Source organism: Kribbella sp. NPDC059898 (assembly GCF_042730855.1).
GTDB lineage: Bacteria > Actinomycetota > Actinomycetes > Propionibacteriales > Kribbellaceae > Kribbella.
The window spans coordinates 1-86825 of record NZ_JBHWKR010000026.1; the positions used below are offsets into that span (position 1 = coordinate 1).

Sequence of the window (86825 nt, forward strand, 5' to 3'; positions counted from 1 at the left end):
CGGTGATCCTCCGGCGGCCCGACTAATCAGATGTCGAGATGCAGCGAAGATGAGCCAATGCTGCTGGATAGCTGAGCTAGCTGTGCCGTTCGGCCTTGTTGGTGCTGGTTGATGCCCGCAGCCCGTGGCGCCGGCTCAACTGCGCGGTGGAACTCCGGCTCATCTTGGCTGCATCTCGACATCAGAGGGGGGAGTGGGCTCGGTCGCGCCTCTGGTTCAGGTTGGGCTCCACCTACCCGCTCGACAGGCTCGGCTGGGATGCACCCCAGCCCACGATGTGGTCACCGGGGTGGTGACCGGTGCCCTCGAGATGATCGAGCCTCGCGCCCTCTGGCTCTGATGTCGCTTGGGTGAGCCCTTGAGGATTTGCGCGACTCTCATCGGCGGCCCGGGTGGGCCTCAGCGCGAGGCTCTGTCGGCGCTCCTACTCCAAGCGACTTCTGTTCGGGCGCTTGGGCTCAAGCGAATGATCATGCTGAACCGGGTCGGAAGTAGCTATCCGGGGCTGCCGGCCGGGCCTGGTGATGCTGCGATCTGAGTCCAGGCGTGCCGTCGCCTGCGGGGCGAATCCGGCGAGGCTGGGTCCTCGATTGGTGCTCAGCATGTGCCCGTGTGGAGCGCGCAAGGTGACCGCGGGCGGATATGAAGGTCCCCGGGCGGGCATCGCATCGTCGTGGATCTGTGGGCTGTGGTGTCGGACCTCGAGCACCTTGTGGCTGTGACATGCTGCGAGAGTGCGGGCTGACCTATTGCTGCAGATGGCTGTCCGGGACTGCGCTCCCTGCTGGATACGCTTCTGCTGCGGCGGAGGTTGGTCTTACGCGGCGCTCCCCCTCCGATGGCTGGGCGTAGCGATTGAAGTTGCGCGAGCGATGCCTGGACGCCTCCGGCAGGGTCCTGGGCGGCCTTCTGAGCTGATTTGGGGCCTTGATGCGATGTCTGGGGTAGCCCCGTGTCTCCGAAGCCGTAGAGAGGCGCTGAGTCACATCCCCCATTGTGTCTGGCCGCTGATTGGGGCCTGCCTGTGGTGAATGATGGCGGTGAATGATGGTGGTGAATGATGGTGGTGAATGATGGTGATAACCGCCGTGTGGACCCAGCGCGGCTAATCGTGTGTAGAGACTGCTGGTGTGACACATGTGCTGTCAATGCTGGTGGCGAATGCAGTGATAGATGGCTATCGCGGGCTGCACGTGTGGACTCTGTGTTGTGAGGGGTGGCGTCAACTGCGCTGGGCAATCGAAGGTGTGCAGTGATAGCGTTACCGGCATGTTGGACCACGTGTTGGCAAGCGCGTTCGCTGACGTGTGTCATGCATGCGTGTTTCCAGTTGCATGTGACACCTGGAGGCTGCACCTCCATGTGGCCCAGACACCTGTCGCCATCATGTGCAACACCCGCGTGAAGATCGAAGGCTGCGCCTGCGGATGCCAGACGCAGTGTGGGTCCTCAGGTGACACAAGTGGTCCTCACGTGCGCTTCATGAACGACGGCGATACATGGACGCCCGACACGCCCCTGGCGCACGCAAGACCCACAGTCATGTGTCGACCGCGTGTTGCGACCGACGGTGCGAAGCGACCGTACGGCACGCATGTCTCAGTTGCAGGCGGAACAGGCATTCTGAACCCGCAGGCAGCAGATGAAGCCTGGGCCCGAACGTCAGGACAGCACCTGCAGAGAGCAGTTGTGACCGGCAATCTGAACACAGTTCGGAACCGGCGGGTCCGGCACGAAGTAGAGACCAGCAGGTGCCATCGTGTAGTTACACGGCGATGCGCTGCCTGCACCTGAGGCCAGACACCCATGTTCGCCAGTCCGACACGCAATCGTCATGAGCATGAGCCAGATGCAGATGCCGCACTAACGTTTGCATGGCACGCAGGAATCCGTCCGGGAAGTACCCAGAGCTGGAGTGACATCTGAGATGACGACAACCGCCGCGGAAGTTGTGATCGACCGCAACCTGCTTAGCCGTGTTATCGCGCTGATCAACCAGAAGGGTGGCGTGGGCAAGTCAAGCTGCGCGACGAACCTTGCCGTTGAGTACGCGCGCGGGGGCTTCAAGGTACTGATTCTCGAGCTGGACCCACAGGGCAACCTCGGCAAGGAGTTCGGATACCGGCCGAGCAAGGTCGCCAAGGGGCTGGCCGCTGACCCGCGCGATGACTTCGGCACGGGCCTCGCCGCATCCCTGACCACGGGGTCGCCCCTGAACGTTCCCTTGACGGGCGTCAGGAGCTATGCCAACGGCGGCCAGATCGACGTGATCCCGGCCGGCGGGGCCCTGAAGCCTGTGCCTGTGGCCTTGGGTGTCATGGCGGTCATGATGAAGCAGCCCTACGAGACGAAGCTCGCGCAGCTGTTGATGCCGCTCGCGGGCCAGTACCACCTCATCCTGATCGACTGCCCGCCCTCCGACATGGTGTTGAGGACGCTTGCGCTGGAAGCCGCCCGATACGTCGTCGCGCCGACCAAGTCCGATCCGGGTTCATGGGAAGACGGCCTCGACTCACTTGCTGAAGAGGTGAAGCGGGCGCAGCTGACCAATGAGGCGCTGCAAGTCCTCGGCGTCCTCCTCTTCGATATCGGGGCGTCGGCAACGAAGCTGAATGAGCAGACGCGAAGCGACATCGCCGAACTGAACGCGGAGGCCTTCGCGGAAGCCCGGAACGGAATCCCGCCAGTGCTGAAATCCACGATCCGGCATGTCGAGCGGCCGGCTGTGGATGCCCGCAGGGAAGGCCGCACGATGTCGGAGCTTTCCGTTGTGGATCTCAGTGGCCCGAGTGTCCTCGAGATTCTGCGCCGGGAGAAGGACGGCGAAGACGTGTCCGGGCTGCGGACTCAGAAGCGCTCGGGATCAACGGCCAACGTTGCCGAGGACTACTCCAAGCTTGCCGCCGAGCTGCTCAGGATGATTTGGACCATTGAACGGTTGAAGCTCGAACAGGCAGCGCAGACGCAAGAGGCGGACATGACCGCCGCGGATCGATAGGGGAGACGAAATGAGTACCAAGGCACCGGGGATGGAGGACGTGGAGGCCCTGCTGAGCCAGATGGCTCCTCCTCAGGCGTCAGTCGTTGCGCCGCAGGCGCCAACTCCGGTCGCGCTGGAGGAGCCGAAGGCCCCCGTGGGCTCAGGAGGTCGCGACGAGGGCACGGCAGGCGATCACGAACCTGACCAGACGTCTGGTGGCAAGCGCAAGGGCAAGCATGAGGCCAAGGCGCAGGATCAGGTCGACGACCCCGAAAGTCCGAGAGGAGCGTCTCCGGAATCCAGCGCTCCCGAACAGACTTCTGGCGGCGAGACCGGCCAGACCAGCGGCAGCGCGACGTCGAGCAACGACGGCGGGAGCGCTCCCGCGAAGAAGCGGGCTGGTCGAACGTCGAAGAAGGCCGCCCAGACCTCAGCGAAGCAGGTGAGGACTGCCCGGTCGGTGTACATCCCGAGCGATGTCGAGCGCGTGCTGGTGATGGCGCGGGCTGCGGAGGGCCGCAGCTACACCGACATCGTCCTCGATGCTGTGAATGCGCATTACAAGGAAGCCGCCGAGCTTCCGGACCGGGCGCCGGTTGTGCAGGAGACCACGGGTGGGCTGTTCCCGCGGCAGAGTCCGCAGCCGAGAAGTAAGAAGGGCCTGAACTCGATCTATCTGACTGACGCCGAGACCGAGGTGCTTGACTCGGTGGCGACGCAGGCCGGCCTCAAGAGAAGCGACCTGGTCTCTCGCTGCGTGCGTGCCGCTTTGTCCAACCGGGTCTATACCCGGATGGAGGTGATCCTCGAGCTGCAGGACAGCGGCCGGCCGGCAGCGATGCTCAAGGAGCGCGTCAACGCGGTCCGGCGTGCCGGTGTCGTCGCGCCGAGGATTCCCGAGGACAAAGAGGGTTGGGTCGCGATGCCTGAGCGGTGGTTCGCGGGGATCGGCGATGAGCTCGACGACGCCCAGGCGCACCTGAAGGTCGGATCCTGGTCGGAGGTTGCCTGGGCTGCAATGGAGCTGAGCGTCCAGGCTTGACTCGAGGCAGGGGAGTGGGCCGGATCCGCGCGATGATGCCGTGGATTCGGCCCATTTGTCGTTCCAGTACGCCCGGCGAGCTCGGGTGTGGCTTAGAGCGCGCCGTATCCGTCAGTGAAATACTGACGGCCATGTCGACGCGGCCGAGAGTGGCGCAAACCGAGGTCTCCGCAGCCATCATTCGCATCGCACGGCGCCGGGCCGAAATCGACGACCGCAGCCGCGATCTGCTCCCGGACGCGCCCGACTCTGCCCCGGGTGAAGTTCTGGACTACCTGATGCGGCACAGCGGGAACAACGTCCCTTCGGAGGTCCGCCTGAAGGACGCCAAGGACGCCATCGTCCTCACCAACTGGATGTGGTGGGAAGACCGGCGGCGCGAGCTCCACTTCTTGAAGGCTGCCGTCGAGGCCGGGATGTTCCTCAACGAGATCGGTGGGCTCATTGGTGTCGGTAAGCAGGGCGTCAAGGACCGCATCGACCGCCTGACCGCTCTGTTGGGCGAGGAAGGTCGGCCTGATGAGAAGCTCATGCGGGCGCACCGTCGAGCAGAGCAGGAGCAAGCAGGCACGGAGGACTCGCCAGCGGCGCACGTGGTCTGGCTGCGGGCCAACTGGCCAGAACTCAAGGAGCTGGTCGTGGACCTGAACGCCCAGGCCGAACGCCACGGCCTGAAGGACAGTGACCGCGAATGGCTCGACGAGCTCATGATCGATGTCGACGAGGATCGTGTGAATCCGCAGACCATGGTGATGCTCGGCCTAGCCACGGCCGACATCCGGGTGTCGACCGCGTTCGTTCGGCTTCCGAACAGGAGACCCCATGCAATCCATCTGCTACTGCAACATGCAGACCGGATGCGCACTGAGTATGCCGGTCTGGGGACATTGAAGAGGTGACGGCCAGTGCGGGGACAGACGAACGATCGTGGCGTCGTTGGAATCGGCGCTGGCTTCTCATGCTGTAGCGATCGCCAATCACAGGCCTAGCTCTGCACTAGCCGAAACCTGGCCTCCGTATATCGCTAACCTATCTCAAAGGTCAGCAGACCTGGGGGGCGAGGAGTCAGGCAGCCAGCAGTTCGGCGTGGGCGCGGAGCCTGCGGGTGATTCTGCTGCAACGCTGGCGGAGAAGAGCGGACGAGATGTTGAGCTCACGCGCCACGGCCTCGCTAGACCGGTGGTCAGACTTGAGGTACACCTCGGCCAGCAGTCGAGCCTCGTCGGTCGTTATGACCTTGCGCTGGGTCGCTCGCGACAGGACCTCGAGAACCTCGATGCCGGCGTTCCTGTCCAGTGAGTTCCTGACTTGCACACTCTCGAGGGTGTCGACGGAGTGGAAGTTCTCCGGGTCGCTGTAGCTGATCACGACGTTGCTGTGGCTGAATTCAAAATGGTCATGGTCGGCAGCTCGGGTGACTGCCTTGAGGCTGTCGAGGGCCAGACGTCCAGCGATGGAGGGCGGGTTATTGGCGAGGGCGAACTTCATGATCTGTGCCCACATGGCAGCTACCACCGCAGCGGCAGCCTCGTCGAAGTCAACCGTCGCGCGGACCTGGGAGCGGGCGATGCGGGCGATCTTGGGCAGCATCAGCTGAATTACGCACCTGCCAGCCAAGGTTGACCCGTTCTGGGCACGCCGGATCAGTGCCGCGTGTGTGGGGTTGGGGTTGTCCGCGACGAGCGATACGAGATCTTCGAGGGTCTCGGCCGAGGAGAGCGCGGGTTCGGTCTGGCGCCACTGCGCCAGTTCGCGGTGAGCGTCGGGGGAGGTGCAGAGCAGCCTCCACTCGCTGTTGAGCGAGTGCGTGAGGCGGTACTCAGCGCCAGTCTTCGAGGCGACAGCGTCAGTGAGGGTCGACATCGGTGGCTCTCCTTCTCGGGTCGCCACCACCGTCGAAAATCACCCTTGCCACAACCCTTGCCAATCAGCACGGCGACCCTTGCCACTTTTCGCAACCGCAGTCAGAGGGAGGAAAACCGCAGGTCAGGGCGGGGCCAGCGGCGGTGGCGGGGAAAAGTTCGACGCGATCTGTCACAGACCTAGCTCGGTGTGGGCCTTCTGCAGATAGAGGGACCTACCGAGCAAGGAGCCGCAGATGTGTCACCCGAAACAGGCCATCCGACAGCGCACCAGCCATGAAGACGCGGCGTACAGCGCTGCGGCGTACGCCGCGCAGCGGGGCCTGATGCTCGACCTGCTCGCTCGGCTGATCCTCGACCCGGACGACCCCGACTCCGAGGCGGAGCTTCGGACCTTTCTCAACGCGAAGGCCGGACAGGTGCGTGCGACGCGCACGGACCTCATGGCCGACCTGTCGGAGACGACAGGGAGTTCGGGGCATCTCGAGCTGGTGGCCGACACGGCAGTTGGTGAGCTCGGATGAAGCTGACCGGACGCCCCAGGAAGCAGGACCAGCCGGTCCTCCCGTCCGCTGGCCCGCTGGACGACGAGCACATCCAGGACATCCAGGCCGGCGAAGACGGCCCGGACGCGGCCGAGCCCTCCGGGATCTGGCAGAAGCTGCGGCGGAAGAAGGACGCCGCGGAGGAGTCAGGTGAACTGGACACCGTCGTGTTCGCCGGCCAGCGGATGACGACCAAGCTCGCACACATCGGTCTTGCGGCGACCGTGTTGTGTGGCCCGGTCGGCCTGTTCGTTGCGGCCGCGGCGGCGACCCGGCCAGTCAAGGTCCGCGCCGCTGCGAAGTCCGACATTCTCACGGCGCAGGACGCGGCCAGGGTCGGGCAGTTCGCGCAGCGTGTCGTACGGTCCTGGCTCGGAGCGACCCGAGCCAAACCGGGCGACCTCGGCGCGTTGTTCGACAACTCCAGCCTGCAACTGCCCGACAAGCCGACCCGCGTCGACACCGCGACGACCGCGGACGTAACGCCGACCTCAGTGAACGGCATCTTCAAGGTGACCGTGGCCGCGACAGTCGAAGGGACACCGCGGTACTACGCCGTTCCCGTCCAGGTATCTGACCGCGATGGGTCACTGATCGCCCTGGCGCTGCCGGCGCCGGCGGCTGCGCCATCGATCGAGCGAGCTGCAGACGACCCGTACCGGTCGACGTTCACGCCGTCCGGTGCTACCTCAACAGCAGTCCTGGCCTTCCTGCGGGCGCTGCTGACCGGTCAAGGCGACGTCACCCGATACATCTCGCCGGGCGCGCCTATCGAGGAGATTGTTCCCGCCCCCTACGCGCGAGTCGACCTGAGCACAGTCGCGGGCCTGGCCGACGAGGTGCCGCCGGCCGACGGCAAGCAGGCCAGCGTCCTGGCGACCGTGGTCGGCACCGACGCCGCGAAGCGGTCGATCACCACGCAGTACGCGCTGACTCTCAAAGCCCGCGGTGGCCGGTGGGAAGTCACCGCCATCGACCTCGCACCGGCAATCAGGAGGCCGCGGACGACCGGGCAAAACATGCCGAGTACTCCGAAGGTGCCGGCAGGTCCGACCGCCTCAACCAACCCGACCACACCAACAACGACGCGCTAACGCACGCAACGAACGGAGAAGAACGACATGCACACCATGCTCTCAATGATCGCGACGGTCCCACTGGACATCGCCGACGGATCCGGGTTCACCGGGTGGGCGAACAAGCAGATCGGCGAACTCGGCACCTTGGCGAAGACCGCGGGGGTTGTGTTCCCCATCCTGTTGTTCGTCGTGGTGTCCGCGATGAAGCGAACCATCGCGGCGGTGCTCTCGGTCGCCGCCATGTGCATCCTCATGGAGGCGATGGTCGTCGGCGGCCTCGTCTGGGGTGGGAAGAAGGTCACCGAGGACCTCAACAACGGCGCGCCGGCGATCGCGCAGGTCCAGGTCGCCTCACGCGCAGGAATCTGACCCGAGGCTGCGACATGGTCAAGGAAGTCAGGGGAGTCCGCTGGTTCACCGCGGCCCGCCGTGTTCCCTCGCTGATCGGCCGGATGCACGACGGAACCATGATCAAGGGCGGCCCATACACCTTGGTCCAGGCGTTCGTCATGCCGATCACCGCGGCGCTGGCGTGGTGGACACGCGGGATGTGGGGCACGGGCAGCTGGATCTTCGACGGCGGCATCTCCCTGGGCGTCGCGGTCGGCCTCGCGTGGGTCGCAGGCCAGATGCCCGACGACCGGAACCCGATCCTGTGGGCCGGTGGACTCCTGTCGGCCTTGACCCAGCCGCGATGGGGCCGCTCGAACGGGCGCCGGGTGACCGTCCCGAAACCGCAGCGAATCCATGGCCACCTGGTCGTGCAATGCAGCCAATCGCCGCACCCGGTAGCCGACCTCCGCTTGGAAGCGAGCGCCGTCGTCGTACCGGCACAGGTAGCCCGTGCCGAGCCGGCGGCGACCGCCGCGCTCGTCTCCCGGCCAGTGCTTGAAGCAGAGCCCGAGCCTGCAGTTGTGCCCAGCGGCATGCCGCTGGCGGTACGTCATACCGGCGTCGAGGCGCTGCTGGCCGCAATCAACCAAGGGGAACATCGATGACTCGGCACCCGATCATGAACATCGTCGACCAGTTGTCGTTCTGTCACGACGGGACCGTGTGGGCGACGTGGCGTCTCAAGCCTTTGCCGTACGGATACCAGTCGCTGGATGACAAGTTCGCGGTCCGCGACCACCACACTCAGCTCTACCGGTCGCTGCGTGGCGAGTTCTTGATGCAGGGCCTGCTTGCTCCCAAGGACCCCACGCAGGTCGTGGAGATGATGCTGCACGGCGTCGACGTCAAGTCGTCACCGGCGTGGGCCGCGGAGTGCGAGGAGACCCTCGAGCTGCTCACAGACTCGCCGGTCGAACAGCGTCTGCACTATCTGTCGGTTCCGCTGCGGGCAGGCGGTGCGGTGGGAGTGATCCAGTCGGCGACCCGCGCGGCCTGGTCGGTGCTGGTGGATGCCGTCGGGTTGCCGCGAAACGGCATCGGCACGAGGACGGCGCGCCGCTACCTGAAGCGCGCCGAGGAGGTCCGCGCCCAGTTGCCGCCATCGTTCTTCGCAACGCCGGCGACCGCCGCGGAGCAGATCTGGATCCATCGCCGCGCACAGACCAGAGGCGGGTTCGATGGGTTCCCCTCACCGATCGGCGATCGCGAGATCACCGATGAGCTCCTTTCGCATGGTGCGGGAGCCCTTGGCACACCGAATCTCGATGAAGGAGCTCGCGGCGACATCGGGCGCCGGGAATTGTTCAACCCCCTGGCCCGCCGCTTCCTCAAGGTCACCGCCGACACGGAGGAGGAGGCCTACCAGTCCCTGCTGCTGCTGGCCGACACCCCGGCCCATGGGGTGGCCGAGATCGGCAGCGAATTCCTCGGCCGGATCGACGAGTCCGGCGTCGATGTCGACTGGGCGATCCGCGGGCGGGTCCGGACACAGCAAGAGGTGCTGCGCCGCAACAAGCGCATCAAGAACAACCTGCAGGACCAGGTCGGGCAACGGGCCAACGACGAAACCGCAACCGGCAAGCTCCAGAAGTCGCTGATGGCAATGCAGGAGTACGAAGAACTGATGCTCGCCAACGACCAGGAGGTCGAGGTCGACTGCGCCACGGTCCTGATCTGCTCCGGTGCTACCGCCGAGGAAGCCGACGACGCAGCGGTCACCTTGCGGACCTACTTCCGTGACAACGGTTTCAAGGTCGTACGGCCACCCGGCTCACAGACGCAGCAATGGTGGGCCACGATGCTCGGGGTCTCACTTGCTCAGCTTCCGCTGGTTCGAGAGTGCCAGCAGATCGCACCCGCGGCGACCGCGGCGACAGCGATGCCGGTCATCTCCGCCGAGATCGGCGACAGCCTCGGAGCGATGTTCGCCCTGAACATCACAACCCCCCGTCCCACGCCGGTCCTGTTCAACATCACCGGCAACGCCGAGCGCGACATGTCCGGATCGATGGCCATCTGTGGTGAGCTCGGCGCCGGCAAGTCGGTCGCCATGAAGAAGATCGTTGGCGACGTCGTCGACCGCGGCGGCCGGTTCGTGGCCACCGATGGAACCCGCGATGGGGAGTGGGGAGTCTTCGCCTCCTCCGTCGCCGGAGCCAAGGTCGTCGACGTCCAGAACCCGGCCTGGGGCCTGGACCCGCTCAGGCTGTTCGGCCCGATCGCCGGCGGCCAGATCGCCAAGACGTTCCTGACGATGCTGCTCGACATCGAACTGCTCCGAGATGAAGGGCTTCTGCTCACCGACCTCCTCAAGCCCACCTACCTGAAGACCCATGCCATCGACTCCCTCGGGCAGCTGCTCGCGCATCTGAACTCCGACTGCGACATCCCCGGCGCGAAGGACCTGGCCCGGCGGATGGCCGTGTTCGCCGACCTCGACACCCCCGAAGCCGGGGTGGCCCGGACAGTGTTCGACCCGACGCTGCCGCCGCTGGACCTGGACTCGCGGGCGATCGTGTTCTGGACCCGCGGTACCAAGCAACCGACCCGCGCCGAGCTGCTGAACGCTCACCTGGCCCGCAGCCTGGGTATCGAGAAGCTGTTCGGCCGGGCGTTGTTCTTCCTCGTCGCCAAGATCGCCGAACAGATCTGCTTCGATCCCACCGATCCTGCGGTGTTCGCCGTCGACGAGACCCACTCCATCACGGCATCCCTCGAGGGCGAGGGGGTCCTGATCGAGTTCGTGCGGCAGGGCCGGCGCCAGGCAGCAGGTCTGCTCCTCGGTAGCCACGACCCGGACGAGGACTTCGGCACCCGCACCGACAAAGCCCAGGACAACGAGAACGACCTCGGTGTCAGCACCCTGGCGGCGCTGATCCCGCTGCGGGTCCTGATGCGTCACCGCGACACATCGCTGGCTAAGAAGGGCCTGCGATGGCTTGGCCTCGACCATACCGATCCCGAGCTGGTCAAGCTGATCGCCGAGCAGACATCCCCCGTCGAGGACGACGACGAGTACAAGAAGTCCGCCGGGGGAGTCAGGCCGGAACGGCGCGGCGAAGGCATCATGCGCGACTCCCTCAACCGGTTTGCCCGAATCAAGGTTCTGCTGCCCTTGAACGAAAGGCGCCGCGAAACGATCCTGACGACCCCGAAGCTGCAACGACGATGAAACTGACCAGCCCACATCAAGTCGCCCTCAACGTCGCGGTCTCCGCGGCCGTGAGGCACCCGCGCGCTGTGCGGATCGGCGCCATGATCGCGACAACTACCGTTCTGTTGCTCGTCGCGACAACGGGGACCGCCGCCGCCGACACGGGCAAGGGCAGCGCGCCGGCCATGTCGCCGTTCGATCTGCAAGACACCCACGGCATCAAGATCAGCCAGTACGAACTGAACATCGACCAAGGAGGCCTGTCCAGTCCGTTCAAGCTGCTCTGGGCCGCCATGCTGATGTTCGGCTGGGAGCTGTACCGCTGGTGGATCGGCATGATTGCCTGGCTGCTCGACTGGGCCGTCACCTTCAGCTGGCTCGACTTGTTCACCAAGCCGCTGACGTGGATCGGCAACGCCCTCGAAGGCAACGTCATCGGCCCTTCGAACCTGCTGACGACCAGCATCCTGTTCGGAGCCGTCGGCATCGCATTCTTCGTCGCACGCGGACACTACGGCCGTGCCGGCATCGAGTTCCTGGTCACCGCGGCCATCCTGGCTCTGGCCACCACCGGTCTGGCCCACCCGGTCACCTGGCTGACCTCACCCCACGGGCCGCTCTACACCGCCCGCGGAGTCGGTATCGAGCTGGCCAACACGGTCACTACCAACGGTGCCACGTCAGGCAGTGACCCCGCCGCGCTGAAGCAGAACACCTCCGGCGTGCTGATCGACACCTTCATCCGGCAGCCGCACCAGCTGCTCAACTACGGCGCCAACATCGACAGCGACGCCACGTGTGCTCCCGTCTACGACAATGCGCTGAAGGCCGGACCGTATGGTGACGACTCGGCGGCCCGCGACCAGATCGGCAAGTGCAACAAGGCGTACAAGGACTACGCCGACAACCCCGGTGCCGGCCAGATCACCACGCAGTTCTTCCTGATGCCGACCGGGGGGTTGCTCGCTCTCGTTGTCGGGCTCCTGACCCTACTGATGATGGCCAGCGTCGGACTGGCCAGCTGGTCGGCCCTGAAGCTGATGTGGCACACCATGATCGGGCTTATCCCAGGCACCTCGCGCAGGGGCCTGGCCAAGAGCATCGCCGACGTGCTGATCCACGTGATGCTGATCCCGATCCTGCTCGTGTTCTTGTGCTCGTTCCTCTACATGCTGAAGTCAGTCATGGCCGCCAACGCCAACATGGTTCTGGTCGCACGATTCATCATCGCCGACCTGTTGCTGCTGGTGGGGCTGGTCGTGATGTGGCGGCTGTGGCGCAACCACCAGGAACTGGCCGCCCGGGTCGCCGGCATGCTCAATGTTGCCTCCGACGCCGCCCGCAACGTCGGAGTTGGCGACACCGCCAAGCTCACGGCTGCCATCACCAAGGGGTCGATCAACCCGGCGGTCAAGAGGTGGAGCCTGCCCAACACGACCCGGCCGCCGGGCACTGTGCCGACCAGGCCGCCGGGCACCGTGCCCACCAGGCCGACCGCGAACGGAACCCCTGGAACCGCAGGCGGACAGGCGGCCACCGGAGGCATGAAGCGGCTGAAGGGACTGGCCGGGAAGGCCACCGGACGGATGGAGAACACCGCGGTCGGACGGCAAACCCTCGGGATCGGCCGCGACACCGTTGCCACCGGCAAAGCCCTCGGCAAGGCGGCCCGCACGACCGCCAAGTACACGGTGGGCGCACCGGTCAGCTACCCCGCGGCCGCGTCGAAGATGGCCGGCAAGTGGTCGCAGGCCAGCTCGCAGCGCCGCGAGGGAATGAAGAAGAAGCTAGGCGCCGCCAAGGAGTACGCCGGCACCTACAAGAACAACACCAAAGCCGCGACCCGAGGTGTCGCCAAGGTCGGGGCCCGCCCCGCAAAGGTCGCTGCCAAGACCGCGGCCAAGGTCGGCACCGCCGCCTTGAAGAAGAGCCACCCCGCCGTCGCCGCGGCAGGCCTGTTCATGGCCGGCGTCAATGCCACCAAGAAGGCCGACGCGACCAAAATGCAGTCCTCCGTACGGCGGCCGCACCAGCCCGAAGACGCCAACGCCAAGACAACCCGGACACGACCTTCCCGGCCGCCGGAGTCCGAGCCAGCCGTCGTCGCCGGGCTCGGCCCGAAGCGGCCAGTCCAGCGCAAACGAGCCGAGCAGATGAAGGCCTACCTCAAGTCCATCAACAACGCCGACGGGAGCGGGTCGTGAAGAAACTGATCATCGGCGCCGGTCTCGCGGCCGCCGGCATCGCGACCCTGTGCGGTGTGCTGGTCTTCTCCCTCCTTACCGTCATTTTCGGGGGCGGCTCGACAGCCGAAGCCAAGCCACCCCCACCCATCCCGGGCGTATCACCGGTGCTGCTGAAGGCCTACCAGCAGGCCGTCGAAGGAGCCGCCAAGACCCTGCCCAACTGCCGCGGCCTGAGATGGCAGATCCTGGCCGGGATCGGGCAGATCGAGTCGAACAATGCCGCCGGCCACGCGATCAGCGAAGCCGGGGACGTCACCCCGCCGATCATCGGCCCGGCCCTCGACGGGTCCGGCGCCGGCGGTAACACCACCCCCGTCTACGACACCGACCAAGGCGTCTGGGACCACGACTCGCGCTACGACCACGCCGTCGGCGTCCTGCAGTTCATCCCCAGCTCGTTTCGCGCCTACAGTCGCGACGGCAACAACGACTCCATCAAGGATCCGCACAACGTCTTCGACAACGCCGCCAGCGCAGTCGTACACCTGTGTGGCACCACCGCGAAGGACTTCTCCACGCCCGAAGCGCTGCGCCAGGCTCTCTACGGCTACAACCGGTCCTGGTCGTACGTCTCCAAAGTCACCGAGGCGATCTCCGCGTTCGACGTGGCCGCGCCCGCCGACACGGGCAAGCCGTCCATCGGCGGCTCGACCAACGGCGCACTGATCGTTGCCGCGGCCATGAAGAAGATCGGCACCCCCTACTCGTGGGGCGGAGGCAACGCCTCCGGACCGTCAACTGGGATCTGCTGCAGCCCGGGCGGATCCGACGGCCGCAAAGTCGCCGGCTTCGACTGCTCCGGACTCACCACCTACGCCGCCGCCCAGGTCGGCATCACGCTGCCCAGAACCGCTGCCGCCCAAGGCCTGCTCAACCAGCAGATCCCCGCCTCGTCCGGGCTCAGAGCGTTGCTGCCCGGCGACCTCGTCTTCTTCGGATTCATCACCGGGTCACGCACTGGCATCCACCACGTCGGCATCTACATCGGCAACGGGCAAATGGTCAACGCCCCGCGGCCCGGCACCAAAGTCCGAGTTGAACCCGTATGGAGCGACGGCTACGCGGGCGCGGTGAGGCTCGCATGACCAGACCACCCACCACCACCACGACCACCACTACTACTACTGGAGCGTGAGTGGCTACCTCTGCGACTGGGAACCGCCGCTCGGATCATCCTAAGGCCATCGGGTTGCTCGCCCTCGGCGCCGCGGCAACCGCCGCGCTCGCAGCAACCGGTCTCTGGCTGATCGGTGGCACGCCGTCTCCGGACGCGCCCTCCGGACCCGTCCACACAGCCTCGACATCACCCTCGTCAAGACCCGTCGACCCGAGCCCAACGGCCGCGTCGACCACACCCGGGCAATCAGCATCCTCCACGCCAACGCGGCCACACGCGACAGCATCGTCGCCGTCGGCCACGACACAGGGCGACCCGATGGCCGGCGCAATCCCAGACAGCATGATCCAGAAAACCCTCGACGATGCTGGCATGACCACCGTCACCCCGGCCATCGCCAAGACCACACGCGCCATCGCCTGGACCGCTCTCAACGCCGACCTCCAAGCCGGCGGATGGGCCCATCCCAGACTCCAGGCAGCGGCCGTCGCCGCCCCCGGAACCGACCAGACCACCCCAACCGTCGTCGACGTCACAACGATCTGGGCCGCCACCGACCCCGCCGGCGAACTCGTCGACCGGCAAAGCAGCACAGTCCGGCTCACCCTCACCTCAGGAAAGTGGAGCGTTGACCGCATCACCTGAGCCCATCACCTGACGCGTGCCCTCCCGAACCCGACCTGCCTACCCCGATCCATTCCCTCCGCCCCGCTCGCAGGACCCGCGGCATCCAGCCCGGCGAGCGCTGCCAGTGCCCACCCCACGACTACGGAGACCCAGCACCCATGAGCGCGGCAACACTCGAAGGCAGCCAGCTCCCCAACCCGGCCGACGCAGCTCGGACCGGGAACGACAACCCGACCGCCACCAGCCTTGGCGACCTCGAACCCGCATTGACGGTCGGCACCGCGGCACGACAGCAAGAGGCCGGCCGGGTCATCGTCCGCTTCTACGTTGCCCAAGGCTCCGTGCTCGAGGGACCCGGCCGCCTCGCCGGTCGAACCCTGGCCGAGCGCCACACCTGGTCAGCGCGCTGGTGGCGAGACCGCCTCAGCGAAGTCCGTACCGAGATGAAGTCCGGAACCCCCGCCCGGCTGACCGTCGTGCCCGACATCGCATCCGGCGACCCAACACTCCCCGCGACCGTCGACCCTATGAAGCCGGAGCCCACAGAGGCGCCCCTTGCCATCTCGGACCCCGCAGACCCAACCCCGGCCAGCAGCGCCGCCACCAACACCAACGGCACAGGAGGCAAGGACTCAACCGAGATGGCAAGGACGGTGGCAGGCGCCGGAGAAGCAGGCATGGCAGGTGCGGCAGGCAACCCCACCCCATCCGTGCCAGCTCTGCCATCGAGCGGGACCACTGGCCTGGATGGCAGCGCCACCCCTGCCATCCACGCCACCCACCCAGCCGACGGCCACGCGTGTCGTACGGCCGACCCCGCCGCGCCTGCCACATCTGCCGATCTTGCCACCGCGCTGCACACTGCCCACGGACCGCTTGCCGGTGCAGTTCGCACTTCGCGGCCGTCACACCACCGATCCGACCTCGGCCCGTCTTGGCATGAATCCCACGCCGTCACCGAGGACAACTCCGGCTTGCAACGCATCACCACAAGCATCACGCTCGAGGCGCCCGCGGGCTCGAGTACAGGAGATACCGACCACGCGCACAGCAGCCCTGAACCCCGCGACGTCCCGGTCCTCAGCCACCGGAGCTCTGGCACCGGCTGGCCCGAACCCCCGGCGCCGACGGAGCCGCCCCTGAGGCTCGACCTGCCCTCAACGGCGCCACAGCCCACCGCAGGGGCCCAACCAGCCCCGACCATGACCGAAGGCCCCTCCACACCCGACCCGGCCGTGCAGAGCGCTCAGCCGCAGGACCTCACGACGACGGACCCATCGGCGGCTCCGCAGGCTTTCGCGATCGGCATGATCGCCGGCGTCATGGCCGTCTGGATCGCCACCACACACCAGCTCGCTCAGACCGATCGGGGCCTGTTGCCCGTGGGACTCCACCCCCGGTCCACCATGTCCCAGGAGGGAGCGGCACTCCGCGGACCCGCCGCTCGGCGAGCCCAGCAGGGCCCGCAGCAGGCGGAGAAGCAGGGCGTGGCGCCGGGCAGCACCGTTGAGACGGTGGCAAGGTCCTTGCCCGCCCAGCACCCCCACTCCGAGGCGCCCTTGCCACCGATCAAGACGCCGGCGGCTGGCCCCTTGCCACGCCCGGAGCCCGGCTCGGTTGCGAGCGCCGAATCGGCGGCAGGCTCGCGAAGTGGCCCGCCAGCCCTTGCCACTAGCGCCACTAGCGCCGCCCCTGCCAGCTCGCCAACGGACACCCTTGCCACCACCGCTGAGCCCATCGACCACATCGCTGCTGGCCAGAGCCCGCCGTTGGCCGTGGCAAACACGGCCGAAGGCATAACCGACGTGGCTGAGGTGGCAGACGTGGCAAGGCCGACTGACGCGCCGACCGCAGGTCACCGCGCCGCAATGCCAGGCGCAGTGAAGCTCCAGTACGCGTTCTACGGCGTCGCGTCTTTGTTCGCGCTCATCGGCCAAGTGTGGGCAGCACTCGACCACGTCCCGTTCGCCAGCAGCTGGCCAGTGTTGGTGCGGGCACTCCTCATGGCGCCCGCTCTCGCGGTGATCGAGCTCGGAGGTGTTGCCACATCGCACCAGGCGGACCTTCGCCGCCGGCTCGGAGAACAGGCCTACGGCTACCGGACGCTGTCCTTCATGGCCGCAGCTGTCGCTGCTGGGGTCAACCTGCTGGGGCACTGGGGGCAGTGGTTCCCCGCCGTGGGTTTCACGGGGTTGTCGATCTTTGCGTACTGCAGCTGGCTGATGCAGTCGGCTGCTCAGCGCCGCGACACGCTCCGCGCGACCGGCCAGATGGCCAGTACACCGCCCGTCTTCGGGCCGCTCCAGTGGATCCTGCAGCCGAAACTTACGTGGCGCGCCAGAACCCTTGCCATCGCCGGCAGCCTCGGCCGCACCGAATCACTGCAGCTCGCGGACGCTCAGCTCCGCGCAGAGATGCGTAAACGTGCCCTGGCCGCGAAGCTGCGCAAGGTCATCAAGAACCAGAAGAAGGACGCCAACGGTGCACGCATCGCCTTGGCCACGATCGACTACGACCGACTCGCATCTGCCCTCGAAGAGCGCATGGACTACAACGCCTGGACCGACCACCTCAGCACAGACCTCGTGCCCCCGGCGCCATCCGGTACTCCGGCCTGACGATGCTTGAATTCGGCAACAGAGCCAGTACAGAAGCAGACTCACAACGAGACCCAGCAGGATCCGCCGGCTGACGACAGTCGCAGACCAAGCCATTCGAAGGGCCCGAGACCGCGGACATCCGCGCTCGGGCCCTCGGCATGTCAGCAGACAGAAACGACGCCCACGAAGAGCTTTCGGCGTAGTCACCTCGCGGCGATCGCTGCCTGGCAAGGAGCCGGCGGCGGAACCAGTGGGAGGTGGGGGAGGGGGCGGCGCTGATACTTCAGCGCCCGCGGCTCCGCGCGCAAACGCCAGCATCAGCGTAGGCGCATACACCAGCGATAGGCAACCGCTACAACTAGGCGAGGCCTGCACAAGCGTTGGTACCGAACTAGGGCTAGGACTAGTAGTAGGACCGGACTAGTGCAGCGGCTAGAAGCCCACGATCGCGTCGGCCAGAGCTGTACCGGCCGGCCGGGACATGCCGACGCCGGCTTTGGCGGCGATGATGTCGGGCACCTTGGTGCTGAAGCCCAAGAAGCCGACACCGACAGCTTCTTCATCGCCGCTCTCGGTTGCCCGAAGTCGTGGCGATCCCGCTCGCGGCCGAACTCGACCAGGTTGTCCAGGACGCCGCCTCGGCTTACGCGGTCTCTCCCACCGCCGAACTGCACGCCTACGCCCTGGTCAACGGCAAGGACGACTGGAAGGACCTCGCGCCGCAGGTCAGAGCGCGGATCGGCATCTACGACAAGGCCATGGCCGCGATCGGCCGGCGCCCGGTCAAGCTCTTCCTGTGCGGAGTCGACATCCCCGCTCTCCGGCGGCGCTACAGCTACCCCGAACCACCACACACTGTCGTACTGCAGCACGTTCTCGAACGCGTCGACGAGCACGCACGATCGATCCGTGAGCGTGTCCTGTTCATCGCCGACGAAGTCGCAGAGGCAGACTCGCACCCGCCAGGCCCTGATCGACTATCGCAAGCACGGGACTCCCGGCTACCTGTCGAGCAAGCTCGGACAGGTGGTCGACACGATCCACTTCGTGCCTCCCGCACCAGCCTCGTGCAAGCGGCCGATCTGATCGCTTTCCTCCACCGGCGCCAGCGAACCCACACCGGGACCGACAAGCGCGCCGCCCGGGCCAATGAGCGGATCTGGACCCACGTACAGCCCCGCGTCGTCCAGGACGGCTCTGGGTGCCCTAGACGCACGGAAGCCCCGCACGCTGGCGGGGCTTCTGGCTTGCGGGATTCCCTCGCGGGCCTCCTGCACCCACATGATACCAACCAACCGGAGCAGATGGTTGTTCCCGCGCGTCCGTCGGTGAGCGCGTCCCCGTCGCGGGGGGACGTTCCCGCCCAGATACCGGCGCTGCTGATTCCGGCGCGCCGCGATCTCATCGCGTAACGCGGCCCGCTCCGGCGTCGATGATGCTTGTGACCCCGGTCTAGGGGTCCGGCGCAGGGAGGGCGATGACTGACTATCCGTATGACGCGAAGCGGCGCATCGAGGCGCTGATCAGCTCTCTCAGGACGCTGATCGCGAGGGACCCGGAACAGGAGGTTCAGGGGATCGCGTTGCCGGTGCTCGATGCGGCGATAGGGAGCATCAAGGCGGCCCTCCCCGACGATCCGGTGGTCGCCGCGGTGGCCGATCTGATCTCTGCCGACCTGATCGGCTCGGGTGAACCAGTGCGGGCTGCTGACATGCTGGTCGTCGCTGAGCAGTTGGACGCGGCGATCGGCCCGGAACCTCCCGGCGGGTTTGCCTGACCGAGTCGCTCCGCGGGGAGGGTGAGGTCGGGACAAGTCCGCCGCTGTGCCAGGCGTTCCCGGGCTGGACAAACGGGGGCCCTGGGCAAAGGACATGCCGGGCGGTGAGGCGGGAAGGGTTCGGAGGAAGAATGAACGGCCTGCACCAGTGGGACAGCCTGATCGGCGTTGCGGTCGGCGCGGTCCTGGCGGCAGTGACAGCCTGGTTGAACGATCGCCGGCTGTCGAAGCGCACCGACCGCCAGCAGTGGCATCAGCAGCGGCTCGCCGCCTACACGACCGCGTGGTCCCGGCTCAGCGACGTCGCCTTGGCAATGCAGGAGATCGTCTCGAAGTACGGCAAGCCGCGGGTGCTGGCCCCTTTGGCGCCGCTGCGTGTACTGCAGCAGGCGGTCCTGATCCAGAGCGTGCTTCGGGAGGCCGGTGAGGCTCTGACCGTGATCCGGTTCATCGGCGGCAAGGAGGTCGTCGACGCGGCGGACCGGTGTGCCGACGTGATCGTCAAGCTGGGTGCCGCGGTCGGCGACGGCGACGGGAAGCCCGACCAGCTCGAGGATCTCGTGCAGGAGATGAACACGCGACGCCACCACCTGGTCGACGTTGCCCGCATCGAGCTCGACGTCGACCCGCGACCTTTCCGACGACGTCGCAGGCCGGGTCCGCAGGGAAGCTCTGCCGAGCGCATCGCGCAACTGGACGCTCCCGCCGGCGACCCGGAACGGCCCGGACCGCGGACGCGGTGAGCTGACCGGCTCGACCGCCCGCCAGCGATCGCCGGTGCTGGCGGGCGGTCAGCGCCCAGGATCTTCGAGCTGTTCGGTGTGAGCGGCGAGGGCCGACACTGCCCAGGCCAGTGATTGCCGGGCGTCGGCCAGGGACTGGTTGTGCTGTTCGTGGTCGCCGGCGAACAGCGCGGCCATCGCGGTCTGGGCGTGCCACTGCGCGAAGTCCAGGTGCCCGGGCACCTGGTTGATCGGGGCCGTGACGTCGACCTGGTCCGGTTCGTACGTCCAGCCCCGGGCCTCGTAGTAGCAGCGGCCGGGCGGCTCGTGGCGGCGTCGGTCATCGTCGATCAGTTGCCGGGCGTGGAGCGTTCCGCACGCGAACAGCCGCGGATGCTGCCGCAGGTTGTCGCCCACTCCGAATGTCCCATCCGCTTCGAGCCCCACCTCGTCTCCGGTGGCTGGGCCACTGGCGGGATCATTCCCGGCCGGCTCGTCGCCCGCGGTCTCCTGGTTACTGGGTGGGTCCTGTGACCAGGGGCGCACCGACCAGCGCGTGATCTGGATCCGGGTCGGCCGCTCGCATCTCGGCATCGCGCAGGTGGCCTGGGCGAGGTGGTCGCCGTGCACGCACTGGTCGCAGTAACAGAACCTGGTGTGGGTACAGGCCGGATCTGTGCCCGGCCGTCCGTCCCGGCGCAGTTCGCCGTTGGCATCCCTGTTGCCACAGTCGCAGGCGGGAGCAGATGATCCCGGCGGCAGAAGTTCACCGAGTATGTCGATCCGGCCCACCGGTCCCGGCGCCCACGCGTCACGCAGCAGATCCGCCGCGGCCCGCACAGCCGCCCGCGAGGCCCAGTTCGCGGCACCGCCCGGTTCAGCGGCCTGCATCAGCGGCCCGCATCGGTGGTTACCGCCCCGCGTGCTGCGGCGCCGACGTCGAGAGAGCGATGCTCAGGGGTCGTTTGGAGCCTGCCAGTGCGCGCGAGGTGACGGATGATCGTGTTCCGCGCGGCATACGGCCAGCCCATCTCGTGGGCTAGCTCGGCCCACGTCGGGCCGGCGCCGTGCGTCCCGCGGTACGCCGCGACATAGGCGACCGCGGCATCCGCGGACTCCTCCGCCAGCCGCTTGGCCTTCTCCTTCAGCACCGCGAGCTTCGCGAGGCGTCGTTCCTGTTCGGCGTCGACGCGTTCCTCGGTGAGCTCCCCGTTGCCGGCCAGCACGGTGCGGACGGCCCGCCACCGCACAGACCCGGGCGGACCAACCGGCTTTACCAGCGTTTCGGCGACCTTGGCGACCATCGCCTCGTCCGGCTCGACATCTTCAGCCAGAACCGAGCGGATGAGCTTTCGGGCTGTCTTGGCCTGCATGCACCCAGGCTAATGGCCCGCCCGCGGCGGCGGGGCCGCCAACTGGTCCGCATGGCGATTCCGCCGGCATCACAGGCTGAGCCGTTCGGCGGATCCGCGGCCGTTTCCTGGTCACTCACAACGGTTTTTGTAAACCGCACACAGGGTTCACGGCGGCGGATGATAACGACGGAGTCACCCAAGGATCAGCCGCGGTGCCGATCGAGGTAGACGGCGGTGGCGTCGTCCGACTTCTTGTTCCGAGGCCACCGCCGGCCGTCCGGATCGGCGTTCTCGGCGGTACGCACGCGCTCGATGATCTGCTGCGGCCCGTACTGGTCCATCGTCTGAAGGAGATCCGGCCAGGTCATGAGTCCGAATGAATGGGCCCGGGCCGCCCCGTCGGTCAGAACCGCCAGCCGGATCACGCTGCCGACCTCGCCGGTGAGACCATGCGCCGCCGCTCGCGGGTCCGCGGCCGCGATCCAGTAGGTCTGATTCCGCGCGGCCAGTTCCGCGTGCTTCATTCGGATCATCGCGGCTTCCTTCTCGCCCGAACCGATCGGCCACTGATCGGCTTCCGCGCGCTCCACTCTCGCTGACTCGGAGATCCGGGTGTCAACGACAACGACAGGCCCGTCAGGCGCGTCGGGAGTATCGAGAACAACTGAGACGTCTCCAAGGACCACGTACTCCCAGTCCACAGGCCCACTCTGCCGGACGATCGCGGCCGCGGCCGACGGTGTCCCGGGATGACCAAGATCGCAGGAGCCGCGATGCAAGCCGGCGACGGCATCGATCCCGGCCGCGAGCACCTGGCCCAGCGCCGGCCGCGAGTCCTCCCGCGCCAGGCGCAGCAGCGACGACCCGAGCTCCCCCGCATACCAGGCCACTCCGTGACTGCAGCCAGTCTCAGTGCGCGCGGTGCCACCATCGACCACAACCACGGTCCCGTTTCCAGGCCCGACACCGAACCAGTCTTCATTCGGCCGTTGCGGCGCCCCCGGCTCGATCGCCGACAGCGCTCTCCAAGACGACAACCCCGAACCAACCTCTTCCTGCCAATCGGGCCGCACGCACGGGCATTGGTAGCCGTAGAGATCGTCGTAAACGCAATCGGAGTCCAAAGCCGGGTAGCAGCGCCCGTCCCGGCAGCACTTGCAGCCGGTGCAACGGCTGGTGTCGTCGATGCGTGCGTTCACGGTTGCGCAGTCGTCCCTTCGCCTGGACCAGGTCGACGACGTCGACCCGAGACCCATTCGCTTCTCGAGCTAGCTCCTCAAGTTCACCACGTCGTTCGGACTGAGGTGCAGGTTTCCCGACCAGCTGGCCGTGGACTCAGGAGCGAAGGCCGACAGTGAGGGCGTTGGTCCGCTGCGACCTGCAGAGCGTCGCCCGGTGAGAGACATGGCAGATCGGTCGAGCTGGACCGGCTGATGGCGTTCGGCGGCGGCCTCAGGGCTGGCGAGTTGCGGAGTGACGTCGGAGAGCACACCAGCCGAACCAGACTGGCTTCGAACTGACGGGCGTCCCCTCGACCAGCGCAGACCTGCGCATGCAGCAAGCGGCACCGTGAGACGCTCATTAGGTGACAGGCGCGTACAGCCCCAAGGCCGGAGATCGAATTCGTGTGACCAACACCCTCGAGGGGTATGTCAAGGCGGTCACAGATCGCGGCGTCATTGAGATCGGACTCGACCAGGACGACCCGCTGGTGGATGCCTACATCTACCCGAACGCCCACGTCAGGCCCTGGATTGCCACCATCGAGAAGATCGAGGGTGCCGACCTTGAGTGACTCCCCGCGCCAGGGACCCCAGAACGGAGCGGCTCACGACTCGGCTGGGGTCTCGGCGGTCAGCGGGCCTTGAGGTCGGTTTCATCGAGCCGGCTGATGGTCTCGTGCGCGTCGCTCATGAATGCCCGGTCGATGGCAAACGTCACGGTGTATCTGATGCTGAGCAGGCCGTCGACATCGACGATCACACCAGGTGTGCCGGCTGGTATGTAGCGGTCGGCGAACAGGCCGGTGGCCAGCTCGCGGGCCGAGATCACTTTGTCTCCGCGTCGGAATCCCATCTGCCGATCCTGCACCCCTCCAGGGGGCGCTGCTGAGTCCGGCACGTCAATCGGGACACCGAGGTCCATCGATTCCGGGTGGAGAGCCGGCCGGGATCGACGAGGTAGACCAGAACCTACTCGTCCCCGCGAGGCCAGCGCACTTCCACGACGCATCGTCGGCCGGCCAAGGATGGCTTGAACTCAGCAGCCCCGAGGCCATGGTCGGCCGACTGACCCGAGGCCGGCGGTTGGTTGATTCGCCGGGACCCGGAGACTTCTCTACGGGCAAGGGTGCGGCTCGGTTGGCGCCCGCACGGAAGATTCGACAGAAAGTCACGGCAGAGCTGTCACAAACCGGCCCGCGATAGGGCCTTCTCCTTTTGTCACCACTGGGACGGAAGGAGAGGCGCATATGGTTGCTGCGAACAACACGCGGCGTCGCCCGACCACCGCGGTCGAGCACGAGGAGCAGACCTATCAAGGCCGCGAGATCGCGACCCCCGCTCTGCACCATATCGCCGACCGACCCTGGGTCGCCCAAGTCGTCGCCCTCGCAGGCCTGACTACGTCCTGCGGTGGCATGGCGCACATCCTCGGCGCCGACCCGCTGCAGGTCGCCGGTGCCGTCACTGCCGGACTCGGTGTCACGACGGGCCGCGGCGTCCTGGGCGTACGTCGCAACCACCAGCGCCGCCGCGCCGCTGAACTGGCCGCCGCGATTTACGACGAGACCAAGCTGCCGTGCGAGGTCAAACTGCGCCGCTGGCGCGGGATCGCCTACCCCGACCCGACGAGGATCGTTGTTCGCTACCCCCTCAAGGTCAAGATCGACCCCTTCTGGACGGCCGCGATGGTGGCGCTGTGCGAAGCCACGCTCGACATGCCGCTGGCGGTCCGCCGGCACGACCTGCGCCGCCGCCGGCTCGTCCTGACTCGCTCGGTCGCGCCGGTCGTCGAGAAGCCGACGCTGCTCGAGAACGCGACCTTGCAACGTGCCACCAGCCTGCTCGCCGAGCTCGTCGGCGCCGATGCGACCGTCGACCCGGACTGGGTCGACGAGGAACAGCAGCAGCTGCGGGCCGTGACTGTTCGCCACCGCGCCTCGGCCAAGGTCGCGAGCCCCATGTACCAGGCGAAGGTCGAACGCATCCTGTCCACGATGCTGCCCGGGCGCTGGAGAACCCGCTGGAACGTCGAAGAAGACTATTTCGTCCTCGAGCAACGGCCTCTCCTCGAGCATTTCATCCCGCGCCCCGTCGTACCAATCACCGACGAGAACAAATATCGGATCCCGCTGGCGATCGGTGAAGACAGTCAAGACATCATCTGGGAACCGCGAGACCTCAGCCACCTGCTGATCGTCGGCGGTACGAACACCGGCAAGGCACTGGCCCTGGACACCCCAATCCCGACACCATCCGGCTGGTCGACGATGGGCGAGCTGCGCGATGGCGACACAGTGTTCGACGAGACCGGCGCTCCGTGCCGTGTAGTCACGGCGCACGCCGTCCGGCATGGGCGCCCTTGCTACGAGGTCGAATTCTCTGACGGGACGGTCATCGTCGCCGACGCCGAACACCTCTGGTCGACCTCTACGCGAGCACAACGTGTGAACCGTCATCCCGCCCGAGCCCGATCCACGCGCCGCTATTGGACGCCCTCGGATACGGCTCAGGTAGAGAGACACGCTCTTGACATCCTCGGCCAGCCGGATCGGCAGATCACAACCCGAGACGCCATCGACAGACTGGGCGGTCACTTTCAAGCCCGGGTGTTCGCGGCCGCCCGCGACCTCGGACCCGAGGGCACCGCTCGCCGCCGCACTGTAAGACGAACGCCTGGGAGACCTCCGCACGCTCTGACAGTCACTGCCCCGACCTACTCAGCGCACCGGTTGTACGCAAAACTCCGCAGTGCCAGCCAGCGCACGATCAACGGTCATGGGGTCAAGCTCGCAGAATCCGATGTCGTCACCACCGAACAGATCGCCGCCACCCTCCGCAGCACCAATGGACACGCCAATCACTCGATCCCAGTCGCTGGGCCGCTTCTGTACCCAACCCGCGACCTGCCGATTGATCCCTACGTTCTCGGTGCGTGGCTCGGCGATGGGCACTCCATGAGGGGCCAGATCTTCACTGCTGACCCGGAAGTCGTGACCAACGTCGAAGCGTCGGGTCACGCCGTGAAGAAGCTGCCGTCCGACCCGTATCTCTATGCTGTGCGTGGACTCAGCACCCTGTTACGCATCAATGGGTTGGTGCGCAACAAGCACATTCCCGAGGTCTACCTTCGGGCCGATATCGACCAGCGGCGCGCACTTCTTGCCGGTCTCATGGACACCGATGGCACCTGCACCAAGGCCGGGACAGCTGAGTACGCAACGACCACCGCGCAGTTGGCTCACGACGTGTATGACCTCGTCACGGGACTCGGACACAAGGCGACTCTGCGGGCGAAGCCATGCGCTGGGCGCTCCCCGGAGCGCTCGACGGTGTACACGGTCGCCTTCCCACCTGCCGGTGACCTGCCGCTGTTCCGGCTCACCCGCAAGTCCGAACGCCAGCGCCCCGCAGCCGCCCGCCCGAGGGCGAGGGAGCGGTACATCGTCGACGTCCGCCCCGTCGAGTCCGTACCGGTGCGATGCATCACCGTGGACAGCCCGACCCACCTGTACCTTGCGAGCAAGGCCTGCATCCCCACGCACAACACGGTCGCAATCCAAGGCGTCGCGGTCGAGGCGAGCCGCCGCGGATGGCGTGTCCGCGTCGTCGACCCCAAAGCCGTTGAATTCCTCGGCCTGCGCGACTGGCCGAACATCGAGGTCGTCGCCACGGCGCTCGAACACCAGATGGCCACCATCTACTCGACGTGGCAGCTGATGGAGGATCGCTACGCCCAGATCGTGGCAGGGGAGATCCACGAAGACGACTTCGAACCAGTCGTCTTGATCGTCGACGAGTTCCGCGACCTCTACGGCATGGTCACCGACTGGTGGTCCCGCCACAAGCCAACCGGCGCGACCGGCAAATGCCCGGTCTTCGAAAAGCTGTTCAGCCTGGTGCGCAAGGGCCGGACAGCGCGGATCCATCTCGTGCTCGGAACGCAGAGGCCCGACGCGGACTTCCTGACCGGTGAAGCCCGCGACAACTTCAAGGCCCGGCTGTCGCTCGGCCGGCTCTTCCCCGACGGCGCCAAGATGATGTGGGACTCCTACCACGTCGGTGTGACCGTTCCCCGCCTGATCAAAGGCCGCTGCACCGGTATCGACGACAACGAGAAGTACGTCGAGGCGCAGGTTCTATGGACCCCGGACCCCCGCAAGGCACGGCATACCCAGAACGAGGCGGACCTGGCGCTGCTCGAAGCCCTGCTGCCCGACGAGACCACCTACCCCCGAATGCAGATCGAACTCAACGAGGAGTACCTCGTCCAGTCCGACAGCAAGGGACGCCCACTGATCTGGGACGCCATCGTCCACTCGACGTACGTCCCCTACGACGGCACCGAACCGGCAACACCGGAACCCGTCATCCCTGAGCCGAGCTATGCCGAAGCCGAATCCGAGGACGACGGTTACGGCCCGCCAGAGCCGGCCACCGCCGAAGACCTTGAGGTCGGAGACCTGATCGAGAACGACGGTGAAGGCAGCGAATGGGTCACCGCGGAGCGGGTCTTCAGCGACGGAGAGATGTACGGCATCGACTGGCGTGATGACAACGGCGACGGTGGAACCATGGAGATCTCCGCTGAACAGGTGTTCCAGCGACGCTCGCCGCTACGCGACGAGACGAGCCAAGCCGAGCCTTCAGCCTTCGACACCAGTCCAGACGACATGGGAACCCCAGACTCAGACGAGTCAGACAGCGATGATGCCGCTGGCAACAGCAAGGATGCCGATCAGACGCAGGCCGCGGTACGCAACAGCCCCTCGAAGGCCACGACCGAAAACGAATCTGACGGGACCGATGCTGGGACCGAGCCAGGGGGCGATCGAGCCGACCGAGCCAGCCCGCCGAGACGCACCAATCCAAGGTCAAGGCAGAAAGACCACGGCGCCGAAGACGGCCCAGTACAGGATGAGACACCGAACGACCAGGACGGCCTGCACGACCAGGACGGCCTGCACGACCAGGACGGCCTGCACGACCAGGACAACAAAGTCGATGAAGACGCTGAGCAGGAGGAGCCATGATGCGGCTGAAACGCCGAACCACGCCAAACCCAGCCGCCCACCGCTACGACCTGGACCTACCCAGCATCACCGCAGCCGCCCGCGGCCTTCTCGGATCCGATGCCGCCGTCCGACCCCTGTGGAACTACGAGACAGGAGCCCTCGAGGTCGTCGAAGTGCGGACCCCCCGATCCATCGCCCGCATTCCGGGGATCCTGACCCAACTCACCTCGCGTGTCACGAACCACCTCGGCGAACACTGGATCTGCGAACGCGCCACGGACGACCCAGACGCGATCCGGATCGCCAAGGCCGAAACCGCAACTTTGCAGCGCGCAGGGCTGGGCACGATCACCGAAACCCTCAACGCCGGCGCCGCCTCGCTGGGAAATCCCTCAGTGCAGCCCACCTATGCCCCGGACGGAGCCCTCGAGTCCGTCGACATCCTGTTCAGCCCAGGCAGGAAGGTCGATGACCACGTGCTCAGTGACTACGCCACCACGGCCATGCCCGGCCGCTGGAGCCCGTCCTGGCCGGCGCCGGACCGCCTCCGTCTGACCCCCCGACCCTGACCCCAGCCTGTCGCCGGACCCGAACACAAGCGGACGATCTGCTGAAAGGACACCTGTGTCCCTGCCCTTCCGACCGGCCGTCGCGATCGCCGCGGCCGCCGCCGCGTTCCTCACGGCGAGCTGCGCCGCCCTCGGCCAAGGCACAACCCTGCCCGGCGTCACGCCGCCGCCCGGCACCACCACTCCTCACCGCCCAACCGCAACCACAGCCAAGACCACGCCGGGCACCACAAGCCCGAGCACGCCGCGGCATACACCTGCGACCGTGACGCCGTCGACCGCGACAACCCCAGGAACCATGACGGCCTGGGCGGTCACCGTCGCCCAGGTCAACACCGCCACCGGGCAGCTGGCCACGCTGCCCATTGCGGCCCGGGGCCCACGCGTCAAAGACGCACGCGACCTCTTCGGGACAGCCTGGAAAGACGTCGACCACACCGGTTGCGACCAACGCAACGAGGCTCTGGCCCGCGCGCTGCGCAACACGACCTTCGGCGACCGCAAACACTGCGTCGTCGTCTCCGGTGTGCTCGACGACCCCTACTCCGGGCAGTCCATCCCGTTCCATCGCGGCCGATCGCTCATCGACATCGACCATGTCGTGCCCCTCGGCCACGCGATCCGGGTCGGCGCCGCCAGCTGGAGCCAGGCCGACCGCGAAGCGTTTTCCGGCGACCTCACCCTCGAACTCCTTCCCGTGTCTGCCTCACTGAACCGCCAGAAAGGCGACGCGCCGCCCGACGGCTGGCTCCCGCCCAACAAGACCTACCGGTGCGCGTACGCCGTGCGATGGATCGCGATCAAGAAGAAGTGGAACCTTACGGTCACCGGCGTCGAGCGAACGACCTTGACCGACCTCATCGCCCAGTGCCGACCAGCCGGGACACGCTGATGATGCCGCCAGGAACCGTGAATGCACTGCGCATCCGGAACGACCACCTTGTGCACGACCACAGCGGGCACCCCGTCGCGCCGCCCCATCCGCAGGCTCTGACCTGGGCCTACGAGCTTGTCGAGCCCGCCGGCAGGGTCTACGGCATCGACGCCGACGCGATCCTTGCTGCCGTGATCGACGACTACCAAACCGCCGACCCCGAGCACGAGAAGGCCGCCGCGCGAGCCCGACACGCACACGCCACCGCGCTCATCCTGACCGCACAGCACCGCGCCGACCACCAAGGCACTGTGATCGATGCGCAAGTCACGACGCTGCGCACCCCGACCTCGCGCCCCGTCACCGCGCCACTGTGGGACTGTCCCGTACCACTGGTCCTGGTCGACGTCGTGTATGCGCCATTCACCTCGGCCACTGCGCCGATCGGCAACGTCAGATGGCTGCACAGCCGAGACGCCGACAGCTACCTGCAGTCGCTGTGCGAGGTCGGGGCAGTCACCCTGCACCGCGCAGGACCCAGCTGAGCACCAACCTACGGACCTTTTTGTCCAGCGCTGTCACAGATCGGCCACCTTGTGGGCCTTCTCCTAATGAGACCGCTATTCGGCGGTCGCCGCAGGAAGGAGCAAGTCGCCGTGGTCTGCCGGACACATCCGCTGGGAACCGTCGCGATCGGCCTGGCCAAGCGACGGTCCAGGCTCGACGATGCTCAATTGCAGTCGATCGTGCACCAGCTCAGACATCTTGGTACCGCCGTGCAGGCCGATCACGCCGACCGGCTGCGGACCAGCCTGCGCACGAAACTGCAGCTCGCGGTCGACCACGACTCCACGATCAAGACGCAACGCCGCGCCGGACTGCACCGGCGGCTGGCCGCCGCGCTGAACCAGCCGCTCGAACCCGCACTCGCCTGGGCCCTGCTCCAACTGCCGGGCACAGCGCTGCGCGCCCAGCACGCACTGACCTGGCGACTGGCGGCCCACGCAGCCCGCCGAGGCCAGACCTTGGCTGAGACCACAGCAGAGTTCCACGCACTGCGAGGCCACGCCCCCCGCGGCCGCCAGCCCCGCGCCACCTGGGACGAACGCGTAGCCACCTGGGGAACGCCCCAAGACGCCGCGACCCGCTACGCCTTCGAGCAACTCCAGCACCCCGCCTCCCTCGGCGACGCCGCGCGCCGCGGACATCGGCTTGTCCCCGACCACACCCACCTGATCGCCGGATACCCCAGCTTCCGGTTCGGGTACGACTCTGTCTCGCAACGCCTGGAGCTCCTCCACCCTGTCGGCACATTGGCCCCGTTCCGGCTCGTGCCTCCAGGACTAGCAGACCTCCTCACGACCGCCGAGGCCGCGCATGCACTGACCACTCTCTTCACGACTGGCGCGCACCAAGTCCGGTCCCAGGTCGGCGCCGAACGCGACGGATATGCACTGCCCTGCGCCACCTGCGGCACCCCAGAGCCGGCGGCCCATCCCTGCCCCGCCGCAGGCCCGGTCCTGGCCGGCGGACAACTAGTACATGTGGCCCGCAGCGGCATCACCCTGCGCACAATCGCCGCCGACGACATCCGTCATCTCCTGGCTGCCGGCCGCACGGTGGAACTGCCCGTTCACCTCACCTGCGGCTCGGGGCCCATCGTCATCGACGCGACCCATCGGCATGACATCGAGCAACGTGACCCCGGCCCGGGAGTGGTCGACGGGACCGTCGTGATCGCACCGGCACCTCACCCCACGATCATCCTCGACCGAACGGAGTGTTCCTGCATGACCTTCCACGAAACCCAGGACTGCGATCACCGGATCATCGCCCGCGACGTCATCGAAGGCCACCTGGCAGACCACCCCGAAGGTCCTGCCGACCAGACAGAGGACCGTGCGCCGCACAGCCACACCCGAGAGGAATACCTGCCCTCGGTCCCCGTCCAGCGGCAGGCCGTTCTTGAGCTGCCCGCCGGATCACCGTCCACCAACTGTGCGCCCCGCCCAGACGCGTCGACCTGGACCTACAGCGAGGACCCACGGCGATTCGCAACCGACTGCCGTGCAGCCCTGGCTCGCCGCGGCGACGAACACGGCGGCATCCCATACATCACCGACTCGCCCGCGATCTACGGTCACGGCGACGACCGGCCCTTCCAGATCGAGATCGAGTACTCCGCGCCCAACCCGTCCGTCGCGCGCACCTACCCCCAGTTCGAAGACACCGACCAGGCCTCGACCCAGTACGCCGTGCCCCACGTTGGTGCGTCCAGCGACGACGAGGCGCTGCCAGGGCTCGGCACGGGCGAGATCACCGCGAGCCGCTATATCGCCGGCCGCGGATGGGAACACAGCTACCGGCACGTCCCGGTCAACGCCGCAGGCGACCACGCCAGCCAAGCCCAGATCCTCAACGCCGGCATCGGCAAGGCACTGCACCAGCAAGGCATCCTCGACGACCCGGTCATCCGTGGCTTCCAGCCGACGGCACACGCAGGTGTGGCCCGTGAACGCTGGACGCTCGAGGCGGCCGCAACCGCCGACGGTCGAGCCGTCTCCCCGCTCCAGCTCGACACGCCCTCGAGCTGGGCCGACCTTGCCGCCGTCTGCAGACAGATCACAGAACACGGAGGCGACCCCGCGATGGCCGGTACCTACGTGGCCGTCGCGGCGCCGGACTTCGCCGCCAATCCGGAAGCGATCACCAACCTGCAACGGCTCCTGCTCGTCTGCGAAGACGACCTCTACCGAATGGCATCCAACCCGCACACACCATCGCGGATCGCCCGGTTCTGCCGACCGCTCCAGGAGCGGCCAACGCTGGGATTCGGCACCGCGACCCACACGGCCGGCGCCCGTCCACCCGTCCGCCGCCCGATGGTCGACTTCACCGGCCTCGACCGCGACGACCCAGCCTCCTCGTACCTGCTGTTCCGGCTGTTCGACGGATCGTTGCAGCCCGGGCGCATCCAAGCACAGATCAAACTCGCCCTGGCCGCGACCGACTTCGCGGCCCGCCACGAGATCTCGCCGCTCGAGCCCCGCGTCCGGCTCGGCAACGGAATCACCCGACAGCGGGTGCTGCGTACACACGCCGAATGGTTCGACCCCATCACCACCAGCGGCATCCGCCGGCTGATTGACCAGCTGTTCCAGCGCGACGAAGACAAGCAGCAGATCGCGGCACTGTGGGCCGTAAGCACCTACCAGACCAACCCGGTCGAGGAAGCTTCATGAACCCCGAGGACGAAAACGAGATCGTCAGGGTCGTCCTCATCATCGCGGGCGCCGTCGCGCTGCTCGGCACCGGCGCACTCGGGTTCCACGCAGACGTCGGCAAGTGGCTCCGCACCAGCCACCTGCTCGTCGAGCACGCAACCCTGCCCGTTCCCGGGCTCGGCGGCATCGGACTCGACATCGCCCGCCTCGTCGTCCTGGCCGGCCTGCTGACCTTCGCCGGCGCGATGACCTGGATCGCCCTGCGACACCACAAGACCAACCACTGAACGACGCTCATAGAAGAGAACGGAGGACAGCATCATGGCCGCACCCAGGAACCTGGCAAAGCACGCGCTCACAGTCGACCAGGCCGCCACACACGACCGGCTCACCCGAAGGATTGCCCACTGCACCCAGTCAGGCGAGGTCGTTCCCTGCCTGTCGGAGCCTGATCTGTACGCCGGCGATGGACCCATGCGCGATCGCATCCGAGCCGCCCAGCGCTGCAGCACCTGCCCCGCGTTCGCTGACTGTGACGCCTTCCGGCTCACCGGCGCACTCACAGGAGGCGCCGTTGTCGCGGGTCAACTTGTCTGAACTCACTGCAACCGCAACCAGCGACGACAAGTACCGCCAGGTCAGGTCTTCCCAGGTCGCCGAGCTCACTGGGCTCATTGTTGACGCCAACCGGCAGCGACCTGTCCTCGTGATCACACCGGCCGGAACGCGCAGCGGACCACGCATCGATCCGGCCAACCTCCCGGCCGAGGTGTCCAACGACGTCGACATTCGGATCCTCAGCTCAACAGCCGCGGTCCTGCGCATGTCCGAACTGCTGCCCAAGCCGCTGCGTGTGTACGGGGGAGCGGCGAGGATCTACTGGCCGCGCCTATCCCTGGCTGACGGCCCACAAGATCACCCCGTGATTCTGGCCTTCGAACACACCGATCCGCAGGAACCACTCACGAGGATCACGGCCGAGGTGACCGCGTGGCGCAGCCGGGCCGAATTGCTGCCGCACGGAGGCAGTCGACTCGCCGCCAGACAGAAGAAGGTCCGCAGCCTCCACCGCGACCTGACGACCGCGCGCCAGACAGCTAACCAGGCGATCGTGCGCGCCGAAGCCGCGGAACGCCAGGAACAGCTGCTGCGAACCCAGCTCGAGCAGGTCCAAGCCCGCAACGCCGAGCTCATGGCCGAACTCGCCGCGCCGCACCCACCACTGTTCGCCGACCCCGTCCAGCAGCTCCGCCACGACCTTCACCTGACCTGGCTCAGAGCAACACCAGAGGCAGAACGCGACACCCAGCCACTACGGACGTACGCCGCCGGTCCCGACTTGATCGACTCGATGAACCTCGAGCTGGTGACCCGAGAACGTATCCTCCTGGTCATGGTCGACGTTCTGACCGGAGCCGTGCACACCCACCCAGGCCGCGCAGCCCACCGTCAACGCACGAACGCCGCCGGGAGCTCCACGGCTCAGATCCGTGGCGACAAGGCCATCGCCTGGCGATGCTCCCTCAAGACCAACACACCGGCAGCCCCGCGGTTGTTGTGGTGGCAACTGCGTGACGGCTCGATCGAACTGGACCGCGTCGTTCGCCACGAATAGCCGCGTCCACTCAACTGTCGCCCAGCAGGACTCCGCTCATGCCGGCATCTGAATCTTGATCCGCCCGTCCCGCAGCCACGTCGAGACACCGCAGATCCGAACCCTCACAGGAACAACTGGGCTCCACTACTCTGATCACCGTGACCAATCGCGACCCGCTGACCGCTCCACAGGTTCGCGCCATGATCGACGACGCCGGAGTCGACCGGAACGATCTGGAAATCGAAACCGACCCCGAAATCTGGCACGACCACCGAACCGGCGAGGACATCCAAGGCGTCCTGATCGGCCACGGCCCATCCCGCGCCGCGGTCATACGTGTACTGCAGTACAACGGTCTGCTCATCCATCCGCACGACGAGCACTACAGCTGGGTGATCAACCCGCCTAACCGCTGATCAGTTCCGGGCTGGCAGACGCCCGACCCATCGGCGGTTCTCCGCGCGAAGGCGCTGCATGCGTGGCTTGCCGTTCGGTTGAGCCGGCCGGGGGCATTACCGTGAGACAGGGCCCACTGCGCATGGCACGAAGGTAGCCGGTCGTCGGCGCGTCCCACTCCATGGAAGCAACAACCGTGAGCCGGACCGGTACGCCGAGGCATTCCTCGAGGTCAGCGTTGGCCGCACGCAGCCGCCGCGGTGGCGGCGAACCGACCACGATGACCTCGACACCTTCAGGGGCCGGTCCCGGCTCACCGTGGAACCGCTGTGCCCACGAACCGACGATGACGGCCCGTTCGATGTCCGGGACACTGGACAGTGCCTTCGGTACTGCATCCGCAGGACCGTAGGCGCGGCCCAGGATCTGCACGAGCGGCTCGTAGTACGGGCTCTCGAGGTTTGCCGAGACCAGCCGAGTATTGCCCGCTCGCCGTTCTCGCAGTATCCCGCACTCCACCAGCCGATTGACCTCGCGCAGAGTGTTCGGCTGAGCGATGCCGGCGATTGCCGCCAGAGTCGCGATGGGCTGTTCCCGAGCAGGGACGAGCAGCAGCCAGGCGAGGATTCGGGCTTGGGCCTGAGACCGGAAGATCGGCAGGATCGCCTCAGGCCGGCTCACCACATTCCGTATTTCACTATTCGGCAATCGTATAGCCGTGCGTGTTGCGAGAGTCTGGCGGTGAGGGTGTGTGGTGGCTCGGCTCGCGTACTCGGGCTACCCCGGCGACAGCGCAGCGGCGGATCGAGTTAAGGCCGACCTCGATCTCGTCGAGATCGGGAGGCCACTCGTCGCAGAGCGCGACTCCGGGGCCGACCAGATCGAGTTCGCCGAACACCGCCTCGATGTCAGGAATCGGCAGGAACCGGCCTCCGTGCAGCTCAGAGCAGAACATGGCACCGATTGTGGCGGCGACGGTTTCAAGACCGTCGGCGACAGCGAAGAATCCCAGGGCGAGGTGCGAGCCGACCGCGAGGTGAGGGATCCAGCCCTGAACGGTCTTGGCCGGGTCGACGCGTTCAGGATCGGCGAAAACCAACGGCATGGTGCTGATGACCCCGACCGGGCGATCCCAGTCGATCACAGCCCTGCTGCCCTGGTGCTCGCGGATCATCGCCAGATCGTTCGGATCGGCATCCAGTACGCCGATTCTGTTGTTGACCGCCAGTAGTGCCCGCCCGTGCGCCAGGACTTCTGGATTCTGGTCGACATAGAGCACCCGGGCCTCGAGGTTGAACTTCTGCACGATGTCGTGGGTGTTCTCGCCGAGCCGGGGATATCCGGGGCCGCAGTCGACGAATTGGTCGATGCGCGCGGATCTCACGAGGTGGTCGGCTACGCGCTGCTTGTACCGGTGGACGGAGTTCGCGAGGTCTGCGATGTCCGGCTTGGTTGCTCTGATTCTCTCGACGAGCTCACGCTCTACCGCTCGTGAGTCCTTTCCGCCGAGGAGGGCGTTCCAGACCTTGGCGACGGATGGCACCGGGACTAGGTTCGTGGCCTGCTCGGGGCGGGGCTGCTCGGGCTCGGCCGGCACGGTCATGATGCGGGTCCGGCGCTGACCGGGGTGTGACTGGAGGCATGGCGCGACTGGTTGACTGCGGTGGGCTCGATCGTGGGCGTCAGGGACCGGTACATGCTCGTCACGATCGCGGCGTGCTTGCGCGCCTCGTCCTCAGGTCCCGTGAAGTCCGTGATCGGGTGGGTGCCGAGCCAAAGGCGGACCCGGAGTTGAGACGTGCTCGGCGTCGAGCGCTGTCCGGTAGTGGCAGTGTCTAACTGTTGCATTGCAATCGCTCCCGAGGCGGCTGACTGGTCGGCCAGTTGCCCCGGGCTCCGAAGCGATCGCGGATCCTCGGGCCAATGCCGCCGAGGTCGCTGCTGCGGTCGTAGCAATGCAAGACAGAAGTTAGCAGCGCTGGACAGCAGCGGGATGCGCCGCGCCTGATCGAGATCGATCCGCAACCGGTGCAACGCAGGCCCAAAACGCCGAGAGCGTCCGGCCGGGTGCAGGTGTCGATCAGGCGTGCCTTCAGGCGGGAGCGCCAGGTCTCTTGCGGGTTCGGTGTCACAAATCGACCTGAGATTGGGCCTTCTGTGGATAGGAGAGAAGGCGCCTCTGGTGCTGGTGACCGACGAAGCGCCCGTGCCTCGGAGCGTGTCGTTCCAGGCTTGCACAGTGGACGCGTTTATGCCAATGTGAGGTAGACGCGAATATGCCAATCAGGAGGTGGGACGATGCAGACCCAGCCGCTTCGGCTGCAGACCAGCTGCCAGATGTTGCCGACCAACGACGGATACCTGGCCACGATCAGCGACCCGGCATCCGAAGCGCACGGCTTCTTTGCCTTCGGCCCCGATCACCACGCCGCACAACGAAGCCTCGCGCAGGTCGTCTGGGACCACCTGACGGCCACCGGCCAGGTGTCTTTGCACGTCGAGGGCATCGTCCTGCAGATCCAGACTTCCGTGACCTGGTTCCCGAACAGCGTCCTGACCCGACTGCCCTCCGCGCTCCTCGGTCTGACCCCGGCCGCGAAGGAAGTACGATGACCGCCCTCATCGATCTGGTTCCGCCGCCGGCCACCGCGCAGCCGGCCGTGAACCTGCGGATCCATGTACAGCGACGCGCCGTCGACGGATGGTGCGCCGACATCGACGATGAGCTCGACCGGCAGCCCGACGACCCCTATTGGTTCATCGGCGGCTGCGTAAGCCTCGCGGACGCTGTCACCGCGGCCTGCACCAAGCTCGCCGCGATGTCCGCCGAGCCCAGCACGATCCGCTCCACCGGCCGGATCAGCGGCTGGATCGACCCGATCCTGACCGAACCCGTGCCGCTGGCTGGGGCCGCCGGAGCAATGCGATGAGCGTCATCCTGATGCATCCGACGGCCAGCGGGGGACGTCCCACCATGGACGCCGAGGTCCTGTTCGGGCACAGCCACCATCCCCACCGCAGGACCAAGGTCCGCCAGCTCACGATCGACGGGGTCGAGTACTTCACCAACGGACCGCTCGTCATCCGTGGCGACCGGCTGCACGGCCTGGATCCTTCCTGGACGTGGATGAAGCGCCCGGTCACCATCGGCCTCAAGTTCCTGGCGGACGCACTCAACGACGAAGTGACCGCAGCCATACCGGTGCAGCGCTTCCACGCAGACGTCATCTGCGCGCTGGAGCAGTGCAATGCCCGCATCGCGGTTCTCGCCGGGACACACAGCGGCAACCTGCACGCCGTACTGCATGACGGCGCCCCTGTCGGCCTCGCCGTCCCGATTCCCGACCACCTCATGGCATCCCGCATCGGGGTGATCCCCGGTCACTGGAACCCCTCAGACCCGGCATCGCCCGACATGCCCTGGTTCGACGGCGACTCGAACCCCGAGTAGGCCCCGAACACCCGATATCCCGCGGAGAAAGAACACATGATGCGACACCTTGCCCGTGCATTGACCGTGATGCTCATCGGCACCGGAACACTGGTGGCCTGCAGCAACGATGACGAAGCCTGCGCCTCCCAGCCCCTGACCAAACCCCCCGGCCCGAGCCGGACCAACAACCGTCCGAGCTCCGGCCGGACAACCTCGAAGGTTCAGGACCGCACCAACACCAACAAGTCCGGCAAGTCCGGCAAGGCGACCCAGCGGCCGACGAACTGGTCCGGCTACAACGAGCGGGTCAAGCAGCACAACTGGTCGAAGCCCTACCGCGCCGGGTTCCCCACCCCGCAGCAGCCGGTGATCATCCACCAGTACGGCCACGACTACCGGACCTACCCCGGATACGGCGGCTACTACCCAGTGGGAACCTGGCCCATCGGCTACGGCGAACGGTACGGATGCCGCTCTGAGAAAGAGTCACAGCCGGACACAACCAGCAGCCCGACCCCGGAACCCACCGTCACCGTCACCGAACCCGTGACACCTACCCGAAGCTCTACCCCCACCACACCCGCAGCCCCCATCCCTACCGCATCCCCGACTAACACTCCGAGCTCCAGCCCGAGCTCCAGCCCGGTTCCCAGTCCGAGACCGGCGGCGTGAGCCATGACTGCTGAACGCCACGGACCTGAAGGCTGGGCTTGGCCCGCCGATCAGCACGATCCCCTGACTGCCAAGCGCATCCCGGTCACGACGCGCCACGACGACGGATTCCTCGTCGCCTTCGACGTCGAGAGCGTGAGCCGGCCGACCGATCTGGAAGCCGCGATCATCGCCTCGTTCACCGAGTTCGTGCGCACGATGGACTACGACCAGCAGGACGCGGAGCACATGGCCAAGGAACCCTTCGACTACGCCCCTGGCCGTGACACCATCCTGCTCCACAAGTACGGCGCCGACTCATGGGCCCTGCGACAGTCCTCGTGGAACCCCGATCAGTTCGAACCCGGACCCCTGGACAACCCCAAAACACTGACCGCGGTCCTCAACTACGACGCCACCCCGCTGGGCGAGTGGGTGCGCTGGCAGACCGAAAGACTCGATGTCTTCGCGACGCCGACGCTGGCCGGACCGGTACCGGCCGAGGCCGTCGACCTGGCCTGCCGGCGAGCCCACGGCGACATCGAATGGGCCAACCTGGCTGCGGCCGACAAGGAGATCAAACGCGCGGCGATGCGGTACGTGCTCGAAGGCGTCGCACCCCTGCTCGGCGAGCGGCCCGAGCCCGCCAATCCGACCCGCGCGCAACTGCTCGCCACCCTCGAGAACACGCTGTACCGGCGATCGATCGATCAGCACTACGTCGTCCCCGTGCTCGCGAGAGATCTCGCCGACGACCTCCAGTTGGCCATCCTTGGCGCCGAGCGTGTCCCTGCGCGGGTGGAGGCCTGATGCGGACCTCCGAGACCACGCGACACTCGCTGTCCAGGAGCGCCGCCGGCGACCCGGTCCTGACGATCACCTTGGCTGGCCGCCGCGACATCGACACCTTGGCGCGCGGCACGGCGAGTGTCGCCAGCCTCAGGCACCTGGCTAGCGAGGTCACCTCTGCCTTCCTCGATGGCCGGAACCGGACCGGCACTTACAGGCGTGACGGCGTCGAGAAGACTCGCACCGAGGAGATATCCGGCGCCGTCGAAACGATCGTCCTGGTCGGCTGGGACACTACCCATCGGCTCGCGTTCGCGATGCTCGGCTGGCGACCTAACTTTGCTGCGATGGGCTGCGAGATCCTGCGGGCTCACCTCCATGCGATCGGTCCTGACGCCTGGAAAGACCTGTGGACACGGACCCATGGCACGGACGAGGCCCCCATGGACCTGACAGGGATCTCGACGACAGCAACGCCTCAGCCGCTCGCCGCGGCCGCACGAACGCTGCAGCAAACGCTCTACCAGGATGCAGCGCTGCCCCAGCCGTTCGAGGAGCACGACACCGTTGTCGTGTCCGCGCAGGCTCTGCACACAGTCCTGTGCTCGCTGAAGCTCGCCGCGCCGCCGACAAGAGTCGAGTTCGTCGCGCAGAACATCGTCAACCAGCTCGGAGACCTCTGGGAGATTCCGGTCGACGTGCGCCAGGCGACCAACGACCGCTGCGACACCTTCGTCGCCGGCCTGATCCGGACCACCCATCCAAGCCGCGAGATCACCGGCCACTGCGGCGATCTCGGCTGCAGGGCGTTCATGTGGGGAGAGTTCCCCGGCATCGACGACCCGGTGCTGCTGTGCACCGCGCATCGGATGCCGGCGCCGGGGTGGGCCTACGAAGAAGCGGTGCAGCGATGACCAGCCACTTCCACATTCGCCGGCGCTCACTGCGCCTGCCGCGACGATATGGCAACCCCTTGTGGCTCCCGCAGAGAGAACCGCGCGCGTGGTGCGGCGAAAGAGTTCTCGATCGTGACCAGAATGACCGGGCCCGGCCAGGAACAGGGGGCGCATGGTACCCGGCCTGTCTGATTGCCCAGGACAACCACAGGGGCTACCGAACCTGGCGGATCGAGCGTGGCCTGACCGCCCACGTGCCTGTCCTTGACGGTGCGCAGGTAGTGAGCCTGGAAGAGATGCTGGCGCTCACAGTCTTCTTGATCGCCGGCCTGGTCCTCGTTCCGTTGCCCTGGGCAATCGGCGCGTACGGCGTCGCGGTAGCGATGTTTCACCTGTGGCTGCACAGCAACGATCGCTGCTGCGGCGGCTGCGGAGTCCACGCAAGCTCGAGGCGGCAGGCGACCCGCCAGGACGAAGGGCCGCGGCCGTGACCTACCTCTACCTGGACAGTTCTGGGAAAGTCATCCGGTCTGATCGGCCGCTCCCGGCGCCCGGGTGTAGCCCAAGTTGCTCGACAAGGACTCACGGACATTGCGGCGGCCGCGGTTGCAGCCCTCATCGGTACCTCGAAGCGCCTGGTGGTCATGCAGACGATGCGTCCGGTGTCGGCGAACACAACCTGAGCGATGCAGGACCCGCAACCGAGGGACAGCTGTGAAACCCACCGACGAGCGCCAGACCACGCCCACCGGCACCGACTCATCGTCACGCCACGACGGCCCGGCCGGCCCAGCTCATGACATGCTCCAACGAGCCGTGGCCAAGGCACGTCAGCTTGCCCCCTCCGACTCCCCGGGCAGCGACCTGATCCGAGCGGACGTACCGGCTGAGCAAGTGAAGATCGAACTCGCCGACCGGCGCGCTGCCCTGATGCGAAGCCAGTCCGAGATCGCAGACGCCCGGCGTGCCCTGGTTGCCGAGATGGAAGCCCAGATGGCCGCAGCGCGTGAAGCACTGGCACCGCTCGAGCAGGAATTGAAGCAGCTGCACGAAGGGATCTGGACCGTCAACCTCTACCTCGGCCGGGACGAAGAGATCGTCTCGCTGCGCGGTGGAGAACCCGCGCCCGCCGAGACCCCGATCCACCTGCGGCAGCTGGTGTTGTCGATGGACGAAGAGACCGCGATCGGTGCCGAACAGGGAGGCATCGACCATGCCGACATCACACAGTTCGACGAATGGCTGCTCGCGGACCCGAACCACCTCGACCAGGTGCTGCCAGAGCCACGCGGCGTCGTCGTTCTGGTCCCGAGACGCCGCGGCCGCGACTACGGCGACGTCTGGGCGAACGATGCCCGCAACAAGGAAAACATCCAGTCCTACTGGCTGATTCGCAATGGGCAGCGCCTCTACCGGATGCGAACGGACTTCGTGGTCGGCAAGACGATCCTGCCGAAACGGTCCGAGTTCACCGACCTGTTCTACGAGGACCACTACAACTGGCAAGAGCGCCGCCACGAAAGGGCTCCGATAGACCCCGGATCATCGGCCTGGCTGAAAGCCGAGGAGAAGCAGGACAGCAGGCAACGGCACTACATGCGATCGGCGCTCATCCTTCAGGGTCTGATCGACCGCACCTCCGTGTTCGACCCCAAACCCGCCTATCACGTGTCATTCGTCAACTCGACGTCGTACGAAGCCGGCCATGTCGTCCTCATCAACGACGCCGAAGACGATCGTATGCTCACCACTGGCCGTGAGCCGTTCTACACATGGCTCGCCCGGCTCAACAGCCAGCTCCATCCTGGTATGCGGATCATTGGCGCCTTCGAGACCGACGCATTCCGGCACGAGACGAGTGACGGCAACAAGTACGGCAGTCCCCACCTGCGCCTCACCCCGTCAACGACGAATCCCCCGCCCTCGAACGTCATCCACTACCTGGACGGTCGCCGCGACGGCGGACTCGTGTTCAAGTACCAACGCACCGACGAGATCTGGGACAACGCCGCCGGCGGGTTCCGGCCATCAAAGACCCGGGCCTCCTGCGTCGTGTACCCCAGCGACCGGTTCGTGGTCCCGTTCGACCTGGTCAGCATCGACGAGATGCGCAGCTACCTGCAAGCGCGGCTGGACCGTCACGCCTACGAAGACATGTTCCCGCTGCTCAACGCCGCGATCGCACTCAAGGAAGCCGAAGCAGCCGCCGAGGCGCCGATGCGAGATCTGATCACCGCACAGCTCATCAACGCGGGCGCGGACCCAGACCACGCAGCCGATGTCGTACCCGGCCTGGTCGAATGGTGGAAGCTCGCCAACAAGTGGCACCGGCCCCTGGTCAGCGACGGCGGCCCGAACGAAGCCAAGGCCATCAAGACCATCGTGGCCGAATACCGGCGGCGACAGAACGCGATCACCGACCCGGACCGCGACAACGACTTGATCGAGCGCCTCCGCACCACCGAGACGAATCTCATCGCCCAGCGCCGCGACGGCCGATGGGTCGTACTCGCCGAACCCCGCAGCGCCGACCGCTACTCCAGCGCGATCACGGCGAACACCTGGTGCACCGAGCACACCTACCCGCGGACCGGACACGGACAGCCCAGGACCAGAGACTGGGTACTGCCCGGGACCCGAACGGCCCAGTGGCGCGTCGTGTGGGCCAGCGAACGATGGGCCGGCTGGAACCTCGGAGCCTCGCTGTCGGACCACTTGTCCGGCCCCGAAATAGACGCCCTCGGGGCAGAAGCCCGCAGGCACACCCTTGCCGAGCACGGCGACGGCAACACCTACCTGGGAACCACCTACCAGCTCGCCCGGCACGACGACATCGAACGCACCCAGATCAAGGTCTGGCTGATCCCCGACCATGGCGCCGACCCCAACTACCCGGTCCGATACCTGACAACCACCTGGTCACGTAACAACCGCGGCCACGTCACCGCGCACCACGCCCGCTACCTGCACTCCCAGACCTACTCAGGGACCCAGCTGTTCGGCAGGTACACACGCGACGGCCAGCAGTGCGGCCCGGCCCTGATTCACGTCGACGACTCCGCTGTCACCGAGCTCAACAACCGGGTCGCCGGCTGGAAGTCCGAACGGGATGCGAAGCACGCCGAATGGGGCGAGCTCTGGGCACTCGAACTGTCCGTGCAGACCGAATGGGAACGCCGCTGGATGGTCGAACAATACGACCGGTTCATGGAGGACTACCGCGACGAGACGCTGTGGCCGGCGCACAAGGCCCGTCTGCACCCCGCCTACCCGCACCGCATCTCCCACCGCGGTACCTACGGCAACAGCGAGCTCATGACCATGCTCAGCGCGCTGAAGGCGACCGGCCACCGCCTCGACGGGAAGACCATCGCGGAACTCGCAGCGGCCTACACCCAGCTCGGCCACGCCTTCCAGGTACCAGACGACATCGCCGACATCACGCTCACCGCGCCCGCACCTACCAGCGCCCATGGCCCACGCGCCCACAGCGAGCTCACATCCAACTCACCCCCGGAGGCCGACCGCCGATGAACCACGCACACGACCCGTCACACCAGGCCATGACCGCGCCCGTCGGCTCCGTCGCGGAAAATGAACCGCGACCATCGCTGTCCGAACTGGTCGCGGCACGCATGTCGCCCGCGTCGCTTCTGGGACTCGACGACGACGAGTTCGACGCCGTCAGCGACTACGAGCGACACGTCAGTGAGGAACGTGCCAAACTCGCCGCCGGCATCACCGACGCGCTCGATGGCGCGGACCAGGCGACCATCGCGCTCAACGAGCTCGTCAGCGCGTCGGTGTTCGACGTCGAGTACGACGGCCAACCGGGGGACGACTTGCGAGCCCACCTCGAGACAGCCGCCCGCGAACTTCGAGCAGCGTCAAGGATCGCCGACCAGGCGGCCCGCCGATGAGTGAGCCGACGTCGTTCGATAGCGCGGTACCCGACCCCGACCCCGACCCCGACCGCGCTGCACCGGCACAGGGGCCCGCCCTCAGACGAGGTGAACCGACGTGCTGACAGTCAGCGACTTCCTCGACCTCATCGCCGGACACACTATCTGCGATTGCCTCAGCGGAATCCCGACGAGCGACTGCTCCGACCGGTGCCCCAGACAGTCTGTGGTGCGCGGACATGGATCCGCACAACCCGCGAGCAACCCAGCCCAGCAACCCGAGCTGGCGCTGATCCCACAGACACTGTTCCCGCTCGACCGGATCCCCGACTACCTGTCCGGATGGGACGTAGACACACCGCGGGTCGTCATCTCCATCCTGCTGTGGCGCATCACCGCCGAGTACGTGCAGGACAGCGAGCCACTGACGATCCAACCTGCACACAGCATCGCCGAGACCGCCGAACAGTACATCCGCGATCACTGGCAGGACGCCGAGGCCGAGCAGCCCGCGCGGCCCGGACCACTCATCAGCAGGTACCTCGACGACATCGGACTGCTCGAGGACTACATCCGGGTCAAGCAAAACCGACAGCACATGGCCTTCGTCCCAGGACCCGGCCTGAACCTGGCATGGACCCTTCGACGCTTCACCACAGTGCCGGGTGCCCTGTCTTCCAGCACGCCCGCCATCACGCAACGTGCTGCCGACAGTGAGAAACGGGTCCGGCAGGTCCGCAGTCACCTCACCGCCGGCCTCGACGTCCTCGACGAAGACGGCCGGCCAGACGGAACGAGCGTGGGTGAATGGCACCTGACCTGGGTCGAGAACGACGAAGGCCACGCCAACATCGAACTTACTGCGCCGTTGCACTCCTGGCACGCACTTCACCAGACACGCTTCGTTGACCTCGTAGCCGAGCTAGCCGGCAGCGACTCGACCACGCAAGTACCGGCAGAAGCACAGGTCGTGAAAGCGCTGATCGCCGCTGGCTGGGTCAGGTCGACCGAGTCCGCCTCAACCCCAGACCTCACGGCCAGTACACGAGGCGGCCGCCGATGAGCACCAGGTCCTCGATCGAATGGACCGAAGTTCTCTGCACCACACGCCTCCCGCGCAAGCCTGTCGGCGACGGGGTTTCGATCACTGACCGTGATCTAGGTCTGGGGTTTCTCGATCGCGCCGGCCGAGAGGGTGAACTGGTTGATGTTGACGTGGTAGCGGTTCTTCCCCGCGGTGTTCGCTTCGTCTTCCTCGGCGAGTGCTGCGACTTCGGTGGCGGGTGCGAAGCGGATGACGGTGTTGTCGCTGGTGAAATGAACGAAGGCGTAGAGAGCGTGGCAGCCGAGTTCTTCGGCGAGCGTGATCAGTTGGTGTGCCTTCGCGGGCTCTGTGCGGAATGGTCCCCAGTCGATGGTGGTGCCGCGGACCTGGATCAGCCATCGCTTGGAACCGATGCGGGCCAACAGGTCGACGATGGGCCAGTTGCCGGCGACGTCGTTGAGGTCAGTGACGGTGAAGCCTTCGGCGCGGAGCGCGGCGGCGGCCGCGGCTTCGGCCTGCTTGCCGATCTCCATGTTGTTAGCCATGTGCCTGGTCGTCCTTCTGTCGAGTCAGGTAGGGCTGCTCAGGGTCGCATGGGCCGCCGACACTATCGCCCGATCCGCCGCGCGGCGGGGGCTATCGGTCAAGATGGGGGAGTGAGCAAGACGTCCCCGCCGGCCTTCAGCCCGACCCGCCTCGCCCAAATGCGGGAAGCGAGGGGGCTGAGCCATACGGCCCTGGCCGAGTTGGTGGGCGTACGCCGCCAAGAGGTGATTCGCTGGCAGAACCAGGCATCGCCGCGGGTACCGCGGCCGCAGATGCAGAAGAAGCTCGCGGACGCACTCGGGGTCGAGCTCGTCGACTTGCTCGAAGCGACGACAGAGACGCTGGCGACCCTGCGCAGGAAACACGGCCTCAGACAGGAAGACCTCGCCGAGCGCGCCGGCCTGTCACGCTCAACCCTCCAGGCGCTCGAAACCGGAAAGATCGCCACCCTGCGGCCCGAGTTTGCCGAGCGCCTTGCCGAAGTCCTCGGGCTGAAGGCCGATGAGGTCGCACGGGCACACCAGGCGGGTCTCACCGAAGGCTCCTCCCCGGACAGCCACCACGCTGGGCCCAGTCAGGCACCTCACCTACGCAGGGCGCACGAACTGGCCGAAGGCGTGAAACAACTCGCACCGGTCCTGCAGCTACCCGACGAGACAGAGCGCCACCTCACCATGATCGCGGACGAGCTCGATGCTGAAGCCAACGCGACCGTGCCCGACCGCGGATGCCTTCTCCAGTTGGTCCACGACATCAACGAAGCCGTCGCAACGACCACGCCCAGCGCAGGCAAACAGGCCGTGCTCAGGCTGATCGTGGCTGCCCGCAGCTCCCTGTCAGCCTGACCGCGTGCCGCACGGGTGCGTCGACCAGTCCTCCCTGAGCCTGTCGCGCCGGCAGTAGGATTCCCGTCGACGGTGGTAGGCCGAGATGGACCCAGTGAGGGGGATGTTGGATGACGCTGTACCGCGGCGAGACACCGATGACGCCTGAAGAAGCTCGCGACTACGAGATCGAACGCGAGCTGGACGCCATGTGCTCGGAAGGGCTCCTTCTTCGAGTCGTGGCGGACAACGAACCCGCGCGATACATCAAGACCCGCAAGGGACGGGCCGAACTCGCCAGCCCGCAGGACGACTGAGTGCGGTTTCTGCTTTCTTCAGGTGAACCGGTCGAAGCCTAGTGACCTCGAGACTTCGCACGGCACTTGACGGGCTGACCGCTCGCCGGTGATCAGCTGTCGGAGTCCAGAATGGCCGCGACGATCTCCGCGAAGCCGCCTGGGCGCTGCATCGTGGTGTCAACGAGGTCGACCAGCAGTGCGGCTGTGAAGCACCAGGTCAGGTGTTCGCTGGGATGGACCGGGCCGAGAGACGTGCGCCAGCCGTACGGGCCGATATCGAGGAAGGCGGCCGTCAAGATTCCGGCAGCAATCGATATGTGCTCGTTCAGAACTTCCGGGTACTCTCTCTGCAGCCTGGTGACGACCGCAGACACGAGTTCCATCGGTCCTGCAGCATCGGGCTGGTCCGCGGCCGGCTGCAACTGCCGGGCGGCGACGTAGATGAGAGTGCCGAAGGCCTCGGTCACCACGTCATGCCCCCAGATCTTCAAACTATGCACGATTTCGTCGCTCACCCGGCCGGACGATGCGCCACCATCGCGGCCACACACGATCTCGACCATCTGTAGCGCAGCCGCCAGCGCTCCGCCGGGGACCGTTCGCTCGTCGTGCTCCATGGGCGCCAGAGTATCCGCCGTTTACGTCGCTTTGTGCTCCTGGCGGCATGGACGGGGGCCGCGGTGTCCTGCGGCTGAGGCCAGTCCGGAATCACGGGCCATGGGCAACAACAATGAAGGGGTTACGGTTGCGCCGGAACGCGGATCGCAGGGGCAGACGCGCGAGATCAGTTGGTGGAGGCGGCAGCAGCCGTGTCGTAGATGCGCTCGATTTCAGCGACTGCGTCGGCCACGTTCGGCTGCTGCTCGTTCCAGTAGTTTGGCTGCCGTGGTGGGAAGGTGGCGCAGACAGCGCTGGTAGAAGGCGAGTCCGGCCAGCGTGATGCGTAGGTCGCCGTGGTGCTCTACCAAGCCGCAGCGGATCGCGGCTGCTTCGTGAAGCTCGCTGCCGAGCAGGGACTTGAAGTACCGGTAGCGATCCGCATCAGGACTTGCAGCCTCTTCCGCGAGTCCTCGGACCAGCGCGAGGACGTGGACTGGGCTGATGGCGTAGTGGGGTGAGGAGGTGCCGCCCATTGTGTCGCGCCTTCCTCTACTCGAAGGTGACCATCTGAACGCCGACGATTTCTGCGTCCTCGACATCCCCGTAGTGCTCGATCCCGGCGATCTCGCCGTCCATCCAGGCGAGCGGGTCGTCGCCTTCGTTCTCGGAACGCTGCAGGACGTCCTGAGCGGAGTACCCGCGCTTGGAGCCGACGCTGATGACGCGGTCGTCGTTCAAAGTGACGGTGAAGTTGACCCGCTTCTTCTTGGCTTTGGCCTGCCGGAGCTTGTCCATCAACGACTGCCTGCCCCGCTCACGCCCAGGCCCCTCGGTCTTCGGGACCGTCATCCGGTACAGCTCACCAGTGGGATGAGTGTTTGTCGACTCGTCGAACTTTGACTTGCCGGGCTGGGGGCGATCCGGCGGGGCGAGAATCGACCGCGGGGCCTGCGGCGTGTTGTGAATCTTGACGAGTCCGCGCGGCGGATTCTTCAGGTCCGCCCGGCGAAGCTTCGCGCCTTTGGCCGGAGCCTTGGCCTGAGTGCCCATCGGAGCATCGGGTGGCACTACAGACGGCTGACCGGCCTTGCCGCGGACCTTCACCGGTTCGCCGGTCTTCGTGGTGCGCCGTGGCGGGGGGGTCGTGACCGTGCCGGTTCGAACGAGCTGGCCGAGTGCCTCCTGCAGGTTCTCGCCGGGCGATCTGCCGGCAGCGATCCGGCGTAGGCCGGACTCATGCCGCTTGAGGACCTGGCCGATACGCGCCCAGCTCATTCCGTCCACGCTGTGGAGGTGGTTGAGGAGTTCCCGGCTGGTGGGCTGCCCGCCCGGCGTGGCCGTCATGAAGGCCTCCGTGTCGCGAGCTGGTCGAACGCGGCTCCTGGGCCGGCAGCCTCGGCCTTCTTCACCATGGCGTCACGAGCGGCACGCGTGCGGGGGCTCGGGTGTGGCCCCGGGAGCCAGCCCTTCAGCCGCAGCTTGCCTTCCTTGCCGTCATCGCCGCCGCCGAGGCCGACCGGAATGGTCGCCAAGTGCGGCTGCGTCGTGACGATCGCATCGCCATTGATCGCGACCAGAGTCTGCGGGTCGACGTCAAGCGCACCCCACTCCTTCAGCTGAAGCCCGTTTGCAATGAACGGCGCGGTCGGCGCCAGAAGCATCCGGGCGCGTTCCTTGGCCCAGACCTGTGCAGGCAACTCGGGGCGATGGAAGAGTCGCTGGCGGTCGCTCAGCCTCTGCTCCTCGATGTAAATGAAGCGGTCACCGTACTGGACGACCGAGTGAATTGCCTCCGGCGGCACGACGCTGAGGTCTTCGACGATGTGAGTGCGGGCACGTCCGCGGGAGTGGAAGCCACCGATCGTCTGCAGCAGAATCGCCCGCAGGGCGCTCTTGACGAGTGACTTGAGCATGTCTGTCGCGTCGAGCTCGTTCGTGGCCGCCCGCGCCCGCAGCAACCGGTCGATGAAGGTGTCGAGGGGCCTGCCCTTGGTGAGCTGGATTCCCTCGAGGATCTCGATCCCGCGCCACCAGCCGGTATTGGTGTCGTGCACCAGCTCCGCCCCGTCGACCCACGTCTCGTACGTCGCGCCGGGCCGGTTCGGCCAGTGCCATGCCCTAGTCGTCGAGTCCGGGATCTGAACTCCGAACAGACCGAGGGAATCCCACATGTCCGGCACGGTGAACCGGATCCGATAGCGGGCTTTGACGTAGCGGCCTTTGTCTGCCTGGGTCCACAGCTCTGTTGCCTCGGCAGCGGTGAGCATCCGGGCAGGTCCGACGCCGAGCTCTCCCTTGGCCAGGCCGGCGTACATGAACCGTCCGTCCGCGGCCGCAAGGCCATCGATCTTGTCGGAGGTGATCAGCGGAACGCAGTCGCCGCAGCTGCAGCGTCCGTCGCCGGCGACGAAGCTCTCGGTTCGGTGCTGGCCACTGGTGGAGTGGATCAGATCGGCGATCTCGTCGGACACCATCGTGGCTTCGTAGTCGTACGTCGGGTCACGGGGCAGGGTGTGTGCCCACAGGTTCTGCCCGGTGCCGGCAGGAGATCGCAGCATCCCGCCGCCGGCGCCGTAGCGGCGGAGCAGGCTGGTCGTGATGTTCCAGGCCTCGCGCGCCGATGGTGCGGGCACGTCGTCGCCGGCAAACCATTCCCTGACCAGGCGGACTTCCACTTTGACGTTGTCAGCGATGTGGACGAATCTTCCTGTCGGCGTGCGTGCCTGAAGCCAGTGCCCGTCGCCGCGCCAGCCCGGCGTCTCGACGGTCAGCCAGTGCGGCTTGCCCGGGGTACCCGGCGGGATGGCGCCGGACAGCATGATCCGAGTTGCGCCGTGCTTGTGGGCCGTGTTCAGCAGGTCGACCAGCGATGGCTTGCTACGACGTCCGCCGATGACCGGCGTGATGACCTGCCCTGCGTCGTTGACGCCGGTGCCGTTGACGAAATCGAGCCACAAGGTTGAGTCGTCCGTCACGGTGTAGGGGATCGGGCGCATGGTCACTCGCCCGTCGTGGGGGAGTGGCTCGAGGCCGGCGTGCTCATGGTGTCAACACTAGGACGACCCACCTTGCGATCCCATCGAGCACCGAACGCGTCGACCAACTCCTCGACATACAGTGGGCCGTTCGGGCCCTCGATAGCTGCGGCCGGGAAGCCCTTGACGGTCGTGGCGATCTCCCGGGCACGCTGACGCGACACGCCGAGCTTCTGCCCGATCTGCGTGTAGCTGACCATCCGCGGGAACTGCGGTTCAGTCAGGCGCCGGCGAAATTCTCTCGTGGTCACGACGTTAACCCCGGAGGCTTTGGCCCCGGTCGCGCTCTCGATCAGGCGGATGGCTTCTGCCGCGGCCTGCCTCAGAGTCGCGGCCTCGAAGCTGATCGTGGCGGAGCAGCGCACCTTGTCGCGTCCCAGGTCTTCGGCGGGCTCGTCGTGGATTGCCGCGGACAGGCCCTCGAGCTGGCCGAGCCACTCGTCGAGCTGGGCCGTGTTGGGGGTGATGGGGTAGGTCCAGTCGACCACGGCGGTCCAGTCGGTCATGATTGTCGTCTCCTTCCTTGTCGCTGACAGTCAAGTGGAGGACGCGGCCCCCGGGTGCACTCCCGGGGGCCGCGCAGCCCCCTACTTGGCTGGGGGCCAAATGAAACCTGCCTTCCGCAGGTAGGCCAGCACGTTGAGCCACGCTCGGTGGTCCGACGCCGTCCCAGCGAGCGTGGCAACTCGCTTCCCGTTCGCGTCCCGGACGATCCAGTGGCCCTTCCTCGATTGCTTCACATCGAAGCCCTGGTCATCCAGTGCCTTGAGGATCCTGCGGAGATCTCCGCTCACTAGTATCCCCTCCTTTCCTTGTCGCTGACAAGAGAAACCTAACATCAATCCTTGTCAGTGACAAGGATTGATGGATGGCGAGAGTTGCCAGGTCCCAGATTTGGGGTGGATGGGGGCCGCGGCCCATCTGAGATGCGATCTGAGGTTTGGTCGGCAGTGGTGACTGATGTGGTGAGCCTCAGCCGCATGTCCGCCGCCGATAGGGTCGGGCGGGACGCCGACGAGTTCACCGAACCGCATGGCTCGCAGCCCCGCTGCTGCGGCGCTTACTCGGCAGAACAGGAGAACGCGAAATGCCCGAGTGTCCCGCAGGGACTATCCAGTTCTTCGACCCGCCGGCGACCGGCAATCGGGTCCACTTGAACGATGGCCGGGACGCGACGATCTGCGAGATCGACGCGGCGGCCGTGCCCTGCGAACTGAACACCCGGTGGAGGACACTGACCCAGAGCGTCAGGTACGGGCTGCCCGATCGAGGGTCGCAGCGATGAGCGGCCTGACTGCGGCCGAGGTACTTGCGCTCCTGGCGGAGTACGGCGAGTGCAGATGTTCCCCGGTTGATCGACAACTTGGGCGCTTCCGGGACGGTTGCCCCAAGCACCAAGCATCGCGCGCATCCAGCGATGCAGAACGCGCAGGTCCTATTGGGCTGATCCTGCCAGCGGCGGTGAACCCCAGATTTCTGAGCAGTTATCTCAAATCTGAGGGCGACAAGAACCGGGTCGTGGTCGCTGTCGTTCTGTGGCGAGTGGTCAGCAGCGTCCTGCGTCGCGACGATCCACTTCAACCTGTTGATGGGCAAACGTTCACCGAGGCGGCCGAAGCGTACGTCCGTGGGGCCGCACGTGCGCTCAAGATCAGGGCCGAGCCGGGAAGCGTTCTCCACCGTCAAGGTGCGGCGCTGTACCTGACGCAGGAGATCGAGCTGCTTGGCCTCAGCGCGCAGTTCCTCCGCCTCCTGGCAGCTGAAGGGACCTCGCGATGAACCGAAGCCGCGGCATGCGGGACGTTCACCGATACACCCACAGCATCGAGCACATCCGGCAGACGCTAGTCGACGGACGCGGTGACGAAACTCGCGCTCAAGTCGTCTGTACGACGCAGACGCGATCTCGGCAACGGGCGAGCCCACACGTTGAGGTCTGGTGCCACTCAGGACCGCGCCCCGAGCAGTGCGCAGCGCGACCCGCGGAATGTAGATCCGGGCGAGCCGGCGCTGGCACTAAGGTCACGGGGGATGCCGAGGGTTCGCTGTTGCATTGGCATCGCTCTTCATGACGCTCGGGGAGACGATGAATCGTAAATGGGTTGCGCTGGGGTTGGTGCTCGTGCTCGGTGTCGTTGGCGCCGTTCGCGGACCGGAATGGTGGGCGAAGGCATGGGAGAAGTGGCGGGGAAACAAGTGCCAGGTTCTGGCCGGTAGTGTGCCGGCGGATCAGCCGCTCCCTCCGATCCGGATATCGGCAGCAGCGAACCCCGATCTGAGCGGGTACAAGACGGCGGCTCTTCGCAATGCGACGGATGCGGTGGACCGGGCCAGGAGAATCCCATCCGACATCGGAACTCTGCGCAGTGTCGTGACGGCGCCGAGCGAGAAGGAACAAGGCCCGGACCTGGACGCGGTGAACCTTTTTGGCCTGGTCGACGGTGAGCCGCTGCTCAGGTTCAGCAGGATCTACCGAGGCAGCCGGGTCGCGCCTGGGGTCATGACCCGCATCGACACCAGGGCTGGTCGGCCGTCCTGGGCGCGGTGGTACCGCGATGACGAGTTGATGGCAACGAGCACTCCTACGAGTTTGGTGACAGTTCAGCGCGCCCCCAAGGCGCTGGCGCCACAGGTTGCCTCAGTCGGCCCGGATACGGGCGACATGCAGTGGTGCAAGTCGCTGGGTGCCGACTATCTGGACTACTACGGTGGCGAAGGGTCCGACATTGCCGCTGGAGATGGCGCCGTCTTTGCCGTTCACAGCGAGCGTCAAGCGAACGCTGAACAGGCACCGACCCTGATGGCTATGGATCCTGCCACCGGAAAGGACCGGTGGAAGAAGCGGATCGCCGGGTTTACGGCGGGCGGTGCCGTCGATGTGTTCGGAAAGTCCGTCTTGGTTACTCAGTGGGCTTTCGATTCGCGAGGTAGCAAGGCCTCCGGACGGCTGAAGGCTGACCCGGTGCGTGCGTTCAGCACGGCCGACGGCGCAGACGAATGGGAGTATCGAGGGCCTGACGCGACCGGGTGGGCCAACAAGGTGATCGGCGTCCGCGATGGCATCGTGCTGGTCCACTCCAGGCAGACCAGCTCCGCGCGATCCGTGGAGCCAGGGGCAGAGGGCCAGTACACCCGGAACTGGCTTGTTGGGCTCGGCCCGGACGGGAAGGAACGCTGGCGGCAGGATCTGTCGAACCGTGTACAGGCCCACCTCTATGACGGTGTCATGGTGGCGGGAAGCACGGTTCTGACGTTCGAGACACAGGACTCGGTCCAAGGACTACCCCAAACCGTCGTCGCGCGTGATGTTGCCAGCGGCAAGACTCGATGGACCAAGCACCTGCCGGCAGATCAAGATCTGGATCGCAATCCGAGTGCGCTCGCCGTCGTCGGAAACAACCTCCTGGTTCGGCAAGGCCTCCAGAAGCTCGTCGCCGTCGGTCTCGCGACCGGCGCGATCCGCACGCTGATGACCCAGGTCGATCTTGTGACCGGGTTCGCCATTGCTGCCGCTGGCAAGTCTCTTGTGATTGAAGTTGGAGGCGTGTTCCTGACCTTCGACCGGTGATCCCACCGAATAGGTGGCCGCGTCATCCTGCGCGGCTTCACGAGTTCTGTGGCCGCTGAACCGGTGATCCGGGGGAACCGGTGAACTGGGCCGTTCCCCATTCGGCGCGCAAAGCATCGAGCCAGTCCAGGAATACACGCCGGCCCGAGTCCCCGAGGGCGACGAACCCGTCGGCTTCGAGGCAGAACCCCACACCGTACTCGGACAAGGTCGCCAGCAGGCGTAGTTGGCACTGCTCGCCGTATTCCATCGCCGCCAAGAGCTCAGCGCGCGCAGGTACCGGCTCGGGTGGTACATCGATCGTCAGGTTGTTCCACCTGTCGTAGGCCGCGAAGTCGCCGGCGAGCGCTCGCAGATCGGCCGAGATCCCGGCCACCTGGTAGGGCATGAGTTCCGGGTCGAGATCGACACCGGACGGTTCGTCGACCACACAGTCGGCCTGGGCGAGGAGCGCGGCCAGGTGGGGATGGCGCCCGAGGAGCCAGACTGCGATCGCGTCCACGCTGTACCCCTGTGGCGGTGGGCGCCGTGTCGTGTCCGGCCACGATGCCGGGGAGGACCTTGGCTGGCTGTCGGAAGCTGTCACTGTGACCTCCAGAGGCAGATGGGGTGATGGCAATGATGCCCGCCTGTCGATTGGGCGGCGCGAAGTGACGCTGGTCCAGCGGGTCGCTTTGGTCGGTCCGGCAGCAGGTATCAGCCGCCCGGCTGATCGTGGGGCCGGGTGGTATCAGCAGTTTGCCGCCTGGTCCAGTCGGACCGCATCGTGGCCGCGTAGTCTGCGAACGGCTCGAGGCCGACCGACGCGCGGCGCTGATCGAGAGACTCCCGGTCGTGGATCGGCCGCGGTTGAGGCTCCCCGTTCCCGACGGTGATGAACTGGGTTCCGTACAGCTGGGGTCGGCCCGCGTTAACCCGAATCCGATCCTCCAGATACGCCAACAGGCGGGGCTCAGCCTCACCGCACGCCGCGGCAGCTGCCATGTGCTGGTGGAACTCCCGCTGAACGGCCGGCGCGTCATCTGAGTGTTGGGCCAGGATCCACGCCGCGGTCGCCCCCTGCTCACCGACATCAGAAATCCGAGGCCAGCCGCCGCTCGCGATGATCGTCGCGAGCCAGGCGGTGTTGTCGTGATCGATCCTGGCCACCGATGGCCATCGATCCAGACGCGCCTCGTCAGGCAGATCTTGTACTTCTGCCCGTGCCGACTGGTCGAGATCCATCCTCCGTAGCAACTCCTCTTTGAGGTCGCGTGCGGCCATGGCACCACGGTACTCAGGACGATCCGCCGCTGCGGAGAATGCGGGCGTGCTGACCAGTGAGTGCGGGCTCGCGACACCGCTCAGCTGAGGCGGGGACTGATCCCGGTGCGTACGCTCGTGAGGTCTGGGTGGGCCGCCTGAGATCGGAGTGAGGATTGAACGAGCGGCAGAGTTGTGTGATCGGTGGCACGGAGCTGACCTACCGACACTCTCCTGGCGAGGGTCCATGCGTCGTGTTCGTATCTGGGCTGGGCGAGGCCGGCGCTGTGTGGGATTTGGTGATCGACTGGCTGCCAGCTGGTACGCCCACCTTCACCTACGACCGGGCGGGCTGCGGCGACTCAGGGACCCTTGACGCTGCCGATCTCGGTCAGGCCCGATCGGTGCAATGGGGTGCGAAACAGTTGGCGATGCTGCTCGAAGCAGCGGAAGTGAAGGGGCCGTGGATTCTCGTCGGGCATTCGATCGGTGGGTTGATCGTCGACGCACTCGCCCGCAGCTGGCCCGAGCAAGTAGCAGGTCTGGTCCTGGTCGACGCGACAGATCCCGCGCTCCACGGGATCCTCGACGATCCTGAAGAGATCCTGGTCGACGGGCGCGAAGGTGAAGGATGGCAGATCTCGATGGCGGCCACTCTGGCCGAGTTCGAGCCCGGCCCGAAGCACAAGATCGACACGCTTGTCATCGGCAGCGCCCAGTGGCGCTGGCTCCGGGTCAAGGACCCGGCGCCGTATCGGCCCCTCACGCTAATCGAAGTCGATCAACGTTGGCACCGCCATCAGTTGGACCTCGCAGCGCGGTGGTCCGGCCATCTCATTGTTGCGCACACCGCGGGGCACCGCGTTCACGAAGAGGCCCCTCGACTTGTGGCCCACGCAACACGGACCTTGATCACTGCGGTGCTCGAGCAGAAGGCGCCCAGGCCGGACCAAGAAGCGCTGGTCAGGAACGGGGGGACAGTCCGTCTTGATGCAACCGGCGCGACTCTCGCGGAATGGAGTCCGACGGGCCCGCGCAACAGCTGAGGACCGCGTCGTATCTATGTCGAGGGTGGACCGTCGAGGCGGTGTTCGGCCGCGTCATCCCAGGTGAGTTGGGTCGGATTCCACCGTCCCGTGGTTCGGGCGCCGGCAAGCAGGGGCCCGAGGCAACGGCCGACGAGGCTCAATGCAGCGTCCAGGGCCTGTAGTGCTGGATGGAGGCTCGTTTCGGCTGCGGAACCGCGATATCCGTGACTCCACGATGGGCCGGGCGATGTGAGTGCATCGGGCAACTCGATGCCTCGCCGGCCGGCCTCACCTCGGAGGGCTCGGAGAGTCTGTGCGGCGTCGAGTTCGTGGGTCGTGACAATGAGGGTCAGGTCGACGAGATCTCGGTATCGTGAGGAGGGCATGTCACGATATCGGCCGTACATCGCGCAGAGCTTGTCGGCCACCTGTTCAGGAAGCGGGTACAGGGCGAACCGCGGCAACGGGTCGGCCCCGGGTAGCTCGACAACCGGTCGTGGCTGCTCCCAGTCGACCGGTTCGGCTGCACGCTGGTTCAGGGACAGATCGATCGGGAAGTTCCCGCCGTACTCGGCGGCTCCGATGTATCCAGTGACCTTGAGGGTGGCGACGACATGGTCGTGGTCCTGGCCGCCTCCGCGCTGGGGATCGCCGATGACGAACGTGAACAGGTCGCCGGCGAGTGCCCGTGTGGCAAGCCGGCGCAAGTCATCGACCGCCCCAGCAAGTTCCTGGTCGGCCGCGGCGTAAAACAGGTCGATGTCCTTGCTGTAGCGGGCGGACGGGCTGCGGACGACCAGACTCGTGCCACCCTTGAGGACCCAATCGTTCGTCGGGTCGACGAAGATTCGGGCCAGGAACCTCTGCAGGATCAGCTCTCTGCGAACTCGCTCTGCCGGCAGGCCACGCGCAGCCGCCGCGGCCTTGACGCTACGCTCGATGCCAACCCGGAACGCGTTCGCGTTCCGGTACGGCCTGCCGCTCACCGCTCGGCCCGCAGCTGGTTGCTTGCGGCGGCCTGGATGGCGGCCAGGAACCTCTTTCTCGTTTCAGGATCGAGCGCATCCCACAGCGCGTGCTTGGCCACTTCATCGACCGCGGCGCTGTCGACAGCCGAGACCAACGGCCGAAACAGTTCGGGATCGGTGTTTGCTGCGATGAACTTCGCGACCTGGCCGAAAGTCCCCTGACCGCGGACAAGATCGCTCGCCCGCTCAGTGGTCGCAGGGAGCCCCGCCTCGCTGACAAGCCGCTCAACGAGTGCTCTTCCGTTTCCGAGAGTGGCGTTGTAGCGGTGTGCGTAAGGTGCGAGCGCTGCGCTGAGGTCGTCGATGTCGACGACGGCGGTTGCCACGGCGTCCCTGACGATGCCGGCCAGGTGACCGCCATCGATATTCGCGGCCGCGAGATCCACGATTGTCGCCATGATCGTGGTTACGGGTAGACCAGCTACCCGGGACCACGATCTCGGGTCAATGGGTGCTGAGCGGGTGTGAAGACGTACGTCGGGACGGCGTGACTGCCGGCGCCCGTGGACGGTGAACTCGAGGACGTCGGCATCCAGATCTCCGAGGCCGTGCAGCGCCGCCGCGGAGCGGTGCGATACGACTGCGTCGACCTGCTGCTGCGCGAGCCGATCGATGGCGGTGCGTTTCGGGTCGAGCCCGAGCCATGCGGCTCGGAGGTCGTCGTGGGGGTCATAGGCGCTGCCGGTGATCTTGTAGACACCGTGAGTAAGCCTGGTCAGGGCGCCGCGGTCGGCCCAACGAGCCAGCTCTGCGGCGCTCACGCCTAGCTGTCTTGCCTGGCCTGTAGTGATCAGGCCCCACTGCTCACCAGCAAGCTCGGCCACCTGCATCAACCCAGACAATCTTCGACCTCCCATCACCTACTGCAATAGTCTACACCAGTGTGGAAGGTTGAAGTATGTGTGCGACTGCTGCGGAAGTCGCGTGAGACCTGAGTCTATTGGCGCAGGCCGCTTAGGACATCAGCGTGCACCTCGCATTCGGCGTGGGACCGCATCGCTGCCGTGGCGCCACCATGGCCCGCTACGAGATCCGTACCGCGGCACGCGTTGCCGCAACACGGCTCCCGAACGCACAGTTGTCCGGACAACCGGAATGGCGACCGGACTATTTCTTCCGCGGTCTCACCGATCTCCGCATCACCTGGTGAACCAACCAACTGCCAACTGACGCAGAGCCCGCTACAACTCGGGACCGAAGCACGTGGTTCCCGCTGCACCCTCTTCGTTTAGGCGCCGCGGGAGCCACACGCCCAGGCCGAGCTGTTCTCCGGGGTAAGGCGAGCAGGCCGACGGTTCACTCCGGCTGCCTGGGCTGGTCAAAGGGGAGTTATCTCAGGCCTCGTAGGCTTGTCGGTGCTGGCTGACGCGCCGTCGACGACGTCGGTGAGCAGAAGGGAGTCGACAACGATGGCGAGTTCAGTGGCTGTCGGCAACGCCTCGGGCGAAGTTCGCGATGCCGCCGATCGGTGGGACGCCGCCGAGAAGGAGCTGCTCACCCTGGACGACGAGTTCCGCACCGAAGCCGGCTACGCATACGACGACTGGAACGCTCCCGAGCTCCACGACATCGTCAACGTCTACGCCGCCGACGCCAAGGCGTGGATGCTCAACCACCTGGGTGACCACAAGTCCGGCACGTACGACCGGCACTTTCTCGCGCCCGCGGCGATGGACACGGACGCCGAGATCGAGCAGCAGAACAAGCCGATCCGTGAAGTCGCACAGCTGGCCGGAGAGCCCGGCGCCTGACGGGAAAGCCATTGAGGACCGCCCAGCGTAGCGGTCACAACTCCAGCTACGTGACGAGTCGTCGGGTGTAGCCGGCTTCGACGAGGCTGGCGTAGGCCGCGCGCACGTCCGCTGGCACAGGCTGGGGGATCGCGAAGCCCTTCTCGGCGAAGACGTCGATGCGCTGGGTGTCGCCGACGAGCATGTTGAGGACTCGGTCGGCGTCGCCGATGGAGGCGACGTAGTGCTCGAGCGGGAGCGGCTGGGAGGCGCAGACCGGTTCGACGTCGGGCCAGAGTTTGCGGCAGGTGGCATAGGCGCGGCGTTGTTGGTAGGGCCGAGAGATCAGCATCACGGTCTGCGGGAAGAGTCCTTGCTCAGCAAGCGCGGCCCGGGCAAGTTCAAGGTTCTCGCCGGTGTTGGTGGCCTTGGGTTCGATGATGATGTCGTCGGCGGGCACACCGAGTTCGAGTGCGTGCTCGGTGTAGTGGATGGCTTCGCCGCGGGGGAATCGTTCGATGGTGGTGGGGGCGTTCGCGCCGGTGAACAGGATCTTGGGGAACAGGCCGCGGTGGTAGAGCTGGGCGGTGTAGGTGGCGACACCGAGGTCGTGGCTGCCGAGGCCGATGCCGACGTCGACGGGCCGGAGCTCGTGGTGGAGGTCGTGGTAGTCCCACAGGATCTGCGCGGCGGCGAGGTGGGCGGCTGGGATGCGGGCGACGGTCATTCGGGGATCCGGAAGGTGTAGGTCCAGGAGAAGCGGCTGGCGGCGTGGATCCCGCGGGCGAACTCGACGACGCGGCCGCTTCTGGTCATGGTCGTGCGGTGCAGCTCGACGACCGGTTCACCGACGGCGGGTAGTGCGAGCTGTTCGATCTCGGCGGGTGTCGGTTCCCGCGAGTGGAAGGTCTCGGTGATGGTGTCGGGTTCGAGGCCTTGCATCGTCAGTACGGCGAATCCGCCGCCGCGGCCGGCGGGGCCTGGGGTGGGGTCGACCAGGGGCGTGCCCTCGACGTCGTCGGGCAGGTAGTAGCTGGTCAGGGTGTGAGTCGGGCTCCCGGCTGCGTCCCGCACCAGCCGGGCGCGTTCGTAGACCTGGTCGCCGATGTCGATGCCGAAGGCCTCGGCGGTGGCGGCGTCGGCCTCGACGAGTGCGACGGTTTGAGTCTGGTCGGTCGGTTTCCACGGTTGGCCGGATGCTTCGCGGTCGGCGATGAAGGCGACGACGTTCCCGAACTTCCACTTGCTCTTGGCGTACCGCTCGGCGCCGAGCCGGCGCATCGGTGGCCGCGCGCGGACGACGGTTCCTCGGCGGCGGACCGGGGTCACGAGGCCTTCAGTGGCCAGGAGCTGGATCGCGTAGCGAACGGTCTTCACGTTGACGTTGTGCTCGGCTGCGAGCAGTTGCTGCTTCGGCAAGGTGGAGCCGGGCGGGTAGTCGCCGCGCATGATCGCTTCGCGCAGTGTCGCCGCGATCGCCCGGTAGCCGCCGCCTGTCATCGTCCTCCTCGCGTGATCGCGCAACGGTAGCCGTGCGCTCCCGCCTCACGGCCTCCAGGGTAATAGAACCCCCTCTATTGACAGATGTCCGACACGACGGCTTAATAGAACCACCTCTAACCGACTGTGATCGGGTGTGTGGGATCAGTGTGACCACCTGGTCGCGGCTTCCCCGGATGCCCGGAGCCTGATGGGGGTCTAAGCCCGGTGGGCGGTCGTACTGGCCCTGCCCCTGCGACCGTCCGCCGTTCCAACATCCCTGCGCCGGTACCTGTGCCGACAGCTGCACCTGGAAGGACGTCGAATGGCTCACGCGGCCCGGTACGAAGCGCCGGCGTACCGGGCCGGGGGCGAGCGCGTTAACTATGACGCGCGTTCACCTCACGAAGGGACTTCCCGATGCCGAACCTGATGCAGGAACACCCTGGCTGGATCGCTACTCCGACCGGCTTCGCGCGGGTCATGCGGTCCGGAGCGACCACTTGGCACCTGACGTGGGAATCGGCCACCGGTGTTCTCGACGTGTCACCCGCGCGAGAGGCGCAGCTCGGCGACCCGCCGCCGTTCGTCGACGTCGTCGACCCGAAAGCGGCGGCCGAGCTGTTCAGTCCGCTCGGCGTGGCGCTGGCGGCCGCGGGGCCGGTGGCCCGGGTCCGCAACTGCGACCTGTGGGACGCGATCGGTACGGCGATCAACCGGCAGGTCGTGACGGCCGGCCAGGCCAGGGCCACGCATCAGCTGTTCTGCACCACGTTCGGCGAACAGGTGCTGACCCCAGCTGGAGTGATGTTCTTGTTCCCCTCGGCCGAGCGCGTCGCGGAGCTGGCTGATGGGGACTTCGACGGTCTCGGGATGAAGTTCAAGCGCCCGATCCTGCGCGCGGCCGCGGACGCGTACCTGGCCAACAAAACGACGTGGGTCGAACTGGCACCAGCCGAGCTCGTCGCTGCGCTGCGCAGGGTCTATCGGGTCGGCCCGTGGACCGCCGGTGCGGCCGCGGCGGACTGGTCGAACGACTTCACCCAGTACCCGTACTACGACATGGCTGTCCGGCACTGGGCGCGTAGCGCGGCGCCCGGCCTCGACTGGCCGGACACCGACGCCACGTTCGGGCCGCTGTGGCGGTCCGAAGCGGGCGACCACCTGTCTGCACTGACCCTGCTCACCCTTGCCCAGGGAGGCGCACGTGTTACCAGCGAACCTTGACCCCACCTGTGACCACGGTCTTGCCGAGGCAAGCGTTGTCGCCGGCGGCGATCCCGGCCGACGGCTGGATCTTCTGCTCGTCAACGCACCACTTCGTGACTACTCGCTCCGCCCCAGGGTGAACGACTTCACCCTCCCGGTTCTCGGGATGGCCTACATCGCCACTGCGGCCGCCGGTGCCGGGTTCAACACCGGCGTACTCGACGCCGAAGCCCACGGCCTCGGGATCGACCAGACCATTGCCCTGGTCAACCAACTCGCGCCGCGCTGGGCCGGGTTCAACCTCCTGGCCCCGACCTACGAGATCAGCGCGCGCATCGCCGCCGGTCTGGACCCGAGCATCATGCTGATGCTCGGCGGCCACCAGGCCAAGGCGATGCCGACCGAGATCCTCACCGACCCCCGCATGCGCGCCGCCGCTGCACTTGTCCTCGGAGAAGGCGAGACCCGGGTCGTCGAGCTCCTCCACGACCACCGCCGGCGCGCCGACCTTCCCGGCGTCATGTGGCGCGACCGGCTGCTCGGCACAATCAACTCCGGACGCGGAAGCAACGCCCACCTCGCGCCGCCGATCGACGACCTCGCGTACGTCGACCGCCGCTACCTGGTCCAAGACCCTTACCTGGCAGGCGACGGGCGGCTGGAAGCGAACATGGTCGGCGCCCGCGGCTGCCCCTACGACTGCTCGTTCTGCGGCGCCGCGGTCTCGGCGAACCCCGACATCACGATCCGGGTCCGTACCGCGGGGAACATCCTCGGCGAGATGTACGAGCTCCGCGACCGGTACGGCGTGACGGCGTTCCGGTTCGTCGACGACCTCTTCCTCGGGGTCCCGCGCGTGATCAAGGCGATGATGGAGCCGTTCGCCGCGGAGCGGGTGGGGGAGTGGGCCCAGTGGGATGCCACCGGCCGCATCAACGTCCTCGACAAGGTCGACGACGCCGGTCTCGACCGTCTCGCCGCGAACGGCCTGCGGGAAGTGGCCCTCGGCATCGAGTCGGGCAACCCACGGGTCCTTCGCTACATCGACAAGCGGATCGACCCCGGCATGGTGCAGCGCACCGTATGTCGGCTGACCGAGCGCGGGATCCGCGTGAAGGGCTACTTCATCCTCGGATTCCCCGGCGAGCAGCGCGCCGAGATGCTCGACACCGTCGCCCTGGTGCGCGAACTGTGGGAGATGACCGATCATCTGCCGGGCAGCTTCCGGGCCTCGGTGTTCGAGTTCCGGCCCTACCCCGGTACGCCGGAATGGGACCGGCTGATGGCGAGCGGCCGCTACACCGCCGAGCAGCTGCTCGCCTACGGGGCGGTCGACCTGACCGATGAGGGCCTGGACGAGGCGATGCGCTCGCGCGACGAGTTCAACTTCTCGGTTGGGATCCAGTTCGGAGAGCCGCCCGTGGACGAGGTCCGCCGGCACATGGCCGACCTGTCCCGGGAACAGTTCGCGCGCAACAGCGCAAGGGCGGTCGCATGACCAGGGACCGCCGGTGGCCCGGCTTCTTCGTCACCCTCGACGGCCCGGGCGGGGTCGGCAAGTCGACCGCGATCGCCGGCCTGACCGCCGAGCTCGCCGAGTACTGCATCCCGGTCCAGCAGACGGCCGAGCCCTCGCGCGGTGCGATCGGTCAGCTCGCGCGGCACGGCACCCACGAGTTCAGCGGCCGAGCACTGGCCTGCCTGGTCGCGGCCGACAGGTACCACCACCTCGACACCGAACTCCGGCCCGCGCTCAACGCCGGCCGGCTCGTCCTGTGCGACCGGTACGTCGCCACCTCGCTGGTGCTGCAGCGCCGCGACGGCGTACCGGTGGACTTCATCGACGCCATCAACAGCGCCGCCGACGCCCCCGACCTGGCCGTCATCCTGACCGCCACGGCCGCGACCATCCGGGCCCGGCTGCGCGCCCGCGGCGTCAGCTCCGGCCGGTTCGAGGACAACGGCGGCACCGACATCGACCTGGGCTACTACGCCGATGCTGCCGATCGGCTCGCGGGCCGCGGTGTCGACGTGCTGACCGTCGACGTCGACGCACACCGGCCGTGCGACACGGTCCGCGCGATCAGCACCGCGATCCGCGCCAGGTGGGCTAGCCTCGCTGAACCAACCCCGCAACTGGCACCCACCGACTACCAGCAAGGCGCGACAGCATGAAACCTGAGCGGTTCCGCACCATCATCGACGTCCACCTCCTACTGATCCGTGACGGCCAGATCCTGCTGGCACAGCGACAGGGAACCGGGTACGCCGACGGGCAGTGGCACATGCCGTCCGGACACCTCGAGGAGGGCGAGAGCCCCATCGAGTGCGCTGCGCGCGAGGCCTACGAGGAGACCGCCATCAAGGTCGACCCAGGCGCCCTGCGGCTGGTCCACGCGATGCACCGGAGTCACGCGACGGAGCTGCCTCGCGTCGGCCTGTTCTTCATCGCGACCGCGTGGGAAGGCGAGCCGGTCAACGCAGAGCCGCACAAATGCGGCGCGATCGAGTGGTTCCCGCTCGACCAGCTGCCAGACGACATGGTGCCGTACCCGCGCGCAGGGCTCGACAACTACCTCAGCGGTACGGCGTACGCCGAGCTGGGCTGGTAACACCAGCCTTTGCCCCGCGCCACACCACCGCACGGGCAATGTCGGACGGAATCACACCGGGGGAGTGCGGCGGGTTGCCCGCGATCGCCGCGATCGCAGCCTCGACGTGTGGGGCCAGCTTCAGGACGAATCGCCGGCAATCTTCCGGCATGAGCATGGCTGAAGCCTCGTCCGAACTCGGACAGAGTCTGCTGCAAGCTGTCGATCAACCCCTGCTCGAGCTCGCGCTCGTGGGCTGGCTCGGTGATGTCGAGGAAGTCGAAGACATAGGGATCGCGTGTGAGCTGCTGAGCGAGTTCCGAATCTGCAGGAGCAAGCAGGGAAGCGAAGTTCGAAGGTGCTGCGCCTTGACGCTCGTGTAGCCGGTTCTTGATCTGGTTGAGCAGCACGTTGCGCGACCAGCCGCGCTCGACCGCAGTAGCCGCGTGGCCCATGGCAATTGCGCAGCAGGTTGGTGCGCAATTGGATCGGGCCAGGCCTGGGCCGCGGCTGCCATGTACTGAAGGTTCCGCCCGGAGAACCCGCGCATCTCCGGGAACTCGGCGCGCAGGTCGTCCGCGAGCCGATGGATGACCCGCGTTCCCCAGCCCTCGCTGGACTGACGATCCAGGATCGCCTGACCGATGCTCCAGTACAAGGACAAGAGTTCGGTGTTCACGACGCGGTGCGCACGCAGCCGGGCGGCCCGGACCTCGTCCTTGAGCCGGGCGAGCAACTCACCGTAACCCGCGGGCTGGAGATCTGCATTCACGCGTGGCCGCCGGGTGTCAGGCGATGCGAGGTGCGCCGGTGCATGGCATGGGGCTGTCACCGAATCCGTCGACGGAGCATTTGCGCCGAGTTCGTCCGACAGCGCCTTGTGGGGCGCGGGCGTCCCTTGCCATCTGCATGTTGGTCAGCGTAGATCCCGTGCCGACCGTGCCGATCGTGCCGACCGCGCACGGGCGGGCGGTGGCGACTGTCGCAGAGGACTGACGACGGGGGCTCTACTCGTGCGAAATGGTTGACCCTGGTCAAGGAATGTGGAACGGTTGACGCTGGTCAAGAGTTTTGTGTCAGGGAGGTCGGTGGGACCATGATCATCGGAAGTGCCGGCACGTCAACCAGGACAAGTGCCGGCGGTAGAGCGTCGCCGAGCCGGGCTTCGATGGGCAGCCCCGAGTCCCGCGATCGGACCCGCCGGGCGCACGCGGCATTGCTAGGGGTGGCCAGGGGAGCGCTTGATCTGTGCCAGAGCGCGGCATTCGTGCGCCTGGCGTGGACACCGAACTTCGAAGTCACCGTCGTTGCCGTACTTGACGAACGCTGGACGGTGCTTGCGGACGGTTCTGTCGTCGATCACCTCGCCCCGTGGACGTCGGCACTGACGGCATCGACCTTCAACGTCTGGCAGCCGCATCTCACCCAGCTGGCACCAAGCGACGGCACGGAACTGTGCCTCATCGATATCGTCTACGTCATGGCGACCTTCGGTGACCTCTGGGCGCCGTAACCACCAGCAGGTATATGCGGGAAGATCGCCGGACACCGCGCGGCCGGCTGATGCCTGGCCAGCACCCTTGCATCAAAATGCGAACAGATAAGGAGGCAGCAGGTGCCTGACAGACTGCCCGGCGAGATCCAGATCGAGCGCCAGGACGGCAGCACAATGCTGCGGCTGCGCTGTCCAGACTGTGGAGCAATCGACAGCATCATGGAGGTCAGCGAGACCACTCGCTGGACCAAGGTCGATGAGGTATGGAAAGTCGGCGACGACCTTCATATCCACTGGACTACCACCGAAGTGGACTCCATGCATACGAGGTTCTGTTGCGCAGAGTGCGACGCGACCCTGGTGCTGGCCCAGGCGATGTATCACTCATCCGACGAGGCCCCTGACCCGCGCAGGATCGACCCGGCCGACCTGCAAGGTCCGTCCTCACCGGCCGCGCTGCCGGACCGTAGCCCGGCATGAGACCGGAAGGTGTTGCCGACCACGGCCCAGCCGGCCGCGGCGGAGGTCCTCTTGCCGTGCCCCCAATCGCGGACGGCGATGAGCAAGTCTGGCGACCTCGTGGGCTGCGAACCAGTGCTGCGCCTCAGTATCGGCTGCGAGAAGGCGAGGGCCGACCAAGACGCGTGCTGTGCCGCCACGAGCTGCGCCTCGCGCCCAGTCTCGGAGCCGAGGCGAGACCTGAACTGCCACTGAGCCCAGCTGAGCCTTCTCGGCGTATCCGACTACCAGATCTCTGAACGCCTCAAGCCGCACATCCTCCGCCATGCCTCTGTCCTTCATCACGGCACCGACAGCTCGCCACGAACACTGAGCGGCGAGTCGAGCACCAAGGTCCTCGAGGTCGGCGATACCGTGCGGAACGTGACCGAGACGGCGAGTCCGCAGTACGTGTGGTTTCCGTACGCCGTACCTGCGAACAAACGCATCGCCCAGGTATACGGCTGGCTTTTCGACCACCACGGCCGGGTCCTGATCCAGGAGACCGCTGGAGGCTGGAATCTGCCGGGTGGGTCTCCCGAAGACTTTGACGAATCGAGCGAGGCGACCCTTCGGCGAGAAGCCCTCGAAGAGTCACAGGTCGAGATCGACGATCTGGCTTACCTCGGCTACGAGTCCGGCTCACACGAGAACAATGCCGCGTGTACGCGCTATGCCGGCCTGATTGCCGGATTCCGCCCACGGCATGCGGATCCAGACGGAGGCGCTTTGCACGGGCGCTGGCTAGTCCCGCTCGACGAGGCCTGCCGATTACTGGGCTGGGGCGAGGCCGGAACACGGCAAGCCGCGGCCGCGGCCGCGGCTGCGGGAAGCCGTTGGCGGCTGCCTGTCGAATGCCCGACCGCAGCAGCGCAGCACGAGGACTGACTGAAGCTCCTTCGGGGCTAGTCGACTTCGTCGACGAGGCGAGCAACGAACGCCCTGACGGCCGCGGAATGGTCAAACCGACGACGTGCGTCGGCTTGAGCCCGGTCCCGCATCAGCGCACGATCCGCCGGACCGGTGTTCACTGCCCGGCGAAGTGCAGATGCGAGCGAGACCGGGTCGGCCGGAGCGCAGGTGTAGCCGGTAAGCCCGTCGGCTACCTGATCGACCAGGCCCCCGGCCGTCGTTGTTACGACCGGCGACGCTCCGGCTGCGTGCGCCTCGAGCGGGATCCTGCCGAAGGGCTCGGTGCGTGAGGGGACGACAACGACGTTCAGCGCCGGGTGCCACAGCAGGGACCGGACGGCCGGCGAGAAGGTCGTCAGCAGCGACACGTCCAGACCCTCATCGAGGATCCGTCGCTGCAGGTGGCGCTGGTAGCTGGACACCTCCAGTCCGTCGGTGACAGCCGCCAAGACGGTGTGCGGAACGGAGACATGCTGCTCGCGGAGGATGTTGAGCGCATCAAGCAGGTCGTCGAACCCCTTGTAGGGGGTCGCGCGGCCCATGGAGAGCACGAACCCTGCTGCGCCGTGCCCGGGGGGCTGCATCGGGCCGTCCAGCGGTGGTCGCCAATCGGCGTCGACGAGTCCATTCGGCAGATCAATGATCTGTTTGGGATCGACCAAGTAGTCGCTCTGCAGGTGCTGACGCATGTGGGCCGAGATGGCTGCCACTCGTGCTCCGCGGCCCGTCGCGGACGTCAGCGCGCGGGTTTCCCAGGCAATGCGTTTGGCGTCGTCCGGGGTATGAAGCTTCGCGCTCGAGCGGGGAACCAGGACCAGCCTGCCGGTTAGATCTGTGTCGAGGGCGCTGCCGAGGCCGAAGAACGGGACATCAAGGGCAACGATCCACGGTCTCGGGCCACCTGCGATGTTCGCGAACCGCGTTCTGAGATGCCGGGCGGCGTCCTGGGCTACGTGGTCGAAGCTGGGGATACCTGCGAATCGGACTTGACCGTCGGTGCCGTTCTCCAAGGGAACGACCGCGCAGCGCGATCCATGCGGACGTGCGTCCTCCAGAAGGGCTTTGGTTGCCATGTGCCACTGCCTGTCGTACTCGCTGCTGGTCGGGTCAAGGCGGACCGGCATCACGAGGAAGTCTGTGGCCGGAGGCAACTGTTCGATCAGCTGCCCGAGCAGGGCACGATTGGATTGGCCCGCGCCGGTACCGCAACCGTAGAAGCCGTCATGCATGAGGACCGCGACAGTGAGCGATCTCATCAGCCGAGGCCCTCGTGCTCGAGGGCGGCGACCGCCTCGGTAATGGTCGGGGCGTGCAGATGACGCCAGTTGGCGGCTGCAAGGCGCTGCGCGAGACCGCGGTGAGCCGGTGCGATGGCAGCGACGGGGTCTGTGTAGAACCGAGCGAGAAGGCCCAGCGCAGCCTGATGGGCCCAGACGTGGCCGGGGTTGAGGCGTGCGGCGCGTCGCGCCAGGCTCGTGCCCGGATCGACGTGTAGCACGACGTAGGTGTCGGCGATGTCGAGTTCCCCGGCGGCGAGGCATTGAACGGCCCAGGTTGCTCTGTGGGTGAGGAGTGCGTGGTCGGCGAGGCTCGCGGCGTACGCGAGGGAGGTGAGCCAATCGCGATCCAGCCACACCGGCTGTTGCCCCTGCCGCCGGGCGTTTCGGGCCTGCGCGTTCTTGATCAGCCAGTTGCGCTGGTGGGAGACGTCGTCCTCGACAGACGGATGCCTGCCGACCGGGACTGTCGTCCCAGCCGGAGTCGTGTACTCGCCGAGGACCACATGGCCCCTGCTTTCGAGGATCTGCAGCGCCGTGGTCTTGCCTGCTCCAGGCATGCCTTCGGCAACAACCAGCCGTTCGGTGCGTCGTGGGTGTGTCTCAGAAGAGGGTGTCGTCAGCATCGGGGCTCCGAGGCCGGGTCCGCGCAACAGCGACGATCCCGGCGGTGCGGTCGGCGATGGCAGGTGACGTGGGACGGCCGGCCAGAAGGCGGCTGTCGACCAGCGTCGGACCAGCGCCGACAAGGTCAATGAGGAGGTCGCGCCCGCAGGCGATGAGCACCGTGCCGACGAGAGCCGCGTCCGCGGCCAGATCGGTGAGCTCGTCGTAGCTGTCGGGCAGCGAGGCGATGCCGAACTGGTCGAAGTTGTCATGCACCTCCGGCCCGAGCGGCGTGATGTCGTCTGAGGCCAAGCCCTGGACGAGTCGACGCGCGGTCGCCAGTTCGCCAGCACGCGATGCGGCGCTGCTCGGCGACCACCACGCCGTCACCTTCTCGGGCCTGCGACGACGCTGAGGGGCGATCCGTGCGGCCGAGACTCGCTGTTCCAGGTGGCGAACCGCCGGCCTCGATCCAGAGCCGATCCAGACGTAGGCGATGGCTCCCTGCTCGGCGAGCCGATCTGCGCCACGCTCAACCGCGGTCATTCCGACCTTGAGCAGCTGAGGCCCGAACCACGCCAGGTAGAGCGCGTGGCGCCTTCCATCGTCATGGATCTCGTCGCGAGCGAACGCGCGGCCAGGATCACTCGCGCTGCAGGTCTCACATTGAGCCACGCCACCAGCCGCAGCGATCTCCCGGCCTTGCGGGCAGGGGCGGCGCCGCCCAGCCTCTGGCAGCCACCAGCCGACGCACCGTCGCGGCCCGCCGAGGCACACCGCGACGCGGTCACCCGGGGCGACAGGGACGTTGTTGGGGTTTCCTGCCCGGTCAGCGAGCGCGAGAACGGGGCTGCTCGAGTCCCAGAAGATGCCGGTAGTGATCCACTCGATCGGTCGCGTGTCCACTGTCGTACCTCCGGTACAGATCGTTGTGATCGCCGGCGAGCAGGCGCAGGTCGCACCAGGTTTCGCCGGGGTTGTCGGGCATGTGCAGGTGGTTGCGCAGCAGGTCACCGTGGCCGAGGGCTCGCCGGATTGATCGCTTGTACTCGGTGCCGGCGCGGGCCGGGGTCTTGGCCCGCAGGGTCAGGACCGTGCTCGGCGACGACGTCAGGTAAGCATCACGGCCGCTGACGAACGCGGCGCCGTAAGCGTCGGGGTAGAGCCGCCGTACGTCGGCGACGGTGAGGGCGCGTGTGATCCGCTCGTGGATCTCGAAGTCCACAGAGAGCAGATCGGTCACAGCGCCCAGTTCGGTGCCCGGCTTGACCATGGCCACGCCGGAGACGAGCGCCGGCCAATGGATCTGGGGTTCGGGGGAGCGCAGCGACACGGCCCAGGCCGTGAAGCAGCCACACTCGTTGTCGCCATCGGGCCCCGGGTGGGTCGGAGCATTGCTGGTCAGGTCGACGACAAGCCGCCGGCAGGCGTCGCACTCGGCCATGCGGGCGCCCAGTTGGAGCAGGTGCGCCAATCCGAGCGTGCTCGCGGGCAGCCCCGTCCGGAAGCAGACCCACCAGATGTCCCACGGACTCCGCGGCCGCCAACCGGTGACGTCGGGCAACTGGCCGGCGCTGAGCTGGTCGACCAGTAAGCTCAGGATCAGCGTGACCTGCCCTCGATGACCGAGGCCGGCGCGGACCGTCGGGCGGTCGGCGGCCGTCACAGCGACACCTCGACTCGTGCCGAGCTGGTCGGAGACTCTGCAAGCTCGAGAGCAACCTTGGTGACCCCCGGGCTCGGTGGCAGCTGGTTCATGACCCGGTCGAGAAGGTACGTGGCGATCGCCTCGGTGCTGGTGCTCGTTGTCGGCAGCAACAAGACGTCCTCGGCCGGCAGGCTGTACTGCTTGCCGGCACCGGTGACGACGACCTGGTCGCTGTGCCGCTCGATCGTCACCTCAGGAGTATCGAGCGCGAACAGCGTGCGCTTGCGCATCGGCGCGAGAACCGCGCGCAGCGCGGCTTTCACGACGACGAAGTCCACGACCATGCCGTCGGCGTCGAACGTGCCCGTGAGATGAACAGCCACCGTGAACGTGTGGCCGTGGAGACACTCGAAGCGGCCGTCGTGGATACCGCTGTGCGCGGCGGAGAAGGCGAACTCGCCGCCGCCGATCGTGATGGTGGTCGCGGTGGTCATCAAGGTCGTCGTCATCGCGTGCTCCCGGTCAGCGCCATGAACTCCTGGCGGGCGCTCGCGTCCTTCCGCAGCACGCCGCGAACCTCGGAGGTGACCGTCTCGGCGCCCGCGACCCGCGCGCCGCGGAGTCTCATGCACATGTGCTCGGCACGCATCACGACCCCGACACCCTGCGGCGAAAGACGCTCCTCGAGGAACCTGGCGACCTGCATGGTGAGTCTCTCCTGGACCTGCGGGCGGCAGGAAAACAGTTCGACCACGCGGGCCATCTTCGACAAGCCGAGGATCTTCTTGCCGGGAAGGTAGCCGACATCGGCGGTGCCGATGAACGGCAGGCCGTGATGCTCGCACACGCTGGCGAACGGGATCGCTCTCTCGATCACCAGCTCTCGGTACTCCTCGTCGTTTTCGAACACCGTGAAGTTGAACGGGCGCGGCGTGAACATCTCGGCGTACGCCCGCGCCATCCTGCCGGGGGTGTCAGCCAGTCCGCCCTGATCGAGGTCGAACCCGAGCGCGGACAGGAACCCTGCTGCAGCCGTCGTTGCGGCCGTCAGATCCACTCCCTGGTCGGCCGAGATAGGCGCGTGCGGCGCCTCTTCGCTCGGACCGGACAGATGCAATGCGGTCATTCCCACTCCCTTGGTGCAAGAGGGCCCGGACGGGCACGGTCTGCAGTGAGTCGCGATCAAGAAAACTCTTGACCGTGGTCAAGGATTACGTAAAGCATTGACCAGTGTCAATGGTTTTGGAGGGTCGGGTATCTGGTCTGCGAAGGGGAGCTACGATGCAGCGAGCCCGTTCCCAAGCACCTCCTGAACGGAGCAGGGACCGGCGTGGGCGTGGGGCGGTCCACTGCAGACCACCAGGCCCGTGACGGGACTGAGCACGCGCGATGAGCTGCGGGCCGCACGAATGTCGAGACGAAGGGAGGGGCCGGATCCATGAGCGAGCGCATAGTGCCGGACGAGAGCTTGTCGCCGGCGCAGCGCGACCAGGCCGTCGCCGCCCTGACAGATGCACACCGGCGGGCGATCGCCCTGACCCTCGAGGATCTCCGTGGCTGGGGCACCCTGCACGGCCAGTTGCGACGCTACGATCCACGCACCGGCGAGGAGTTTCCTGCCCCGCGGAGAGTCGTTGGTACCTACGACAGGCGTCCGCGACCAGGGCTGCCGCCGGATTGGATCGACCTGTTCATTCGGCTCGGATGGCTCGACATCGCGCGGTTGGCGAACGGCTGGACCGTCTGGAAACCTACCGCTGCCGGCGCTGAGGTCCGCGCCGAGTGGTTGCCGGACCACCTCAAAGAGCGGAGCTGAAAATCGGCGAGAACACTCGCCTGGTCACCAGGCCGGTGACCCCGCCGAGCGGTCCAGTGCGCCAGCGCGCCCGTTCACACGACCTACGGGCAAGGCATGGGGTGAAGGTGCGTCATGGATAGCGATCCGGAGATCGAGCGACGTGTGGCCGAAGCCGAGGCAGAGCTCGAGGCAGAGATGGAGGCCCGGAGGAACTCCGTCGCGGAAGAGGTGCGGTCGGCCGACGACCCCAGCGGTGTCGACGCCTCGGCGTTCGCCGTAGACGCCTCTAATGCGGATGTGGACCACGCCCAGGACATGCTGGCCTCCACCGGGATGATTCCTGCCTCCGATCTCGCAGGGCACCGCGGCGCCGTCGAGCTGTGGCGCACACACTGCGACCGGCGCCGCGGAACCGACCAGGCCACGCTGCGCGCTGAGCTCGACAAGGTACTCGCAGCGCCCAGACCACAGCACCCAGCCACCGGCAAACAAGATAGGCCCGTCTACGCCTGGGTGCGGCCGAGCGATATCCCCGTCACGAGTCACGAAGCCTTCCCGTACCACTGCACACCTGATGAACTCGCCGAGCTCGGGCTCAACTTGGTCAGGGAGGCCGGCGATCCGGCGGGCATGGACGAAATCCTCGGCGAAGGACTGTCGCTCACAACCTCCCTGACACCTCGCGGCCCCGTGCACCGCGTCAACGTGAACGGCAACCACCGCGCCGCCGCGATACGCGCGGCCGGCTTCCCCGTCGCGCTCGCCGAGATCACACTCGAACACGGCCCGTGGGCCGTCAGCGACAACGACACAAGCAGCCAAGCCCTGACCAGACTCCTGTACCGATGCGGCCTGCTGACCGATTACCGGCCTAACGATCCCTCCCGCCTCGGCCGCGACACCGTCGAAGCAGAAGGGATCGCATCATGGCTGCTCGGATTCCAATCGGCCACGGCTGCACGGAACAACTTGCTCGCATACGAGGCCATGTTCGGCCGGGACTCCGACAGCCGGCTCCTGTGGATCCGCGACCTTCGATCATTCAAACGGCTGCTACGCCATGAGCGGATGGAGCTGCCCGAGTTCGGACTCGATGTACTGCCCCGAGTTCAAGGCCAATGGCCTCCACGCCCGACACTCGGACAGCGCCTCGAGTACTGGCTGTCAGTCGGCCTGTCTGGAGGGGTGTGCCGCTGAGCCTGCGGTCAACTACTGCTCTGGAGCGAGTCCAGCGGCTGCCCTGTGCACATAGTCGAGATGCTTGTGCGGCTTCTCCACCGCGTAGGCGATCTCGTCCGGCGTGAATCCTTCGCTGGCCATCCAGCGCGTCATCACGATCACGTCGTCGTAGCTGATCTCGGATGTGGGGTCGACGTCCACGGTTTGGCCATCCTCTCGTGAGTGCCTGACGGCATCGAGCCACCAACGTAGGCCGGCGGCGAGCCCGGGACCCAAACCGGAACCGGTAAGTGGGCTTATCAGTCCTTAAGCGCCCGCAGGTCAGAACTCGGTCACGGCAGTGACACGGAGATGTCGCGTCGTCGTCTGGCGGACAGGTACCGTGACGAGGGATCGATCCCTGCGATGAGCAGGTCCTTGGACCCGGGCTGGGACAGGGCCGGCGATTGGGGGCACAGATGGGTGATGGTCCGAGGAGCCACGAGCACGATGCTGGCCTTTTGCCCCCGCCGGACGCGAAGGGACGGCCAGTCGACGGCCGGCTGCTGGCCGAGTATCTGGGCGCTGTCATCCAGGCATGCAACAGCTGCCAAGATGTCCACCTGACCTTGATGATCGAGGACCCGGCCACGACCGCCCGACTGATCGAGCTGGCCTGCGTCTCGATGAAGAAGCTCGCCGGCGGTTTGACTCCGGACCTCCTGGACGACGCGGTCCCCGGACCAGCCTCCCCCGAGTTCCGTCGTCTGGCCCGCATTGGCAGCAACCGCAACAACGACCAGATGTGGGCTGAGTGCGAAACGATGAGCCCCGCGGAACGAAGAGCGGCCGTGAATACGGCCGCGGACCTGCTCGTCGGCTATCTCACCATCATCGCAAGCGACTGACACTGTCAGCGGGACGACGGTGGCGTGAAAGGTGCCCCGGGCTACGAGTGGCGTCCGGAGTTCCAGAACGTGGGGGCTCAGCGTACGGCGGCTGTGTCGAGGCGCCGGTGGATCATCGACAGGGTGGTAAGGAGCTCGAGCAGCTCGTCGTCGGCGACGGCCCGGGTCAGCCGCGGGTCGTGGGCGACCGGGTTGCGATACAGCCCTGCGAGGCCCTTGATGAGGTTCGCGAACCCCTTCTGCTCGTCCCGCTCTGTGGGCGTCTGCAGCGAGTTGATCGCGATCTTCGGCATGCCGGACTGGCCGAGCGCGAGTACGTCGTCGACGAGCTGAGCTCCGTCGCCGTGTGATCCAGACAGGACACGGAGCCTGTCGAAGACGCTCTTGGCGGCCTCGAGCTGGGCGTGGAAGTTGTTCTTCGCAAAGACCTCGAGGGTGCAGTACCGCAGGACCTCGGCATGGGTGCGACGTCGGCGTAGTTCCGATTGGAGCGATGCTGCGTGGCGCGCTGCCTCGTCCAGCGTCGACGAGGAAGCACCCCTGGCGACCTGCCCTGTGTCGGTGACTCGGAGGCCGGCGAACGTGAGTACCTCGTTCAAGTGGTCCTGCCGCCACGTGAACAGATGCTGGGAGCCGACGTAGCCCGCAGGTGCCATCGCGTAGGTGATGAAAGTGACGATGCGCTTGGCCGAGCGGTCCTGGTTGTGTCTTGCGATGAAGGCCTCCAGCAGCCGCGCCCGTTTCGACGCGGCCGGCTGCGGATCCGGGAACCGCAACCGCCCGAGCAGGTCGGCGATCTGACTGCCTGTTAGGCCGTTCTCGGTGTCGCCCAGGACGTCGGCGACGCCGCGCAGAACGTCGAGCTTCCAGGCCTCTGTAGCAGTCATACCGTCCATTCTCCCGAACCCCCAACCGGCGGTCGGCACGCGCTCCGCCGGGGCACCCGGCATGGGGTCCAAATGGCCCGGATTCCGTCCCTGCAGTCTGCCTAAGTTGTCGTCACCAACCAAGACCGGGCTAGCCACCCGGAGATGTGAAGGAGTGCCGACGACATGAGCGATCTTGCGACCACGGTGACGGTGATCGACGCGTGCGGACGGGCCGGTGTCCCTGTCCTGCTGCTGGGCGATCCGGGGATCGGAAAGTCTTCACTTGTAAGGGGAATCGCCGCGAACGAGGGCCTGTTGTGCGAGACCGTTCTGGGGTCGATCCGCGAACCTGCGGACCTGGCGGGCTTGCCGGTGGTGACCCCTGCGGGCGTAGTGCTGGACCCCCCGGCGTGGGCGAAGCGTCTTGCGGCTGAGAACGCGGGATACCTGTTCCTGGACGAGTTGACGACCTGCCCGGACACGGTGCAGGCGGCCATGCTGGCCGTCACGGTGGACCGTACTGTCGGAGACCTTCACCTGGGGCGTGACGTACGCATTGTGGCGGGCGCGAACCCTCCGGACACGGCGGCAGGCGGCTATGAGTTGGCTGCTCCGCTGGCGAACCGCTTCTGCCACGTGCCGTACGCGCCGACGACCGACGAGTGGATCGACGGCGAGACGACGGGATGGTCTGCTCCGCCGACCTCGCGGGCGATCGGGGCCGACGACCTGCGGCGGGCCACCCTCATGGGGGCGGTGACGACGTTCATCCGGACGCGTCCCGAACTGCTGCACGCACTGCCCAAGGATGCGGACGGCACGGGCGGGGCGTGGCCGTCGCGGCGGACGTGGTCGATGCTTGCGCGCTCGCTCGCGCATGTGCGCGATGGCGACGACGCTGCGGTCCAGGTGCTGGTTCTGGGCCTTGTCGGTGAGGGTGCCGGAACCGAGTTCCTCAAGTGGCGGCAGGAGATGGATCTGCCGACGCCTGACGCGGTGGTCGCCGACCCGTCGATTGTGGCATGGAATGGCAGGCCGGACCGCGTTTGGGCTGTCCTGTCGGCGGTCGTTGCCTGGGCGGCGTCTCGTGGCTCTGTGCAGGCTTGGCGCGAGGCGTGGGGGCCGATGGTCGCGGCGGCTGAGAACGGGGCTGCTGACGTTGCTGTGGCCGCTGCGCGGACCCACATTCGGGCTCGCCCGCCGCGTGCGACGTGGCCCGCGTCGGTGCGTAAGGCCCTCGGTCCGGTTCTCGAAGCGGCGGGGCTCACGGTCGCGCCGTTGTCCGAGACTGCGGCTGACGTTGCGGGTGCGGCGTGAGCGGGCCGGTTCGCGCGCTGTCAGGCATCGAACTGGACGCGTTCCGTGCGCTTCGGGTGGTGGCGGGGGAGTCGATGCCCTACTTCCTGCACGCGCTGTTCGCGGTCTCGCCGGTCGCTGCTCCGGGACTGGGGACGTTCGCCGTCGATGCTCATTGGCGTCTCTACATGGACCCGGACCTGCTCATCGGCCCGGCCCGGTGGTCGCCCGTGGAAGGGGGTGCGGCGCTGCTGCACGAGGTCAATCATCTGCTTCGTGACCACGCGGAACGTGCGGATGCGTTGCCGATCCCGCGTAGCCACATCGCGTTCAATCTGGCGGGGGATGCGGAGATCAACGATGACCTGATCGCGGCAGGCGTGCGCCTTCCCGAAGGTGTGGTAACCCCTTCCGCGCTTGGCCTCCCGGACGGCTTGCTGGCAGAGCAGTATTACGCGGCGCTGCGCAAGGCCGCTGAGGCGCACCCGGATCTCCTGGCGGGGATGGACGACGGCGGGCCGGGGTGCGGCTCAGGCGCAGGTACGTCGGCGGTCGCCGGTGAACTGCCCGCGCCGCAGATCGACGGTAACGGTCCGGGCGCGGGTGTGCCGGATGGAACGGGTGGACTGTCTGCGGCTGCTGCGGGGATGGTGCGCAGGGCGGTCGCCGTCGCGGTGCAGGAGTACGGCGTCTCCAAGGGCCGGGGGACTTTGCCGGCGGGCCTGGAACGGTGGGCTGCGAGCACGCTCGCGCCGTCGACAGTGGCGTGGACGCGGCTGCTGCGGGCTGCGGTACGGCGGGCGGTGTCGGCTGCTGCCTCTCGGACGGACTACACCTACTTACGTCCGTCACGGCGGCGGGTCGCGGGCGTCGTGTTACCGGCCATGCGGGGACGCCAGGTGCGTGTGACGATCGTGGTGGATACGTCGGCGTCGATGGGGGCTGAGGATCTTGCCGCCGCGATGGGCGAGGTCGGCGGCGTGCTCCGGGCCGGTCAGGTGTCTCGTGATCGGGTGCGGCTGCTGTCGTGTGACGCGGAGACGGGGGTGCCCCAGAAGGTGGCAAGCGTCGCGGCGATCAAGCTGGTCGGTGGCGGCGGCACGGACATGCGGGTAGGGATCGATGCGGCCATGGCGGACCGCCCGGCCCCGGACGTGGTGGTCGTCCTGACCGACGGGTATACCCCGTGGCCGGGGCAGCCGATCGATGCTCGGCTGATCTGCGCGGTGATCACCGACGGGTCAGCGCAGTGCCCGCAGACGCCTTCGTGGGCGACCACGGTGACGATCCCGCGCCTGCCGGGGCGGGACGCGGCATGACCGGGGTCGGCAAGGATCTGCGGGAGTTCGCGGACAGGCTCCTGGCCGGTACCGGGCTCACGGTCGAGCAGGCGATCGCGGCGGCGTCCGGCGCTGAGGCTGCGGCGGCACCCGCCGCGTCGGTGGAGGCGCTGCGCGACGGGTGGCGCGGGGCTGAGAGAGCAGAGAGGGCAGAGAGGGCAACGTCATGACGGTCGAGCTGTTCGACTTGGCCCAGCGCCTCCACGCTGCGTCGTCGGGTTGCCCGGTTGCGCGGCTGAGTCACGCGCCGTTGCTGCCGGTCCGGCGTCCGGTGGCGGTGCGTGCCTGGCGGTCCAACGGGAGCATCAAGGTAGCTGCGGTGGTTCCTGACGCGGCGGTGACCACCGCATCGGGACGCGATGCGCTCGACCTGCTGCATGGGATGGGCGTCCGGATGTCTGCCGATTCGTGGGCGACGCTGGTCACCGATGACGAGTCGACGTTGCCGCTCCTGATGGACCTTGCCTACGGCAACGACGGAGACGACGAGTACGAGGACGCTGCCGCGCACATTGCATGGTGGGGTGAGCGGTCGGACTTTCCGGGCAGCACGGCTGTGGTTCCGCTCGTGCCGCTGTGCCGGACCAGGTGGGTCACCGGCGAGACGCCACACGCCGAGTCATCGGCGCAGGTGTGGCGTCGGTGGTTGAAGGTGCTCGGTGACGACTGCTCGACCCTGCTCGATCTTCTGGCGCTGGTCAGTGATGGTCGCGTGCTGCCGGGACTGGACGCGGTCGCGAACGATGACGACTGGTCGTGGAGCTTCGCACAGCGCGAGCACGCGGATGGTCAGGACTGGCGCGGCCCCGACAGCGTGAGCCGCGCGGCGACCGGGCTGCGGGAGCGGTGCGACGCTGCCGACCTGTACGACGCGGCGTTGCTGGCTGATCCGCTGTGGTGTCGGCGGGCGTTGCACACGGGCCATGTGAGCAGTGGTCGCGTGACTGGCGGGCTGACGGGTTTTCCGGCGACGGCGGTCGGGGTCGCGTGCGATCGGTTCGCCACCCGTCTGAAGTCACAGAGCAAGATCGTGGGCTGGGCCGGGTACGCCGATGGTCGGCAGTTGGATGGCCAGTTCTCCGGCACCGTGCTCGACATCGTGGTGGTCGATGGGGAACTGGTTCTCGTGCTGTCCGTCGTGGCGGCGAGACGGCCGGTCTCAGGGGCTCGCGTGAGTGTCCGTGCGGCCCCTCCGTCGCCGGAAGCGATGAAGGCAACGAGAGCGCGGTATCGCCGCCTGTACAGCGCTCGCCGGTCATGGCTGACCACCGGAAGAGCGCCGGTGACGAGTCGCCGTGATGTGCCGCTGGACGTGTTCCTCGCTGCTTCCGAATAGCCCACCAATGAGAGCCTGAAAGGACCAAGACGATGCGTACTCTTCCCCGTCGCGTGGCGGCGGATCCGCGAGGAACCGGACCCGAGAAGTCCTCGGCCCGTGCTGAGGTCGCGCCCGTAGTTGCTGCACCGCAGGTGCAGTGGCCTGGCTCGCCGCTGCTCGACGCACCCGAGACGGCTCGGGTGCTGCATTCGACCTGGAGCGGCGATCCGGCCGTGGTGGTGCGCTCGCCACCGGGAGCGGGCAAAACCCGGCTGGTGGTGCTGCTGGCAACGGCCCTGGGCCACCGTGCAGACCTGCGGGTCGGCGTGGCGGCGCAGACTCGCGCACAGGCGATCCAGATCGCGGAGCGGCTCGGTGCGGTGAGCGACCGTGCACGGTTGCTGTGGGCCACGAATGACCAGAAGAACAGACCGACGATCGAAGGCGTTCCCGTTGTCTTTGGCGCGAAGGAGACGTTCTCTCCGGATCACGGCGGCTGTGTCGTGGCGACGACGGCTAGGTGGTTGTCCGGAGACCCGGCGAAGCTTGGCTGCGACGTGCTGATCGTTGATGAGGCGTGGCAGGCGACCTATGCCGACCTGGGTGCATTGGGTGCCTTCAGCGGATCGGTTGTGTGTGTGGGCGATCCTGGTCAGATCGATCCTGTCGTGACTGGACGGACCGGACGCTGGCGGCGTTCCCCGACCGGGCCGCACCTGCCCGCGCCGGATGCGTTGCGGGCGGCGCACGGATACGCGATCGAGACTGTTGCCTTGCGCCACACGTGGAGGCTCGGCCCGGAGACGACGGCTCTGATTCAGCCGGTCTTCTATTCGGATCTGCCGTTTACATCGAAGCGTCCGGACGAGAAGGTCATCGACCCGTCCGGGGTGAGCGTTCCGGAGGTGGCCCATCGGTTGGTGCCGGTCACCGGTGGGATCGGTGATGCGGGGCTCGCAGACGCTGCTGTCGATCGGGTCCGGGCGTTGCTCGGCGCAACGTTGCGCACGGCGGCAGGTGACCGGGATCTGGTGGGGGGCGATGTGGCAGTGGTTTGCCCACACACGCAGCAGGTCGGCAGCATCCGGGCGTTGCTTGCTGATGAGCCGGACGTCCTCGTGGGCACCGCCAACCAGATGCAGGGCCTGGAGCGCGCCGCGGTCGTCGCTCTGCATCCGCTGGCGGGCTACCGGGATCTGACCGAGTTTGCCTTGGACAAGGGCAGGGCGTGCGTGACACTCAGCAGACATCGTGCGCACCTGACCGTCGTCATGGACTCCCAGACCCCCGATGTTTTGCGGCGCAGTGACGACGTTGACGGCGTCACGAGGCACCGCCTGCTGTGCGAGGCGCTGGCCGGATCCCCGGCGATGTGAGCCCCTCCTTGTGGTCTGCGGCGGTGACAGGACTCGTGGGGGTCTTGTCAACCGCCGCCGGCGCACCCCGCATGGGGTCCGCCGGCGGCGCGAACTCGCCTCTGAACGTCGGTGGCCGCGGTTAGTGTTGTCGGCAACCAACCAACGGGATCTAGCCAATCCCGCACGGCAGTTAGAGGAGTTGTCGTCATGTCTGTGACCTTCACGATCGAGTCGAACCCGACCGGAGCGTTTCAGTTCGACTGTCACGACGGGCTTGGGCCAGTTCGGATCCAGCTGAACGCTTCCAGCTACGAGTCGGCTGTCCAGGAGCTCGCCGCGCACGAGGCGCAGTGCGCGACCTGCGGGATCTATGGCGCCTGCGTGCAGGCAGTCCGCGACGTCGACGACGACCTCGACGTCAACGTGGCCCAGACCAACGCGGTGGTCCTCCTGTATGCGCTCGGTCTGCACAACGAGGACCTGTCCGGCGGCACGACCGCGCAGGACTTCTTCGGGCGCGTGATGTTCGCTCTTGCTGAGGAGCGCGACGACACAGGCATCCCGGCGAGCGACTACCGGCACCACCCGCAGGGGCTGACCCTTATCGACTGTGGGATCCGGCCTGGCTACTACGCGGACGTTTTCGGCCGGCTGTCAGCTCTGGCTGCCGAGGCGATCCGTCTCGGCCGCGACATCGAGTGGTGCTGATGCGTACCGGAGCGCAGGATCGCGAGGCCGCGCCACGGTACGAGCTCGAAGCCCGCGACGAGCAGGGGCGATATCCCGTGACGGTCGACGGCCTGCTCGCTGGGCACGTTCGCCGGACGCGCCGGACGTGGTGGGCTATCAGGCTCGGGGACAAAGGTCGGGACCGACCACACCACACGGGCCGCGGCGGCCGCCGGCCTCGTGAGACTGGTCGACGTGCCGGCCCGGACCGCGGCCGAGCTCGAGCGCAGGATGCGAAGTCGCACCGTGGCGCCTGACGGGTGGATGTTCAGTATCTGGGCGGATGTTGGGGAGGGCTCGATAGTCCGTACGCCGGGCGGGTGTCGGCCGGTCGAAGCAGACCGGCCCGCCGGCTTGCTGTACCCGGAGTACTGGAGCGATCCGATTCGCCTGACCAGTGTCGAGTACATGCCGAACGGGTGTGTCTTCGCGCATGGAGTCGAGGGAGAGCAGCCGGCGTGGCTTGGCATGGGCCACGTGTTGTCCGTTCCCCAGTACGTCGAGGTCGGCGTCCTGGTGCCGCAGAAGACCGATGGTGTGTTGCCGTCGAGTCGTGACAACAGCAAGTGCCGGAAGCGATAGGCCATGATGAGAGCCAGGAGGTTGGCCACGTGTTGAAGAAGAGCGAACGACTGCGAACGGCTGCTCGGGCCTACGTGGAGCATGGGATTGCTGTGATGCCAGGATTGCCGATGGTGCCTGATCCCGACGCGACGAGCTGGCGGACCACGTGGCGTTGCAGCTGCCGTGATCGCTGGTGCGACACGCCAGGCATGCACCCGCTGGAGCCGGAGCCCATCTCCGTCCCGAGCAAGGTGGATGAGGTCTGGCGTGTGCCGCTCCCACCGAACTTGCTGATCGCGTCTGGGCCGGCGGTGGCCGTTTGGCGGGTTCCGCTCGTCCTGGGGTCGTATGGCATGCGGCGCCTCGAGCACCAGCGTCTGTCGGTCTGGCCTCCGGTCATGCGTATCCCCGGTGGTGGGTGGGTGTTCTGCACCGCCCCGGTCGCGCAAGGGCTGATTGCCGCGCCAGGCGTCGAGCTGGTGACGCCGGCCGCGCCGGTGCTGGCTCCGCCATCGCGTGGGGCCGGAGGAGTGCGTCGGTGGCTATGGTCACGGAAGTTCCCGTCCGCGCCGCTGACGGACGCCGAGCTGGTCATGTCGGCGCTGACCGCGGCTCACGCAGATCACCAGGCGATCAGCGTCTGAAGCCTCCGGCACCCGACCGCCGTCCCGCTGTTGGAGATGCCGACGCCGGAGCCCGTGTGTTTGCGGTTGGCAACCGATCATCACCGGGAGGACCCCATGCGGGGTGTCCCGGTGATGATTTGGGGCTGATTTCGGGGGTGCTCGGCGCTAGGTTGGAAGTGACCAACCACCGGGGCTAGCCACCCCACAGAAGCGCGGAGGACCTCCTCATGCAGGGTAGATCTCTGTCGGTATTGCGTTCCCTTCCACGTCGTCTCCGGGGCAACAGCCACACGTCGGGGCAGCAGCTGCGCGGCGTGCGCTATGACCGGTTCCCTGACCCGACCAGGGGCGGGTGGTGCAGCGGAGCACGCGACGACCCGACGACGGGCCTCGTTGCCTGGCCGGACTTCTTTGCGTGTCTTCCGACGATCCTTCAGCTGACGTTGCGGGGCGGGATCGGGTTCGGGCTGGCGATCGGTGACGTGGACAACCTCAAGTCGTTCGTTGAGGGCCGCAGAGCGGTTGACGCGCAGTCGTTCGGCCACCTGGCGGGCAACGCGTTCATGGGACGGCTCGGGACGATCGCTCGGGGCTGGCTGCATGCTGCTGACCTGCCGCTGGCGTGCCTTGCAACCTTCGGTGGTGACGAGATCGTGGTCGTTGCCGCGATCAACGACACGACAGCCTTCACAGAGCAGATCGGCGAGCTGCGCGACCAGCTGTGTGCTGGTCTGCCGAGAACTGTCTCGTTCGGCACGGCCACCATCGCGGCGGCCGCCATCCCGGCTGTGACGGTGGGGTCGCACTGGTGGCGTGAGTTCGCGGTCCACATCATCGGCGAGGTCGAGCGTTCGCTGTTCGACGGCAAGCAGGCACGCAAGGAGGGGGCCGACGTGCCGCTTGGGTTCATCACCGAAGCGGTAGTGCGGGGCCAGAAGGCGTAGCAACTGGAACGTGGGAGGGGCCAACTCGACACCGGGGTTGGCCCCTCCCAACGTTTGCCCGCCGGCCAGGACCCCATGCGGGGTGCGCCGGCGGGCAAAACCGGGCGTGATTGTCGGTGGGTGGCGGTAGCGTTGGTGGTGAACCAACCAAGAGGGATCTAGCCAATCCCCACGTAAGGAACGGGAGTTCCCATGTCGAGTTTCGATGACGACCGCCGCGCTCGCGCGGCACTGACCAGGGTGATCGAGCCGGATCACGCGATGCGGTCGGCGTATCTGACTATGCCGCCGGTTGAGCTGCTGAACCGGATCCGCAGTGCTGGTTTCGAGGTGGAGGAGTGGGCAGCGCGGGCCGTTGGGGTGGATCCCGTTCGTGATCTTGAGGTCGCCGCCCGCGATGGTGTGCGGTTCGTGATCCCGGGCGATGACGAGTGGCCTGTGGGCGTCGAGAGCCTGCGGGGCTTGAAGGATGTGTCCGGGCAGGATCTCCCCGGTGTGCCGTTCGGTCTGTGGGTGCGGGGCGGTGGCAGCCTGCGGCGCGGGGTGGCTCGGTCGGTGGCAGTCGTTGGGGCGCGGGCGTGCTCGTCGTATGGCGAGTACGTCGCATCGGAGTTCGCGTCCGGCCTCGCGGAGATGGGCTGGTCCACGGTGTCAGGTGGGGCCTACGGGATCGATGCCGCAGCTCACATGGGGACGCTGGCGGCCGGTGGGACGACGGTTGCCGTCCTGGCCTGCGGAGCCGACATGAGCTACCCACGCCGGAACGAGGGGCTGTTTGATCGGATCGCCGAGCACGGGCTGATCGTGAGCGAGCTTCCGCCAGGCTCGGCGCCTACCAGGCGCCGGTTCCTGATGCGAAACCGGCTGATCGCGGCCCTGGCCGGAGGAGTGGTCCTGGTCGAGGCAGCCGAGCGGAGCGGCGCACTGATCACGGGCAAGTGGGCCTCGCTCTGCAGCCGGGTGCTGATGGCTGTTCCTGGCCCCGTGACGTCGCGGATGTCGACGGGTTGCCACGGCGTGATCCGTTCGGGTGGCGTGCTTGTGCAGGGCGTTAGGGACGTGCTGGACGCGGTAGAGGATCAGCAGGCCGGACCGGCAGGAGTCCACTCATGAGCGAGGCAGAGCTGACGGTCCTCGTGGTCGACGTCGACGGACGGACACAGTGTGAGAGCTGGACTCGGACCGCCGCAGATGACGGGATGGATGGGCTGCGACATGTGCTCGGCGGGGCGGTTGAATGCGTGACGCTGATCGAGGGCGTCCTTGAAATGTGGGTGCTCGGCGACGGGATCTACCTGTGCTCGACTAACCCCTTTGCATCGGCGATCAGCGCGGAGCTCGCTGGTACCCGCCAGCCGTACTACGGTCGTGCGGTGTTTGCTGGTGCCCGTGGCACCGGTTCTTTGCGGTCGATCAGTGACGACACAGCCGCGGTTCTGACTGCGATGGTGACGCGACTGAGCAACCGTCCGCGCAATCTGAGGGCTTTGCGGGCTGTTGGCAAGGTGTTCCAGGATGCACACATGTAGGCGGCCCCGCCTCACGTAATAGACGTCAGTACGGGTGGCTCTCCGAAGAAGCAAGAGAGCCACCCGTACTTGCGTGGCCGGCGGGACCCCATGCGGGGTGATCCGGAGAGGTTGTAGGCCCTGAAGTGTCGGTGTCGCGGGATAGTGTGGTCGATACCAACCAAGGGTCGGGGATCTAGCCAATCCCCTTATTTTCAAGGGGTCAGTCATGACCATTGCGAGTATCGAGAACTTCTATCCTGACCGGCAGAGCTGGGCGTACGTCGTCGTGGAGTGTCCGGCTGATCTGACTCCAGAAGGGATCGAGGACTGGTGGGAGGACGTGGTCTTTCCGCACACAGGCGACGGCAGGGGCCAGCGTGAGTACGCCATCTACACGGCGACCGTGATGGTGTCAGACCTGCCAGAGCTGGCAGGCTTGGTATGCGAGTGGGATGGGTGAGAGTCCGATGGATCCGAACGAGACTCTTGCGATGATCCGTGCACTGGTGTCGAGCCAGCTTGAGCTGGAATGCGGCGGTGAGCTGGCCGAGCTGGTGCAGGCGCTTGATGAGTGGATGTCAGGGGGCGGGTTCCTGCCGCATGACTGGCAGGTTCATTGGATGCGGATCGGCATCTGAGGCCTGGGGAAAGCCATGTCCAACAACGGAGTTATCCGGCGCGCAGCACAGAACGCGTTGCACGCCTACAGGGCATCAGCTGGGATCTCTGCAGCGAACGAGATCGATACATCGATCGCGGACCTGATTGCGGACCTGATGCACCTTGCTGACCGACGCGGCTACGACGGCGCAGAGGTCGCGGAACGGGCCATTGACTACTACAACGACGAACAGGATGCCTGAACCAGCCGATCAGCCGATCAGCACCATCCACACCCTTGGCTGAACCGGCCCACAAACCTGAAGGAGACCCGATGACTTGATCACCGCGACCGCCAACAGCGCCCACGTCCTCACCTTCGATGTACCCACCACGCGCGACTACCTCAACGGCGGATTCGGTGATCTGGTCGCCCAGTGCTCCTGCGGCGCGTACGACTATGTGCTCTCGACCACCGAAGGCGCGTACTGGCACAGCCTTCACCTCGCCCAGCCCAACCGGCATCCCTTGTACCTGACCCTCGACGCTCCCATGCCCGAGGGCTGGACTGAGCCGCTTGCGGCGTGGCACAAGCACCTGTACCGGCTCGAGCGCCAGTACAGCGCTCACGGCCGCGTCAACTTCCAAGAGGCTCGCTGCGAGTGCGGCTCGGTCGGGACCTTCTCGTCCCGGGCCTGAGGTTGCCTGGGGCCCCTGCCTGTTGTGTGGGTGGGGGCTTTGGGTTGGAGGTGACGGGGGTGTGGTGGTTTTTGGTTGTGAGTCGTGTCGGCGTTAGAGTAGCAGGTTGATGTGTGAGTGGCGGCCGGCGGCAGCGGGGGAAAGGGGAGGAGGGGTTGTTGCTGGTGGCAATGGTGGGGGTTGGGTGCCCTTGTGCGTAAGGGGTTTGGGGGTTTGAGTTTGCGATGCGTCAGCATCGTGAACGTGGAGCCGTCAGGCTCGTGTTGGGCGTGTCGGCGCGTCAGCGCCGGGCACGTCCAACACAAAGGGTGAGCACTTGCCTAGGGCAACCTTTGGCAGCCCGTCAGGGCTGGCTAGTGGGTCGGCGCGTCAGCGCCCCCCC

At 66.8% G+C, this 86825-nt stretch carries 94 protein-coding genes and 1 pseudogene; 65 read left to right on the forward strand and 30 right to left on the reverse strand.

The features are described from left to right. Positions 1 to 1927: 1927 nt before the first annotated feature. The 3 genes from ACFV9C_RS42505 to ACFV9C_RS42515 all read left to right on the forward strand — a co-directional run bounded on the left by ACFV9C_RS42505 (position 1928) and on the right by ACFV9C_RS42515 (position 4921). Positions 1928 to 2998, forward strand: a complete 1071-nt coding sequence (locus ACFV9C_RS42505; RefSeq protein WP_380203374.1) for a ParA family protein — start codon at positions 1928 to 1930, stop codon at positions 2996 to 2998. Positions 2999 to 3029: 31 nt separating this feature from the next. After that, the gene (locus tag ACFV9C_RS42510; protein WP_380203376.1) at positions 3030 to 4022 is read left to right on the forward strand and encodes a hypothetical protein; all 993 of its coding nucleotides are present in this window, start codon (positions 3030 to 3032) and stop codon (positions 4020 to 4022) included. A 131-nt stretch (positions 4023 to 4153) separates the two neighbouring features. Further along, positions 4154 to 4921, forward strand: coding sequence for a hypothetical protein (locus ACFV9C_RS42515; protein ID WP_380203378.1), 768 nt, complete (start codon positions 4154 to 4156; stop codon positions 4919 to 4921). Positions 4922 to 5087: 166 nt separating this feature from the next. Here ACFV9C_RS42515 and ACFV9C_RS42520 read toward each other — a convergent pair whose 3' ends face one another. Next, on the reverse strand, positions 5088 to 5885 hold the full coding sequence (locus tag ACFV9C_RS42520; RefSeq protein WP_380203380.1) for a hypothetical protein: 798 nt from the start codon (positions 5883 to 5885) through the stop codon (positions 5088 to 5090). Between the two features lie 235 nt (positions 5886 to 6120). Between ACFV9C_RS42520 and ACFV9C_RS42525 the strand changes: the two genes are divergently transcribed. The 12 genes from ACFV9C_RS42525 to ACFV9C_RS42580 all read left to right on the forward strand — a co-directional run bounded on the left by ACFV9C_RS42525 (position 6121) and on the right by ACFV9C_RS42580 (position 20165). After that, positions 6121 to 6408, forward strand: a complete 288-nt coding sequence (locus tag ACFV9C_RS42525; protein WP_380203382.1) for a hypothetical protein — start codon at positions 6121 to 6123, stop codon at positions 6406 to 6408. Continuing rightward, positions 6405 to 7523, forward strand: coding sequence for a conjugal transfer protein (locus tag ACFV9C_RS42530; protein WP_380203384.1), 1119 nt, complete (start codon positions 6405 to 6407; stop codon positions 7521 to 7523). Before ACFV9C_RS42525 ends, ACFV9C_RS42530 begins: the two co-directional genes overlap by 4 nt. Before the next feature lie 45 nt (positions 7524 to 7568). Beyond that, complete coding sequence (locus ACFV9C_RS42535) at positions 7569 to 7877, forward strand: hypothetical protein (RefSeq protein ID WP_380203386.1); 309 nt, start codon at positions 7569 to 7571, stop codon at positions 7875 to 7877. A 14-nt stretch (positions 7878 to 7891) separates the two neighbouring features. Then, positions 7892 to 8506, forward strand: a complete 615-nt coding sequence (locus ACFV9C_RS42540) for a hypothetical protein (RefSeq protein ID WP_380203388.1) — start codon at positions 7892 to 7894, stop codon at positions 8504 to 8506. Beyond that, positions 8503 to 11073, forward strand: coding sequence for an ATP-binding protein (locus ACFV9C_RS42545; protein ID WP_380203390.1), 2571 nt, complete (start codon positions 8503 to 8505; stop codon positions 11071 to 11073). Before ACFV9C_RS42540 ends, ACFV9C_RS42545 begins: the two co-directional genes overlap by 4 nt. A gap of 83 nt (positions 11074 to 11156) precedes the next feature. Next, positions 11157 to 13259 (forward strand): hypothetical protein, encoded by a 2103-nt coding sequence (locus tag ACFV9C_RS42550; RefSeq protein ID WP_380203392.1) that lies wholly within the window; start codon positions 11157 to 11159, stop codon positions 13257 to 13259. After that, positions 13256 to 14386, forward strand: coding sequence for an NlpC/P60 family protein (locus ACFV9C_RS42555; RefSeq protein WP_380203394.1), 1131 nt, complete (start codon positions 13256 to 13258; stop codon positions 14384 to 14386). The genes ACFV9C_RS42550 and ACFV9C_RS42555 overlap by 4 nt, the downstream gene beginning before the upstream one ends. 350 nt (positions 14387 to 14736) lie before the next feature. After that, positions 14737 to 15063, forward strand: a complete 327-nt coding sequence (locus ACFV9C_RS42560; protein WP_380203396.1) for a hypothetical protein — start codon at positions 14737 to 14739, stop codon at positions 15061 to 15063. Between the two features lie 1862 nt (positions 15064 to 16925). Continuing rightward, positions 16926 to 17663, forward strand: coding sequence for a hypothetical protein (locus tag ACFV9C_RS42565; RefSeq protein WP_380203398.1), 738 nt, complete (start codon positions 16926 to 16928; stop codon positions 17661 to 17663). Between the two features lie 569 nt (positions 17664 to 18232). Further along, positions 18233 to 19057 carry a hypothetical protein gene (locus ACFV9C_RS42570; protein WP_380203400.1) on the forward strand — a complete coding sequence of 275 codons (825 nt, stop codon included), beginning with the start codon at positions 18233 to 18235 and terminating at the stop codon, positions 19055 to 19057. 65 nt (positions 19058 to 19122) lie between these two features. Beyond that, positions 19123 to 19422, forward strand: a complete 300-nt coding sequence (locus tag ACFV9C_RS42575) for a hypothetical protein (protein ID WP_380203402.1) — start codon at positions 19123 to 19125, stop codon at positions 19420 to 19422. A gap of 131 nt (positions 19423 to 19553) precedes the next feature. Beyond that, on the forward strand, positions 19554 to 20165 hold the full coding sequence (locus ACFV9C_RS42580) for a hypothetical protein (RefSeq protein ID WP_380203404.1): 612 nt from the start codon (positions 19554 to 19556) through the stop codon (positions 20163 to 20165). Between the two features lie 48 nt (positions 20166 to 20213). Here the strand turns inward: ACFV9C_RS42580 and ACFV9C_RS42585 are convergent, their stop codons facing one another. The 3 genes from ACFV9C_RS42585 to ACFV9C_RS42595 form a co-directional block, all read right to left on the reverse strand. Continuing rightward, positions 20214 to 21035, reverse strand: coding sequence for a hypothetical protein (locus ACFV9C_RS42585; protein ID WP_380203406.1), 822 nt, complete (start codon positions 21033 to 21035; stop codon positions 20214 to 20216). Then, a complete protein-coding gene (locus ACFV9C_RS42590) occupies positions 21035 to 21517 on the reverse strand; it encodes a hypothetical protein (RefSeq protein ID WP_380203408.1) in 483 nt (160 codons plus the stop codon). The genes ACFV9C_RS42585 and ACFV9C_RS42590 overlap by 1 nt, the downstream gene beginning before the upstream one ends. Before the next feature lie 185 nt (positions 21518 to 21702). Next, the gene (locus tag ACFV9C_RS42595) at positions 21703 to 22698 is read right to left on the reverse strand and encodes a hypothetical protein (protein WP_380203410.1); all 996 of its coding nucleotides are present in this window, start codon (positions 22696 to 22698) and stop codon (positions 21703 to 21705) included. Between the two features lie 386 nt (positions 22699 to 23084). On the opposite strand from ACFV9C_RS42595, the gene ACFV9C_RS42600 reads away from it, so the two are divergent. Further along, on the forward strand, positions 23085 to 23294 hold the full coding sequence (locus ACFV9C_RS42600; RefSeq protein WP_380203412.1) for a hypothetical protein: 210 nt from the start codon (positions 23085 to 23087) through the stop codon (positions 23292 to 23294). A 59-nt stretch (positions 23295 to 23353) separates the two neighbouring features. Here ACFV9C_RS42600 and ACFV9C_RS42605 read toward each other — a convergent pair whose 3' ends face one another. Beyond that, positions 23354 to 23575, reverse strand: coding sequence for a hypothetical protein (locus tag ACFV9C_RS42605; RefSeq protein ID WP_380203414.1), 222 nt, complete (start codon positions 23573 to 23575; stop codon positions 23354 to 23356). Between the two features lie 394 nt (positions 23576 to 23969). Between ACFV9C_RS42605 and ACFV9C_RS42610 the strand changes: the two genes are divergently transcribed. The 4 genes from ACFV9C_RS42610 to ACFV9C_RS42625 are packed head-to-tail and all read left to right on the forward strand — an operon-like array spanning position 23970 to position 29722. After that, positions 23970 to 27752: an LAGLIDADG family homing endonuclease gene (locus ACFV9C_RS42610; RefSeq protein WP_380203416.1), complete on the forward strand. Its 3783-nt coding sequence runs from the start codon at positions 23970 to 23972 to the stop codon at positions 27750 to 27752. After that, complete coding sequence (locus ACFV9C_RS42615) at positions 27749 to 28303, forward strand: hypothetical protein (RefSeq protein WP_380203418.1); 555 nt, start codon at positions 27749 to 27751, stop codon at positions 28301 to 28303. The genes ACFV9C_RS42610 and ACFV9C_RS42615 overlap by 4 nt, the downstream gene beginning before the upstream one ends. 55 nt (positions 28304 to 28358) lie before the next feature. After that, the gene (locus ACFV9C_RS42620; protein ID WP_380203420.1) at positions 28359 to 29195 is read left to right on the forward strand and encodes an HNH endonuclease family protein; all 837 of its coding nucleotides are present in this window, start codon (positions 28359 to 28361) and stop codon (positions 29193 to 29195) included. After that, positions 29171 to 29722, forward strand: coding sequence for a hypothetical protein (locus tag ACFV9C_RS42625; RefSeq protein ID WP_380203422.1), 552 nt, complete (start codon positions 29171 to 29173; stop codon positions 29720 to 29722). Before ACFV9C_RS42620 ends, ACFV9C_RS42625 begins: the two co-directional genes overlap by 25 nt. Before the next feature lie 75 nt (positions 29723 to 29797). On the opposite strand, the gene ACFV9C_RS42630 is transcribed toward ACFV9C_RS42625, so the two are convergent. Then, entirely contained in the window at positions 29798 to 30478 is a 681-nt protein-coding gene (locus ACFV9C_RS42630) for a hypothetical protein (RefSeq protein ID WP_380203424.1), read from the reverse strand. A 243-nt stretch (positions 30479 to 30721) separates the two neighbouring features. Here ACFV9C_RS42630 and ACFV9C_RS42635 point away from each other — a divergent pair, with 243 nt between their 5' ends. The 4 genes from ACFV9C_RS42635 to ACFV9C_RS42650 all read left to right on the forward strand — a co-directional run bounded on the left by ACFV9C_RS42635 (position 30722) and on the right by ACFV9C_RS42650 (position 34414). Next, positions 30722 to 32419, forward strand: a complete 1698-nt coding sequence (locus ACFV9C_RS42635; protein ID WP_380203426.1) for a hypothetical protein — start codon at positions 30722 to 30724, stop codon at positions 32417 to 32419. Then, positions 32416 to 32688 (forward strand): hypothetical protein, encoded by a 273-nt coding sequence (locus ACFV9C_RS42640; protein ID WP_380203428.1) that lies wholly within the window; start codon positions 32416 to 32418, stop codon positions 32686 to 32688. The genes ACFV9C_RS42635 and ACFV9C_RS42640 overlap by 4 nt, the downstream gene beginning before the upstream one ends. A 287-nt stretch (positions 32689 to 32975) precedes the next feature. Further along, positions 32976 to 34016: a hypothetical protein gene (locus ACFV9C_RS42645; protein WP_380203430.1), complete on the forward strand. Its 1041-nt coding sequence runs from the start codon at positions 32976 to 32978 to the stop codon at positions 34014 to 34016. A gap of 140 nt (positions 34017 to 34156) precedes the next feature. After that, positions 34157 to 34414, forward strand: a complete 258-nt coding sequence (locus ACFV9C_RS42650; RefSeq protein ID WP_380203432.1) for a hypothetical protein — start codon at positions 34157 to 34159, stop codon at positions 34412 to 34414. Here the strand turns inward: ACFV9C_RS42650 and ACFV9C_RS42655 are convergent. Both ACFV9C_RS42655 and ACFV9C_RS42660 read right to left on the reverse strand, forming a co-directional pair. Further along, positions 34404 to 35075 (reverse strand): hypothetical protein, encoded by a 672-nt coding sequence (locus tag ACFV9C_RS42655; protein WP_380203434.1) that lies wholly within the window; start codon positions 35073 to 35075, stop codon positions 34404 to 34406. The two genes, ACFV9C_RS42650 and ACFV9C_RS42655, sit on opposite strands and share 11 nt — an antisense overlap. A 16-nt stretch (positions 35076 to 35091) precedes the next feature. Continuing rightward, entirely contained in the window at positions 35092 to 35997 is a 906-nt protein-coding gene (locus ACFV9C_RS42660) for an SAM-dependent methyltransferase (RefSeq protein WP_380203436.1), read from the reverse strand. Between the two features lie 695 nt (positions 35998 to 36692). On the opposite strand from ACFV9C_RS42660, the gene ACFV9C_RS42665 reads away from it, so the two are divergent. The 10 genes from ACFV9C_RS42665 to ACFV9C_RS42710 all read left to right on the forward strand — a co-directional run bounded on the left by ACFV9C_RS42665 (position 36693) and on the right by ACFV9C_RS42710 (position 45128). Further along, positions 36693 to 37007 carry a hypothetical protein gene (locus ACFV9C_RS42665; protein WP_380203438.1) on the forward strand — a complete coding sequence of 105 codons (315 nt, stop codon included), beginning with the start codon at positions 36693 to 36695 and terminating at the stop codon, positions 37005 to 37007. Beyond that, complete coding sequence (locus ACFV9C_RS42670; protein WP_380203440.1) at positions 37004 to 37324, forward strand: hypothetical protein; 321 nt, start codon at positions 37004 to 37006, stop codon at positions 37322 to 37324. The genes ACFV9C_RS42665 and ACFV9C_RS42670 overlap by 4 nt, the downstream gene beginning before the upstream one ends. Next, entirely contained in the window at positions 37321 to 37845 is a 525-nt protein-coding gene (locus ACFV9C_RS42675) for a hypothetical protein (RefSeq protein ID WP_380203442.1), read from the forward strand. Before ACFV9C_RS42670 ends, ACFV9C_RS42675 begins: the two co-directional genes overlap by 4 nt. 69 nt (positions 37846 to 37914) lie before the next feature. Next, entirely contained in the window at positions 37915 to 38499 is a 585-nt protein-coding gene (locus tag ACFV9C_RS42680; RefSeq protein WP_380203444.1) for a hypothetical protein, read from the forward strand. Positions 38500 to 38634: 135 nt separating this feature from the next. After that, the gene (locus ACFV9C_RS42685) at positions 38635 to 39288 is read left to right on the forward strand and encodes a hypothetical protein (RefSeq protein ID WP_380203446.1); all 654 of its coding nucleotides are present in this window, start codon (positions 38635 to 38637) and stop codon (positions 39286 to 39288) included. After that, entirely contained in the window at positions 39288 to 40181 is an 894-nt protein-coding gene (locus tag ACFV9C_RS42690) for a hypothetical protein (protein ID WP_380203448.1), read from the forward strand. The genes ACFV9C_RS42685 and ACFV9C_RS42690 overlap by 1 nt, the downstream gene beginning before the upstream one ends. Further along, complete coding sequence (locus ACFV9C_RS42695; protein WP_380203450.1) at positions 40178 to 40654, forward strand: hypothetical protein; 477 nt, start codon at positions 40178 to 40180, stop codon at positions 40652 to 40654. Before ACFV9C_RS42690 ends, ACFV9C_RS42695 begins: the two co-directional genes overlap by 4 nt. Positions 40655 to 40979: 325 nt before the next feature. Further along, entirely contained in the window at positions 40980 to 43697 is a 2718-nt protein-coding gene (locus ACFV9C_RS42700; protein WP_380203452.1) for a hypothetical protein, read from the forward strand. Continuing rightward, positions 43694 to 44083 carry a hypothetical protein gene (locus ACFV9C_RS42705; protein WP_380203454.1) on the forward strand — a complete coding sequence of 130 codons (390 nt, stop codon included), beginning with the start codon at positions 43694 to 43696 and terminating at the stop codon, positions 44081 to 44083. The genes ACFV9C_RS42700 and ACFV9C_RS42705 overlap by 4 nt, the downstream gene beginning before the upstream one ends. 100 nt (positions 44084 to 44183) lie before the next feature. Then, positions 44184 to 45128 (forward strand): hypothetical protein, encoded by a 945-nt coding sequence (locus ACFV9C_RS42710; RefSeq protein ID WP_380203456.1) that lies wholly within the window; start codon positions 44184 to 44186, stop codon positions 45126 to 45128. 95 nt (positions 45129 to 45223) lie between these two features. Here ACFV9C_RS42710 and ACFV9C_RS42715 read toward each other — a convergent pair whose 3' ends face one another. After that, the gene (locus ACFV9C_RS42715; protein ID WP_380203458.1) at positions 45224 to 45643 is read right to left on the reverse strand and encodes a hypothetical protein; all 420 of its coding nucleotides are present in this window, start codon (positions 45641 to 45643) and stop codon (positions 45224 to 45226) included. 123 nt (positions 45644 to 45766) lie between these two features. On the opposite strand from ACFV9C_RS42715, the gene ACFV9C_RS42720 reads away from it, so the two are divergent. After that, complete coding sequence (locus ACFV9C_RS42720) at positions 45767 to 46501, forward strand: helix-turn-helix transcriptional regulator (protein ID WP_380203460.1); 735 nt, start codon at positions 45767 to 45769, stop codon at positions 46499 to 46501. A 110-nt stretch (positions 46502 to 46611) separates the two neighbouring features. Next, entirely contained in the window at positions 46612 to 46797 is a 186-nt protein-coding gene (locus tag ACFV9C_RS42725; protein WP_380203462.1) for a hypothetical protein, read from the forward strand. Positions 46798 to 46889: 92 nt separating this feature from the next. Here the strand turns inward: ACFV9C_RS42725 and ACFV9C_RS42730 are convergent, their stop codons facing one another. The 5 genes from ACFV9C_RS42730 to ACFV9C_RS42750 all read right to left on the reverse strand — a co-directional run bounded on the left by ACFV9C_RS42730 (position 46890) and on the right by ACFV9C_RS42750 (position 50920). Next, positions 46890 to 47396 (reverse strand): hypothetical protein, encoded by a 507-nt coding sequence (locus tag ACFV9C_RS42730; protein ID WP_380203464.1) that lies wholly within the window; start codon positions 47394 to 47396, stop codon positions 46890 to 46892. A gap of 213 nt (positions 47397 to 47609) precedes the next feature. Then, positions 47610 to 47912, reverse strand: a complete 303-nt coding sequence (locus tag ACFV9C_RS42735) for a hypothetical protein (RefSeq protein WP_380203466.1) — start codon at positions 47910 to 47912, stop codon at positions 47610 to 47612. Between the two features lie 16 nt (positions 47913 to 47928). Continuing rightward, the gene (locus ACFV9C_RS42740) at positions 47929 to 48723 is read right to left on the reverse strand and encodes a hypothetical protein (RefSeq protein ID WP_380203468.1); all 795 of its coding nucleotides are present in this window, start codon (positions 48721 to 48723) and stop codon (positions 47929 to 47931) included. Next, entirely contained in the window at positions 48720 to 50381 is a 1662-nt protein-coding gene (locus ACFV9C_RS42745) for a hypothetical protein (RefSeq protein ID WP_380203470.1), read from the reverse strand. Before ACFV9C_RS42745 ends, ACFV9C_RS42740 begins: the two co-directional genes overlap by 4 nt. Beyond that, on the reverse strand, positions 50378 to 50920 hold the full coding sequence (locus tag ACFV9C_RS42750) for a hypothetical protein (protein WP_380203472.1): 543 nt from the start codon (positions 50918 to 50920) through the stop codon (positions 50378 to 50380). The genes ACFV9C_RS42745 and ACFV9C_RS42750 overlap by 4 nt, the downstream gene beginning before the upstream one ends. Positions 50921 to 51695: 775 nt before the next feature. Here ACFV9C_RS42750 and ACFV9C_RS42755 point away from each other — a divergent pair. Continuing rightward, on the forward strand, positions 51696 to 52193 hold the full coding sequence (locus tag ACFV9C_RS42755; RefSeq protein ID WP_380203474.1) for a hypothetical protein: 498 nt from the start codon (positions 51696 to 51698) through the stop codon (positions 52191 to 52193). A 289-nt stretch (positions 52194 to 52482) separates the two neighbouring features. Then, positions 52483 to 53982 (forward strand): PQQ-binding-like beta-propeller repeat protein, encoded by a 1500-nt coding sequence (locus tag ACFV9C_RS42760; protein ID WP_380203476.1) that lies wholly within the window; start codon positions 52483 to 52485, stop codon positions 53980 to 53982. 37 nt (positions 53983 to 54019) lie between these two features. Here ACFV9C_RS42760 and ACFV9C_RS42765 read toward each other — a convergent pair whose 3' ends face one another. Together ACFV9C_RS42765 and ACFV9C_RS42770 are read right to left on the reverse strand one after the other, a co-directional pair. Further along, entirely contained in the window at positions 54020 to 54484 is a 465-nt protein-coding gene (locus tag ACFV9C_RS42765) for a hypothetical protein (protein WP_380203478.1), read from the reverse strand. 194 nt (positions 54485 to 54678) lie between these two features. Next, positions 54679 to 55245 carry a DUF6624 domain-containing protein gene (locus ACFV9C_RS42770; RefSeq protein ID WP_380203480.1) on the reverse strand — a complete coding sequence of 189 codons (567 nt, stop codon included), beginning with the start codon at positions 55243 to 55245 and terminating at the stop codon, positions 54679 to 54681. Between the two features lie 233 nt (positions 55246 to 55478). On the opposite strand from ACFV9C_RS42770, the gene ACFV9C_RS42775 reads away from it, so the two are divergent. Next, positions 55479 to 56270, forward strand: coding sequence for an alpha/beta fold hydrolase (locus ACFV9C_RS42775; protein WP_380203482.1), 792 nt, complete (start codon positions 55479 to 55481; stop codon positions 56268 to 56270). A 14-nt stretch (positions 56271 to 56284) separates the two neighbouring features. Here ACFV9C_RS42775 and ACFV9C_RS42780 read toward each other — a convergent pair whose 3' ends face one another. Together ACFV9C_RS42780 and ACFV9C_RS42785 are read right to left on the reverse strand one after the other, a co-directional pair. Further along, positions 56285 to 57238, reverse strand: coding sequence for a nucleotidyl transferase AbiEii/AbiGii toxin family protein (locus ACFV9C_RS42780; protein WP_380203484.1), 954 nt, complete (start codon positions 57236 to 57238; stop codon positions 56285 to 56287). Continuing rightward, positions 57235 to 58110: a type IV toxin-antitoxin system AbiEi family antitoxin domain-containing protein gene (locus ACFV9C_RS42785; protein WP_380203486.1), complete on the reverse strand. Its 876-nt coding sequence runs from the start codon at positions 58108 to 58110 to the stop codon at positions 57235 to 57237. Before ACFV9C_RS42785 ends, ACFV9C_RS42780 begins: the two co-directional genes overlap by 4 nt. A 579-nt stretch (positions 58111 to 58689) precedes the next feature. Between ACFV9C_RS42785 and ACFV9C_RS42790 the strand changes: the two genes are divergently transcribed. After that, complete coding sequence (locus ACFV9C_RS42790) at positions 58690 to 59031, forward strand: hypothetical protein (protein ID WP_380203488.1); 342 nt, start codon at positions 58690 to 58692, stop codon at positions 59029 to 59031. 46 nt (positions 59032 to 59077) lie between these two features. Here ACFV9C_RS42790 and ACFV9C_RS42795 read toward each other — a convergent pair whose 3' ends face one another. Further along, a complete protein-coding gene (locus tag ACFV9C_RS42795) occupies positions 59078 to 59737 on the reverse strand; it encodes a YdcF family protein (RefSeq protein ID WP_380203490.1) in 660 nt (219 codons plus the stop codon). Then, positions 59734 to 60510: a GntR family transcriptional regulator gene (locus tag ACFV9C_RS42800; RefSeq protein ID WP_380203492.1), complete on the reverse strand. Its 777-nt coding sequence runs from the start codon at positions 60508 to 60510 to the stop codon at positions 59734 to 59736. Before ACFV9C_RS42800 ends, ACFV9C_RS42795 begins: the two co-directional genes overlap by 4 nt. 399 nt (positions 60511 to 60909) lie before the next feature. Between ACFV9C_RS42800 and ACFV9C_RS42805 the strand changes: the two genes are divergently transcribed. The 4 genes from ACFV9C_RS42805 to ACFV9C_RS42820 are packed head-to-tail and all read left to right on the forward strand — an operon-like array spanning position 60910 to position 64310. Beyond that, positions 60910 to 61716: a hypothetical protein gene (locus ACFV9C_RS42805; protein WP_380203494.1), complete on the forward strand. Its 807-nt coding sequence runs from the start codon at positions 60910 to 60912 to the stop codon at positions 61714 to 61716. Then, complete coding sequence (locus ACFV9C_RS42810; RefSeq protein WP_380203496.1) at positions 61697 to 63196, forward strand: B12-binding domain-containing radical SAM protein; 1500 nt, start codon at positions 61697 to 61699, stop codon at positions 63194 to 63196. The genes ACFV9C_RS42805 and ACFV9C_RS42810 overlap by 20 nt, the downstream gene beginning before the upstream one ends. Then, positions 63193 to 63873 (forward strand): dTMP kinase, encoded by a 681-nt coding sequence (locus ACFV9C_RS42815; protein ID WP_380203498.1) that lies wholly within the window; start codon positions 63193 to 63195, stop codon positions 63871 to 63873. The genes ACFV9C_RS42810 and ACFV9C_RS42815 overlap by 4 nt, the downstream gene beginning before the upstream one ends. Next, positions 63870 to 64310, forward strand: coding sequence for an NUDIX domain-containing protein (locus ACFV9C_RS42820; protein WP_380203500.1), 441 nt, complete (start codon positions 63870 to 63872; stop codon positions 64308 to 64310). Before ACFV9C_RS42815 ends, ACFV9C_RS42820 begins: the two co-directional genes overlap by 4 nt. Here the strand turns inward: ACFV9C_RS42820 and ACFV9C_RS42825 are convergent. Continuing rightward, positions 64271 to 64558 carry a hypothetical protein gene (locus ACFV9C_RS42825; protein ID WP_380203558.1) on the reverse strand — a complete coding sequence of 96 codons (288 nt, stop codon included), beginning with the start codon at positions 64556 to 64558 and terminating at the stop codon, positions 64271 to 64273. The genes ACFV9C_RS42820 and ACFV9C_RS42825 overlap by 40 nt on opposite strands. Here ACFV9C_RS42825 and ACFV9C_RS42830 point away from each other — a divergent pair. Further along, the gene (locus ACFV9C_RS42830) at positions 64460 to 64672 is read left to right on the forward strand and encodes a hypothetical protein (RefSeq protein WP_380203560.1); all 213 of its coding nucleotides are present in this window, start codon (positions 64460 to 64462) and stop codon (positions 64670 to 64672) included. The two genes, ACFV9C_RS42825 and ACFV9C_RS42830, sit on opposite strands and share 99 nt — an antisense overlap. Positions 64673 to 64794: 122 nt before the next feature. On the opposite strand, the pseudogene ACFV9C_RS42835 reads toward ACFV9C_RS42830, so the two are convergent. Beyond that, positions 64795 to 65121: pseudogene (locus ACFV9C_RS42835) on the reverse strand (DUF1016 N-terminal domain-containing protein); the annotation flags it as partial. A gap of 336 nt (positions 65122 to 65457) precedes the next feature. Between ACFV9C_RS42835 and ACFV9C_RS42840 the strand changes: the two are divergent. The 3 genes from ACFV9C_RS42840 (at position 65458) to ACFV9C_RS42850 (ending at position 67170) form a co-directional block, all read left to right on the forward strand. Further along, complete coding sequence (locus ACFV9C_RS42840) at positions 65458 to 65802, forward strand: hypothetical protein (protein ID WP_380203502.1); 345 nt, start codon at positions 65458 to 65460, stop codon at positions 65800 to 65802. Between the two features lie 102 nt (positions 65803 to 65904). Continuing rightward, on the forward strand, positions 65905 to 66264 hold the full coding sequence (locus ACFV9C_RS42845; RefSeq protein WP_380203504.1) for a hypothetical protein: 360 nt from the start codon (positions 65905 to 65907) through the stop codon (positions 66262 to 66264). Positions 66265 to 66666: 402 nt separating this feature from the next. After that, positions 66667 to 67170 carry an NUDIX hydrolase gene (locus tag ACFV9C_RS42850; protein WP_380203506.1) on the forward strand — a complete coding sequence of 168 codons (504 nt, stop codon included), beginning with the start codon at positions 66667 to 66669 and terminating at the stop codon, positions 67168 to 67170. A 17-nt stretch (positions 67171 to 67187) separates the two neighbouring features. Here ACFV9C_RS42850 and ACFV9C_RS42855 read toward each other — a convergent pair whose 3' ends face one another. From ACFV9C_RS42855 to folE, 6 genes are read right to left on the reverse strand one after another with little or no spacing between them, the layout of a single operon-like run. After that, positions 67188 to 68450 carry a glycosyltransferase family 4 protein gene (locus ACFV9C_RS42855; RefSeq protein WP_380203508.1) on the reverse strand — a complete coding sequence of 421 codons (1263 nt, stop codon included), beginning with the start codon at positions 68448 to 68450 and terminating at the stop codon, positions 67188 to 67190. Beyond that, positions 68450 to 69097 (reverse strand): AAA family ATPase, encoded by a 648-nt coding sequence (locus ACFV9C_RS42860; RefSeq protein WP_380203510.1) that lies wholly within the window; start codon positions 69095 to 69097, stop codon positions 68450 to 68452. The genes ACFV9C_RS42855 and ACFV9C_RS42860 overlap by 1 nt, the downstream gene beginning before the upstream one ends. Beyond that, positions 69075 to 69983, reverse strand: a complete 909-nt coding sequence (locus ACFV9C_RS42865) for a DUF2797 domain-containing protein (protein ID WP_380203512.1) — start codon at positions 69981 to 69983, stop codon at positions 69075 to 69077. The genes ACFV9C_RS42860 and ACFV9C_RS42865 overlap by 23 nt, the downstream gene beginning before the upstream one ends. Next, positions 69907 to 70743 (reverse strand): hypothetical protein, encoded by an 837-nt coding sequence (locus ACFV9C_RS42870; protein ID WP_380203514.1) that lies wholly within the window; start codon positions 70741 to 70743, stop codon positions 69907 to 69909. Before ACFV9C_RS42870 ends, ACFV9C_RS42865 begins: the two co-directional genes overlap by 77 nt. Beyond that, positions 70740 to 71234, reverse strand: a complete 495-nt coding sequence (locus tag ACFV9C_RS42875) for a 6-pyruvoyl tetrahydropterin synthase family protein (RefSeq protein WP_380203516.1) — start codon at positions 71232 to 71234, stop codon at positions 70740 to 70742. The genes ACFV9C_RS42870 and ACFV9C_RS42875 overlap by 4 nt, the downstream gene beginning before the upstream one ends. Next, positions 71231 to 71851 carry a GTP cyclohydrolase I gene (folE, locus tag ACFV9C_RS42880; protein ID WP_380203518.1) on the reverse strand — a complete coding sequence of 207 codons (621 nt, stop codon included), beginning with the start codon at positions 71849 to 71851 and terminating at the stop codon, positions 71231 to 71233. Before folE ends, ACFV9C_RS42875 begins: the two co-directional genes overlap by 4 nt. A 312-nt stretch (positions 71852 to 72163) precedes the next feature. Here folE and ACFV9C_RS42885 point away from each other — a divergent pair, with 312 nt between their 5' ends. Together ACFV9C_RS42885 and ACFV9C_RS42890 are read left to right on the forward strand one after the other, a co-directional pair. Continuing rightward, on the forward strand, positions 72164 to 72541 hold the full coding sequence (locus tag ACFV9C_RS42885) for a hypothetical protein (protein WP_380203520.1): 378 nt from the start codon (positions 72164 to 72166) through the stop codon (positions 72539 to 72541). Between the two features lie 114 nt (positions 72542 to 72655). Beyond that, positions 72656 to 73720 (forward strand): hypothetical protein, encoded by a 1065-nt coding sequence (locus tag ACFV9C_RS42890; RefSeq protein ID WP_380203522.1) that lies wholly within the window; start codon positions 72656 to 72658, stop codon positions 73718 to 73720. A gap of 12 nt (positions 73721 to 73732) precedes the next feature. Here the strand turns inward: ACFV9C_RS42890 and ACFV9C_RS42895 are convergent, their stop codons facing one another. Further along, complete coding sequence (locus ACFV9C_RS42895; RefSeq protein WP_380203524.1) at positions 73733 to 73903, reverse strand: hypothetical protein; 171 nt, start codon at positions 73901 to 73903, stop codon at positions 73733 to 73735. 257 nt (positions 73904 to 74160) lie between these two features. On the opposite strand from ACFV9C_RS42895, the gene ACFV9C_RS42900 reads away from it, so the two are divergent. After that, the gene (locus tag ACFV9C_RS42900; RefSeq protein ID WP_380203526.1) at positions 74161 to 74589 is read left to right on the forward strand and encodes a hypothetical protein; all 429 of its coding nucleotides are present in this window, start codon (positions 74161 to 74163) and stop codon (positions 74587 to 74589) included. Between the two features lie 77 nt (positions 74590 to 74666). Here the strand turns inward: ACFV9C_RS42900 and ACFV9C_RS42905 are convergent, their stop codons facing one another. Beyond that, a complete protein-coding gene (locus ACFV9C_RS42905; RefSeq protein ID WP_380203528.1) occupies positions 74667 to 75476 on the reverse strand; it encodes a TIGR02391 family protein in 810 nt (269 codons plus the stop codon). Positions 75477 to 75662: 186 nt separating this feature from the next. Between ACFV9C_RS42905 and ACFV9C_RS42910 the strand changes: the two genes are divergently transcribed. The 14 genes from ACFV9C_RS42910 (at position 75663) to ACFV9C_RS42975 (ending at position 86443) form a co-directional block, all read left to right on the forward strand. Then, positions 75663 to 76775 (forward strand): AAA family ATPase, encoded by a 1113-nt coding sequence (locus ACFV9C_RS42910; protein WP_380203530.1) that lies wholly within the window; start codon positions 75663 to 75665, stop codon positions 76773 to 76775. Beyond that, positions 76772 to 78073, forward strand: coding sequence for a VWA-like domain-containing protein (locus ACFV9C_RS42915; RefSeq protein WP_380203532.1), 1302 nt, complete (start codon positions 76772 to 76774; stop codon positions 78071 to 78073). Before ACFV9C_RS42910 ends, ACFV9C_RS42915 begins: the two co-directional genes overlap by 4 nt. After that, positions 78070 to 78264 (forward strand): hypothetical protein, encoded by a 195-nt coding sequence (locus ACFV9C_RS42920; RefSeq protein ID WP_380203534.1) that lies wholly within the window; start codon positions 78070 to 78072, stop codon positions 78262 to 78264. Before ACFV9C_RS42915 ends, ACFV9C_RS42920 begins: the two co-directional genes overlap by 4 nt. Then, a complete protein-coding gene (locus tag ACFV9C_RS42925) occupies positions 78261 to 79430 on the forward strand; it encodes a hypothetical protein (RefSeq protein WP_380203536.1) in 1170 nt (389 codons plus the stop codon). The genes ACFV9C_RS42920 and ACFV9C_RS42925 overlap by 4 nt, the downstream gene beginning before the upstream one ends. 32 nt (positions 79431 to 79462) lie before the next feature. Then, positions 79463 to 80788: an AAA family ATPase gene (locus tag ACFV9C_RS42930; RefSeq protein ID WP_380203538.1), complete on the forward strand. Its 1326-nt coding sequence runs from the start codon at positions 79463 to 79465 to the stop codon at positions 80786 to 80788. Between the two features lie 189 nt (positions 80789 to 80977). Next, a complete protein-coding gene (locus tag ACFV9C_RS42935; RefSeq protein ID WP_380203540.1) occupies positions 80978 to 81478 on the forward strand; it encodes a hypothetical protein in 501 nt (166 codons plus the stop codon). 983 nt (positions 81479 to 82461) lie between these two features. Next, positions 82462 to 82707, forward strand: a complete 246-nt coding sequence (locus ACFV9C_RS42940; RefSeq protein ID WP_380203542.1) for a hypothetical protein — start codon at positions 82462 to 82464, stop codon at positions 82705 to 82707. Between the two features lie 296 nt (positions 82708 to 83003). After that, complete coding sequence (locus ACFV9C_RS42945) at positions 83004 to 83633, forward strand: hypothetical protein (protein WP_380203544.1); 630 nt, start codon at positions 83004 to 83006, stop codon at positions 83631 to 83633. A 192-nt stretch (positions 83634 to 83825) separates the two neighbouring features. After that, a complete protein-coding gene (gene dprA / locus ACFV9C_RS42950; RefSeq protein WP_380203546.1) occupies positions 83826 to 84746 on the forward strand; it encodes a DNA-processing protein DprA in 921 nt (306 codons plus the stop codon). Beyond that, entirely contained in the window at positions 84743 to 85162 is a 420-nt protein-coding gene (locus ACFV9C_RS42955; RefSeq protein ID WP_380203548.1) for a DUF3846 domain-containing protein, read from the forward strand. Before dprA ends, ACFV9C_RS42955 begins: the two co-directional genes overlap by 4 nt. 208 nt (positions 85163 to 85370) lie before the next feature. Continuing rightward, a complete protein-coding gene (locus ACFV9C_RS42960) occupies positions 85371 to 85604 on the forward strand; it encodes a hypothetical protein (protein ID WP_380203550.1) in 234 nt (77 codons plus the stop codon). A gap of 7 nt (positions 85605 to 85611) precedes the next feature. Next, the gene (locus ACFV9C_RS42965) at positions 85612 to 85782 is read left to right on the forward strand and encodes a hypothetical protein (RefSeq protein ID WP_380203552.1); all 171 of its coding nucleotides are present in this window, start codon (positions 85612 to 85614) and stop codon (positions 85780 to 85782) included. Positions 85783 to 85797: 15 nt separating this feature from the next. Next, positions 85798 to 86007, forward strand: coding sequence for a hypothetical protein (locus ACFV9C_RS42970; protein ID WP_380203554.1), 210 nt, complete (start codon positions 85798 to 85800; stop codon positions 86005 to 86007). A gap of 76 nt (positions 86008 to 86083) precedes the next feature. Beyond that, positions 86084 to 86443 (forward strand): hypothetical protein, encoded by a 360-nt coding sequence (locus ACFV9C_RS42975; RefSeq protein WP_380203556.1) that lies wholly within the window; start codon positions 86084 to 86086, stop codon positions 86441 to 86443. Positions 86444 to 86825 lie beyond the last annotated feature (382 nt).

Excerpts from the sequence above, each read along its gene's own strand:
- ACFV9C_RS42505 (WP_380203374.1), top strand. The coding sequence starts at position 1,928 with ATGACGACAACCGCCGCGGAAGTTGTGATCGACCGCAACCTGCTTAGC.
- ACFV9C_RS42510 (WP_380203376.1), top strand. The coding sequence starts at position 3,030 with ATGGAGGACGTGGAGGCCCTGCTGAGCCAGATGGCTCCTCCTCAGGCG.
- ACFV9C_RS42515 (WP_380203378.1), top strand. The coding sequence starts at position 4,154 with ATGTCGACGCGGCCGAGAGTGGCGCAAACCGAGGTCTCCGCAGCCATC.
- ACFV9C_RS42520 (WP_380203380.1), bottom strand. The coding sequence starts at position 5,885 with ATGTCGACCCTCACTGACGCTGTCGCCTCGAAGACTGGCGCTGAGTAC.
- ACFV9C_RS42525 (WP_380203382.1), top strand. The coding sequence starts at position 6,121 with ATGTGTCACCCGAAACAGGCCATCCGACAGCGCACCAGCCATGAAGAC.
- ACFV9C_RS42530 (WP_380203384.1), top strand. The coding sequence starts at position 6,405 with ATGAAGCTGACCGGACGCCCCAGGAAGCAGGACCAGCCGGTCCTCCCG.
- ACFV9C_RS42535 (WP_380203386.1), top strand. The coding sequence starts at position 7,569 with ATGATCGCGACGGTCCCACTGGACATCGCCGACGGATCCGGGTTCACC.
- ACFV9C_RS42540 (WP_380203388.1), top strand. The coding sequence starts at position 7,892 with ATGGTCAAGGAAGTCAGGGGAGTCCGCTGGTTCACCGCGGCCCGCCGT.
- ACFV9C_RS42545 (WP_380203390.1), top strand. The coding sequence starts at position 8,503 with ATGACTCGGCACCCGATCATGAACATCGTCGACCAGTTGTCGTTCTGT.
- ACFV9C_RS42550 (WP_380203392.1), top strand. The coding sequence starts at position 11,157 with ATGATCGCGACAACTACCGTTCTGTTGCTCGTCGCGACAACGGGGACC.
- ACFV9C_RS42560 (WP_380203396.1), top strand. The coding sequence starts at position 14,737 with ATGGCCGGCGCAATCCCAGACAGCATGATCCAGAAAACCCTCGACGAT.
- ACFV9C_RS42575 (WP_380203402.1), top strand. The coding sequence starts at position 19,123 with ATGACTGACTATCCGTATGACGCGAAGCGGCGCATCGAGGCGCTGATC.
- ACFV9C_RS42580 (WP_380203404.1), top strand. The coding sequence starts at position 19,554 with ATGAACGGCCTGCACCAGTGGGACAGCCTGATCGGCGTTGCGGTCGGC.
- ACFV9C_RS42585 (WP_380203406.1), bottom strand. The coding sequence starts at position 21,035 with ATGCAGGCCGCTGAACCGGGCGGTGCCGCGAACTGGGCCTCGCGGGCG.
- ACFV9C_RS42590 (WP_380203408.1), bottom strand. The coding sequence starts at position 21,517 with ATGCAGGCCAAGACAGCCCGAAAGCTCATCCGCTCGGTTCTGGCTGAA.
- ACFV9C_RS42605 (WP_380203414.1), bottom strand. The coding sequence starts at position 23,575 with ATGGGATTCCGACGCGGAGACAAAGTGATCTCGGCCCGCGAGCTGGCC.
- ACFV9C_RS42610 (WP_380203416.1), top strand. The coding sequence starts at position 23,970 with ATGGTTGCTGCGAACAACACGCGGCGTCGCCCGACCACCGCGGTCGAG.
- ACFV9C_RS42615 (WP_380203418.1), top strand. The coding sequence starts at position 27,749 with ATGATGCGGCTGAAACGCCGAACCACGCCAAACCCAGCCGCCCACCGC.
- ACFV9C_RS42640 (WP_380203428.1), top strand. The coding sequence starts at position 32,416 with ATGAACCCCGAGGACGAAAACGAGATCGTCAGGGTCGTCCTCATCATC.
- ACFV9C_RS42660 (WP_380203436.1), bottom strand. The coding sequence starts at position 35,997 with ATGACCGTGCCGGCCGAGCCCGAGCAGCCCCGCCCCGAGCAGGCCACG.
- ACFV9C_RS42665 (WP_380203438.1), top strand. The coding sequence starts at position 36,693 with ATGCAGACCCAGCCGCTTCGGCTGCAGACCAGCTGCCAGATGTTGCCG.
- ACFV9C_RS42670 (WP_380203440.1), top strand. The coding sequence starts at position 37,004 with ATGACCGCCCTCATCGATCTGGTTCCGCCGCCGGCCACCGCGCAGCCG.
- ACFV9C_RS42675 (WP_380203442.1), top strand. The coding sequence starts at position 37,321 with ATGAGCGTCATCCTGATGCATCCGACGGCCAGCGGGGGACGTCCCACC.
- ACFV9C_RS42680 (WP_380203444.1), top strand. The coding sequence starts at position 37,915 with ATGCTCATCGGCACCGGAACACTGGTGGCCTGCAGCAACGATGACGAA.
- ACFV9C_RS42690 (WP_380203448.1), top strand. The coding sequence starts at position 39,288 with ATGCGGACCTCCGAGACCACGCGACACTCGCTGTCCAGGAGCGCCGCC.
- ACFV9C_RS42695 (WP_380203450.1), top strand. The coding sequence starts at position 40,178 with ATGACCAGCCACTTCCACATTCGCCGGCGCTCACTGCGCCTGCCGCGA.
- ACFV9C_RS42705 (WP_380203454.1), top strand. The coding sequence starts at position 43,694 with ATGAACCACGCACACGACCCGTCACACCAGGCCATGACCGCGCCCGTC.
- ACFV9C_RS42715 (WP_380203458.1), bottom strand. The coding sequence starts at position 45,643 with ATGGAGATCGGCAAGCAGGCCGAAGCCGCGGCCGCCGCCGCGCTCCGC.
- ACFV9C_RS42725 (WP_380203462.1), top strand. The coding sequence starts at position 46,612 with ATGACGCTGTACCGCGGCGAGACACCGATGACGCCTGAAGAAGCTCGC.
- ACFV9C_RS42730 (WP_380203464.1), bottom strand. The coding sequence starts at position 47,396 with ATGGAGCACGACGAGCGAACGGTCCCCGGCGGAGCGCTGGCGGCTGCG.
- ACFV9C_RS42735 (WP_380203466.1), bottom strand. The coding sequence starts at position 47,912 with ATGGGCGGCACCTCCTCACCCCACTACGCCATCAGCCCAGTCCACGTC.
- ACFV9C_RS42740 (WP_380203468.1), bottom strand. The coding sequence starts at position 48,723 with ATGACGGCCACGCCGGGCGGGCAGCCCACCAGCCGGGAACTCCTCAAC.
- ACFV9C_RS42750 (WP_380203472.1), bottom strand. The coding sequence starts at position 50,920 with ATGACCGACTGGACCGCCGTGGTCGACTGGACCTACCCCATCACCCCC.
- ACFV9C_RS42755 (WP_380203474.1), top strand. The coding sequence starts at position 51,696 with ATGAGCGGCCTGACTGCGGCCGAGGTACTTGCGCTCCTGGCGGAGTAC.
- ACFV9C_RS42760 (WP_380203476.1), top strand. The coding sequence starts at position 52,483 with ATGACGCTCGGGGAGACGATGAATCGTAAATGGGTTGCGCTGGGGTTG.
- ACFV9C_RS42770 (WP_380203480.1), bottom strand. The coding sequence starts at position 55,245 with ATGGCCGCACGCGACCTCAAAGAGGAGTTGCTACGGAGGATGGATCTC.
- ACFV9C_RS42785 (WP_380203486.1), bottom strand. The coding sequence starts at position 58,110 with ATGCAGGTGGCCGAGCTTGCTGGTGAGCAGTGGGGCCTGATCACTACA.
- ACFV9C_RS42790 (WP_380203488.1), top strand. The coding sequence starts at position 58,690 with ATGGCGAGTTCAGTGGCTGTCGGCAACGCCTCGGGCGAAGTTCGCGAT.
- ACFV9C_RS42795 (WP_380203490.1), bottom strand. The coding sequence starts at position 59,737 with ATGACCGTCGCCCGCATCCCAGCCGCCCACCTCGCCGCCGCGCAGATC.
- ACFV9C_RS42800 (WP_380203492.1), bottom strand. The coding sequence starts at position 60,510 with ATGACAGGCGGCGGCTACCGGGCGATCGCGGCGACACTGCGCGAAGCG.
- ACFV9C_RS42805 (WP_380203494.1), top strand. The coding sequence starts at position 60,910 with ATGCCGAACCTGATGCAGGAACACCCTGGCTGGATCGCTACTCCGACC.
- ACFV9C_RS42815 (WP_380203498.1), top strand. The coding sequence starts at position 63,193 with ATGACCAGGGACCGCCGGTGGCCCGGCTTCTTCGTCACCCTCGACGGC.
- ACFV9C_RS42820 (WP_380203500.1), top strand. The coding sequence starts at position 63,870 with ATGAAACCTGAGCGGTTCCGCACCATCATCGACGTCCACCTCCTACTG.
- ACFV9C_RS42830 (WP_380203560.1), top strand. The coding sequence starts at position 64,460 with ATGAGCATGGCTGAAGCCTCGTCCGAACTCGGACAGAGTCTGCTGCAA.
- ACFV9C_RS42840 (WP_380203502.1), top strand. The coding sequence starts at position 65,458 with ATGGGCAGCCCCGAGTCCCGCGATCGGACCCGCCGGGCGCACGCGGCA.
- ACFV9C_RS42855 (WP_380203508.1), bottom strand. The coding sequence starts at position 68,450 with ATGAGATCGCTCACTGTCGCGGTCCTCATGCATGACGGCTTCTACGGT.
- ACFV9C_RS42860 (WP_380203510.1), bottom strand. The coding sequence starts at position 69,097 with ATGCTGACGACACCCTCTTCTGAGACACACCCACGACGCACCGAACGG.
- ACFV9C_RS42875 (WP_380203516.1), bottom strand. The coding sequence starts at position 71,234 with ATGACGACGACCTTGATGACCACCGCGACCACCATCACGATCGGCGGC.
- folE (WP_380203518.1), bottom strand. The coding sequence starts at position 71,851 with ATGACCGCATTGCATCTGTCCGGTCCGAGCGAAGAGGCGCCGCACGCG.
- ACFV9C_RS42885 (WP_380203520.1), top strand. The coding sequence starts at position 72,164 with ATGAGCGAGCGCATAGTGCCGGACGAGAGCTTGTCGCCGGCGCAGCGC.
- ACFV9C_RS42890 (WP_380203522.1), top strand. The coding sequence starts at position 72,656 with ATGGATAGCGATCCGGAGATCGAGCGACGTGTGGCCGAAGCCGAGGCA.
- ACFV9C_RS42900 (WP_380203526.1), top strand. The coding sequence starts at position 74,161 with ATGGGTGATGGTCCGAGGAGCCACGAGCACGATGCTGGCCTTTTGCCC.
- ACFV9C_RS42905 (WP_380203528.1), bottom strand. The coding sequence starts at position 75,476 with ATGACTGCTACAGAGGCCTGGAAGCTCGACGTTCTGCGCGGCGTCGCC.
- ACFV9C_RS42920 (WP_380203534.1), top strand. The coding sequence starts at position 78,070 with ATGACCGGGGTCGGCAAGGATCTGCGGGAGTTCGCGGACAGGCTCCTG.
- ACFV9C_RS42925 (WP_380203536.1), top strand. The coding sequence starts at position 78,261 with ATGACGGTCGAGCTGTTCGACTTGGCCCAGCGCCTCCACGCTGCGTCG.
- ACFV9C_RS42930 (WP_380203538.1), top strand. The coding sequence starts at position 79,463 with ATGCGTACTCTTCCCCGTCGCGTGGCGGCGGATCCGCGAGGAACCGGA.
- ACFV9C_RS42935 (WP_380203540.1), top strand. The coding sequence starts at position 80,978 with ATGTCTGTGACCTTCACGATCGAGTCGAACCCGACCGGAGCGTTTCAG.
- ACFV9C_RS42940 (WP_380203542.1), top strand. The coding sequence starts at position 82,462 with ATGCGTATCCCCGGTGGTGGGTGGGTGTTCTGCACCGCCCCGGTCGCG.
- dprA (WP_380203546.1), top strand. The coding sequence starts at position 83,826 with ATGTCGAGTTTCGATGACGACCGCCGCGCTCGCGCGGCACTGACCAGG.
- ACFV9C_RS42955 (WP_380203548.1), top strand. The coding sequence starts at position 84,743 with ATGAGCGAGGCAGAGCTGACGGTCCTCGTGGTCGACGTCGACGGACGG.
- ACFV9C_RS42960 (WP_380203550.1), top strand. The coding sequence starts at position 85,371 with ATGACCATTGCGAGTATCGAGAACTTCTATCCTGACCGGCAGAGCTGG.
- ACFV9C_RS42965 (WP_380203552.1), top strand. The coding sequence starts at position 85,612 with ATGGATCCGAACGAGACTCTTGCGATGATCCGTGCACTGGTGTCGAGC.
- ACFV9C_RS42970 (WP_380203554.1), top strand. The coding sequence starts at position 85,798 with ATGTCCAACAACGGAGTTATCCGGCGCGCAGCACAGAACGCGTTGCAC.